General features: G+C 30.9%; 103 protein-coding genes, 1 tRNA gene and 4 pseudogenes (1 of these 108 running past the window's edge). 51 read left to right on the top strand and 57 right to left on the bottom strand.

The features are described 5' to 3' along the window. From Q0L44_RS09365 to Q0L44_RS09350, 4 genes are all read right to left on the bottom strand, one after another. Positions 1-489: the 5' portion of a succinate dehydrogenase/fumarate reductase iron-sulfur subunit gene (locus Q0L44_RS09365; RefSeq protein ID WP_296637817.1), read on the bottom strand. 252 nt of this gene lie to the left of the window's left edge; 489 of the gene's 741 nt are visible here — the first part of the coding sequence; the start codon lies at positions 487-489; the stop codon falls past the left edge of the window. Positions 490-500: 11 nt separating this feature from the next. Then, a complete protein-coding gene (locus Q0L44_RS09360; RefSeq protein ID WP_296637815.1) occupies positions 501-2,498 on the bottom strand; it encodes a fumarate reductase/succinate dehydrogenase flavoprotein subunit in 1,998 nt (665 codons plus the stop codon). Between the two features lie 12 nt (positions 2,499-2,510). Beyond that, positions 2,511-3,185 (bottom strand): succinate dehydrogenase cytochrome b subunit, encoded by a 675-nt coding sequence (locus Q0L44_RS09355; protein WP_296637813.1) that lies wholly within the window; start codon positions 3,183-3,185, stop codon positions 2,511-2,513. A 215-nt stretch (positions 3,186-3,400) separates the two neighbouring features. After that, entirely contained in the window at positions 3,401-6,232 is a 2,832-nt protein-coding gene (locus Q0L44_RS09350; protein ID WP_296637811.1) for a glycosyl hydrolase, read from the bottom strand. A gap of 261 nt (positions 6,233-6,493) precedes the next feature. On the opposite strand from Q0L44_RS09350, the gene Q0L44_RS09345 reads away from it, so the two are divergent. Continuing rightward, on the top strand, positions 6,494-7,810 hold the full coding sequence (locus tag Q0L44_RS09345; RefSeq protein ID WP_296637810.1) for a DEAD/DEAH box helicase: 1,317 nt from the start codon (positions 6,494-6,496) through the stop codon (positions 7,808-7,810). A gap of 55 nt (positions 7,811-7,865) precedes the next feature. Continuing rightward, on the top strand, positions 7,866-9,158 hold the full coding sequence (locus Q0L44_RS09340; RefSeq protein WP_296637808.1) for an aminopeptidase P family protein: 1,293 nt from the start codon (positions 7,866-7,868) through the stop codon (positions 9,156-9,158). Between the two features lie 30 nt (positions 9,159-9,188). On the opposite strand, the gene Q0L44_RS09335 is transcribed toward Q0L44_RS09340, so the two are convergent. Continuing rightward, a complete protein-coding gene (locus Q0L44_RS09335) occupies positions 9,189-9,971 on the bottom strand; it encodes an alpha/beta hydrolase (RefSeq protein WP_296637806.1) in 783 nt (260 codons plus the stop codon). 81 nt (positions 9,972-10,052) lie between these two features. Beyond that, on the bottom strand, positions 10,053-11,321 hold the full coding sequence (gene brnQ, locus Q0L44_RS09330) for a branched-chain amino acid transport system II carrier protein (protein ID WP_296637804.1): 1,269 nt from the start codon (positions 11,319-11,321) through the stop codon (positions 10,053-10,055). A gap of 43 nt (positions 11,322-11,364) precedes the next feature. Between brnQ and Q0L44_RS09325 the strand changes: the two genes are divergently transcribed. Then, complete coding sequence (locus tag Q0L44_RS09325) at positions 11,365-12,144, top strand: alpha/beta hydrolase (protein ID WP_296637802.1); 780 nt, start codon at positions 11,365-11,367, stop codon at positions 12,142-12,144. Positions 12,145-12,174: 30 nt separating this feature from the next. Here the strand turns inward: Q0L44_RS09325 and thiL are convergent, their stop codons facing one another. Next, positions 12,175-13,224, bottom strand: a complete 1,050-nt coding sequence (thiL, locus tag Q0L44_RS09320; protein WP_296637800.1) for a thiamine-phosphate kinase — start codon at positions 13,222-13,224, stop codon at positions 12,175-12,177. A 160-nt stretch (positions 13,225-13,384) separates the two neighbouring features. Here thiL and Q0L44_RS09315 point away from each other — a divergent pair, with 160 nt between their 5' ends. The 8 genes from Q0L44_RS09315 to sufD all read left to right on the top strand — a co-directional run bounded on the left by Q0L44_RS09315 (position 13,385) and on the right by sufD (position 21,897). Then, the gene (locus tag Q0L44_RS09315; protein ID WP_296637799.1) at positions 13,385-14,635 is read left to right on the top strand and encodes a choice-of-anchor B family protein; all 1,251 of its coding nucleotides are present in this window, start codon (positions 13,385-13,387) and stop codon (positions 14,633-14,635) included. Positions 14,636-14,643: 8 nt separating this feature from the next. Continuing rightward, a complete protein-coding gene (locus Q0L44_RS09310) occupies positions 14,644-15,966 on the top strand; it encodes a hypothetical protein (RefSeq protein ID WP_296637798.1) in 1,323 nt (440 codons plus the stop codon). Positions 15,967-15,970: 4 nt separating this feature from the next. After that, on the top strand, positions 15,971-16,735 hold the full coding sequence (locus Q0L44_RS09305; protein WP_296637796.1) for an MbnP family protein: 765 nt from the start codon (positions 15,971-15,973) through the stop codon (positions 16,733-16,735). Positions 16,736-16,790: 55 nt separating this feature from the next. Continuing rightward, complete coding sequence (locus Q0L44_RS09300; RefSeq protein WP_296637795.1) at positions 16,791-17,807, top strand: cytochrome c peroxidase; 1,017 nt, start codon at positions 16,791-16,793, stop codon at positions 17,805-17,807. Positions 17,808-17,913: 106 nt separating this feature from the next. Continuing rightward, positions 17,914-18,243, top strand: a complete 330-nt coding sequence (locus tag Q0L44_RS09295; RefSeq protein WP_053973950.1) for an iron-sulfur cluster assembly accessory protein — start codon at positions 17,914-17,916, stop codon at positions 18,241-18,243. Between the two features lie 12 nt (positions 18,244-18,255). Continuing rightward, positions 18,256-19,704, top strand: a complete 1,449-nt coding sequence (gene sufB, locus Q0L44_RS09290) for a Fe-S cluster assembly protein SufB (RefSeq protein ID WP_296637791.1) — start codon at positions 18,256-18,258, stop codon at positions 19,702-19,704. A gap of 75 nt (positions 19,705-19,779) precedes the next feature. Further along, entirely contained in the window at positions 19,780-20,529 is a 750-nt protein-coding gene (gene sufC, locus Q0L44_RS09285; protein ID WP_296637789.1) for a Fe-S cluster assembly ATPase SufC, read from the top strand. A 54-nt stretch (positions 20,530-20,583) separates the two neighbouring features. Further along, the gene (sufD, locus tag Q0L44_RS09280) at positions 20,584-21,897 is read left to right on the top strand and encodes a Fe-S cluster assembly protein SufD (RefSeq protein ID WP_296637787.1); all 1,314 of its coding nucleotides are present in this window, start codon (positions 20,584-20,586) and stop codon (positions 21,895-21,897) included. Between the two features lie 51 nt (positions 21,898-21,948). Here sufD and Q0L44_RS09275 read toward each other — a convergent pair whose 3' ends face one another. Beyond that, the gene (locus Q0L44_RS09275) at positions 21,949-23,265 is read right to left on the bottom strand and encodes a serine hydrolase (protein WP_296637785.1); all 1,317 of its coding nucleotides are present in this window, start codon (positions 23,263-23,265) and stop codon (positions 21,949-21,951) included. Positions 23,266-23,364: 99 nt separating this feature from the next. Between Q0L44_RS09275 and Q0L44_RS09270 the strand changes: the two genes are divergently transcribed. The 5 genes from Q0L44_RS09270 to Q0L44_RS09250 all read left to right on the top strand — a co-directional run bounded on the left by Q0L44_RS09270 (position 23,365) and on the right by Q0L44_RS09250 (position 28,775). Then, the gene (locus Q0L44_RS09270; RefSeq protein ID WP_296637784.1) at positions 23,365-24,579 is read left to right on the top strand and encodes a cysteine desulfurase; all 1,215 of its coding nucleotides are present in this window, start codon (positions 23,365-23,367) and stop codon (positions 24,577-24,579) included. Between the two features lie 135 nt (positions 24,580-24,714). Continuing rightward, positions 24,715-25,686 carry a type I phosphomannose isomerase catalytic subunit gene (locus Q0L44_RS09265; RefSeq protein ID WP_296637782.1) on the top strand — a complete coding sequence of 324 codons (972 nt, stop codon included), beginning with the start codon at positions 24,715-24,717 and terminating at the stop codon, positions 25,684-25,686. Positions 25,687-26,006: 320 nt separating this feature from the next. Further along, a complete protein-coding gene (locus tag Q0L44_RS09260; protein ID WP_296637781.1) occupies positions 26,007-26,867 on the top strand; it encodes a glycoside hydrolase family 16 protein in 861 nt (286 codons plus the stop codon). A gap of 54 nt (positions 26,868-26,921) precedes the next feature. After that, on the top strand, positions 26,922-28,457 hold the full coding sequence (locus tag Q0L44_RS09255; protein WP_296637779.1) for a sugar porter family MFS transporter: 1,536 nt from the start codon (positions 26,922-26,924) through the stop codon (positions 28,455-28,457). A gap of 159 nt (positions 28,458-28,616) precedes the next feature. Next, positions 28,617-28,775, top strand: a complete 159-nt coding sequence (locus tag Q0L44_RS09250; RefSeq protein ID WP_296637778.1) for a hypothetical protein — start codon at positions 28,617-28,619, stop codon at positions 28,773-28,775. 121 nt (positions 28,776-28,896) lie between these two features. Here the strand turns inward: Q0L44_RS09250 and Q0L44_RS09245 are convergent, their stop codons facing one another. After that, positions 28,897-29,061 (bottom strand): hypothetical protein, encoded by a 165-nt coding sequence (locus Q0L44_RS09245; RefSeq protein WP_296637776.1) that lies wholly within the window; start codon positions 29,059-29,061, stop codon positions 28,897-28,899. A gap of 560 nt (positions 29,062-29,621) precedes the next feature. Next, positions 29,622-33,494 (bottom strand): immunoglobulin-like domain-containing protein, encoded by a 3,873-nt coding sequence (locus Q0L44_RS09240; protein WP_296637773.1) that lies wholly within the window; start codon positions 33,492-33,494, stop codon positions 29,622-29,624. A gap of 568 nt (positions 33,495-34,062) precedes the next feature. On the opposite strand from Q0L44_RS09240, the gene Q0L44_RS09235 reads away from it, so the two are divergent. Then, on the top strand, positions 34,063-34,434 hold the full coding sequence (locus tag Q0L44_RS09235; RefSeq protein ID WP_296637769.1) for a hypothetical protein: 372 nt from the start codon (positions 34,063-34,065) through the stop codon (positions 34,432-34,434). Positions 34,435-34,471: 37 nt separating this feature from the next. Here the strand turns inward: Q0L44_RS09235 and Q0L44_RS09230 are convergent. Then, positions 34,472-34,548, bottom strand: a tRNA-Asn gene (locus tag Q0L44_RS09230). 183 nt (positions 34,549-34,731) lie between these two features. On the opposite strand from Q0L44_RS09230, the gene Q0L44_RS09225 reads away from it, so the two are divergent. The 3 genes from Q0L44_RS09225 (at position 34,732) to Q0L44_RS09215 (ending at position 41,248) form a co-directional block, all read left to right on the top strand. Continuing rightward, positions 34,732-37,461 carry a 2-oxoglutarate dehydrogenase E1 component gene (locus Q0L44_RS09225; protein ID WP_296637767.1) on the top strand — a complete coding sequence of 910 codons (2,730 nt, stop codon included), beginning with the start codon at positions 34,732-34,734 and terminating at the stop codon, positions 37,459-37,461. A 33-nt stretch (positions 37,462-37,494) separates the two neighbouring features. Next, the gene (gene odhB, locus Q0L44_RS09220; RefSeq protein WP_296637766.1) at positions 37,495-38,706 is read left to right on the top strand and encodes a 2-oxoglutarate dehydrogenase complex dihydrolipoyllysine-residue succinyltransferase; all 1,212 of its coding nucleotides are present in this window, start codon (positions 37,495-37,497) and stop codon (positions 38,704-38,706) included. 142 nt (positions 38,707-38,848) lie between these two features. Beyond that, a complete protein-coding gene (locus Q0L44_RS09215) occupies positions 38,849-41,248 on the top strand; it encodes a helix-turn-helix domain-containing protein (RefSeq protein WP_296637765.1) in 2,400 nt (799 codons plus the stop codon). Between the two features lie 6 nt (positions 41,249-41,254). On the opposite strand, the gene recJ is transcribed toward Q0L44_RS09215, so the two are convergent. Together recJ and Q0L44_RS09205 are read right to left on the bottom strand one after the other, a co-directional pair. Beyond that, positions 41,255-42,940, bottom strand: coding sequence for a single-stranded-DNA-specific exonuclease RecJ (recJ, locus tag Q0L44_RS09210; protein ID WP_296637763.1), 1,686 nt, complete (start codon positions 42,938-42,940; stop codon positions 41,255-41,257). A 21-nt stretch (positions 42,941-42,961) separates the two neighbouring features. Continuing rightward, positions 42,962-43,387 carry an OsmC family protein gene (locus tag Q0L44_RS09205; protein WP_296637762.1) on the bottom strand — a complete coding sequence of 142 codons (426 nt, stop codon included), beginning with the start codon at positions 43,385-43,387 and terminating at the stop codon, positions 42,962-42,964. A 303-nt stretch (positions 43,388-43,690) separates the two neighbouring features. Between Q0L44_RS09205 and Q0L44_RS09200 the strand changes: the two genes are divergently transcribed. After that, positions 43,691-44,293 carry a carboxymuconolactone decarboxylase family protein gene (locus Q0L44_RS09200; protein WP_296637760.1) on the top strand — a complete coding sequence of 201 codons (603 nt, stop codon included), beginning with the start codon at positions 43,691-43,693 and terminating at the stop codon, positions 44,291-44,293. A 44-nt stretch (positions 44,294-44,337) separates the two neighbouring features. On the opposite strand, the gene Q0L44_RS09195 is transcribed toward Q0L44_RS09200, so the two are convergent. Further along, complete coding sequence (locus Q0L44_RS09195; protein WP_296637759.1) at positions 44,338-44,538, bottom strand: HopJ type III effector protein; 201 nt, start codon at positions 44,536-44,538, stop codon at positions 44,338-44,340. Positions 44,539-44,619: 81 nt separating this feature from the next. On the opposite strand from Q0L44_RS09195, the gene Q0L44_RS09190 reads away from it, so the two are divergent. Next, the gene (locus Q0L44_RS09190) at positions 44,620-45,075 is read left to right on the top strand and encodes a hypothetical protein (protein ID WP_296637757.1); all 456 of its coding nucleotides are present in this window, start codon (positions 44,620-44,622) and stop codon (positions 45,073-45,075) included. Between the two features lie 2 nt (positions 45,076-45,077). On the opposite strand, the gene rsmI is transcribed toward Q0L44_RS09190, so the two are convergent. Together rsmI and Q0L44_RS09180 are read right to left on the bottom strand one after the other, a co-directional pair. Continuing rightward, positions 45,078-45,755 (bottom strand): 16S rRNA (cytidine(1402)-2'-O)-methyltransferase, encoded by a 678-nt coding sequence (gene rsmI, locus Q0L44_RS09185; protein ID WP_296637756.1) that lies wholly within the window; start codon positions 45,753-45,755, stop codon positions 45,078-45,080. Positions 45,756-45,828: 73 nt separating this feature from the next. Beyond that, positions 45,829-46,188 carry a cupin domain-containing protein gene (locus tag Q0L44_RS09180; protein ID WP_296637754.1) on the bottom strand — a complete coding sequence of 120 codons (360 nt, stop codon included), beginning with the start codon at positions 46,186-46,188 and terminating at the stop codon, positions 45,829-45,831. A 164-nt stretch (positions 46,189-46,352) separates the two neighbouring features. Here Q0L44_RS09180 and aspS point away from each other — a divergent pair, with 164 nt between their 5' ends. From aspS to Q0L44_RS09165, 3 genes are all read left to right on the top strand, one after another. Further along, the gene (gene aspS, locus Q0L44_RS09175; protein ID WP_296637753.1) at positions 46,353-48,107 is read left to right on the top strand and encodes an aspartate--tRNA ligase; all 1,755 of its coding nucleotides are present in this window, start codon (positions 46,353-46,355) and stop codon (positions 48,105-48,107) included. 85 nt (positions 48,108-48,192) lie between these two features. Beyond that, a complete protein-coding gene (locus Q0L44_RS09170; RefSeq protein WP_296637751.1) occupies positions 48,193-48,888 on the top strand; it encodes a DUF6503 family protein in 696 nt (231 codons plus the stop codon). A gap of 10 nt (positions 48,889-48,898) precedes the next feature. After that, the gene (locus Q0L44_RS09165) at positions 48,899-50,674 is read left to right on the top strand and encodes a chloride channel protein (protein ID WP_296637749.1); all 1,776 of its coding nucleotides are present in this window, start codon (positions 48,899-48,901) and stop codon (positions 50,672-50,674) included. Between the two features lie 27 nt (positions 50,675-50,701). On the opposite strand, the gene Q0L44_RS11585 is transcribed toward Q0L44_RS09165, so the two are convergent. Together Q0L44_RS11585 and Q0L44_RS11580 are read right to left on the bottom strand one after the other, a co-directional pair. After that, the gene (locus Q0L44_RS11585) at positions 50,702-51,133 is read right to left on the bottom strand and encodes a glycerophosphodiester phosphodiesterase family protein (protein WP_366085362.1); all 432 of its coding nucleotides are present in this window, start codon (positions 51,131-51,133) and stop codon (positions 50,702-50,704) included. 129 nt (positions 51,134-51,262) lie between these two features. Continuing rightward, positions 51,263-51,676 carry a glycerophosphodiester phosphodiesterase family protein gene (locus tag Q0L44_RS11580; protein WP_366085346.1) on the bottom strand — a complete coding sequence of 138 codons (414 nt, stop codon included), beginning with the start codon at positions 51,674-51,676 and terminating at the stop codon, positions 51,263-51,265. 47 nt (positions 51,677-51,723) lie between these two features. On the opposite strand from Q0L44_RS11580, the gene Q0L44_RS09155 reads away from it, so the two are divergent. Both Q0L44_RS09155 and hflX read left to right on the top strand, forming a co-directional pair. Continuing rightward, complete coding sequence (locus tag Q0L44_RS09155; RefSeq protein ID WP_296637748.1) at positions 51,724-51,963, top strand: hypothetical protein; 240 nt, start codon at positions 51,724-51,726, stop codon at positions 51,961-51,963. 433 nt (positions 51,964-52,396) lie between these two features. Continuing rightward, the gene (hflX, locus tag Q0L44_RS09150; protein ID WP_296637746.1) at positions 52,397-53,605 is read left to right on the top strand and encodes a GTPase HflX; all 1,209 of its coding nucleotides are present in this window, start codon (positions 52,397-52,399) and stop codon (positions 53,603-53,605) included. Between the two features lie 55 nt (positions 53,606-53,660). Here hflX and Q0L44_RS09145 read toward each other — a convergent pair whose 3' ends face one another. The 6 genes from Q0L44_RS09145 to Q0L44_RS09120 all read right to left on the bottom strand — a co-directional run bounded on the left by Q0L44_RS09145 (position 53,661) and on the right by Q0L44_RS09120 (position 58,147). Further along, entirely contained in the window at positions 53,661-54,776 is a 1,116-nt protein-coding gene (locus Q0L44_RS09145) for a CNNM domain-containing protein (protein WP_296637744.1), read from the bottom strand. A gap of 238 nt (positions 54,777-55,014) precedes the next feature. Continuing rightward, entirely contained in the window at positions 55,015-55,779 is a 765-nt protein-coding gene (locus tag Q0L44_RS09140; RefSeq protein ID WP_366085343.1) for a DUF3078 domain-containing protein, read from the bottom strand. Positions 55,780-55,917: 138 nt separating this feature from the next. Further along, the gene (locus Q0L44_RS09135; RefSeq protein ID WP_296637743.1) at positions 55,918-56,760 is read right to left on the bottom strand and encodes a DUF3078 domain-containing protein; all 843 of its coding nucleotides are present in this window, start codon (positions 56,758-56,760) and stop codon (positions 55,918-55,920) included. Positions 56,761-56,835: 75 nt separating this feature from the next. Continuing rightward, positions 56,836-57,345 carry a DUF2480 family protein gene (locus Q0L44_RS09130; protein ID WP_296637741.1) on the bottom strand — a complete coding sequence of 170 codons (510 nt, stop codon included), beginning with the start codon at positions 57,343-57,345 and terminating at the stop codon, positions 56,836-56,838. Between the two features lie 44 nt (positions 57,346-57,389). Continuing rightward, the gene (locus Q0L44_RS09125) at positions 57,390-57,710 is read right to left on the bottom strand and encodes a DUF59 domain-containing protein (protein WP_296637723.1); all 321 of its coding nucleotides are present in this window, start codon (positions 57,708-57,710) and stop codon (positions 57,390-57,392) included. Positions 57,711-57,727: 17 nt separating this feature from the next. Further along, on the bottom strand, positions 57,728-58,147 hold the full coding sequence (locus Q0L44_RS09120; RefSeq protein WP_296637722.1) for a SufE family protein: 420 nt from the start codon (positions 58,145-58,147) through the stop codon (positions 57,728-57,730). Positions 58,148-58,221: 74 nt separating this feature from the next. Between Q0L44_RS09120 and Q0L44_RS09115 the strand changes: the two genes are divergently transcribed. Both Q0L44_RS09115 and Q0L44_RS09110 read left to right on the top strand, forming a co-directional pair. Further along, entirely contained in the window at positions 58,222-59,148 is a 927-nt protein-coding gene (locus tag Q0L44_RS09115) for a PfkB family carbohydrate kinase (protein WP_296637720.1), read from the top strand. Between the two features lie 63 nt (positions 59,149-59,211). After that, complete coding sequence (locus Q0L44_RS09110) at positions 59,212-61,110, top strand: amidophosphoribosyltransferase (RefSeq protein WP_296637719.1); 1,899 nt, start codon at positions 59,212-59,214, stop codon at positions 61,108-61,110. 106 nt (positions 61,111-61,216) lie between these two features. On the opposite strand, the gene Q0L44_RS09105 is transcribed toward Q0L44_RS09110, so the two are convergent. Beyond that, entirely contained in the window at positions 61,217-61,825 is a 609-nt protein-coding gene (locus Q0L44_RS09105) for a superoxide dismutase (protein ID WP_296637717.1), read from the bottom strand. A gap of 110 nt (positions 61,826-61,935) precedes the next feature. Next, positions 61,936-62,946, bottom strand: a complete 1,011-nt coding sequence (gene fbp / locus Q0L44_RS09100) for a class 1 fructose-bisphosphatase (protein ID WP_296637716.1) — start codon at positions 62,944-62,946, stop codon at positions 61,936-61,938. 198 nt (positions 62,947-63,144) lie between these two features. Here fbp and Q0L44_RS09095 point away from each other — a divergent pair, with 198 nt between their 5' ends. Genes Q0L44_RS09095 through Q0L44_RS09085 form a run of 3 tightly spaced genes read left to right on the top strand, consistent with a single transcriptional unit; the run spans position 63,145 to position 66,746 of the window. Continuing rightward, positions 63,145-63,624 carry a GNAT family N-acetyltransferase gene (locus tag Q0L44_RS09095; protein WP_296637714.1) on the top strand — a complete coding sequence of 160 codons (480 nt, stop codon included), beginning with the start codon at positions 63,145-63,147 and terminating at the stop codon, positions 63,622-63,624. A gap of 4 nt (positions 63,625-63,628) precedes the next feature. Next, complete coding sequence (locus Q0L44_RS09090; RefSeq protein WP_296637712.1) at positions 63,629-64,882, top strand: aspartate kinase; 1,254 nt, start codon at positions 63,629-63,631, stop codon at positions 64,880-64,882. 58 nt (positions 64,883-64,940) lie between these two features. Further along, positions 64,941-66,746, top strand: a complete 1,806-nt coding sequence (locus tag Q0L44_RS09085; RefSeq protein ID WP_296637711.1) for a lysophospholipid acyltransferase family protein — start codon at positions 64,941-64,943, stop codon at positions 66,744-66,746. 50 nt (positions 66,747-66,796) lie between these two features. Here Q0L44_RS09085 and mscL read toward each other — a convergent pair. From mscL to Q0L44_RS09070, 3 genes and pseudogenes are all read right to left on the bottom strand, one after another. Continuing rightward, a pseudogene (gene mscL / locus Q0L44_RS09080) lies at positions 66,797-67,204 on the bottom strand (large conductance mechanosensitive channel protein MscL). Positions 67,205-67,246: 42 nt separating this feature from the next. Beyond that, positions 67,247-68,347 (bottom strand): alanine racemase, encoded by a 1,101-nt coding sequence (alr, locus tag Q0L44_RS09075; RefSeq protein ID WP_296637709.1) that lies wholly within the window; start codon positions 68,345-68,347, stop codon positions 67,247-67,249. Further along, positions 68,344-69,000: a thymidine kinase gene (locus tag Q0L44_RS09070; protein WP_296637706.1), complete on the bottom strand. Its 657-nt coding sequence runs from the start codon at positions 68,998-69,000 to the stop codon at positions 68,344-68,346. The genes alr and Q0L44_RS09070 overlap by 4 nt, the downstream gene beginning before the upstream one ends. A 103-nt stretch (positions 69,001-69,103) precedes the next feature. On the opposite strand from Q0L44_RS09070, the gene Q0L44_RS09065 reads away from it, so the two are divergent. The 5 genes and pseudogenes from Q0L44_RS09065 (at position 69,104) to Q0L44_RS09045 (ending at position 71,945) form a co-directional block, all read left to right on the top strand. Then, positions 69,104-69,943: a hypothetical protein gene (locus tag Q0L44_RS09065; RefSeq protein WP_296637704.1), complete on the top strand. Its 840-nt coding sequence runs from the start codon at positions 69,104-69,106 to the stop codon at positions 69,941-69,943. Between the two features lie 89 nt (positions 69,944-70,032). After that, positions 70,033-70,944, top strand: coding sequence for a glycosyltransferase family 4 protein (locus Q0L44_RS09060; protein ID WP_296637703.1), 912 nt, complete (start codon positions 70,033-70,035; stop codon positions 70,942-70,944). Between the two features lie 3 nt (positions 70,945-70,947). Then, positions 70,948-71,082, top strand: a complete 135-nt coding sequence (locus Q0L44_RS09055) for a hypothetical protein (protein ID WP_296637701.1) — start codon at positions 70,948-70,950, stop codon at positions 71,080-71,082. A gap of 11 nt (positions 71,083-71,093) precedes the next feature. Continuing rightward, complete coding sequence (locus tag Q0L44_RS09050) at positions 71,094-71,342, top strand: hypothetical protein (RefSeq protein WP_296637700.1); 249 nt, start codon at positions 71,094-71,096, stop codon at positions 71,340-71,342. Positions 71,343-71,441: 99 nt separating this feature from the next. Continuing rightward, positions 71,442-71,945 (top strand): annotated as a pseudogene (locus Q0L44_RS09045) (DUF3089 domain-containing protein). Between the two features lie 17 nt (positions 71,946-71,962). Here Q0L44_RS09045 and Q0L44_RS09040 read toward each other — a convergent pair. Further along, positions 71,963-72,310: an ArsC/Spx/MgsR family protein gene (locus Q0L44_RS09040; RefSeq protein ID WP_296637698.1), complete on the bottom strand. Its 348-nt coding sequence runs from the start codon at positions 72,308-72,310 to the stop codon at positions 71,963-71,965. A 42-nt stretch (positions 72,311-72,352) separates the two neighbouring features. Here Q0L44_RS09040 and Q0L44_RS09035 point away from each other — a divergent pair, with 42 nt between their 5' ends. Next, the gene (locus Q0L44_RS09035; RefSeq protein ID WP_296637696.1) at positions 72,353-72,808 is read left to right on the top strand and encodes a DinB family protein; all 456 of its coding nucleotides are present in this window, start codon (positions 72,353-72,355) and stop codon (positions 72,806-72,808) included. Positions 72,809-72,957: 149 nt separating this feature from the next. Further along, a pseudogene (locus tag Q0L44_RS09030) lies at positions 72,958-74,106 on the top strand (cystathionine gamma-synthase). Positions 74,107-74,172: 66 nt separating this feature from the next. On the opposite strand, the gene Q0L44_RS09025 reads toward Q0L44_RS09030, so the two are convergent. Genes Q0L44_RS09025 through Q0L44_RS09015 form a run of 3 tightly spaced genes read right to left on the bottom strand, consistent with a single transcriptional unit; the run spans position 74,173 to position 76,748 of the window. Beyond that, positions 74,173-74,358: a PLDc N-terminal domain-containing protein gene (locus tag Q0L44_RS09025; RefSeq protein ID WP_296637857.1), complete on the bottom strand. Its 186-nt coding sequence runs from the start codon at positions 74,356-74,358 to the stop codon at positions 74,173-74,175. Between the two features lie 30 nt (positions 74,359-74,388). Next, positions 74,389-76,005, bottom strand: coding sequence for an Ig-like domain-containing protein (locus Q0L44_RS09020; protein WP_296637694.1), 1,617 nt, complete (start codon positions 76,003-76,005; stop codon positions 74,389-74,391). Positions 76,006-76,064: 59 nt separating this feature from the next. Beyond that, a complete protein-coding gene (locus Q0L44_RS09015; protein ID WP_296637693.1) occupies positions 76,065-76,748 on the bottom strand; it encodes a phosphoribosyltransferase family protein in 684 nt (227 codons plus the stop codon). Positions 76,749-76,853: 105 nt separating this feature from the next. Between Q0L44_RS09015 and Q0L44_RS09010 the strand changes: the two genes are divergently transcribed. Next, positions 76,854-78,401, top strand: coding sequence for a glycine--tRNA ligase (locus Q0L44_RS09010; protein ID WP_296637691.1), 1,548 nt, complete (start codon positions 76,854-76,856; stop codon positions 78,399-78,401). A gap of 71 nt (positions 78,402-78,472) precedes the next feature. Here the strand turns inward: Q0L44_RS09010 and Q0L44_RS09005 are convergent, their stop codons facing one another. From Q0L44_RS09005 to Q0L44_RS08990, 4 genes are read right to left on the bottom strand one after another with little or no spacing between them, the layout of a single operon-like run. Then, entirely contained in the window at positions 78,473-79,051 is a 579-nt protein-coding gene (locus tag Q0L44_RS09005; RefSeq protein WP_296637689.1) for a DUF3575 domain-containing protein, read from the bottom strand. A 56-nt stretch (positions 79,052-79,107) separates the two neighbouring features. Then, positions 79,108-82,485, bottom strand: a complete 3,378-nt coding sequence (locus Q0L44_RS09000) for a hypothetical protein (RefSeq protein ID WP_296637687.1) — start codon at positions 82,483-82,485, stop codon at positions 79,108-79,110. Positions 82,486-82,541: 56 nt separating this feature from the next. Beyond that, on the bottom strand, positions 82,542-83,036 hold the full coding sequence (locus Q0L44_RS08995; protein WP_296637685.1) for a methylated-DNA--[protein]-cysteine S-methyltransferase: 495 nt from the start codon (positions 83,034-83,036) through the stop codon (positions 82,542-82,544). Beyond that, a complete protein-coding gene (locus Q0L44_RS08990) occupies positions 83,036-83,800 on the bottom strand; it encodes a TatD family hydrolase (protein WP_296637683.1) in 765 nt (254 codons plus the stop codon). Before Q0L44_RS08990 ends, Q0L44_RS08995 begins: the two co-directional genes overlap by 1 nt. Before the next feature lie 101 nt (positions 83,801-83,901). On the opposite strand from Q0L44_RS08990, the gene Q0L44_RS08985 reads away from it, so the two are divergent. Together Q0L44_RS08985 and Q0L44_RS08980 are read left to right on the top strand one after the other, a co-directional pair. Beyond that, a complete protein-coding gene (locus tag Q0L44_RS08985) occupies positions 83,902-85,254 on the top strand; it encodes a DEAD/DEAH box helicase (protein WP_296637682.1) in 1,353 nt (450 codons plus the stop codon). Next, positions 85,254-85,616, top strand: coding sequence for a Na(+)-translocating NADH-quinone reductase subunit F (locus Q0L44_RS08980; RefSeq protein ID WP_296637680.1), 363 nt, complete (start codon positions 85,254-85,256; stop codon positions 85,614-85,616). Before Q0L44_RS08985 ends, Q0L44_RS08980 begins: the two co-directional genes overlap by 1 nt. A 12-nt stretch (positions 85,617-85,628) precedes the next feature. On the opposite strand, the gene Q0L44_RS08975 is transcribed toward Q0L44_RS08980, so the two are convergent. Together Q0L44_RS08975 and Q0L44_RS08970 are read right to left on the bottom strand one after the other, a co-directional pair. Next, entirely contained in the window at positions 85,629-86,117 is a 489-nt protein-coding gene (locus Q0L44_RS08975) for an ATP-binding protein (protein ID WP_296637679.1), read from the bottom strand. Between the two features lie 86 nt (positions 86,118-86,203). Further along, positions 86,204-87,052 carry an OmpA family protein gene (locus Q0L44_RS08970; RefSeq protein WP_296637678.1) on the bottom strand — a complete coding sequence of 283 codons (849 nt, stop codon included), beginning with the start codon at positions 87,050-87,052 and terminating at the stop codon, positions 86,204-86,206. A gap of 114 nt (positions 87,053-87,166) precedes the next feature. Here Q0L44_RS08970 and Q0L44_RS08965 point away from each other — a divergent pair, with 114 nt between their 5' ends. Then, positions 87,167-88,147 (top strand): FAD:protein FMN transferase, encoded by a 981-nt coding sequence (locus tag Q0L44_RS08965; RefSeq protein ID WP_296637676.1) that lies wholly within the window; start codon positions 87,167-87,169, stop codon positions 88,145-88,147. A gap of 4 nt (positions 88,148-88,151) precedes the next feature. Here Q0L44_RS08965 and Q0L44_RS08960 read toward each other — a convergent pair whose 3' ends face one another. The 4 genes from Q0L44_RS08960 to gpmI all read right to left on the bottom strand — a co-directional run bounded on the left by Q0L44_RS08960 (position 88,152) and on the right by gpmI (position 91,946). After that, positions 88,152-88,922 carry a class I SAM-dependent methyltransferase gene (locus Q0L44_RS08960; protein ID WP_296637855.1) on the bottom strand — a complete coding sequence of 257 codons (771 nt, stop codon included), beginning with the start codon at positions 88,920-88,922 and terminating at the stop codon, positions 88,152-88,154. Further along, positions 88,919-89,728 (bottom strand): type I methionyl aminopeptidase, encoded by an 810-nt coding sequence (gene map, locus Q0L44_RS08955; RefSeq protein WP_296637675.1) that lies wholly within the window; start codon positions 89,726-89,728, stop codon positions 88,919-88,921. Before map ends, Q0L44_RS08960 begins: the two co-directional genes overlap by 4 nt. Positions 89,729-89,810: 82 nt before the next feature. After that, on the bottom strand, positions 89,811-90,425 hold the full coding sequence (locus tag Q0L44_RS08950; protein ID WP_296637673.1) for a thioredoxin family protein: 615 nt from the start codon (positions 90,423-90,425) through the stop codon (positions 89,811-89,813). Positions 90,426-90,428: 3 nt separating this feature from the next. Beyond that, positions 90,429-91,946 carry a 2,3-bisphosphoglycerate-independent phosphoglycerate mutase gene (gene gpmI / locus Q0L44_RS08945; RefSeq protein ID WP_296637671.1) on the bottom strand — a complete coding sequence of 506 codons (1,518 nt, stop codon included), beginning with the start codon at positions 91,944-91,946 and terminating at the stop codon, positions 90,429-90,431. A 250-nt stretch (positions 91,947-92,196) separates the two neighbouring features. Between gpmI and Q0L44_RS08940 the strand changes: the two genes are divergently transcribed. Further along, the gene (locus tag Q0L44_RS08940) at positions 92,197-93,936 is read left to right on the top strand and encodes an aromatic amino acid hydroxylase (protein WP_296637670.1); all 1,740 of its coding nucleotides are present in this window, start codon (positions 92,197-92,199) and stop codon (positions 93,934-93,936) included. Between the two features lie 48 nt (positions 93,937-93,984). After that, on the top strand, positions 93,985-94,266 hold the full coding sequence (locus Q0L44_RS08935) for a rhodanese-like domain-containing protein (RefSeq protein WP_296637668.1): 282 nt from the start codon (positions 93,985-93,987) through the stop codon (positions 94,264-94,266). Positions 94,267-94,291: 25 nt separating this feature from the next. On the opposite strand, the gene Q0L44_RS08930 is transcribed toward Q0L44_RS08935, so the two are convergent. The 4 genes from Q0L44_RS08930 to alaS form a co-directional block, all read right to left on the bottom strand. Continuing rightward, positions 94,292-95,242 (bottom strand): GSCFA domain-containing protein, encoded by a 951-nt coding sequence (locus tag Q0L44_RS08930; RefSeq protein ID WP_296637667.1) that lies wholly within the window; start codon positions 95,240-95,242, stop codon positions 94,292-94,294. A 36-nt stretch (positions 95,243-95,278) separates the two neighbouring features. Next, positions 95,279-96,856, bottom strand: a complete 1,578-nt coding sequence (locus Q0L44_RS08925) for a DUF1501 domain-containing protein (RefSeq protein WP_296637665.1) — start codon at positions 96,854-96,856, stop codon at positions 95,279-95,281. Positions 96,857-96,858: 2 nt separating this feature from the next. Further along, the gene (locus Q0L44_RS08920) at positions 96,859-98,481 is read right to left on the bottom strand and encodes a DUF1800 family protein (RefSeq protein ID WP_296637663.1); all 1,623 of its coding nucleotides are present in this window, start codon (positions 98,479-98,481) and stop codon (positions 96,859-96,861) included. A 224-nt stretch (positions 98,482-98,705) separates the two neighbouring features. Next, a complete protein-coding gene (gene alaS / locus Q0L44_RS08915; RefSeq protein ID WP_296637662.1) occupies positions 98,706-101,324 on the bottom strand; it encodes an alanine--tRNA ligase in 2,619 nt (872 codons plus the stop codon). Positions 101,325-101,483: 159 nt separating this feature from the next. Here alaS and Q0L44_RS08910 point away from each other — a divergent pair, with 159 nt between their 5' ends. The 5 genes from Q0L44_RS08910 to Q0L44_RS08890 all read left to right on the top strand — a co-directional run bounded on the left by Q0L44_RS08910 (position 101,484) and on the right by Q0L44_RS08890 (position 104,810). Then, the gene (locus tag Q0L44_RS08910; RefSeq protein WP_296637660.1) at positions 101,484-102,446 is read left to right on the top strand and encodes a M23 family metallopeptidase; all 963 of its coding nucleotides are present in this window, start codon (positions 101,484-101,486) and stop codon (positions 102,444-102,446) included. 11 nt (positions 102,447-102,457) lie between these two features. Next, positions 102,458-102,787 (top strand): MerR family transcriptional regulator, encoded by a 330-nt coding sequence (locus tag Q0L44_RS08905; protein WP_296637658.1) that lies wholly within the window; start codon positions 102,458-102,460, stop codon positions 102,785-102,787. A gap of 155 nt (positions 102,788-102,942) precedes the next feature. Then, a complete protein-coding gene (locus Q0L44_RS08900) occupies positions 102,943-103,554 on the top strand; it encodes a LemA family protein (RefSeq protein ID WP_296637656.1) in 612 nt (203 codons plus the stop codon). After that, entirely contained in the window at positions 103,555-103,992 is a 438-nt protein-coding gene (locus Q0L44_RS08895) for a TPM domain-containing protein (protein WP_296637654.1), read from the top strand. It begins immediately after the preceding gene. Next, positions 103,989-104,810, top strand: a complete 822-nt coding sequence (locus Q0L44_RS08890) for a TPM domain-containing protein (protein WP_296637653.1) — start codon at positions 103,989-103,991, stop codon at positions 104,808-104,810. Before Q0L44_RS08895 ends, Q0L44_RS08890 begins: the two co-directional genes overlap by 4 nt. 171 nt (positions 104,811-104,981) lie before the next feature. Here Q0L44_RS08890 and Q0L44_RS08885 read toward each other — a convergent pair whose 3' ends face one another. The 10 genes from Q0L44_RS08885 to era all read right to left on the bottom strand — a co-directional run bounded on the left by Q0L44_RS08885 (position 104,982) and on the right by era (position 115,033). Further along, positions 104,982-105,365, bottom strand: coding sequence for a DUF423 domain-containing protein (locus Q0L44_RS08885; RefSeq protein ID WP_296637651.1), 384 nt, complete (start codon positions 105,363-105,365; stop codon positions 104,982-104,984). Positions 105,366-105,513: 148 nt separating this feature from the next. Beyond that, positions 105,514-106,110, bottom strand: coding sequence for a nucleotidyltransferase family protein (locus Q0L44_RS08880; RefSeq protein WP_296637650.1), 597 nt, complete (start codon positions 106,108-106,110; stop codon positions 105,514-105,516). Between the two features lie 4 nt (positions 106,111-106,114). Then, a complete protein-coding gene (locus Q0L44_RS08875) occupies positions 106,115-107,134 on the bottom strand; it encodes an XdhC/CoxI family protein (protein WP_296637648.1) in 1,020 nt (339 codons plus the stop codon). 2 nt (positions 107,135-107,136) lie between these two features. Further along, positions 107,137-109,284, bottom strand: a complete 2,148-nt coding sequence (locus Q0L44_RS08870) for a molybdopterin cofactor-binding domain-containing protein (RefSeq protein WP_296637647.1) — start codon at positions 109,282-109,284, stop codon at positions 107,137-107,139. A 3-nt stretch (positions 109,285-109,287) separates the two neighbouring features. Then, the gene (locus tag Q0L44_RS08865) at positions 109,288-109,761 is read right to left on the bottom strand and encodes a (2Fe-2S)-binding protein (RefSeq protein ID WP_296637645.1); all 474 of its coding nucleotides are present in this window, start codon (positions 109,759-109,761) and stop codon (positions 109,288-109,290) included. 196 nt (positions 109,762-109,957) lie between these two features. Continuing rightward, entirely contained in the window at positions 109,958-111,514 is a 1,557-nt protein-coding gene (locus tag Q0L44_RS08860) for a protein adenylyltransferase SelO (protein WP_296637644.1), read from the bottom strand. Then, positions 111,511-112,047: a peptide-methionine (S)-S-oxide reductase MsrA gene (gene msrA / locus Q0L44_RS08855; RefSeq protein ID WP_296637642.1), complete on the bottom strand. Its 537-nt coding sequence runs from the start codon at positions 112,045-112,047 to the stop codon at positions 111,511-111,513. The genes Q0L44_RS08860 and msrA overlap by 4 nt, the downstream gene beginning before the upstream one ends. Further along, positions 112,040-112,492: a peptide-methionine (R)-S-oxide reductase MsrB gene (gene msrB / locus Q0L44_RS08850; RefSeq protein ID WP_296637641.1), complete on the bottom strand. Its 453-nt coding sequence runs from the start codon at positions 112,490-112,492 to the stop codon at positions 112,040-112,042. Before msrB ends, msrA begins: the two co-directional genes overlap by 8 nt. A gap of 195 nt (positions 112,493-112,687) precedes the next feature. Further along, positions 112,688-113,998: a ribosome biogenesis GTPase Der gene (der, locus tag Q0L44_RS08845; RefSeq protein WP_296637639.1), complete on the bottom strand. Its 1,311-nt coding sequence runs from the start codon at positions 113,996-113,998 to the stop codon at positions 112,688-112,690. Between the two features lie 153 nt (positions 113,999-114,151). Then, positions 114,152-115,033: a GTPase Era gene (gene era, locus Q0L44_RS08840; protein ID WP_296637638.1), complete on the bottom strand. Its 882-nt coding sequence runs from the start codon at positions 115,031-115,033 to the stop codon at positions 114,152-114,154. Between the two features lie 194 nt (positions 115,034-115,227). Here era and Q0L44_RS08835 point away from each other — a divergent pair. After that, positions 115,228-115,343 (top strand): annotated as a pseudogene (locus Q0L44_RS08835) (type IX secretion system membrane protein PorP/SprF); the annotation flags it as partial.

Raw genomic sequence — 115,343 nt, 5'->3', positions numbered from 1 at the left:
ACAACCAATACAAGTAGCTGCATCCATTGCTGTATCTGCTGCTTCTTTTTTAATTGGTATTGCATTTGCATCTTGAGTGTTACCAGATGTATTTACAGAAATGTAACCTCCTGCATGTTGTATTCTATCAAAAGCAGATCTATCTACTGCTAAATCTTTAATGACAGGAAATGCTGCTGCTCTCCAAGGTTCTATGGTAATAGTATCACCATCCTTAAACATACGCATGTGTAATTGGCAGGTAGTAACACCTCTATCTGGTCCATGTGCTTCACCATTAATATACATAGAGCACATACCACAGATACCTTCTCTACAATCATGATCAAAAGCAACAGGTTCTTCACCAGAGTTTACCAATTGTTCGTTCAAAACATCCATCATTTCTAAAAAAGACATGTGTTCTGAAATTTCAGTAACTTTATAATCAACCATTTTACCTTTGGTTGAAGCATCTTTTTGACGCCAAATTTTAAGTGTTAAATTCATTGCTATCTTTTTTATTTATAACTTCTTTCTTTTACTTCTATATTCTCATACTCTAAAGGCTCTTTGTGTAAAACAGCATCTTTAGGTTCTCCTTTATATTCCCATGCAGAAACAAATTGAAATTCTTTTAATCTTTTTGCTTCTCCTTCTTCAGTTTGATGTTCTTCTCTGAAGTGTCCTCCTGCAGATTCTTCTCTTTCTAAAGCATCTTTTGCAAATAATTCTCCTAACTCTAAGAAGTCTGCAACTCTACCAGCTTTAGCTAATTGCTCATTAAACTCTGTATCTGTACCAGGTACATTTACATTCTGCCAGAAGTCTTTACGTAAGTCAGAAATTTCTTGAATTGCAGTTTTTAAACCTTCTGCATTTCTAGACATTCCACATTTGTCCCACATAATTTTCCCTAATTTCTTGTGGTAGTAATCTACAGAATGCATTCCTTTATTATTTACAAAGAATTCGATTCTTTCTCTTACTTCTTTTTCTGCAGCCTCAAATTCTGGAGTTTCTGTAGATATTTTACCTGTTCTAATATCATCAGCTAAATAATCTCCAATAGTATATGGTAATACAAAATATCCATCTGCTAAACCTTGCATTAAGGCAGATGCTCCTAATCTATTTGCACCATGGTCTGAGAAATTTGCTTCACCAATAGCATAACAACCAGGTATTGTAGTCATCAAATTATAATCAACCCAAACACCACCCATTGTATAATGTACAGCTGGGTAAATCATCATAGGTGTTTCATATGGGTTTTCATCTACAATTTTCTCATACATTTGAAATAGGTTACCATATTTGGCTTTTACAATTTCTTGACCTAATTCTTTTATTTTAGCATCTGTAGGATTTTTAATTCCTTGTACTTTTGCTTGCTCTGTACCATATCTTACAAAAGAAGAAGCAAAATCTAAGTATACAGCTTCACCTGTAGCATTTACTCCATAACCAGCATCACAACGTTCTTTTGCAGCTCTAGAAGCAACATCTCTTGGTACTAAGTTACCAAAAGCAGGATATCTTCTTTCTAAATAGTAGTCTCTTTCGTCTTCTGATAATTCTGTAGGTTTTTTCTTTCCTTCACGAATTAACTTTACATCCTCTAAATTTTTTGGTACCCAAATACGTCCATCATTTCTTAATGATTCAGACATTAAGGTTAATTTAGATTGATAGTCTCCAGAACGTGGAATACATGTTGGGTGTATTTGTGTATAACAAGGGTTTGCAAAATATGCTCCTTTTTTGTGCACTTTCCAACCTGCAGTTACATTAGAACCCATTGCATTTGTAGATAAGAAATATACGTTTCCATAACCACCAGAAGCAATTACAACTGCGTGTGCTGAATGACGCTCAATTTCTCCTGTAACTAAGTTACGTGCAATAATTCCTCTTGCTTTACCATCTACAATAACAACGTCTAACATTTCGTGTCTGTTAAACATTTCTATTTTACCACGTGCAATTTGTCTGTTCATTGCAGAATATGCACCTAGCAATAATTGCTGACCGGTTTGACCTTTGGCATAAAAAGTTCTAGAAACTAAAACTCCACCAAAAGAACGGTTATCTAATAAACCACCATAATCACGTGCAAAAGGTACACCTTGTGCCACACATTGATCTATAATGTTTGCAGAAACCTCTGCTAGTCTATATACGTTTGCTTCACGAGATCTGTAATCTCCACCTTTTACAGTATCATAAAATAATCTGTAGGTAGAATCTCCATCTCCTTGATAATTTTTTGCTGCATTAATACCTCCTTGAGCTGCAATAGAGTGCGCTCTTCTTGGAGAATCTTGGTATGCAAAAGCTTTTACATTGTAGCCTAATTCTGCTAAAGTTGCAGAAGCAGAACCACCTGCTAAACCTGTACCTACTACAATTACATCTATATGACGTTTGTTGGCAGGATTTACCAAATTAATATGATTTTTATATTCAGTCCATTTATCTTTAATTGGACCTTTTGGTACTTTTGAATCTAAAGCCATAGTTATTTAAGATTAATGGTTATGATTTAAATGATGATAAAGCGCAATAATTATAAATCCTAATGGAACAATAATTGCATATGCTTTTCCTATTACACCTAATTTTTTGCGAAGTGAAGCTGCACCAACAGATTGAAATGCTGAAGTAAAACCGTGTGCTAAATGTAAACCTAAGAATACAAAAGCAATACAGTAACCAGCAACTCTAATTGGGTTTACAAACTTTTCTTGCAATTCATGGTAATATCTAAATTCGCCATTATGCAAACCAGACCAATCGCCTTGAATAAATTTAGTATTGATTTCTGGAAACCAAAAATCGATAAAGTGTAAAGTAATAAATGCTAAAATTGCCAAACCAGACCAAATCATGTTTCGACTCATCCAACTTGAGTTGGCAGCACCATTGTTCTGCGCATAAGACACTTTTCTTGCCTTGTTGTTTTTAATTTCTAGAATCAAACCCATTACAAAGTGAAAAACAACCCCAAAAATTAACACAGGCTGCAAGGCAAATTGGACAACTGGATTTGAACCCATGAAATGTGATACTTCATTAAATAATTCTGCACTAAATACAGACATCATATTTATTGATAGATGCTGTAATAGAAAAACCATTAAGAAAAACGCAGAGAGTGCCATAGACACCTTTCTACCTATTGAAGATTTGAAAAATCCGCTCATTGTATAATTTAATTATAAATTTCACACAAAAATAAGGCTTAAACAAATGTATCGCAAAAGATTTATAACGTTTTCGTTAGTATTTAGAATAGTTTTAAATAAATACTTAAATTTCAAAAAAAAATACACAATTGTTTGATTTATAGCTAAAAATTAAACAATTGTGTATATAGATTAAGTAACCTTGTTTTTTTATGAAATTAAAAAAAAGAAGTTTATTTTATACTAAAATTAGTAGATTCTGAACCTATTTTAACGATGTAAATACCTTTTGGTAAATAGTTAGCTCCATTTTGAGCAGCTCTAATTTTGGTTTTCTTGTTTGCTCTTTCAAAAGATTTTAAACCTTTTTTAGAGAAGGTAAGATCAAAGTTAGCTTCATTGTATCCTTTAGCAGCATCAATTTGCATTTCATTAACCTTAATATCATTGTGATAAATAAAAACCATACTTTTTCTGTTTAAATTTGAGTAAAAAGGAATGGTAACTTCTGGTTCGTAAGCAGTTCTCCATTGGCTCCAAGAACGTCCCCAGTTTCTGTTTTTTCTAATATTATTTACTTTAAAAATATGAGTTGATTTTGAAATAACATCAGTATTCATAGTTTGTAATGCAGAAATATCTGCTTTGTATAAACTACGTCCATGTGTGGCTACAATTAAGTGTTTTGCTATTGGTTGAATTACTAAATCGTGTACAGCTACATTTGGTAAATTGTTGCTAAATGCTTCCCAAGATTTTCCTTGATTAAAAGAAATGTATAAGCCATTATCTGTACCTAAATATAAGATATTTTCGTTTTTAGGGTCTTCTTTTATTACGTTTACAGCAGAAGTTGGAATTGACTCACCTATGTTTGTCCAAGTTTTCCCATAATCATTAGACATATATACATAAGGTGTAAAATCATCAAACCTATATCCATTTAAAGTTGCGTAAACACGCTCTTTTTTATGTGCAGAAGCGACTACTCTAGACACCCATAAATTCTGTGGTAAATTGTTGGAAACACGAGTCCAAGTTCCTCCTCCGTTTTTAGTTAAGTTGATGTAACCATCATCTGAACCAACATATAATAACCCAAATTGAAACGGACTTTCTGATATAGAGGTTAAGGTACCATAAGCCACGTTTCCTTTTTTACCACCTGTAGTTAAATCGTCAGAAATAGTTTCCCAATCATCACCCTGATTTAAAGATCTGTGTAATTTATTACCTCCTAAATATAAAATATCCTGATTGTGTTTAGAAAGATGAATAGGTGTTTGCCAATTAAAACGATATGGAGTTTCTCCTAGAGTATGTTTTGGTTGAATGTAAACTTGATTTCCTTTTTCTCTGTCAATTCTGTAGTAGTTTCCAAACTGATAACCTGTATATACAATGTTTTGATTTCTTTCGTCTACTTGCACCTGCATACCATCTCCACCCATAATTGATTCGTATGGATTTTGACCTCTTTGCAGCCATGACTTATCAATTTTCGCATTATGGTTTGCTACCCAAACTCCATTATCTTGCAAACCACCATACACTTTGTAATTTTTTTGAGTGTCTGCATACACAGAGTAAAATTGACCAACTGCAGGATCGTTTAACTTTGTCCAGTTTTCTCCGTCATCATAAGAAAGGTTTAATCCACCATCATTACCATTTAAAATATGACCTGATTTTTTTGGGTTTACCCATAGAGCTTGATGATCTGAGTGTACATTTTCTTTACTGATTGATGTAAATGTTTTTCCACCATCTTTAGATTTTATGATTGGTACACCTAATACATAAATGCCATTTTCATTTTGTAGATCAACACGAATTTCACCAAAGTAATACCCATAAGAACTGTAAACACCATCTAAGAAATTATCGTGTGTTTTTTTCCATGATTTACCTCCATTTGTAGTTTTAAAAACTTCTGCACCTATAACTTGAGTGTCAAAAAGCATTGCATTTGCATCTTCTAAATAGCTAGCTAAATCTGTGGGTTTCACTTTACCAACTCTAACCATTTGTTTTACGTTTTCTGCTCTGTACTTCTCTTGGAAACCGTTATTTTTTAAGAAAGTATTTATTTTTTTATCGTCTAAATTTAGAAAATCTGCATTAGACATTGTTTTAAAATCTTCTTTTGTAAGTGCGTCAGAAGGTTTTCTTGTAGCTCCTTTTGGTCTTCTAAATTGACTGTCGTGCAAAGCATAAACAGTGTTTTCATTAAATACAGCTAAACCAATTCTACCTACACCACTTCCTGTAGGAAAACCAGAGTTGTCAGAAATTTTAGTCCAGGTATTTCCTGCATCTGTGCTCTTGTAAATTGAAGAGTTAGCACCATCACCATCAAAATTCCAAGCTTTACGCTCTCTTTCCCAAGCAGCAGCATACATAATGTTAAAATTTTCTGGAGCAACAGCTACATCAATAATACCAGTATCGTTATTTACAAACAACGATTTTGCCCAAGTTTTACCACCGTCTGTAGTTTTAAAAATGCCTCTTTCAGCATTTGAAGAGTATAAATGACCAATAACACCAATTACAACTTCATTTGCATTATTTGGGTTAATTAAAATACGGCTTACATGATGAGAATCTGTTAACCCCATATTTTGCCAAGTTCTACCTTTATCTGTAGACTTTAAAATACCTATACCAGCGTAACTAGATCTAGATGAATTCTTTTCTCCTGTACCTACCCAAATACTGCCTGATTTCCAGTCTACTGCAATATCACCAATATTCTGTGTTGGTGAGTTATCTAAAACAGGGGTAAATGTAGTACCATTATTATTTGTGTACCATAAACCACCAGAGGCATAGCCTACATAAAACTCTGTGGTATTATTTGGGTTTACAGCTACATCTGCAACTCTACCGCTCATTACTGTTGGCCCAATATTTGTAAATGAGATGTTTTTTACTAATGAGTTTTTAGTAAGATTTTCTTTTTCAATTAGCGAAGCTGCAATCGAAGAAGCGCTTGTTTGATTTTGTTGGCTAAAAGAAAAAAAAGAAGCAAATAAGAAGAAAAAAAATATAGATTTTTTCATGATGATTAAGATGTTTTTCGAATTGTTTTTTTTAATATAAATCCTATAATTATTTTACTAAAATATTGGTTTTTATACATTTTTTCTAAAAAAACACTGTTAATTTTTTTATTTTTCTAAATTAGATTTAAATCTATGAAACGAATCATTTTAGTATTCAATTTTTAAATATGAGTCCAAATATTATCTTTAGACTTTGAATCAGTGTACATTTGCAACAACTTAGAATCAACATAATTCGTTGTTTCTTAAATAAAAATTATGTCGTTTAAATCATTAGGCTTATCTGATGCTTTTGTAAAAGCAGTAGAAGAAAAAGGATATACAAAGCCATCTCCAATACAAGAAAAGGCAATTCCACATATTTTAAATGGAAAAGATGTACTTGCTTCTGCACAAACAGGTACAGGTAAAACTGCAGGATTTACTTTACCAGTCTTGCAATATTTATCAGAAACAAAACATCCAAAATATAGGCCCATTAGAGCTTTGGTGTTAACACCTACAAGAGAGTTAGCTGCGCAAGTGCATGATAATGTTAGAGAATATAGTAAGTACGTTAATATAAATTCTGCAGTAGTTTTTGGTGGAGTTAAAGCTGCATCACAAATTGCAACCTTAAAAAGAGGTGTAGATATTTTAGTAGCAACACCTGGAAGATTGTTGGATTTGCACGATCAAAAAGCAGTGTCTTTTAAACGAATTGATGTGTTTATTTTAGATGAAGCAGATAGAATGTTAGACATGGGTTTTGTTAGAGACATTAATAAGATTATTAGTTATATGCCTGTAAAACGTCAGAATTTATTATTTTCTGCCACGTTCTCTAAAGAAATAAAAAAATTAGCAAGTGGTATTTTAAGAAACCCTGTTGAGGTTGAAACTGCACCACAAAACTCTACAGCAAAAAAAGTTTCTCATAAAGTTTACAAAATTGATAAAAAGAAGAAAACTGAATTTAGCATTAAACTTATTAAAGAGAACAATTGGAATCAGGTTTTAATTTTTACGAGAACAAAACACAGAGCAAATAAATTAACACAAAACTTAATAAAATCTAAAATTTCTGCTGCAGCAATTCATGGTAATAAAAGCCAAGGAGCAAGAACTAAGGCGTTAAAGAATTTTAAAGATAACACTATTAGAGTTTTAGTAGCCACAGATATTGCAGCACGTGGTTTAGATATTCCATTATTGCCTCATGTTATTAATTATGAGTTACCAAATGTACCTGAAGACTACGTGCATAGAATTGGTAGAACTGGAAGAGCTGGTGCAGAAGGTGAAGCAATTTCTTTAGTTTGTAGTGAGGAAACAGAGTATCAAAAAGAGATAGAGAAGTTACTTAAAGAGAACTTGAAGTCAGTAATTGTTGAAGGTTTTGAGCCAACAGATACTGCACCTCCAAAAAGAGCTGCAACTCAAAGCAAGGGTTCTTTTGGTAAAAAGAAAAAAGCATCAGATGGTAAGAAAGATGCTCCAAAAAAATCAAGAAGGCCTAACAATAATAAGCACAGAAGGCCTGCGAATAATTCAGGAAGAGGCAGAAGTGATGCGGCAAAAAGTAAACGAAACTAGCACTCTTTTTTTGAGTTTATAATTGCTACATTTGTGTATTAAAATTTAAGTACGCATGAAATACGACCCAATAAATTCAGAACTTTTTATAAAAAACCGCAAAAATTTTATGGCTCAAATGAAGCCTAAAAGTATTGCTGTTTTTAATTCAAATGACATATACCCTATTAGTGCAGATAGTACTATGCCTTTTGAGCAACATAGAGATATTTTTTATTTAAGTGGTGTAGATCAAGAAGAAAGTATTTTACTATTATTTCCTGATTGTCCAAATAAAGATTTAAGAGAAGTTTTATTTGTAAGAGAAACTAATGAGCATATTGCAGTTTGGGAAGGTGAAAAATTGACCAAAGAAGCTGCTACAGAAACAAGTGGGATTCAATCCATTTTCTGGCTACAAGATTTAGAAAAAACTTTATTTGAAATGTCTACTTATGCAGATAATTTTTACATAAACACAAACGAACATTACAGAGCTTCTGTAGAAACAGAAACACGAGAAGACAGATTTACAAAATGGTTATTGGCTAAATATCCTGCGCATTCTGTAGCAAAAAGCAACCCTATTTTACAGGATTTAAGAGCAGTTAAAGATACAATTGAATTAGATTTAATGCAGCATGCTTGTAATATTACAGAAAAAGGGTTTAGAAGAGTTTTAGGCTTTGTAAAACCAGGTGTTTGGGAGTATGAAATTGAAGCAGAATTATTGCATGAATTTGTTAGAAATAGATCTAAAGGATTTGCATACACACCAATTATAGCTTCAGGAAACAATGCTAATGTGTTGCATTACATAGAAAATAATCAACAATGTAAAAGTGGCGATTTAATTTTGTTTGATATTGCAGCTGAGTATGCGAACTATAAAAGTGATTTATCTAGAACTATACCCGTTTTTGGTAAATTTTCTAAGAGACAAAAAGAGGTTTATAATGCTGTGAACCATGTAAAAAAGGAAGCTACTAAACTGCTAGTTCCAGGAACAATTTGGAAAGATTATCACGTAGAGATTGGTAAAATTATGACATCAGAATTATTAAAATTAGGATTGTTAGATAAAGCAGATGTGCAAAATGAAGATCCAAAATGGCCAGCTTATAAAAAGTATTTTATGCATGGTACAAGTCATCATATTGGTTTAGACACACATGATTATGGTTTGATTCACAAACCAATGATAGCTAATATGGTATTCACAGTAGAGCCAGGAATTTATATTCCAGAAGAAGGTTTCGGTATTCGTTTAGAAGATGATGTTGTTGTTCAAGAAAAAGGAGAACCTTTTAATTTAATGAGAAATATACCTATTGAAGCAGATGAAATTGAAGATTTAATGAATTCATAAAAAGATAAGCGGGTTTTAAAACTCGCTTTTTTATGCTACTGACTTAATAAAACCAATCGTCTCATTATTAAACACTTCCGGTTGTTCTACATTTACAACATGTCCGCACTTTTCTATTACAAAAAGAGAAGAAGTTACGTGTTTTACAACAATATTTTTTATAGAAGGTAAAAACAAATGATCTTCAGAACCCATTACATACAAAGTAGGAATCTTAATATCTTTTGCCCTAAAAAAGCGCAAAAGCGGGTTTATTTCTGACGTTAATTTAAACCACCTAATAAACTCTTTTTGATATAATTTTTTTGCTTCGTTTACAAATAACAACCGCGATTTTTTGTGATTCTTGTTTGGCATAATTATAAAAGCAAACAGTTTGTACAACATCATATAAGGCACAACCGATTTAAAAATGTTACCAACTTTCATTAAAATTTGCGAACGGAAATTCATCTTAATAATAGCACCACCCATAATCATACTTTGAACCAGTTCTGGTCTTTTCTCAGCAAGATTTCTTATCAAAATAGTACCTAAGGAAATGCCTATAAAATGCGATTTTTTTATTTTAAGATGATCTATTACCTCAACTATATCAGCAGTTATAGATTCGAACGTGTATTTTGTATTAAAGGTGTCTTTTAGATTAGGTTTGCTATCTCCATGACCTCTTAGATCTAAAATAAGCACATTAAATTGTTTTTTAAAATCTCTAATTTGTTTATACCAAATAGAACTACTTCCTCCTGCACCATGCACAAAAGTAACCCACTCTTTAGAAGTTGTATGCGGATATTTATAGTAGTTTAACAAACAGTTGTTTTATGATACAAATTTACAGTATTTAGAATTAATTGCTAAAAGTTATAATTCTATTAAATGATGCAACCCTTTTTATCGTATTTTTTTAATAAAATTTAAAAAAATAAAAGTGAGTAAAGCTGGCAAAACCCAACCCAAACTTTCATTAGCTAAAGGGATTATAGTTTTAATGCCTAACAAATGCTCTCTCGGAATTATAAAACCTAAAAAATCTGGAATGCTAAAAATAAAGGTAACTAATACAACACCTCTAAAAACTAATTTAGAAGCATACTTTTCTGGCACAACGTTTAGTAGAATTAGCATGATTGTTATCGGGTATAAAAACATTAAAGCTGGTACCGCAATTGTAATGATAAAATCTACTTGATAACTTCCAACAATAACACCTATTAGAGAGGCAATAACAGCAGTAATTATATATGCTTTTTGAGAGTTGTTACAAATTCCTTTTATATAGTCAGCGGTTCCAGTTACAATACCAACAGCAGTTGTAAAACAGGCTAAAGCCACTAAAACACTTAAAAATGTAGTACCTAAATTCCCTAAAGTTTGTATACTTAAACTTGTTAATATTTCTGTTCTAGAAGCATCTTCAGCAAAAGTTGTTGCAAACAAAGATCCACTTAAAATAAGTCCTCCATAAATTAAAAGTAATCCAATACCAGCAATAAAGCCAGCTTTACGAATTAATTTTTTTTTCGCAATAAATGTGGTATGAGAGCTATATTGTAGTGATATAATAATTACAGCACCTACAACAACACCGGCAATGGCATCAAAAGTCTGGTAGCCTTCTAATACTCCGTCTATAAAAGGATTTTTAAAACTACTAATAGGTGTGTTTTCTGGAGCATTAAAAACTGCAATACCAATGATAATAAGTAAAATACAAACAATTATAGGAGTTAGAAATTTACCTATGAGTCCAATAATTCTACTTCTATTCATAGCAAAAACAAAGACCAAGCCAAAATAAATAATACTTGTTAAGAGTCTAGAGGTTTCAAAAAAAGGTTGCACTGTCATTTCGTGTGTAACAGCAGCTGTTCTTGGTCCAGGAATTGCAATTGCAATTCCGTAAATTAGAAAACAATATAATGTACTAAAGGTTGGAGATATTTTTTTTCCGAAATCATATAAGGTTCCTTGTAGTTTTGCATGTGCAAAAATGGCAAGTATAGGTATAGCTACAGCAGTAGTCACAAAGCCTAAAATTACAGTCCACCAATCTAAACCGGCTTTAATTCCTAAAGATAGAGGTAGAATTAAATTTCCTGCCCCAAAAAAAAGTGAAAAGAGTGCAAAACCAGCAATCCAAACTTTTTTTGTTCTGTTCATTTTTTGATTGATTTAAAAGCGGAAATATACATATTTTTGTTTGATGCAAAAATCGATCTTATTTAAAAATACGAACATTTCATTTTCTGACATAGGAAAGGGGACTGCAGTAGTTTTGTTGCATGGTTTTTTAGAAAACAAAACCATGTGGAAAAATATTACACCAGTTTTAGCTAAAAAAAATAGAGTAATTGCTATAGATCTATTAGGTCATGGAAAAACAGATTGCTTGGGCTATGTGCATAGTTTAACCTTATTTTCAGAAGCTATAGAAGCTGTTTTAAAACATCTAAAATTAAGACGATTTTATATTATTGGACATTCTTTAGGAGGTTATGTCGCTTTAAAATTAGCGGATAGAAACCCTATTAAAATTAAAGGTTTATGTTTATTAAATTCAACTTCAAATGAAGATGATGATGCTCGTAAAGCATTAAGAATTAGAGCAAACAATATGGCGCAACAGAATTTTGAAAATTTAATACGTATGTCTTTTGTGAATTTATTTACGGCAAGTAGTAGAGATAAATTTTCAAAAGAGATAGAGTTTGCTTTACATGAGGCTCTAAAGACTACAAAGCAAGGTTATATTGCTGCGAATGAGGGCATGCGAATTCGATTAAATAGAAATCATGTCTTAGCTGAAAATAAGTTTAAAAAATTGATAATTGCAGGTAAAAACGATCCAGTTCTACAATTTGAAACCGCGAAAAAAGAAGCTAAAAAAACAAACTCAGAACTCATCGGTTTAGATGGTGGACACATGAGTCATATAGAAAACAAAGAAGCTTTGTCGACTATTTTATTGAACTTTTTAAGTTAATACTATTCTAAAAACCTAAGTTAGATTAGATTAATCTTCTTGCATTGAATTCCAACCCTGTGCTTTTAATTCAATTTCTTGATTTGCTCTAGTAATAAGTTGTAAACCTTGGTTTTCTTCTGTGATATGACCAATAATAGAAAAGTTAGGATTGCCTTTTACCTTGTCAAAATCTGAGATTGGTACCGTAAATAAAAGTTCATAGTCTTCACCACCGCTTAAAGCAACCATAGTAGAATCCAATTCAAACTCCTCACAGGCAGAAATTACTTGTGGATCTAAAGGCAATTTATCTTCATAAATTTTACAACCTACTTTACTTTGTGTACAAATATGAAAAAGTTCTGAAGATAAACCATCAGAAATGTCAATCATAGCAGTTGGTTTTACTTCTAATTCTTTTAAAAGCCCAGCTACATCTTTACGTGCTTCAGGTTTTAATTGACGCTCAATTAAATAAGTATAGTTATCTAAATCTGGTTGATTGTTTGGGTCTACTTTAAAAACCTGCTTTTCTCTTTCTAAAACTTGTAATCCTAAATAAGCAGCACCTAAATCTCCAGAGACAACTATTAAATCTGTTTCTTTAGCTGTATTTCTATAAACTATATCTTCCTTGTTGGCTTTACCAATTGCTGTTACCGAAATTAAAATCCCTTTGGTAGATGAAGTGGTATCACCACCAATTAAATCAACTTTATAAGTATCACAAGCCAACTGAATACCAGCATATAGTTCTTCAATTGCTTCTAATAGAAACCTGTTAGAAACAGCAATAGAAACCGTAATTTGTTCTGCAGTTCCGTTCATTGCATATACATCAGATAAATTTACCATTACAGATTTATAACCTAAATGCTTTAAAGGCATATAGCTTAAATCAAAATGAACACCCTCAATTAGTAAATCTGTGGTAACTAAAGTTTGTTGTTCTGAAGCCTCTAGAACTGCTGCATCATCACCAACCGCTTTTACTGTAGTTTCTTGATTTAATTTAAAGTATTTTGTAATATGACTTATTAAACCAAACTCACCAAGTTCGGCTAATGACGTTTTATTTTGATTTTTATCTTCTAACATGCTGCAAAGATAGTTACATTCTTAAAATTGATAGAATTACTTTAACAGAGATTTTAATTTGGTTTCAATTATAAATTCTATTTTTGCTACAATAATTTTATAATAACAACTTATTGCTTGTCGATTTATCTAGCTATTGGTACTAATTTAAAATATTACTATGTTTAAAAAAACACTGTTTTTATTAATTCTTATTTCTTTTAGTTGCTCTGAAGGTTATTTAGGACCATCTAATCCAGATCCAATAGTAGATGTAGTTGATCCCATAAATGATAAGATTACAAAGTGCGAAAATGGAATGGCGGGCGAATTTCCTTGCAATGGCTATGATTTATTAGCAAGAATTTCTTTAGATGATTTAAATTTATCGAACACTGCAAGTGATAATTTAAGTGGAAACGATTCTTGGGGTTGGACAGACCCTACAACACAAAAAGAATATGTTTTAATGGGCTTAAACTCTGGAGTTTCATTTATAGATATAAGCGAGCCAACCACGCCAGTTGTTTTAGGGTTTTTACCAACAGCGACCGTAAATAGTGATTGGAGAGATGTAAAAGTATATAACAATCATGCATTTGTAGTTAGTGAAGCTCTTAATCATGGTATGCAGGTTTTCGATTTAACAAAATTAAGAGATGTTGCAAATGCACCAGTAGTTTTTGATTCAGATGCAACCTATACCAATTTTGGAAGTGCACACAATATTGTAATTAATGAAAGTGAAGGCTACGCTTATCCTGTAGGAACCAGTAGAAGTGGAACCTACCAAGGAGGTCCATTGTTCATAAATATTCAAGATCCATTAAACCCTGTAAACGAAGGCGGTTTTCTTAACTATTCTCATGACGCACAAGTATTAACTTATAATGGTCCTGATACAGAACATTTGGGGAAAGAAATTTTAATTGGTAGTAATGAAACAGAAGTGGTAATTGTAGATGTTTCTGATAAAAGGAATCCAAGAAGATTATCAGCCATAAGTTATACCAATGTAGAGTATACACATCAAGGTTGGTTTTCAGAAGATATGAGTTATTTTCTATTAGGAGATGAGTTAGATGAACTTAGAAAAGGAGGCTTTACAAGAACCGTTGTTTTCGATTTTATAGACTTAGACAGCCCTAAATTACATTTCGAATATCAAGGAACTACAGCAGCTATAGATCATAACGGTTATGTTAAAGGTGATACATTTTACCTGGCAAATTATACAGCAGGTGTTAGAATGATTGATGTTTCTGATATAGCAAATAAAACAATGACTGAAACTGGTTTTTTTGATACCAGACCAAGTAGTAATCTAGCTTCTTTTAATGGAGTTTGGAGCGTATATCCTTATTTTGAAAGTGGTGTAATTGTAGTTAGTGATATTGAAAACGGATTGTTTTTAATTAAAAAATCAGAATAAAATACTGAATGAAAAAACTCTGCTACTTAGCAACTCTTTTTCTTCTTTTTCAATGTTCAGATCCAGAAATTAGAGAAGGTTTCTCTTCAATAACTGTAACCCAAGAAATTACTGCAAAAACTTTTGGTGGCTCTAAAAACGATGTTTATCAATCTGTAGTTTCTACTTTAGATGGGGGCTATGCAGTTTTAGGTTACACACAAAGTAACGATTTTGATATCTCAGATAAAACCAATGAAAGTTTCGATTTTTTGTTGATGAAATTTTCATCAGATCATCTTTTGCTTTGGAGTAAAACCTATGGTGGTTCAGATGATGATAGAGCTGCAGATTTAATTGCAACTAAAGATGGTGGTTTTGCGCTTTTTGGTTTTAGCAAAAGTTCAGATGTTGATGTAGCCAACAATGCAGGAGCTCAAGATTTTTGGATGATTAAAACCACGTTTGATGGCACAATTTCTTGGGAGAAAACTTTTGGTTTTTTAGGTGCAGATAAAGGAAATTCACTTATACAAACTGTAGATAACGGTTTTTTAATTACGGGTGTTTTAGATGTATCAGCCTCAAATGGTCAAGGTAATTCTAAGACCACAGAAAAACATGCAGGTGGAGATGTTTGGGTAATTAAACTGAATAATAATGGAGATTTAGTTTGGAGCAGATTTTTTGGAGGCTCTTTTACAGATACTCCTTTTGGAGTAATAGAAACTGAGAATAACAATTATATAATTGCAGCATCTTCAGATAGTGAAGATTTTAATATTAGCAACAATAAAGGAACGTATGACTTTTGGCTTTTTAAAGTTTCTTCTACTGGAGATTTACTTTGGGAGCAAAGTTTTGGCGGTTCTGAAATAGATGAGCCAAGAGGAATTACAAGTACAGATGATGGCAATTTTGTAGTTGTTGGTGATACTAGAAGCGCAGATAAAGACGTGTCTACAAATAATGGAGGTGCAGATTTATGGATGATAAAAATTACAACTGAAGGTAATTTACTTTGGGAAAAAACTTTAGGAGGTTCTAGTTTTGATGCTGCAAGATCTATTTCAAAAACACAAGATGGTGGTTTTGTAATCTCCGGAAACTCCAGAAGTTTAGACCAAGGTTTTATCAATAAAGGTCAAAATGATGGTTGGGTTTTAAAAGTGGATAATAATGGCTCTTTACTTTGGCAACAATTTATTGGTGGTACAGAAAATGAATTATTGTTCGATGCAGTAGAGCTTGCAAATCAAGATATTGTTGCTGTAGGAGAAAGTAGTAGTTCAGATGCTGACATTTCTGAAAATAAAGGGTTTTCAGATGGGTTAATTATAAATATCAAATAGTTTTATGAAAAAGCCATTTTATTTTTTCTTCTTTTTATTGATTGTTTTGTCATGTAAAGATGAAACAGAATGTTGTGTAAATCCAACAATAGCTATAAAGCTTAAATTTACACATCATTGGGATGGAGTTGAGCTTAGCTCGTCAGATTTTAATGAATTTAAATTTAGAACCGCAAACGACGATTTAATAAGTATTTCTAGATTAAGATATTTAGTTTCTAATGTTTTATTTAATAATACTATACAGTCATCATCTACAATTTATAGTTTAATTGATATAGATGAAAATAAAACTACCCTTTTAGTAACAGGCGTTCCGATATCTAAAGTTAATGCATTTGCATTTACTTTTGGTTTTAGAGATGAAGACAATTTAGATGGAGCTTATGCAGACTTAAACTCAGCCTCTTTTAATGTGCCAGAAATGTTAGGTGGTGGTTATCATTACATGCAGTTTGATGGCAAATATAAAGACAGTAATAATGCTGACGCAAACTTTAATTACCATGCAATTAGAGCTGCAGATATTACAGATCCAGACAATATAATTTTACAAGACACTTCTTTTGAAGTTGATTTAGGTAATATAGAAATCACAGAAAACACAACAATAGAAATTAAAATGAATGTTGCAGAATGGTTTAAAAATCCTAATATTTGGAATTTAAACGAATTAAATACAGTTCTAATGCCAAATTTCGACGCTCAAATTTTGATGAATGAAAATGGTCAATCTGTATTCTCATTAGGTAAAATTACTAGTAATTAATATTTTTGGTAAAATGAAATATTTAGGTTTTTGCATAATTTTTTTATTTTTCTTGATGAGTTGTTCATCTAAAGAAGATGATGTATATATACCTGTTGCCTATAATTTAGAAATACCTCAATTGTTTGCAGATAAATTGATACCCCCAGTTATACCTGCAGACAATCCACTTACAATAGAGGGTGTCGCTTTAGGTAAAAAACTATTTTTTGATCGAATTTTATCTGGGATTCAAACACAATCGTGTGCACATTGCCATAAGCTACAAGAAGCATTTTCTGATAGGTCACAATTTAGCGAAGGTGCAGATGGTAATTTAGGCTCAAGAAATTCGATGCCATTATTTAATTTAGCTTGGAATTTTGAGGAACTTTTTGCTTGGGATGGAAAAGAATTTGGATTAGAGAATCAAGTTATTGAACCTATTGTAAATCCCATAGAAATGCATGGAGATTTAAAAGAAATCACCAAAAGATTAAATGAACATGATCGTTATCCAGATTTGTTTCAGCTAGCATTTGGTACTTCAAAAATTAGTGGAGATTTAGTAGCAAAAGCAGTAGCTCAGTTTATGAGAACTATTATTTCTGCAAATTCTAAATTTGATAGATATTTATTGGGTGAAGCAACTTTAACAGCAGCAGAAGAAAATGGATTTAACGTTTTTATGAGCGAAGAAAAAGGAGATTGCTTTCATTGTCATGGAAGCAATAACAATCCTCTTTGGACAGACAATCAATTTCACAACAATGGCCTAGATGAAACCTTTACAGATTTAGGTTTAGGAGCCATTTCAGGAGACCCTGCAGATAATGGTAAATTCAGATCTCCATCTTTAAGAAACCTTACTTTTACAGCACCTTATATGCATGATGGTCGATTTTCTACTTTAGAAGAAGTCATCAACCATTACTCAGAAGGGTTGCGGTTTTCAGAGACTATAGATCCGTTAATGAAAAAAGTAAATGATGGTGGAGTTGGTTTAAGCGATCAAGACAAAGATGATTTAAAAGCTTTTTTATTAACACTTACAGATGAAGAATTTATCAATAATCCTGCTTTTAAAAACTAATCAATAAAACCAATCATAACATTAGGTTTCATAATGAAAGTTTGTGTTTTTTTTGCGACTTATGTCGTATATTTGCAGACAATTTAGATTTAATCTATTTAAAATTATGATAAAAGTTTCAGACACAGCAAAGAGAAAAGTCATTGAATTGATGACAGATGATGGCTTTGACTCTACAAAAGATTTTGTAAGAGTTGGTGTAAAAAGCGGAGGTTGTTCAGGCTTATCTTATGATTTAACTTTCGACAATAGCCAACAAGAAAACGATAAAGTTTTTGAAGAGAATGATGTAAAAATCGTTGTCGATAAAAAGAGCTTTTTATATTTAGTAGGAACTACTTTAGAATATTCTGGAGGCCTAAATGGTAAAGGTTTTGTGTTTAACAATCCAAACGCAAATAGAACTTGTGGTTGTGGAGAATCATTTTCACTTTAAAATTAGACAATTATGTCAAAGTATACAGAAGAAGATTTAGAACAAGAATTAAAAACCAAAGAGTATGAATATGGTTTTTATACAGATATAGAGAGTGAAACGTTTGCCAAAGGTTTAAATGAAGATGTTGTTCGTGCAATTTCTAAAAAGAAAAACGAACCAGAATGGATGACTGAATGGAGACTTGAAGCCTATAGAGTTTGGGAAAAAATGACAGAGCCAGATTGGGCAAATGTTAAATATCCTAAGCCAGATTTTCAAGAAATTGCTTACTATTCCGCTCCAAAAAAGAAACCTAAATTAAACTCTTTAGATGAGGTAGATCCAGATTTATTAGAGACCTTTAAGAAATTAGGTATTTCTATAGATGAGCAAAAGAAGCTAGCTAATGTTGCAGTAGACATTGTTATGGATTCTGTTTCTGTAGCAACAACTTTTAAGAAAACATTAGGTGAAAAAGGTATTATTTTTATGCCAATTTCAGAAGCTATTCAAGAATATCCAGAATTAGTGAAAAAATATTTAGGTACAGTTGTGCCAACATCAGACAACTTTTATGCAGCACTAAATTCAGCTGTCTTCTCTGATGGATCGTTCTGTTACATTCCAAAGGGCGTTAAATGTCCAATGGAATTATCAACTTACTTTAGAATTAATGAAGGAGGTACAGGTCAGTTTGAAAGAACTTTGGTAGTTGCGGATAAAGGAAGTTACGTTTCGTACTTAGAAGGCTGTACAGCTCCTCAAAGAGATGAAAACCAATTACATGCAGCAGTTGTGGAATTAATAGCCATGGATGACGCAGAAATTAAATACTCTACTGTTCAGAACTGGTTTCCTGGAGATGAAAATGGAAAAGGTGGAGTTTTTAACTTTGTTACTAAAAGGGGTTTATGTGAAACAAACGCAAAAATTTCTTGGACACAAGTAGAAACAGGTTCTGCAGTAACTTGGAAATATCCTTCTTGTATTTTAAAAGGTAACAATTCAGTTGGTGAGTTTTACTCAATAGCGGTCACCAATCATTTTCAGCAAGCAGATACTGGTACAAAAATGATTCACTTAGGTAAGAACACGAAGTCTACCATTATTTCTAAAGGTATTTCTGCTGGTCAATCTCAGAATTCATATAGAGGTTTAGTGCAAATAAATTCTAGAGCAGAAAATGCACGTAATTTTTCACAATGTGATTCCCTTTTAATGGGTAATGTCTGTGGTGCACATACTTTTCCTTATATAGAAACAAAAAACAAATCAGCACAAATAGAACATGAGGCTACCACAAGTAAAATTGGTGAAGATCAATTATTTTATTGTAATCAAAGAGGTATAGATACAGAAAAAGCAATTGCATTAATTGTAAATGGTTTTAGTAAAGAAGTACTTAACAAATTACCTATGGAATTTGCTGTAGAAGCACAAAAACTTTTAGAAATTTCACTAGAAGGCTCTGTAGGTTAATTTCAAAAAATTACAAACTAAAAAGTTAAATAGTAAATAGCATAGAGCTAAAGGCTCAAAATTAAAGTAGAAAATATGTTAAAGATTAATAATTTACACGCATCAATAGACGAAAAATCTATTTTAAAGGGGTTAAACTTACAAGTGAATGCAGGAGAAGTTCATGCAATTATGGGGCCTAATGGTGCAGGTAAAAGTACCTTTGCAAATATTGTAGCTGGTAAAGAAGATTATGAAGTTAGTAATGGTATCATAGAATTAAATGGAGAAGATATCAGTGAATTAGCTCCTGAAGAAAGAGCACATAATGGTGTGTTTTTGTCTTTTCAGTACCCAGTAGAAATTCCTGGTGTATCTGTAACAAATTTTATTAAAACAGCCATAAACGAAACTAGAAAAGCAAAAGGCTTAGAAGATATGCCTGCAAAAGATATGCTAAAAAAGATTCGCGAAAAGTCTGAGTTATTAGAAATTGATCGTAAATTTTTATCTCGTTCTTTAAACGAAGGGTTCTCTGGTGGAGAGAAAAAGCGTAATGAAATTTTTCAAATGGCAATGTTAGAGCCAAAACTAGCCATCTTAGATGAAACTGATTCTGGTTTAGACATAGATGCTTTAAGAATTGTTGCTAATGGTGTTAATAAATTAAAATCTAAAGACAATGCAGTAATTGTAATTACACATTACCAAAGACTTTTAGATTATATAGTTCCAGATTTTGTACACGTTTTACACGATGGTAAAATTGTAAAAACAGGTGATGCTTCTCTTGCTCTAGAGTTAGAAGCAAAAGGGTACGATTGGATTAAAAAGGAACTAGTTTAAATTCAAAGGCTATATCTTTTAGCCCTTGTAATTTTAACTTTCAAACAATATAAAATGGAATTAAAAGATAAATTACTTTCCTCTTATGTAGCTTTTGAGGATAATGTAGACACGAATTCAGAAATTCATGACATACGTTCTAAAGCCCTAGAAAACTTTGATAAGCTAGGTTTCCCATCTAAAAAGTTAGAAACTTGGAAATACACATCTTTAAACTCACTTTTAAAAAATGACTTCAGTATTTTTCCTGATAGAGGAAGAGCTGTAGCTTTGGCAGACGTAAAGCAGTATTTTATTCACGATATAGATACGTATAAAGTTGTATTTATAGACGGTAAATACAGCTCTTTTTTATCTGCAACAACTCACGAAAATTTTGATGTTTGCTTAATGTCTTCTGCATTAAACAAGTCAAAATATAAATCTGTAATAGAAACATATTTTAATAAAGTTGCTAAGCAAGATAATTTAACAAGTTTAAATACCGCTTTTGCATCAGAGGGCGCTTATATTCATATTCCAAAAAATATAGAAGTTCAGAAACCAATTCAGATTATTAATTTTACAACAGGTTCTGAGCCTGCAACAATGACTCAGCCAAGAAATTTAATTGTGGTTGAAGAAAATTCGCATGTGCAAATTATAGAACGTCATCAAAGTTTAACCTCTAATGCGGTTTTATCTAATGTTGTAACAGAGGTTTTTGCTGCTAAAAGTGCAACTGTAGATTATTATAAGATTCAAGATGATCATATAAATGCCTCTTTAGTAGACAACACTTATGTAAATCAAAAATCGAATAGTGTGGTTTCTGTGCATACCTTTTCATTTGGAGGAAACATTACCAGAAATAATTTAAATTTTTATCAGAATGGAGAACATATAGACTCTATTTTAAAAGGAATTACAATTATTGAAGGAAAACAACATGTAGATCATCATACATTAGTGCATCATATAGAACCTAATTGCGAATCACATCAAGATTATAAAGGAATCTACGATGAACGCTCTACAGGAGTATTTAACGGTAAAGTAATTGTAGAAAAAGAGGCACAGAAAACCAATGCTTATCAACAAAATAATAATGTTTTAGTAAGCGATAAATCAACTATAAATGCAAAACCTCAATTAGAAATTTTTGCTGATGACGTAAAATGTTCTCACGGTTGTACTATTGGACAATTGGATGATGATGCTTTGTTTTATATGCAACAAAGAGGTATTCCTAAAAAAGAAGGTAGAGGTTTGTTAATGTTTGCATTTGCAAATACGGTGTTAGAAAGTGTAAAAATACCAGAGGTAAAATCTAGAATTACAAAGTTAATAGCTAATAAATTAAAAGTTAATATCGGGTTCGATTTATAGCACAATAAATCACAAAAAAACCACGTTACAACGTGGTTTTTTTTATGGTCTTTAGTTTATGCTTTCTAATATTCCTTTTAAAAAAGTGTTTTCATCCATCCAAGATAAAGCTATTCTTACTATAACCAAATCTTGTTCGGGTAGTATATAAACACGTTGACCTTGATACCCATCTGCGAAATACATGGTTTTTGGAACATCTTTCATCTGTCCTTTTGTATTTAACCAAAACTGTGCTCCATAAAGCCCGTTAGAACTCGGCGTAGGTGTAGCAACATAATCTGCCCATTTTTCTGAAAAAACCTGAGAGCCATTCCAATTCCCTCTATGTAAGTAAAGTAGGCCAAACTTTCCCCAATCTCTTGGTGTAGCCCAAGCATAAGAAGATGCAACGAAGTTACCAGCTAAGTCAGCCTCTATAACCATAGAATTCATACCTATTTTATCAATAAGCTCTGTGTACCAAAAATCTAGATATTCTTGATGAGTTTTAAATTGACTTCTTACAATCCCAGACAACAAATTAGATGTTCCAGAAGAATAGTTCCAGCTTCCATTTATTTTACCGGTAAGGGGTTTTTGAACTTGCATTTTAGTCATATCTCTCTCTAAGAACAACATTTTTGTTGCGTCAGAAATTTCATCATAATTTTCATCCCAAGCTAGACCAGAATTCATTTGTAGTAAATTATGGACACTAATATTTTTGCGATTATCGTTTTGCCAAGCTTTAATAGGGGCTTTATCTGTTACTTTTATTTTATTTTGATATTGTAGTACTCCAAAAACGGTACTTAAAACACTTTTGGTCATAGACCAGCCTAAAAGCCTAGAATCTTTTGTAAATCCGTTTGCATATTTTTCTGCAATAATCTGATCTTTGTAAATAACAACAACAGCTCTAGTCTGATTTTTTCCAAAAATCGAGCTTACAGTCTTATTTAATTTTGGGTAATTAATGTTATTAAAAAGGGTGTCTTTTTGGTCTGCATTGCCATACGGATAAGGAATTAAATTGTTAGGGTTTGATCTTTTTGGAGTCAGGTAATCTGCTGTTTCATCTGCTTCTGTTAATGTTAAAACACTACCTAAGCCTTTTCTGTAAATTGCTTTTCTTGTTAATAAATTAAATACAGATGCCTCTGCAAATTTTTTCTTGATGTTAATTGCATCAGTTGCTAAATTTACCGGAGAAAAGTTATTATCTGTTGTATCTGTGAATGCTAAAGCACGCTTTCCTAAAAAAACTGAAGAGGCTGTGTTTTTTGCAGAATAGCCTGCTAATATATTCAGTTTAGGGTAGTTTACAAATATGACCAATATAGTTGTAATAGATACTAATAGAAGAATTCGTATAAATAATTTCATAAAAATATGAGTTTAGATTTGTAAAAATAAGAAAATCATATTGGCTTTATTCGATGTTTAAAAAATCAAGTTTTATCTTTGTATTTTAAAATAAGCCTTATGTTTAATGTAAATAAAGTTAGAGAGGATTTTCCGATACTAAAAAGAGAAGTGCATGGTAAGCCTTTGGTGTATTTTGATAATGCAGCAACTTCTCAAACGCCTCAAGTTGTTATAGATACAATTGTAGATTATTATAGTAATTACAATGCAAATATTCACAGAGGTGTGCATACATTAAGTCAAGAAGCTACAGATAAATATGAAGAAGCTCGTATAAAAATTAAGAGGCACTTCAATGCCAAAGAAGCTTACGAAATAATACTTACTTCAGGTACTACACATGCTATAAACATGGTAGCTTCAGGTTTTGAAACTTTGTTAAGTAAAGGAGATGAGTTAATAGTCTCTGCTTTAGAACACCATTCTAATATTGTTCCTTGGCAAATGCTTTGCGAAAAGACAGGTGCAAGTTTAAAGGTGATACCAATGACAGATGAAGGGGTTTTAGATATGGAAACGTATCATAAATTACTAAATGAAAGCACTAAGCTTGTTTTTTGTAACCATGTGTCAAATGCTTTAGGAACTATAAATCCAATAGAAGAAATTATTGAAGCTGCTCATAAATTTAATGCAGCAGTTCTGATTGATGGAGCACAAGCTACGCCTCATATTAAGCCAGATGTTCAAGCATTAGATGTAGATTTTTATGTTGCTTCTGCTCATAAATTGTGTGGGCCAACAGGAGTTGGTTTATTATACGGAAAACAAGAGTGGTTAGAGAAATTACCTCCTTATCAAGGAGGAGGGGAAATGATTGCAACTGTTTCATTTAAAAAAACAACCTATGCTGGTTTGCCTCACAAATTTGAGGCTGGAACTCCAAATATTTGTGGAGGTATTGCTTTTGGTGCAGCACTAGATTATATGAACTCAGTAGGGTTTAATGAAATTGCAGCTTACGAAAATGAATTATTAGTTTATGCAACTCAACAATTAGAAAAAATAGAAGGTCTGAAAATTTATGGAACTTCTGCCAATAAAACTGCTGTAATCTCATTTAATGTTGGTGCTATTCACCCTTATGATATAGGTGCAATTTTAGACAAATTAGGAATTGCAGTTAGAACAGGACATCATTGCGCGCAGCCAATTATGGATTATTATCAGATTCCAGGAACAGTAAGAGCGTCGTTTTCTTTTTACAATACAAAAGAAGAGATCGATGTTTTTGTTATTGCATTACAAAGGGCAGTAGCTATGTTAGCGTAACATTATTAAATTTGTTCATTTACATTTACCATCCGTCTAAAGTATTTGGTTATTAATGTATATTTAAATGTTTTATAAAGTTCTAAATTTATTTTCATTTATTGCTTTAGTATCTTTGAACAGACAAATAGAAATATGAATTTTTATCCTTTAAAGTTTACTCCATTATACAAGTATAGAATTTGGGGTGGAGAAAAACTAAATACAGTATTAAATAAAAATCATAAGGAAAATAATATTGGTGAGTCTTGGGAGATTTCTGACGTTTCAGGAGACGAAACGTTAGTTGCAGAAGGTGCTTTAATGGGTAAATCTTTAAGAGATCTAACCATTCAATTTCAAGGAGAGTTTGTAGGTAACAATGTTTACGAAAAGTTTGGCCAAGAATTTCCTCTATTGATTAAATTTATTGATGCTAAAACTCCATTGTCTATTCAAGTACATCCAAGCAATGAAATTGCAAAAGAAAGACACAATTCTTTTGGAAAAAATGAGATGTGGTATGTTATGCAAGCTGATGAAGATGCTAAATTAATAGTTGGTTTCGATGAAGAAATTTCTAAAGATGAATATCAAGAACATTTAAAAAACAATACTATTTTAGAGGTATTACATTACGAAAATGTGAAAAAAGGCGATACATTTTACATCCCTACAGGAAGAGTTCATGCAATAGGTGCAGGTGTTTTATTGGCAGAAATTCAGCAAACTTCAGACATTACCTATAGAATTTATGATTATGATAGAGTAGATTCTAAAACTGGTCAAAAAAGAGATTTACACAACGAACAAGCATTAGATGTTATAGATTATTCAGTCTATGAAATGTATAAAACATCATATGATTTAGATAAAAACATATCGAATAAATTAGTTCATTCTCCTTATTTTACAACTAATATCTTAGACATTAATACTACTGTAAATAAAGATTATTCATCCATAGATTCCTTTATTATATTTATGTGTGTAGAAGGTAATGCAACTATTCATTATAATAATAAAGCATATACAATAAATTGTGGTGAAACTATTTTATTGCCTGCTGCAATTCAAAATGTTACTATTAAAGCAACACAAGTAAGACTCTTAGAAGTTTATTATTAGTGGAGAAAAAAGACCGATAGTCTTATATTTTTTTAACGTTTTGTTTTTTCTGTATATTTGGTTTAAATGTTTTATCTTCAAACATTACTTCAATTATTTATTAAAAATAATACCGAATGAAAATTAAGATAGCTGCGCTTTTATGTGCTTTTTTTACATCTTCTGTGATTGCTCAATTATTTAATGACCAAGTTGTTCCTTTAATCAAAAACTTTTTTAATCAATTTTATCTATTCAAAGCTAAATTCTATTAACAGTTTAAAGGAATTAACTTCACAAACACTTAAACTCTTAATTTACTTTTTTTAATATTAAATAAAATGATTCAATCAAAAAAAATAATTAAATATCTATCATTAGTATTATTTGTATTTGTATTACTTTCAAGTACTATAAAAATAAAAAATGAATATAATTCAGACGAAGTTTGGCAAATAGACTTCTTTGATGATTTTGCTACTTTTAATAAAAATAATTGGCAAGATCAATTGATTTGGGTAAATAAAGAAACACACTGCTACGTTCCAGACAATCTTTATGGAACAAGAGAGGTAAGTAATGGTACTTTAAAGCTAAAAGTTATTAATATAAATGAAGAAATACCTTGTAACAACTTTGATAAATTTGGAGAAAAACATCCAAATACTAGTTATGTAGCAGGAAGAATTACTACTAAAAACAAAAAGGAATTTCACAAAGGTAAATGGACTGCAAAGTTAAAACTATGGAGTAATGGAGAAAAAAGTATGTTTCCTGCTTGGTGGCTTTTGGGTGCGCAGAACAACGAGCCACCATTACAAGAAGCAGATGAAAATATTTGTTGGCCAAAAACTGGTTCTGGAGAAATAGATATTTTTGAGCATCATGGAGATCATCAAAAAAATCATTTTACAACAGGAGCTATAAAGAGTTTAGGGGTATGTAATGATGGAGATTGGTGGTCTTTAAGAAAAGGGTTTGATGTTACTTTAAATGAGTACCATGAGTACTCCGTTGAATGGGAAAATAGTGATTTAGTTTATAAAGTAGATAATAAAGAAATATATAGGAATGTTGGCCAAGGTGATAAATATCCAGAAAAAATGTTTGCAATATTAAATTTTGCAAAAATTACTGATAAACCGATGGAAGGCGAGTGGGTTATGGAGGTAGATTGGGTAAAACATGAATTTAAAAAATAATAGATTTATGAACACAAAAAACAGTTTCTTAGCAAGAAATTTTTCTAAATAATTATGAATAAAAAAATAATAGTAATTTCTTTTGTAATATCACTTGGAGGGTTTCTTTTTGGCTTTGATGCTGGTATAATTTCTGGTGTTATGTTTTTTGTTGGGCCAGAGTTTAACTTAAGTGAAATACAGTCTGGTTGGGTAGTGAGTTCTCCCTCATTTGCAGCTATGGTTGCCATGTTTTTTTCAGGAAGGTTAAGTGATAAGTATGGAAGAAAAAAAGTATTGCTCATTGTTGCTTTTTTGTATGCAGTGTCTTCTATTTTGTCAGCGCTTGCCACCTCTTATGAATCTCTATATTTAGCAAGAATTGTTGGGGGACTTGCTTTTGGAGCAGCTTTAGTAATTGCACCTATTTATATTGCAGAAATATCTTCAGCAAAAAATAGAGGCAAGTTAGTCTCGTTGCAACAGCTAAATATTGTTTTCGGTTTTTTTACTGCTTTTTTAAGTAACTATTTATTCAACAAGTACAATAGTTTAGAAGTAACTTTTCTTACAGATACTTCTGTTTGGAGGTATATGTTAGGAGTTGAGTTATTCCCTGCTCTTTTGTATTTTTCACTTTTATTTTTTATTCCAGAAAGTCCAAGATGGCTCTTTGCAAAAAAAAACTTTTTAAAAGCAAAAAAAGTATTTATCCAAATTTACGGAGAGGTGCATGGTAATAAAGAAATAGAAGTTTTAGAAAAAAACACAAATTATAAAAAAAATAAAATAAAAGTAAGTTTTAAAGACCTCTTAAAACCATCCCTTAGGTTTGTTTTTTTAGTTGGTATTGTAATAGGTATTCTTCAGCAGATTACAGGTATAAACGCAGTTTATTTTTATGCAACTTCTATTTTTAAGCAAACAGGAATTAGTACAGATGCTGCATTTTCTTCAGGAGTATTATTAAGTACAACCTCTGTAATTTTTACTTTTGCAGCTATTTATTTAATAGATAAAATTGGTAGAAGGCCTTTATTACTTGTTGGTTCTGCTGGTATAACAATTAGTTTATTTTTATGTTCTTATGGTTTTGGACATGCAACATATAATTTAACTTCAGAACAAATTTCTCATTTAGAATTTTCAAATTCAGACAAGCTGTCATCACTTGCAAATAAAACTTTTAAAAACGATTTCGATTTTAAGAAAGAGATTAAAAGTAAAATAGGTTTAAAAAGTTTCATTAAAAATGAAGCAATAATCTTAGAAACAGCAACTACAGTAAATGCCCCTTTAATTTTAGGTGGAATTTTAGGGTTTATTGCTTGTTTTGCATTTTCTTTAGGACCAGTAATGTGGGTATTATTATCAGAGCTTTATCCAATAAAATATAAAGGTTTTATAATTGGTATAATTGCTTTTATGAACTCATTAATAAGTTCAGTAGTGCAATTAATATTTCCATGGGAATTAGCTAATCTTGGTAATGCAATTACATTTTTAATATTTGCTGTTATTTCTTTAATCGGCTTTATTGCGCTATTTAAAATATTACCAGAAACAAAGGGTAAATCTCTAGAGGACATTGAGTTAGAGTTTGTAAAGTAACTTAAAAAAGATGTAATAAAAAATCCTTATCTAAATAGATAAAGCTTTTTTGCCCCCTTATTATTCAAAGTTGCAGCACAATTTCTTCTTTTAAGACCTCATCGTGAGATAAGAGAACTTACTTGGTCTGACTTTTCTGATGACCTTAAATACATTCATTTGTCTGGTAGTAGAAACAAATCTGGAAGGAATAGAATTGTTCCAGTTCCTACTTATGTTAGAGAACTACTTGTAAAAGGAGAACCTCATCATAATATCTTTTCTGGAAGACAACAAGCATTAAATCAAGTACAACAGCAAGTTTCAATCAAACGTTGAAATAGAACTGTATTAGAATAATATATCACAAAATCAAATTATCATCACAATCATTATCAATCCATTTGGTAACATAGTTAGTTACTGCTTTAGGGTTGTTAATTAGATGATAATCAAATGCTTAAATATTTCCTAGAGCTATTCTTGTTTCTTTATAACTCAGATCCCTATTGGTTTCAATAAGCATATGTACATGCTTATTAGTCCAATCTCCCTTATCTCTTTCGACTACATAAAAGACTTTATCCACTTTATTGTTTTCTAGTAATCTATAACTCCAATTCATTGATGTAGATATGTTAATTTTGTAAGGAGTTCTTGCCGTAAGGAATTATTTCCAATTGAATTGTTCGTTTAAAAACTTCGCATACTGTTGTGTTAATATACTCATAATCTATTTATTTAAGACAAATACAAGGGTTAAGGCACATTATTTATAGCCTCTGTTATTTTGTAGTAAAATTATACTAAATAGTAATATATTATTTTGGTGTTTGGAGAGAAGAAAAAGAAAAGAGGGATTTGAAAAGGGATTCAAATAAAAAAAGCAGCTACATAAATCTATGTAACTGCTTTGTTTTAAAGCTCCCCCTATTATTCAAAGTTGCAGCATAACTTCTTCTTTTGACGATCCACTCACCTTAGACGATATCCATTTCTCCTTCCCCCATAATACTTAAGTAACGAGTGTAATCTTCCTTTAATTTTGAAGGAAGTGAATCAATTACCCCATCGTAATTTACCTTGAATCAAAGTCGTATGCAGAGAATATATAACTCATTTGTAGGCAACCCCAACTACATTGTAAGTAATGAATTATTAAAATTACACATGAAAATTAAAAGTCTATTTTTTGATCAACTTAAAAGATTCTGTTTTATTAATAACCAACAAATAAAATCCATTAGGAAGAGATTTAGCATTTATTTGTACGTCTTTATTATTAGGGGTATCAAAATATACTTTTCTACCCAAAATATCGTATAATAAAATAGAGTTTATTATCGTCTTTGTTTTTATATGCCAGCTAGTTGATGTTGGATTAGGAAAGATACTGAGTTTAATTTCATCGTTATCAACTATCGATAAGCTCACCACTACATTCACAGTTCTGGTTACTTCAACAGCAGCATTACTATTTGTATCACTTACGTTATAGGTTACTGTATATTGTCCAACAACATCAGTATCTACTGGATTTACAGTTACAATACTAGAGGTGATGTCTCCATCATAATTATCCGAAGCGGTTGCACCTTGATCTGTGTATGTACTTCCTACTTCAATATCAACTGTTGCATCTCCTGCTAAAGTAATTACTGGAACCGTAGTGTCAACAACGTTCACCGTTCGAGTTACTGAATCAGCAGCATTGCCATTAGCATCACTAACATTATAGGTAACTGTGTAAGTACCTATTGTACTAGTATCAACACTCCCAGTGACAACTATAGAACTGGTAAGATCGTCATCTCCTGCATCTAGTGCAGTAGCGCCTGGGTCGGTAAAAGTACTGCCGACCTCAATAGTCATTGGATTGTCTCCAACCAAGGTTATTACTGGAACCATAGTATCCGAAAAATTAAGAGTAAGCCTTAGAATTTTATCATCACTATTTTCTATTATTTCTAATCTGTAAGGATTTGAATTCCCTTCTATCTTGATATTTTTAAATAAATCTTGATGATCGGATGCAATGTCAATATTCGAAACAATTATATCAAACTCCTTATTTGCATTTACTATGTCATAATTAACAAGAACAATTAAATCTCCATCAATTTTAATTGAATTTGTAGAATATGTAATATCATAATCTTCATTTTCATTCAACTCAAATACAGTAACCCCATCAGAAGGAAATATAAAGTCTTGACGTATTACGGATGATCCGTTTCTAATATAAGGATAATCAATTTCACCTGACTCACCGATATCTTTGTGACTGGTCAAAATTTCATCATACCATTGCGAGTATTTAGGATTAAGAATAAGTTCATAATATCCATTATATTCAGGTAAATGTGGTCTTAGAAGATTATTTGATGATATGTTTTCTCTTTCAACAAACTCCTGATTTGGGATTAAGTAAAAAGATTTTCTGCCACGATCCCCCTCCTTATCTGAAATATCGTAAATTCCTCTGGTAGTAAAAATAGTTTCATTATCATTTATGTCATCATACAATCCGGGGATATTATCCATTAATGTTTGAACGGATTTGATATGATCATAACTCCAATCAAGTTTACTTGTCGGTATATCTGCACTCTCAGCTTTTATGAATAAGGTGTCTAGCTCATCAAGATTGGCCCCAGCATTTGAAGGTACACCGGCGGTAAGTGAAAAATCGCCATTATTCGGATCCATAAATGGAGGGCTTTCAAGATGCTCGGCCACCCCTTCAAGTACTATAGTTGGGTTACCTTTGGGTCTGATATCTCCTCCATAAGCGAAATTGTTTTCAATGGTTACATTGGTCGATCCATATGCATCTTCTAGCTCAATTGCTCTAAGAGGACGCACACCATCATCACTTCTATCTCTTGTATGTGCTATATTGTTTTTAAAAACAAACCCCGGAAAGTCATCTGCATATCGTGCCGGAGTTTTATCTCGATCGGTAAAAGCATCTGCATATTCTTCATCTGTATAAATACTATTATTTGATATAGTTAAATTAACAGTACTTTTAAATACCATTGCATCTATTGTGGTAAAAGCAATAAGATTGTTGTGTATTCTAGCTTTCATTCCAAGTTCATGATCTGGGGTTTCGTTAATCGCTATGGGTTTCCCTTCATCTATTACCATGTTATAGTAACCTTTAGCTTCAACCCAAGAATATATTCTTTGGTAGACATTGAAAATTAAATTATTCCTGATATCCCATCTAAATTTATTAGGATCATCATCATCATCAAAACTACCATACCATTGTTCTCTGGAAATTCCAACTCCACCTGTTAGAGATGTAAGACCTATTTCTGATACAATATTATTACTTACTGTAACATACCTACCGTCTTTTATATTAACTGCTTTCTGCCAAAAGTTTCTAAAAATATTATTATCAATTCTAATATCAACTCCTTCAAAAATATTTATCGCAGTAGCGCAACCTCTAATATTTGATTTGAAGTCATCTGTTTGAAACCAAACATGTTCCGCTAATAATGAATAATGATCTTTTTTATCTGCTCTTCCTTCAAAATGAAGATTCTGTATCGTTATATTCCTTGGAAAATTATCAAGTTGTGGGTTAGAAGTATTTTCATCTCTAAAAATAATCCCTGTTAAGCGATTCCATAACAACACTACTTCTTTATTTGGTTCCCCTTCAATAATTAATTCCCTTATAGACTGTGTAGTTATGGTCTGTGTAGTTTCCACATAATGTATTCCTTCTACAATATAGATTGAATTTCGTTTGGCATTTGCAGCTTCCTCGACAGCTACATCAATATTTCTGTAGGGTAAATCCCTAGTTCCGTCAGCAGTATCATCATCACCATTGGTGGGATCTACGTAAAACGGTGACAAATATTCAATTGCTCCGATATCAGGACTACTATCTCTTACAACCCCATAATAATCGTGCGTGCTAATCGTTTGATCGTTGTTTACTTGATTAACAGATGGAGACTCTAATTTTAGACTAAAATTATGGTTTTCTGAATCTAAGAATAGTGGATCTGTTTCGATAAACCCGGTCACCATTGAATTTGTAGAAGTATTTCTGATTACACCTGTACTCCCTGAGTTATTAAATACAATATTCGAATCTAAAGTTAAATTCGTAACGGGTTCAGCTAAAATACCTAAAGCCCATTTGTTCGGTTTAGAATAAGATATATTACCCAATATTTTTACATTATCAGACGAATTAACTCCAATTCCTCCTGGGTCACCATGATTAGTTGTTCCATTATCGAATACTGTATTATGCTCTATTACTACATCATTTGTATGATGACATACGATTCCACTTGCACCATTTTTGTATGATAAATTATTAGCAATCAACATTTCTCCATGAGTATAACTGTCTTTGTTTCTAGTCAGAAAGATGCCTTTGCCTTCATCAATTTCAAAATGAACAAAAGTTTCGGTCGGATTCCAAGATATAAGTCTATTCTCATTTTGATAAACTTCATTTTGAGTAATAATTATTTTAGTTCCAGAATAGGTATCTCCTAATGGTCTTACCTCTGCTTCAATAACAGTTATCGCTCCTTCGCTTTGTGTAGTCCAAAAGGTGTTGTTATAAACTTTGTTGCTCGTAATAGTTAAGTAATCAGAATTTTTAGCTCTAATCGCCATAGAGGGCACATTTCTTATTGTATTCCCTATTAATTCGATATGATGAGATGTATTAGCAACTAATGCTATCCCATTATACTTAATAGGTTTAATGATTGTTTCATCTGAAGTAGCGGGTTGATTTATTGATGTTCCAATAATAGATGGATCCGTTATATCGATTCCCATTTCTGCTTCTAAATCATGGATTACACCATTGGTATCTTTGTAAAGTCCCCAAGCATCTTCTGCTTCGTTTTGGGTAATATTATCAGCTACGCCATCAAAAATGAAATTCTCAATTTTTATATAAGATGAATTTTGAATTAAAAATCCATAAATACCATCAAACTCAATAATAACTTCTTCGTTTTGATAAGGCTTAAAGGTTATATAGCTTGCCGAACTACCATTCATATTTTGTAACTCAACTACCGACGCTCCTGTCCAGATGTCATTGTCACCAAAGTCAGAATTATGATATGTCCCGGTCCTAACAAAAACGGTGTCTCCCGGGCTGGCAGTACTACCCGCATGTTCAATTGTCCTATAAGGATTCGCTATAGTGCCCTGTCCTGAAACATCGTTACCGGTTGTGCTAACAAATATTTCTTGAGCATATACAGAATTACACAAGTTTAAAACAAATAAAAGAAGTATGCAAGCAAAAATATTTTTCATATTGAAGATTTTAAAATAAAAAGACATTAAACTTTATTTATGAAATATTTAAATATATGAAGGTTTTTTTAACCAAGCACAAAACCTACATTTGATGGTAATTTATGGTATTTCTTTAATACGGTTCATAGTTACTAAAATAGTGGTTATAATATAACTAAAAAAAATCTCATTTTTCGATTTTTTTTTAACTAAATCTTCTGCCAAATAGCACAATTGACATAATGGTAATCATACCAGCAGTCGAGTTGTCAAAATTTTGGAGAAACTACTACAGGTGTAAAACTGATTTTCTTTCAAAAAATTGAAAAAATTACGAAAAAATCCGGAGCGACAAACCAACTTGCAAAACTCATTTCTTGATGGAGATATCACATCTTCCGATTACAATGAAATGAAGAGTAGAATCGAGTCTGAGTTAAGTGATAAACAGGTTAAGTTGGAACGGTTGAAGTCCACGAAGAGTCCATTTAAAGTGTATTTGAATAAAACTCTCCCAATGATTGAAAACCTAAGTCATTATTGGGATAAGGCAGATGGAAAAACCAAAAAGAAGATTCTTGGTTGCATCTTTACTGAAAAATTCGAAAATTTTGATTTTGAGAGTTGCAACAACATTTTCACTCCAGAGATTAAGTCTATTATGTTGGCCAGCAAAGTTTTAAAAAGTAATTAAAATAAAAAAGAGGTCAAAAATGACCTCTTGTCTAATATGGCTCCCCCTCTTGGACTCGAACCAAGGACCCTCTGATTAACAGTCAGATGCTCTAACCAACTGAGCTAAGGAGGAGTTTGCTTCACAAAATTGTGATTAGCGAGTGCAAATATATATTATTTTAGAATATCGCCAAATACTTTTTTTGTTTTTTTTACATATTTTTAGTTACATATATTCATAAATTAATTATGCGTTGTTTCTAAAAATTGTATTTTTGTCTTCATTAGTAGCTTAAAAAAAAGCAGAGACAATTCTATGGACAAATTTTCGTTCTTAAACGCAGCACATACAGGCTTTATAGCAGATTTATACGATCAGTATTTAACACATCCAGATTCGGTTGAACCTAGTTGGAGAAGCTTCTTTCAAGGTTACGACCTCGCAAATGAAAATTACTCGTTAACAGATGAAGAAGTTTCTACAGAAATTCCTCAAGAAGTTAAAAAAGAATTCTTGGTTGTAGACCTAATTAACGGTTATAGAACAAGAGGTCACTTATTCACTAAAACAAACCCAGTAAGAGATAGAAGAAAATACGAGCCAACATTAGCTATTGAAAACTTTGGTTTATCGAGTCAAGATTTAGACAAAGAATTTTCTGCAGGTGAAATTTTAGGGATTGGAAAAGTAAAGTTATCCACAATTATTGGCCATTTAAAAAGTATTTACTGCGATTCTATTGGAGTGGAATACATGTACATGCGTAATCCTGAAAAGTTAAAATGGTGGCAAAATCGCTTAAACGATAATTACAATCAACCAAAATACACTCAGGATGCAAAAAAATATATCTTATCTAAATTAAATCAAGCAGTAACTTTCGAAAGTTTTTTACAAACAAAGTATGTAGGTCAAAAACGTTTTTCATTAGAAGGTGGTGAAACATTAATTCCTGGAATTAGTGTAATGCTTAGAGATGCTGCAGAAAAATACGGAGTTAAAGAATGTGTTTTAGGTATGGCTCACAGAGGGCGTTTAAATACTTTAGTAAACATCTTTAAAAAACCTGTAAGAGATTTATTTAGTGAGTTTGAAGGTAAAGATTTCGAAGACCAAGATATAGATGGTGATGTAAAATATCACTTAGGTTTAACATTAAGTAAAACCTACAGAGATGGTAACGAAATTAAAATGAATTTAGTTCCAAATCCATCTCACTTAGAAACTGTAGCAGCTGTTGCACAAGGTATTACTAGAGCTAAAATCGATAGAAAATATGATGGAGATTCTAGCAAAATTTTACCAATTGTAATTCATGGAGATGCAGCAATTGCTGGGCAAGGTATTGCTTATGAAATTGTTCAAATGGCAAAATTAAATGGTTATAAAACTGGTGGTACCATTCACATTGTTGTAAACAATCAAATTGGTTTTACTACAAACTATTTAGATGCACGTTCAAGCACATACTGTACAGATGTTGCTAAAGTTACTTTATCACCTGTTTTACACGTAAATGCAGATGATACAGAAGCTGTTTGTCATGCAATGGAAATGGCGCTTCAGTTTAGAATGAAGTTTAAAACAGATATTTTTATTGATTTATTAGGGTATCGTAAATACGGACATAACGAAGGTGACGAACCTCGTTTTACACAACCTAAATTGTATAAGGCAATATCTAAACATAAAAATCCAAAAGAAATTTATGCAGAAAAATTATTACAAGAAGGCTCTATAGATTCATCATATGTAAAAGAAATTACAGCTGAATTTAAAGGAATGTTAGAAAGAGAGTTTGATAATTCTAAGCAAGACGAAAATTCGAAAGTAAAAGAATTTATGGAGTCTACTTGGGAAGGTTTTGAGCGTCAAAATCAAGATGCCATGCTAGAAACTCTAGATACTAAATATTCTGTTGACAATTTAAAACACATTGCAAAAGTAGTCTCTACAGTGCCTGAAGGTGCTAATTTTGTAAGAAAAGCAGAGCGTATTTTACAAGGTAGAGCTAAAATGGGTTTTGAAACCAATCAATTAGATTGGGGTATGGCTGAAAATTTAGCCTACGGTTCTTTAATGGAAGAAGGCTTTAATGTTCGTATTTCTGGGCAAGATGTAGAAAGAGGAACATTCTCTCATAGACATGCTGTTTTAAGAAATGAAAAAACAGAAGAACGTGTTAATTTATTAAACACAAATCCAAACAATAAAGGCGAAATGACGATTTATAATTCGTTATTATCCGAGTACGGTGTGTTGGGTTTTGATTATGGTTATGCAATGGCAAATCCAAATACGTTAACTATTTGGGAAGCGCAGTTTGGAGATTTTTCTAATGGTGCACAAATCATGTTCGATCAATATATTTCTGCGGCAGAAGATAAATGGAAAGTTCAAAACGGTATTGTAGTTTTATTACCACATGGTTATGAAGGGCAAGGTTCAGAACATTCATCTGCAAGAATAGAACGTTATTTACAATTGTGTGCAGAAGATAATATGACAGTTGCAAACTGTACAACTCCTGCAAACTTTTTTCACTTATTGAGACGTCAAATGAAACGTGAGTACAGAAAACCTTTAATTGTTTTTACACCTAAAAGCTTGTTAAGACATGTAAAAGCAGTAAATACTATAGAAGATTTAGCTACGGGTGAATTCCAAGAAGTAATAGATGACACTATAAACCCAGACAAAGTGAAGAAATTAGTTTTCTGTATGGGTAAATTCTATTATGATTTGTTAGCGGAAAGAGAAGAAAACAAAAGAGATGATGTTGCCTTGGTTAGAATAGAGCAATTGTTTCCTTTACACAAAGAAAAAATTCAGCAAGTAATAGATAGATATCCAAATATTGAAGATTATATTTGGGCACAAGAGGAACCAAGAAATATGGGTGCATGGAGTTACATGTTACAAAGGTTTGAGTTAAAAAACTTATCTGTTCGTTCTCGTAAGTATTATGCAGTACCTGCTGCAGGGTCTAGTACACGTTTCAAAAAAAGGCATAAAGCTGTAATAGACAGTGTTTTTAATAGTTAATAAAAGATTTAGAATAAATATAAAAAAGAAACCATGAGTGTTTTAGAAATGAAAGTTCCTTCTCCAGGAGAATCAATCACAGAAGTAGAAATTGCAACTTGGTTAGTTGAAGATGGAGATTATGTTGAAAAAGATCAACCCATTGCAGAAGTAGATTCAGACAAAGCAACGTTAGAACTACCTGCAGAAGAAAGCGGAATAATCACTTTAAAAGCAGAAGAAGGTGATGCAGTTGCTGTTGGAGATGTGGTTTGTCTTATAGATACAAGTGCTACAAAACCAGAAGGAGATAGTCCTGTAAAGGAAGAAGCTCCAAAAGAAGCTTCTCAAAAAGTAGAAGAACCAGCTTCAAAAGAGACAACTTATGCAACTGGTACAGCTTCTCCTGCAGCAAAGAAAGTGTTAGCAGAAAAAGGAATTGCTGCATCAGCAATAAAAGGTACTGGTAAAGATGGTAGAATAACTAAAGAAGACGCTGTAAATGCAGTACCTTCTATGGGGTCTCAACCAGCAAATGGAACTCGTGGAACTGAGCGTAAGAAAATGTCTATGTTACGTAGAAAAGTTGCAGAACGTTTGGTAGCTGTAAAAAGCGAAACGGCAATGTTAACGACATTTAACGAAGTAAATATGCAGCCAATTTTCGATTTACGATCTCAATATAAAGAAGATTTTAAAGCAAAACATGGTGTTGGTTTAGGGTTTATGTCTTTCTTTACTTTAGCCGTTGTTAGAGCTCTAAAAATGTATCCAGATGTAAACTCTATGATAGACGGTGACTTCCAAGTAAAACACAATTTTCAAGATATTTCTATCGCAGTTTCTGGGCCTAAAGGATTAATGGTACCTGTTATTAGAAATGCTGAAGATTTATCGTTTAGAGGAGTAGAAAGTGAAGTAAAACGTTTGGCTATTAGAGCTAGAGATGGTCAGATAACTGTAGATGAAATGACAGGTGGTACTTTTACAATTACAAACGGAGGTGTATTTGGTTCTATGTTATCAACGCCAATCATAAACCCTCCTCAAAGTGGAATTTTAGGAATGCATAATATTGTAAATAGACCTATGGCTGTAAACGGATCTGTAGTAATTCAACCAATTATGTATGTAGCTCTTTCTTACGATCATAGAATCATTGATGGTCGTGAATCTGTAGGTTTTTTAGTTGCTGTAAAAGAAGCATTAGAAAACCCAATAGAATTATTGATGGATAACAATCCAACAAAAGCATTAGAAATGTAACTCAGAAACTGAGTAGACAAATTAAAAAATCCTGAGCTTTTGCTCAGGATTTTTTAATGTAATAATGTTTTTTAAAAACTATTCTATATTCAATTATCTTTTTTATAATATTGGTTTGATTATCTTGCATCAAAAAGCTAAAATGCCCACAAACCCTGAATTAGAACTTGCCTTAAGTTTTATCGAAAAAACCGATAGAAACCTATTCATTACAGGTAAAGCAGGTACGGGTAAAACTACTTTTTTACATCAAATTAAAAACGAATCTTTAAAAAGATTGGTAATTGTTGCACCTACAGGAGTTGCAGCTATAAATGCAAAAGGGGTTACCATTCATTCTTTTTTTCAAATGCCTTTTGGGCCAATTCTACCCAATCAAACCCAAAACAATCAACAGCGTAGATTTTCAAAAACAAAAATTGATATTATTAAATCTTTAGATTTAGTAATTATTGATGAAATTTCTATGGTTAGAGCAGATTTGTTAGATGGTATAGACCAAGTGATGCGTAGATACAAAAACAGAAATAAGGTTTTTGGTGGAGCACAAGTTTTAATGATTGGAGATTTACAGCAACTTTCTCCTGTAGTTAAACCTAATGAATGGAGTTTATTGCAACAATATTACAGTACTGTATACTTTTTTAGTTCAAAAGCATTTCAAGAAGCCAATGTAGTTTCTATTGAATTAAAACATATTTATCGTCAGAAAAACGAAGATTTTATTACCATTCTTAACGAAATTAGAAACGATAATTTATCAGACAAATCTGCAAAAATTTTAAATGAAAGATATAACCCTAAGTTTTCACCAAATGCAGATGATAACTACATAACACTAACTACTCATAATAGAAGAGCCAATACAATTAACGAATCCGAGCTGAATAAACTTAAAAATAAAACCCATTATTTTGATGCTGAAGTTTCTGGAAAATTCAATGAAAATTCTTTTCCAAATGATGAAAAATTAGCACTTAAAGTTGGTGCTCAAGTAATGTTTATTAAAAATGATTCATCACCAGAAAAAAGATATTTTAATGGTAAAATAGGTATAGTTACAGATATTTCTAGAGATAGTGTAACTGTGCAATGCCCAAATGAAATTGATGAAATTGTAACTGAAAGAGAAAAATGGGACAATGTAAATTACTCAATAAACGATGAAACTAAAGAGATAAAAGAAGACGTAATTGGGTCTTTTTCACAAATTCCTTTACGTTTGGCTTGGGCAATCACCATTCACAAAAGTCAGGGTTTAACCTTTGATAAAGCTATAATTGATGCAGAAGCCTCATTTGCACATGGGCAAATATATGTGGCTTTAAGTAGATGTACTTCTTTAGAAGGTTTGGTCTTAAAAACACCAATAACTAGCAATGCAATTATTAACGATCAAACTGTAAGTCAGTTTAATGAAAGTGTAGAAGAAAATCATCCTGATGAAGCAGATTTAGTAGCTTCAGAAAAAGATTTTCAGTTAAATTTAATGGCAGAACTGTTTGATTATCATAAGTTCTTGTATCCAATTTCTAGGCTATTAGATATTTTCTACAAAAACCAAACAAGTATAAAAGGTGATGTTATTGATCATCTACAAACTATAAAAGACGATGGAGTTGTTGCTTTAATGAAAGTTGCTAACGGATTTAAAAATCAACTAAATACTTTAGCAGAAAACAGTGTTTTGCCAGAAAATAGCTCTCCAATTCAAGAACGATTTTTAAAAGGTGTGGATTATTTTCTAAATACAACTACCAACAATATTCAAAAACCCATAGATGCCATTCAGTTTTCTTCAGATAATAAGGCTATAAAAAAAGACTTTTCTAAACAGTTTGATGCTTTACAAGAACTTTTAGAAGAAAAGATATTTGCACTACAAAAAATGAAAGTTGGTTTTAAGGTTCAAGAATATCTGCAAGTAAGAGCCAATGCTGTTTTACAAAAAACTGAACCTAAAAAGAAGAAGAAATTAAGCTCTAAAAGAGATCCTATTTTGGCTTTAAAATTACGGGAGTTAAGAGATGATATTTCTAAAGCAGCCAAAATTCCACACTTTCAAATTTTTACACAAGAAACTTTGTATGCCATTTGTGATGCTTTACCAAGATCTGAAAAAGAGTTGCTAAAAATCTTAGGAATGGGCAAAATTAGAGTTCAAAAATATGGTGAAGAAATTTTAGAGGTAATAGAAGAGTATTGTTTAGAAAACGGAATTAATAAGTTTAATGAACAAAAAAAGGAAGATAAAAAATCTACCAAACAAATTACTTTTGAGCTGTTTAAATCTGGACTATCAATTAAAGAAATTGCAAAAGAACGCAGTTTAACAGTTGGTACAATAGAAAGTTATTTAGCAAGTTTTATTCCTTCTGGAGAGGTAGATGTTTTAGAGTTAATTGAATTAAAACGCTACAAGAAAATTATAAATGAAATTGAAGAGGTTGAGTTTAAAAACCTTACAGAATTAAAAGAGAAAGTAGATAAGTCTTTTACGTTTATGGAGTTAAGGATGGTATTGCTTTCTATGGAGTCTTAAAGCTATTTACTTTAAGTCTTTTAAGACCAATTGAATTGATTTGTAGCCATTCCAAACATTCTCATTTAGTGTGTAAACAATGTCAAAATCATTTTGAACATGTTCTAATTTATCACCCAAATTAAACCCAATTGCTCCAAAGGTTTGTTTGTTATCACCTTGAAAAACATTCAGTTTTAAGTGTGTTTTGTCTGCACCAACTTGTTTTCCATAACCATTATCTCTAACACAACTCGATTTAAAAACGGGTTTCATATTTTGAGGTCCAAAAGGAGCCATTTGTTCTAAAATTCTAAATAATTTTGGTGTAATTTCAGATAATTCTAGTTCAGCATCTATAGTAATTTCTGGTGTTAATAGATTTTTATCTATTGTTTTGGAAACAACTTCTTCGAATTTATTTTTAAAATTCGTATAATTTTCAGGTAATAAGGTCAATCCAGCTGCATATTTATGACCTCCAAATTGCTCTATAAACTCAGAGCACGCTTGCAAAGCATTGTACACATCAAAACCTTTTATAGAACGTGCAGAAGCTGCAAGTTTATCCCCACTTTTTGTAAAAACTAAAGTAGGTCTGTAGTATTTTTCTATTAATCTAGAAGCTACAATGCCAATTACACCTTTATGCCAATCTTCTTGATAAACTACTGATGTATAACGTTCTTCCTCATCATTATCTATGATTTGAATTAAGGCTTCATCTGTAATCTTTTTATCTAGATCTTTTCTGTCTGCATTAAAAATTTCAATATCTGCAGCAAATTGTACAGCAGAGTCAAAATCCATTTCTGTTAAAAGTTCAACTGCATAATTACCATGTTTCATTCTACCTGCAGCATTAATTCTTGGTGCAATTATAAAAACAACATCTGTAATGGTTAGTACCTTCTTTTTTACTTGATGTACTAATGCTTTAATTCCATTTCTAGGATTTTGATTAATTACCTGTAACCCATAATATGCCAAAACTCTGTTTTCGCCATTCATAGGTACAATATCTGCAGCAATTGCAGTTGCAACCAAATCTAAATAGGGCACAAATTCTTCTATGGTTTGGTTTCTAGAAACACCTAAAGCTTGTATTAATTTAAAGCCAACTCCACAACCACATAATTCATCGAAAGGATAAGAACAATCCTCTCTTTTTGCATTTAAAACAGCAACTGCATTTGGTATTTCAGCTCCTGGTTTATGATGATCACAAATTATAAAATCAATCCGTTTTTCATTAGCATAAGCTACTTTTTCAATGGCTTTAATTCCACAATCTAAAGCAATAATTAAAGAGAAATCATTGTCTTCTGCAAAATCGATTCCTGCATAAGATACGCCATAACCTTCTGCATACCTATCAGGAATATAAGTTGCAATATTAGGTGTTAATGTTCTTAAATAAGAAGCAACTAAAGATACAGCAGTTGTGCCATCAACATCATAATCGCCAAAAACTAAAATGTTTTCTTGGTTAGCAATTGCTTTGTCAATTCTTTCTACAGCCAAATCCATATCTTTCATTAAGAAAGGATCATGAATATCTTCTAAACTAGGTCTAAAAAATAGTCTAGCATCGTTAAAAGATTCAATATTTCTTTGACAAAGAATTTTGGCAATCGTAGGTGTTACCTGTAATTCTTTTGCAAGCGTTTTAACTTTCTCTGAATTTGGTGCTGGTTTTAAAGTCCATCTCATAGCAAATGTTGAACTTTAAGATTATAAACTATGAAAATGAATTTCTGTTTCTACTTTAGCAAATTTTCGAAACATTTCCATAACTCCACAGTATTTTGTTACTGATAAATTTACAGCTTTCTGAATTTTATCTGGTTGTAATTCTGCATCTGTAAAATGATAATCTACTTTTACTTTATTGTAAAATTTTGGATGTTCATCTGTAAGTTCTGCAGTAACTTCAATATGAAACTGAGCAACTTCAGCTCTCATTTTTTCTAAAAGAGAAACTACATCTAAACCAGAACAACCAGCCAAAGAAGACAACATTAAAGCTTTAGGTGCAAACCCAACAACATCTCCATTATCTTGAGACTTATCAAACATTGTTAAATGATGACCACTAGGATTATCTGAATCAAATTGAGACTTCTGTGTCCATTTTGTAGTAACTATATTTTTTACCATAATTTATTTATTTAAAGAATGAAGTAGTAAATTGTGCTTTGTTACAAAAGTAAGAAATCACAAATTGTTTATCTTTAAAATGAAAAAATCTCTGCAACATAAAATTAGGTTATCTATTGTATTTATTTATGATAGATTTGGAGTTTTATTGTACAAAATGGATAATAACGAAGGTTGGAATGGTATTTCGAATTGAAAACCTGCACCTTCAAATAATTATTGGTTTAAAGTAAATTTAACAGATATCAATAATTTGTCTATAGAAAAAACAGGTAATTTTAGCTTAATAAGAAAATAAAAAATATGGCATTAGTAACACCTTTAGCTGCAAAGCACGATTTAGAAACAAAGAAATTAGCAGAATTTTTTAATGAAACATTAGGGTTTTGCCCTAACTCAGTTTTAACCATGCAAAGAAGACCAGCAATTTCTAAAGCATTTATTAATTTAAACAAAGCTGTAATGGCTAATGAAGGTGGAGTTACATCTGCTTTAAAAAGAATGATAGCTTGGGTTTCTAGTAATGCAACAGGTTGTAGATATTGCCAAGCACATGCAATTAGAGCTGCAGAACGTTATGGAGCAGCACAAGAACAATTAGATAATATTTGGGAATACAAAACTCATAAAGCATTTTCAGATGCAGAAAGAGCTGCTTTAGATTTTTCATTAGCGGCTTCTATGGTTCCAAATGCAGTAGATTCAAAAATCAAAGAGGAGTTATATAAATATTGGGATGAAGGAGAAATTGTAGAAATGTTAGGCGTTATTTCTTTATTTGGGTATTTAAATAGATGGAATGATTCTATGGGTACAACTTTAGAAGAAGATGCTATAGAAAGTGGAAACCATTTTTTAGGAAAACATGGTTTTGAAGTCGGTAAACATGATGGTTCTAAATATTAATCATTACTAGAAATAGAGTTACAAATTTAGTTTTTTTAGAAATTTTATGATTTTAATAAAAGTGGTGTATCACTAAAAGTCAAGCCTTCATAGCCAGAATTTTCACCTGCATTATTTTCTAATTTTCCATTCTTAAATGCAGTTGGTTTAAAGATGTAATTATTTTCAATTACTTGTATAACTTCTGAAAATAAAATATCAGACTTGTTTTTGTTAAGTTTATTTTTTAATAATTCCAGTGTCATTATTTTTAATTTATTTATTTTTAAACAAATAAAATATAAAAAAATGAAAAAAAGTGTACTTACTTTTTTTTACTAATATTTATGTCTTTTATAGCGTTCGGTCAAACAAAAAATGCTGAAAATAAAGATGGTTTCAATGAAAAAAACAGCAAGAAGCCTTTAATTTTTGTTGATGGGAAAAAGTTCGATTTTCCAGTAGAAATTATTAATCCAACTACAATAGCAACAATGCATGTAGTAAAAGGTGAAAATGCAATTAAAAAATACAATGCTCCAAACGGAGCTATTTTAATAGTGACTAAATTGGGTAAAACTTTTAATTATTATCATTTAAAAACTGTTGAAAATGGAAATGTGAAAAATGACAAATTTTTTCCAACCATAATAATAGATGGAAAAGAATCTAATAAAAAAGAGTTACAAAAATTAACTCCTGATAAAATTGAAAAAATCGAAGTTTTAAAAGGAAAAGAAGCATTGGAAAAACACAATGCTTTGAATAGAGTAATTATTATTACCACTAAAAAAGTAAACTAAGTTTATTTTAAAGATTTTCCTTCGACTATAATTACTATCTCACCTTTTGGAGGTTTTTTATTAAAATGAGTTAACACTTCATTAGCTGTTCCTCTTACATTTTCTTCAAACATTTTTGTAAGTTCTCTAGAAACTGAAACTTTTCTTTCTTTACCAAAATATGCTTCAAAATGCACTAAAGTTTTAATTAGTTTGTGAGGAGATTCGTAAAATATCATGGTTCTTGTTTCTTCTGCTAATAATAGTAAACGAGTTTGTCTTCCTTTCTTAACAGGTAAAAATCCCTCAAAAACAAATTTATCATTTGGTAAACCAGAATTTACCAAAGCAGGAACAAAAGCAGTTGCACCAGGCAAACATTCTACATCAATATTGTTTTCTACGCAAGCTCTAGTTAATAAAAAACCAGGGTCTGAAATAGCAGGGGTACCTGCATCAGAAATAACTGCACAAGTTTCTCCGCTTTTAATTCTATTTAAAATTCCTTCAATAGATTTATGTTCATTATGCATATGATGAGAATGCATTTGCGTATTAATTTCGAAATGTTTTAGCAACTTTCCACTTGTTCTAGTGTCTTCAGCTAAAATAAAATCTGCTTCTTTTAGAATACGAATTGCTCTAAAAGTCATGTCCTCTAAATTACCAATTGGTGTTGGCACTAAATAAAGTTTACTCATTTAATTTGGTGTTTGGTTTTAAGTTACTAGTTAGTGGTTAACTCATCACTCAAAACTCATAATTCATAACTTTTTATATTGATTCGTATGTATCTACAGTTATATCTGCAACAACATCTCCTGTATGTTTTGTAGTTAGAGGTTCAAATAAAAGTATATGAACTTCTTCTTTGGCAACAGGTTTATGTTCTACGCCTTTAGGCACAATATAGAATTCGCCTTCATTTATGGTTACAATTTTATCATGTAAATGCATTTCTAAAACACCTTTTTTTACCATAAAAAGTTCATCTTCATTATCATGCTTATGAAAAACAAATTCTCCTTTTATTTTTGCCAATAAAATTTGCTGTCCATTTAATTCTCCTATTTTTTTAGGCGACCATAAATCTGTAAAAAGCTCGAATTTTTCTTGAATATTAACTACGCTCATAAAAACAAATTTACAAAGATTAATCTGTATTAAATCAAATTATAAAAGCAGATGTTTTTCTTATGAAATGATTAAATTTGCATCTAATCTTTGAAGTTAGATTAGAGTTATAAGAACATAATAAAGATTCTGAAAAAATTCAGAATTGTAAATAGAAATTTATAATGTATAGAAGTCATTCTTGTGGTGCCTTAAGAGCATCACACATTAACACAGAAGTTACGCTAGCAGGTTGGGTGCAAAAATCTAGAGACAAAGGTTTTATGGTTTGGGTAGATTTGCGAGACAGGTATGGAATTACGCAGTTAATTTTTGATGAAGAACGTACTTCTAAAGACATTATAGAAAAAGCAAAATCTTTAGGTAGAGAATTTGTGATTCAAGTAAAAGGTACTGTTATTGAGAGAGAATCTAAGAATGATAGATTAGCTACTGGTGAAATTGAAGTATTGGTTTCTGAGTTAGAAATTTTAAACGAAGCCAAGTTACCTCCTTTTACAATTGAAGATAAAACTGATGGTGGAGAAGACATCAGAATGAAATATAGATACTTAGATATTAGAAGAAACCCTGTAAAAGACAGTTTGATTTTTCGTCATAAAGTAGCTATGGAAGTTCGTAAATTCTTGTCTGATCAAGAATTTATAGAAGTAGAAACACCTTACTTAATTAAATCAACTCCAGAAGGTGCAAGAGATTTTGTAGTTCCTTCTAGAATGAACGAAGGGCAATTTTATGCACTTCCTCAAAGTCCTCAAACCTTTAAACAATTGTTGATGGTTGGTGGAATGGATAAATACTTTCAGATTGTAAAGTGTTTTAGAGATGAAGATTTACGTGCAGACAGACAGCCAGAATTTACACAGATTGACTGTGAAATGGCATTTGTTGAACAAGAAGATATCTTAAACATTTTTGAAGGATTTACTAGGTATTTATTAAAAGAAATTAATGGAGTTGAGGTAGAGAAATTCCCAAGAATGTTGTTTGATGATGCAATGCGTTTGTATGGAAATGATAAGCCAGATATTCGTTTTGGGATGGAATTTGGAGAACTAAATGCAGTAACTCAACATAAAGATTTTAAAGTATTTAATGATGCTGAACTCGTAATTGGTATTGCTGTTCCTGGTGGAAATGCATACACAAGAAAAGAGATTGATAATATCATTAAATGGGTAAAAAGGCCACAAGTTGGTGCTCTTGGAATGATTTATTGTAGAGTTAATGAAGATGGTACTTTTAAATCTTCTGTAGATAAATTTTACGATCAAGAAGATTTAGCAAAATGGGTTGAAGTTACAGGTGCAAAACCTGGTGATTTAGTTTGTGTTTTATCTGGAGAAACCAATAAAGTTAGAGCACAAATGTCTGCTTTAAGAATGGAATTAGCAGAACGTTTAGGGTTAAGAGATCCTAAAGTATTTGCTCCACTTTGGGTAATAGATTTCCCACTATTAGAGTTAGATGAAGAAACAGGTCATTATCATGCAATGCACCATCCATTTACATCACCAAAACCTGGTCAATTAGAGTTATTAGATTCCAAACCAGGAGAAGTAAAAGCAAATGCTTACGATTTAGTGTTAAATGGAAATGAAATTGGTGGAGGTTCTATCAGAATTCATGATAAAGAAATTCAGGCAACAATGTTAAAGCATTTAGGTTTTTCTGAAGAAGAAGCGAAAGCTCAATTTGGATTCTTAATGGAAGCTTTTGAGTATGGAGCTCCACCTCATGGAGGTTTAGCTTTTGGTTTAGACAGATTGGTTGCTATTTTAGGAGGTCAGGAAACCATTCGTGATTTTATTGCATTCCCAAAAAATAATTCAGGTAGAGATGTTATGATAGATGCACCTGCATTTATTGATGATGAGCAATTACAAGAGTTAAGTTTAAAATTGGATATTAAAGAATAAGCCAATTATAAAATATTTTTTTAGGCTCCACAGGTTTTAAAATCTGTGGAGTTTTTCGTTTCGCTATTTTTATTACTTTTAAAATATGAAAAAACTAATCATACTTTTAGTCCTATTTATTTCAATAACTACCATTTCTCAAACAATTACTGGGGATGAATTATTGGAAAAAGCAATACAATTTCATGATCCAAATCGAAATTGGGCAACCTTTAAAGGTGAGTTGTTTGTAACTATGGAAACACCTAAGAATGCAGATAGAATTAGTAAAATTAATATTGATTTACCCAATCAATACTTTGCTGTTCTTGCCAAAAGAGATACAGTAATTACCCAATTTACTTTAGATAAAGGTTCTTGCAGTCTTAGTTTAAACGGAAATCATAACTTATCAGCGGAAATAAAGAAAAAGTATAGTTTAAATTGCGATCGTGCCAATTTATACAAAAACTATTATACGTATTTATATGGCTTGCCTATGAAATTAAAAGATGAAGGAACTATTATTCATCAAAAAATAGAAAAGCGTAATTTTAAAGAAAAAGAGTATTTGGTACTAAAAGCAACCTATAGTAAAGATACTTGGTACTTTTATTTTAATCCTGATACTTATGCAATGGAAGTATACCAGTTTTTTAAGGATACAAAAGATAGTGGAGAATACATTTTATTGTCTGGTTTAGAGGTTGTTAATGATATTAAAATGTCAAAGATTAGAGCTTGGTATTATAACAAAGACAATGGTTATTTAGGTACAGACATTATATCTAAAAGCAAGTAGTTCTCTCTTTATGCCAACTAAGAATAAATACCTAAAACAAATATTACTTTGGAGATATCAGTTTATTTCTGAACGTCAGTTTATTTATGTTCTAAGTGTTTTAGTAGGCTTATTGGCTGGTTTAGGAACTGCTGTATTAAAGAATTTAACGTTCTTTTTCGAGAATCTTTTAGAAGGTAAATTCATTAAAGATTTTCATCATTCCTTATATTTTATTTTTCCTATAATCGGTTTAATTATCGTCTTTTACATTAAAAAGAAGGTGATTAAAAAGGAAATAGGCCATGGAATTTCGACTACTTTACATGCTGTTTCTAAAAAAAATGGAATTTTAGAAAAGTACAAAATGTATGCTTCTTTAATTACGGCTCCAATTACAGTTGGCTTTGGTGGTTCTGCAGGTCTGCAAGGTCCAGCAGTTAGTACAGGTGCTGCTTTAGGTTCTTATGTTTCTCAGCTATTTCATATGAGCTCAAAAACTAGAATGTTGCTTATTGGTTGTGCAACAGCTGGAGCAATGTCTTCTATGTTTAAAGCACCAGTTGCAGCAATTGTATTTGCAGTAGAAATTTTTAGTTTAGATTTGGCATTTGCATCTTTAGTGCCACTTTTATTAGCTTCTGTTTCAGCAGTAATTACATCGTATTTTTTCTTTGAGAGAGATGCCCTTTTTGGTTTTCAGTTGATAGATACTTTTCAGGTTAAAGATGTTTTGTACTATATTATTTTAGGGTTAGGGACAGGTGTAGCCTCTGTGTATTTTTCTAAAATTTATTTTAGAATTACAAAGTTCTTTAATTACTTTAAAAAACGAATACATAGGTTAATTATTGGTGGCTTTGCTATTGGCCTAATGTTGTATTTAATTCCTCCTTTATACGGTGAAGGTTACGGATTAATTAATAATTTATTAAATGGAAATACAACAGATGCTTTAGCAACATTACCTTATAATGTAGATTTAACCAATATTTGGATTGTTATTGCATTTCTAATTTTAATTGCTTTGTTTAAAGCTATTTCAATGACAACCACATTTGCAGCTGGTGGAGTTGGAGGTATCTTTATACCAACACTATTTATGGGAGCATCTTTGGGTAATGTTTTTGCAAAAATTATAAATACTTTAGGAGGTAATGTATCTGAGTCTAACTTTACATTAATTGGTATGACTGGCTTAATGGCTGGTGTTTTACATGCCCCTTTAACAGCTATTTTTTTAATTGCAGAAATTACTGGAGGTTATGATTTATTTGTACCACTAATGTTGGTAGCTGCTATAAGTTTTGCTTTTACCAAATACTTTATTGCAAATTCTATTTACACATCAGAATTGGCAAGAAGAGGTGAATTGATAACACACAATAAGGACAAGAATGTGATGATGATGATGAAGATTGATCGATTAATAGAAAACAATTTTAAAACTATTTATCCAGAAATGTTACTAGGAGATATGTTAAAATCGGCGGTTGCAAAATCTACTCGAAATATTTTTCCTGTTACAAATTCAGAAAAAGTTTTCTTAGGCATTGTTTTGTTAGATGATATAAGACCCTTCATGTTCGATACAGAAATGTACAATAATGTTACTGTAGAAACTTTAATGAAAGCAGCTCCAGAAATTATATTTTATGAAGATTCTGTTACAGAAATTATGAAGAAATTCAAGACCAGTGATGCTTGGAATTTACCTGTTGTGCAAGGAGATAAATATGTAGGTTTTATATCTAAATCTAAATTATTAACAGCTTATAGAAATAAGTTGATAGAGGTTACCACATAAAATAAAGTATATCTACTGAAAATAAAGCTAATTTTCAGTAAAAAACTTGTGAACTTTATCTGGAAAATCAGTAAAAACGCCATCTACATTTGCATCAATCACAAGTGTCTCTAGCATTTTTTCAAAAGAAGGAAACTCTCCTAAAGCATCTGCTCTAAATGTGTAAGGGTGTACCTTTAAACCTAATGCATGAGCTTCAGACACCAAAGAAGTAAATGTCCATTTGTTATTTATCTTTTCTTTTAAAATTTTTTTATTCCAAGGGCCAATTCCATCTGCATATGTCGCAAAATGTTTTAGTTTTAAAGTTTCTTCTGGAGATTCTATTAGTTGAACTAAAAATAAATCAGATTTTAGATTTTCTCTAATTCGCTTTAAATCATCCGAGTCAAAACATTGCACTATACAGTTGTCTTTTTTAGAATTATAGCCATATGTTGATAAAACGTTTAAGACAATTTCACTTATTTTTTTCCTTCTTCTTTGTGGAATTTAGGGGCTTTAATTTCTGGATAGATTCCCATGTTTTTTCCAGTAGATAAATTTAAACCCTGAATTAGTTCTATTTCTTCTTATAAACAATGTAATTTAAAGTTGCCTTTCTCTTTTGGAATTTTTTTTATATACCTGTTCCCCTGTTTCAGGCATAAATCGTTCAGAAACTCGTAATGTTTTTAATTCTTTAAATGTAAAGTCGATTTCATAAAAACGATTATCCTCTCTATGTCTTTTTGGAAATTTTTCTGATACATCTGTGACATCATCTAAATAGATGTCATGAATAACAATAGGAATGTTGTCTTTACTAAGTACAATATCTTGTTCTATAAAATCTGCATTCATAGCATAAGCCATTATCTTTGCCTCTGGAGTATGTTCAGGAAGATAACCTGATGCACCTCTATGCGCAATAATAATTTTTTTATCGGAATTTTTTGTATTCATTTTTTTATGACAACCATTTAAAGTGATGCAAATTAAAAATAATAAATTGTATTTCATTTAAACTATTTTAAGTTTTAAAGATAGAACTTTTGTAATTTTACAGTATGAAGTTAATACTAAAAATACTATTTGTAGTATTTATTATTTGGATGTTAGTAGGTGTTTTTTTAGTAAACAATGAGCATGAGAAAGCTCAAGTTGTTATGGGCTTGGGTGTTTTTTACTTGGCATTTATTTTTATGCCATTGTTTATTTACTACAGATATAAAGACGGTAAATACAAAAAGTACATTCTAAATGACGAAAAATTAATGGCTGCCTTTAAAAAAAGAGATCAGCACTAATTTTATTTAAAAATTCCATGTTTTTGTAACTATAGGATAATTGAATTTTTATCTGATTTTTTTAATCTTAAAATGATTAAAATTTTAATGATGCTGACAAACATTCACAAATTTGTACGGAATTTATATTACCAAAAACACCTCCATTTTCTGGAGTGTTTTTTTAAATCTAAAAAACGAAGATTAAATTTAACTTAAATTATAGGTTTTAATAACATTTATAATATGTGAAACATAAACAAACCCGTTAACTTTGTAAGTGTAAATACTTTAATTAAAAAAGAGAAAGTATAAGAGTAAAAGTGTAGTGTTTGAATTAATTGTTTAAAACCTCGGGTTGTGCTGAGGTTTTTTTGTTTTTTAATAATCTCTTTAGGATTGTTTCGTCTAATTTTGGTTTTACAATTGATAATTGTTCGTATTTTTGTCCTCTATGATAGATCAAAAAGAGGCTATTTCTGAAAAAGCTGTTTTAATAGGTATTATTACACAACAGCAAAATGAAGCAAAATCAACAGAGTATTTAGATGAATTAGAGTTTCTAACACAAACTGCTGGTGGTTTTGTTGTTAAAAGATTTGTTCAAAAAATGGAAAGACCAAATCCTAAAACTTTCTTAGGTGCAGGAAAGTTAGAAGATGTAAAAGCATATATACATTCTAACATGATTGGAACTGCTATTTTTGATGATGAATTGTCTCCCGCGCAATTAAGGAATATAGAGAAAATTTTAGACTGTAAAATTTTAGACAGAACTAATTTAATATTAGATATTTTCGCACAACGAGCTCAAACAAGTTCTGCAAAAACACAAGTAGAATTGGCTCAAAGTGAATATTTACTACCAAGATTAACTCGTTTATGGACACACCTGGATAAGCAAAAAGGGGGAATTGGAATGCGTGGTCCTGGAGAAACAGAAATTGAAACCGATAGGCGAATTATTCGCGATAAAATAGCTGTTCTAAAAAAACGTTTAAAAACCATAGACAAGCAAATGGCGGTTCAGCGAAAGAATCGTGGTAAAATGGTAAGGGTTGCTTTAGTAGGATACACCAATGTTGGAAAATCTACTTTAATGAATGTTATTAGTAAAAGTGATGTTTTTGCAGAAAATAAACTTTTTGCTACTTTAGATACAACAGTTCGTAAAGTAGTTATTAAGAACATTCCTTTTTTAATGACAGATACTGTTGGTTTTATCAGAAAATTACCAACGCAATTGGTCGAATCTTTCAAATCTACGCTAGATGAGGTAAGAGAAGCAGATCTCTTATTACACGTTGTAGATATTTCACACCCTAATTTTGAAGATCATATTGCTTCTGTAAATTCTATATTAAATGATATAAACTGTGCAGACAAACCAACTTTAATGGTTTTTAACAAGATTGATGCTTATCAACACGAAACTATTGAAGAAGACGATTTAGCTACAGAAAAAGGAAAAGAGCATTATACTTTACAAGATTGGAAAAAAACTTGGATGAACGATAAAGACGTAGCTTCTATTTTTATTTCTGCTTTAAATAAAGAAAATTTAGTAGATTTTAAAGATAAAACCTACGAAGAGGTAAAGAAAATACATGTACAACGTTTTCCTTACAATGATTTCTTGTATTATGAATACAAAGAAGAGTAGAGATACTAACTTTTTGTTATTATGTAAATATTTTTAGTATTTTATTTAAAGAATGTTAGATGTTTGTATTATCTTTTACTATACCCATTCTTTTTGCTCTATTTTCCCAAGACTTTCTAGCCAGCGCTTGTAAATCGGCAACAGAGTCAGATTCATCCATAATTTCTAAACCTAACAGCGTTTCTATAACATCTTCTTGAGAAACTAGACCACTTACAGAGCCATATTCATCTACAACCAATGCAATATGTTCTCTTTCTTTTATAAGTTGATCAAATAAATCGGGTATAGATAACGCTCTGTCTGTAATTAAAATATCTCTTTTTATGGTCGATAAAGTTTCATTGCCTTTGCCATTAATAATTGCCTCTAGTAAATCATCTTTTAAAAAGTAGCCGGTAATTTCATCTGGATTCTCTTTAAAAACAGGAATTCTAGAAAAACGTAATTTTTTATGAGAATGATAAAAATCTTGAATAGTTTGTTGCTCATCTGCAAGTTCTAATACAGATCTTGGTGTCATTACATCATTTACTTTTATCTCTTTAAAACCTAATAAGTTTCGTATAACTTTACTTTCATTTTTCTTAAAAACTCCATCTTTTTCAGCCATTTCTGTCATTACCAAAAAGCTTTCTCTACTCAAAATACTTCCATGTCCTTTTCCGCCAATCAATTTTGTGGTAAGCTGTAAAACCCATAAAATTCCTGTGTATTTTAAAGGAAAAATCATAATGTTAAGTGCTTTAGAAGTAAAGTTTGCTAAACCTTTCCAATAAGTAGCGCCAATTGTTTTAGGTATAATTTCTGAAGCAACTAAAATTAAAATAGTCATTATAGTAGACACTAAGCCCACCATTACATCTTCTGTAATTAAAAAGCCAAAAATATTTTTTGTGGTTCTTCCATACAGTTCTGCATAAGCCACTTTAGCTTGCACACCCACTAAAATAGCTCCTACAGTGTGAGCGATAGTATTTATAGTTAAAATGGCAATAAGTGGTTTGTCTACATCTTTCTTTAAAACTTCTAACTCTTTTGCATAATCTAATCCCTCACTTTTTTTGAGATTGATAAATGTTGGGGTGATGCTTAAAAGGACAGCTTCTAAAATTGAGCACAAAAAAGAGAAAAAAATAGAAACTGTAGCGAAAATTATTAATAAAGTCATTCATAGTAATTTAAGTTACAAAAGTAACTAAAATAAAAAAACCTCAGTAATCTACTGAGGTTTAAGGTAGGTTATTAAACTTTAGTTAAAAGCCATAGCTTAACCCAAATAACCAGTATGTTTGTAATTTGTTATCTACTGTTAAAAAATATTCTGCAGCATTGTTAATTAACGCATTATTCAGTGCTTCTTGCTTATTGTTTCTAAGTCCAGTTTCAAAACCTAACCCAATTCCTTTCTATAAAGTGTATCCAAAAGAGTTTGTCCATGTCCAATTAGATAAATCTGTATTTTTATAGCTTTGAAATAAAGATAGGTTAGATTTAATACTCAAACCTCCATACTTATTTGTATAATCTGCAACTATTTTTGCCCCTAAAGAAGATTCAAAAACAGTATCTCCAGAACTGAATACAAAATTATAGTTTCCTGGATGCATAACTACAACCAAATGACTTGTTGGTGTCCAAGTTAAACCAGCACCTATATCTAAATATACAGGGTTGTTAAAATTGTCTATTATAGTAGTTCTATATTCACCTAGACCAGAAATTGCCCATTTTTTATTTAATCTTTTACCATACAAAGATGATAAAGTAAATACATCAGACGCTGTTTCAAAACCTTCATCTCCAGAAATAGATTTGTCATCTAATTTTACCCATCCTAAATTAAGACTACCAGAGTTTCTCCAGAAAAAATCTTCTTCAATTAAATTGGCAAAACCGTTTACAATTATTCCAATATTGGCAGCATTCGCATCTGGTGCATCTCTAGCATACCAGTTGTTAAAGCCAGATAAACTTGCACCAATTGTTCCAAAAGCACCTAGCCTCCATCCAGGAAGTGCATTTAATGTTTTTTGAATTTGTTTTGCTTTAGTTTGTAAGCTAGCAACTGAATCTTTTTTAGAGTTAAGTGCTTTTTTTAATTCATTTACACTTTGTGCGTTTATAGAAACACTTAAAAAAGTAAGTACAAAAAAGAATGTTATTTTTTTCATCAAAATTTATTTTATAATAAGTCAAAAATAACAGAATTTAAAAGGCAACATTTACTTTTTAGACTAATGCTTCCTTTTAAAAATAAATAGCAATGATTTTCAAATAGTTATGTTTTTATATGTTAGGTTAATTCACCTTTAGTAACTCACTTTTTCGTGAAAACTATAATTCAATCCAAGTCCAAATAGTTGTCTAAACTGAATTTTACTTGATGAATCATCATCTATGATGGCTTGAAATGTTAAGTGCATTTTAATTTGCTTATTTACTTTAAACCCAATATTTGCTTGATAATCTACATCTATATTCCCCTCATTTGCAAGATAATCTGTATAGAGTGCTAAGATGTTTTCCATCACTATATTTTCCATGATTTGAAATTTATAGTAACCGGATAAGCTATACCCAATACTAAATGCTGTATTTCTGCCTTCTGCAACCCCAAATTTACCAGAGAAAAAGTCGTTTACAAAGGTATATCTGGCTGTAGCTGGTGCAATATTTATACTTAAATTATCAGATTTTTTCCAAAGCATTCCTGGTCCAAAAGTTAAGTAAGCAGGAGCTAAAAAGCCTGAAACAGTTTCTTTAGGTTCCTTTTTATAGTCGAAACCATTACTATATTGTGATCTAAAGTTTCCAATAAAAGATAAAAACCAATAAGTAGATGTTTTAAAGCCAAAAAGTGTGTTGAATTCAAATCTATCGTCTGTTTTTCTCCAGCCTTGTTCTTCTATGTGACTTAACCCATAACTAGTTATTAGCCTGCTGTCCCAGTTAATATTCTTTTTTTTGTAGTTAAAATCATAGTTTACGTTAAGGTTACCGGCAATTGTATTTACACCTCCTGTTCTCCAATTAGAAAAAGAAGATTGATTGAAAATAAAAGCAAACCGACCATGAATTTTCCATTTTGGCGTGGGTAAGGTATCTTTTTTTTTTGTTTGCCCAACTACAGTAAAGAACGAAAAGATAAGCAAGAAGAAGAGGGAGTAATACTTCACACTAGTTATTGAATTAAATACAAAAATAAAAGAATATGTAAAAAGGGAAAATTATTTTTTAGATTTATATAAAGGAACCGTAGAGCATGCTTCCCCAAAAAGAATGCTCTTACAAATAGGTTGTATTTTTTGTATTAAAAATGCAAAAGCAGAGGGTGGTATTGGTTTATCTGCACAGCCTTTTAAGATAACTGGTTTATCTGCAAGATATCTTAAATCTAAGAACCCAATTAGTTCTTGGTAAATAACAGTTTCTAACAATTCTAAATTACCAATGACTACTTTATTGGCATAAGGGTTTATTTCTGCAGCAATTAACATAAAAGCCCATGATGGTATAATTGCATCTGCTGAACAAGTAATTGCAACAAAAGAATCTTTATAAGCAGACCAATTGTGCGCTTTAACTTGAGTTCTAAATTCTTGTTCTTTTAAAATTAATTCTTCATAAAGCCAGTCTTTAATATCAAAAAGGACTCGTTTACCTTTTGGATATATTTCCTCTAAGTCAAAAGTTACTAATTTACTGTTGGCAATTCTATTTACGATTTCATCTTTCATTCTCTTTAAACTTTAGAAGGTCAACTTTTTTATAAAATTAAAAATTAAAGCATACCTAACTCTAATTTTGCTTCTTCGCTCATCATTTCTTGAGTCCATGTAGGATCGAAAGTTATCTCTACTTCACAGTCATTAATTTCTTTTAAAGACTTTACCTTATCTTCTATTTCTACAGGTAAACTTTCTGCAACTGGACAGTTTGGAGATGTAAGTGTCATTAGTATTTTTGCATTATTTTCTTCAGAAACAAATACGTCATATATTAAACCAAGTTCGTATATATCTACTGGGATTTCAGGATCGTAAATCGTTTTTAAAACACCAATTATTTTATCTCCTATTTCTTCTAATTCTTTGTCAGTCATGTTAATTTTTATTTGTTTTACAATTTTGCTTGTTGCGCAATTGCATACATTTTTATTTGTTTAAGCATAGAAACCAATCCGTTTGCTCTTGTGGGAGATAAGTGTTCTTTTAAACCAATTTCATCTATAAAATGTGTTTCTGTAGCTAAAATATCTTCAGGTTTCTGCCCAGAATAAACTCTTAATAAAAGTGCTACTATACCTTTTGTTAAAATAGCGTCACTATCTGCAGTAAATTTTACGTTCTTATCATCTAACTCAGAATACAACCAAACTTTAGATTGGCAACCTTTAATTAGGTTCTCATCTAATTTAAATTCATCGTTAATCATTGGTAAAGATTTACCTAATTCAATGATGTATTCATAACGTTCCATCCAATCATCAAACATCGAAAACTCATCAATAATTTCTTCTTGTATTTCTTTGATAGTCATTTTTAAAACTTATTTTTGCTGCTTAATTACCTTGTATAGACAAGTATTGCAAAATTAATGATTATATTTAAGAAATGAGCAAATTATTAGCAGTTGGTACAGTAGCTTTTGATGCAATAGAAACGCCTTTTGGCAAAACTGATAAAATTCTTGGAGGTTCAGGAACTTTTGTGGGTTTAGCAGCAAGTCAATTTGGTGTTAAAACAGGAGTTGTTTCAGTTGTTGGAGGAGATTTTTCTGAGAGTTATTTAGAAATGATGAATGCCAAAGGTATAAATACAGATGGTATTGAAATAATTAATGAAGGGAAAACGTTTTTTTGGAGTGGTAAATATCATAATGATATGAATTCTAGAGATACGTTAATTACAGAGTTAAATGTTTTAGAAAATTTTCAGCCAGTTGTGCCAGAAAATTTTAAAGACTCAGGTATTGTAATGTTGGGTAATCTACATCCATTAACTCAGGCATCTGTTTTAGATCAAATGAATGAAAGACCAAAATTAGTAGTTTTAGATACTATGAACTTTTGGATGGACATTGCATTGAGTGATTTGCATGATGTACTTAAAAGAGTAGATGTAGTTACTATAAATGATGAAGAAGCTCGTCAACTTTCTGAAGAATATTCATTAGTAAATGCAGCTAAAAAGATTCATACAATGGGTCCTAAATATGTGGTGATTAAAAAAGGAGAACATGGCGCTTTGTTATTCAATGAAGGTAAAATGTTTTTTGCACCAGCTTTACCATTAGCAGAAGTTTTTGACCCAACAGGTGCAGGAGACACTTTTGCAGGAGGTTTTTGCGGATATTTAGCAAAAACAGAAGATATTTCTTTTGAAAATATGAAAAACGCCATTATTTATGGTTCCAATTTAGCATCATTCTGTGTAGAGAAATTTGGGACTGAACGTATGCAAGAGCTAACAAAAGAAGAAGTAAAAAATCGCTTGCAAGCTTTTAAAGAATTAACACAATTTGATATAGAATTATCATAGCATGAAAATCCGCGCCTAAAAACGCGGATTTTTTTGTAGTAAAAACAACAAATACTAAAATAAATGAGTGACGCAATTAAACACGAATGTGGAATTGCCTTGGTTAGATTAAAGAAGCCATTACAATTTTATAAAGACAAATATGGTTCTGCTTTTTACGGAATTAATAAAATGTATTTATTAATGGAAAAGCAACACAATCGTGGTCAAGATGGTGCTGGTTTCGCAAGTGTAAAGTTTAATATAGATCCTGGGACTAGATATATTAGTAGAGTACGTTCTAATAAAACACAGCCTATTCAAGATATTTTTGCTCAGATTAATGATAGAATAAATGGAGTTTTAGAGGAATACTCAGACAAGAAAGACGATGTTGATTGGCAAGAAAAAAACATGCCTTATGTAGGTAATTTATTTTTAGGTCATGTCCGTTATGGAACTTTTGGTAAAAACTCTATAGAAAGTGTTCATCCGTTTTTGCGTCAAAGCAATTGGAAACATAAAAACCTAATTGTTGCAGGTAATTTTAACATGACAAACTCTAACCAAATGTTAGATGAGTTAATTGAGTTAGGCCAGCATCCAAAAGAGTTTACAGATACTGTAACTGTAATGGAAAAAATTGGACATTTCTTAGAAGATGAAGTTGGTAAGCTATATCAAAAAGCCAAAAAGCAAGGTTTTAATAAAAAAGATGCATCACCATTTATAGAAGAAAATTTAAGCTTAAAAAAAGTTTTAAAACGTTCTTCTAAAAATTGGGATGGAGGCTATGCAATGGCTGGTTTGGTTGGTCATGGAGATGCATTTGTGTTAAGGGATCCTAATGGAATTAGACCAACTTTTTTCTATGAAGATGATGAGGTTGTTGTGGTTGCTTCAGAAAGACCAGTAATACAAACTGTATTTAATGTAGAAATAGATAAAGTACAAGAATTAGAGAGAGGCCATGCTTTAATCATTAAAAAAAGTGGTAAAGTTTCTATTAAAAAGGTAAATGAACCAAGAGAAAAGAAATCTTGTTCTTTTGAGCGTATTTATTTTTCTAGAGGAAGTGACGCCAGCATTTATGAAGAGCGTAAAAACTTAGGTAAGTATGTTTTTCCACAAGTTTTAAAGTCTATAAATTCTGATGTTTCTAATTCTGTTTTTTCTTATATACCAAATACAGCAGAAACATCTTTTTACGGAATGACAGAAGCTGCTGAAGATTTATTGAATCAGCAAAAAACAGCTAAAATTTTAGCTGGTGGCACAAAATTATCTGCTCAAAAAGTAACTGAAATTTTATCTGAAAGACCTCGTTTTGAAAAAATTGCTATTAAAGATGCAAAATTAAGAACGTTTATTGCAGATGATAATTCTAGAGGTGATTTAGTAGAACATGTTTACGATATTACTTATGGTGTTGTAAAGCCTACAGATAATTTAGTAATTATAGATGATAGTATTGTTCGTGGAACAACGTTAAAGAAAAGTATCATTAAAATTTTAGACAGATTAAATCCTAAGAAAATTGTAGTGGTTTCTTCTGCTCCACAAATTAGATATCCAGATTGTTATGGTATAGATATGGCTAGAATTGATGCATTTATTGCATTTAAAGCAGCTATTGAGTTGTTAGAACAAACCAATCAATATCATATTGTAGACGAGGTTTATCAAAAAAGTAAAGCGCAGCAAAATAATGAAGATGTAGATATTGTAAATTATGTAAAAGATATCTACAGCCCTTTTACACCAGAACAAATTTCGGCTAAAATTGCAGAGATGCTAAAAACGGAAGAAATTAAAGCTGAGGTTGAGGTAATTTATCAAACAATAGAAGGCTTGCACAAAGCCTGTCCAGATAATTTAGGAGATTGGTATTTTACCGGTGATTATCCAACTCCTGGAGGAATGCGTGTTGTGAATCAAGCATTCATTAATTTTTATGAAGGAAATGACAAAAGAGCTTACTAGTTTATAAAAACTAGAGTATAACAAAAAAGCATCCAAATTAATTTGGATGCTTTTCTTTTTTATATGTTTATTAAATCACTAAGTGACTTAATAATAACTATGTTACTTATTTTGCTGCTGCATATCTTCTCTCAACTTCATTCCAGTTAATTACTTTAAAGAAGGCATCAATATAATCTGGTCTTCTGTTTTGGTAGTTTAAGTAGTAAGCATGCTCCCAAACGTCTAATCCTAAGATTGGAGTTCCACCACAAGTTACACCTGGCATTAATGGGTTATCTTGGTTTGGTGTAGAACAAACTTCTACTTTACCTCCTTTATGTACACATAACCAAGCCCAACCAGAACCAAATTGTGTTGCTGCAGCCTTAGAAAAAGCGTCTATAAAAGCCTCTTTAGAACCAAATTCTGCTTCAATAGCATCTTTTAATTCTCCAGATAAATAACCTCTATCTTTTGGGTTTAATACTGTCCAGAATAAAGAGTGATTGTAAAAGCCACCTCCATTATTTCTAACAGCATTATTACTCATGTCTAAGTTAGTTAAAATATCTTCTATAGATTTGCCTGCTAATTCAGTACCTTCAATTGCATTGTTTAATTTTGTTGTATATCCATTATGATGTTTTCCATGGTGTATTTCCATAGTTTTAGCATCAATATGTGGTTCTAGTGCATCATGTGCGTATCCTAATTCTGGTAATTCAAAAGCCATAATTTTATATTTTAAAGTTTATTATAATTAGTGAGTAACAAATTTAACATTTAATAGTACCAATACCAAGTCTTTAATAATTTGTTAACTTATAGTAACATAGATTGTGGCTATTCACCATATTTTTGCATAAATTCTTCTAATTCAGTAACCATATTTTTGCTTCCACAAACAAATGGAACTCTTTGGTGTAGTTCTGTAGGTTCTACATCCATAATTCTTGTATAGCCATCAGAAGCATAACCATTAGCTTGTTCAGCTAAAAAAGCCATAGGATTACATTCGTAAAGTAAACGTAACTTTCCGTTCGGATTTCTAGAACCTTTTGGGTACATATAAATACCTCCTTTAATCATATTTCTATGAAAGTCAGAAACCAAAGAACCAATATACCTGCTTGTATAAGGCCTATCTCCTTCTTCCTCTTGACAGTATTTTATGTATTTTTTTATACCTAATGGAAAATCCATATAATTTCCTTCATTGACAGAATAAATACTACCATCTTTTGGGAACTGCATATTTGGGTGAGATAAGTAAAAAGAACCAATTGCAGGGTTTAAGGTAAAACCATTAACACCATCTCCAGTCGTATAAACTAACATAGTAGAAGTACCATATACTACATAACCTGCTGCAACTTGCTCACTACCCTTTTGTAAGAAATCTTCTAATTGTACAGGTGATCCTGTTGATGTAACCCTTCTGTAAATAGAAAAAATAGTTCCTACAGAAACGTTTACATCTATGTTAGATGAACCATCTAAAGGGTCTATTAAAACCACATATTTGTTCTGGTGATTTTCATCAATACTATTAATTGATATAAAACTATCTTCTTCTTCACTTGCAATTCCACAAACAATATTTCTTCTAGTTAATGTCTGTATAAATTTATCATTTGCGTAAACATCTAATTTTTGCTGATCTTCACCTTGAATATTAGTATCTCCAAAAGCACCAATGATATCTACTAATCCTGCTTTATTTACTTCATGATTTACCACTTTTGCAGCTAATCTAATTGAATTTAAAAGGCTACTTAACTCACCAGAACTATATTTAAAAGCATGTTGATTTTCAATTATGAATTCTCCAAGTGTTTGTTTTTTAACGGTCATAAAATTGAGTAAAGGTTGATTGTTGAAACAAATATCCAAACTTTTTATAGTTACTACAAAGTTATCGTTCTTTATTTTTTAATCACGAACAAATTAAGAATTAGATGAAAAATTGAACAGATAATTACTAATTGTCAAAATTTATCAAATATTTTTAACGATTACAAAATGATTTATCTTTGTCAAAATTTTGATTATATGAGTTTTATCATTAGAAGAGGTTTGCAAGAAGACATGCAATCTGTGCATAACTTAATTACGGAATTGGCTATTTTTGAAAAAGAGCCTAATGCTGTAGATATTACTGAAGCTGATTTAATAAATGATGGCTTTTCAGATAACCCAAGATTCAAAATTTTTGTAGCCGAAGAAAATGAAACTATTATTGGTATAGCCCTTTTCTATGAAAGATATTCTACTTGGAAAGGTAAAACTATTCATTTAGAAGATTTAATTGTTACCAAAAGCAGACAAAAAATTGGAGCAGGCAAAGCATTATATACAGCTGTTTTAAACTATGCTTATGAAAATGAATTTAATAGAGTTGCTTGGGAAGTTATAGATTGGAACACAAATGCTATTGAGTTTTATAAAAGTACAGGTGCAACTTATTTAAATGATTGGTCTGTAGTACAAATGAATAAAGAAAATTTATCAAAATTTATACAAAACAACTAGTTAGATGAAGGTTTTTAAATTTGGTGGTGCCTCTGTAAAAGATGCAAAAAGCTTAAAAAATGTGGCTTCTATCATAAAGAATGAAGGTGCTAAAGATACTTTAGTAGTAGTTTCTGCTATGGGTAAAATGACAAATGCTTTTGAAGATGTTATACATTCGTATTATTACAAAAAAGAAGATTTACCAAACAAACTAAATTATATAGAAGAATTTCATAAAACTATTATGAATTCATTGTTTGATAAAACAGATGAGGTTTACAAAGAAGTAGATGTTTTGTTTGGAGAGTTAGGTTGGTTTTTGGCAAGAAACACTTCTCAAAGGTTTAACTATGTTTATGATCAAATTATTTGTTTTGGAGAATTACTGTCGACCAGAATAGTGAGTGCATATTTAGCTAAAATAGGTCAAGAGAATCTATGGTTTGATGTTAGAAACTATATAAAAACAGATAGTAATTATAGAGATGCAAAAGTAGATTGGGAGTTAACAGAAGACTTGATCAGTAAAAAGGTAGATACTTCTAAAATAAACATTACTCAAGGTTTCATTGCTGCAAATGATACAGAAAACACAACTACTTTAGGTAGGGAGGGTTCAGATTACACTGCAGGTATTTTTGCATACTGTTTAAATGCAGAAAGTGTTACAATTTGGAAAGATGTACCAGGAGTTTTAAATGCAGATCCAAGGGTTTTTTCTGACACAACTTTATTAGAACAAATTTCTTACGAAGAAGCAATAGAAATGGCTTTTTATGGGGCATCTGTAATTCACCCAAAAACATTACAACCTTTAGAACGAAAAGAAATTCCTTTGTTAGTGCGTTCTTTTGTAAATCCTAAAGAAAAGGGAACAACTGTTTCTAAAGGAACCATGTTAGCGCCTTATATACCTTGTTACATTGTTAAGAAAAATCAAATTTTGGTATCTATTTCTGCATTAGATTTCTCTTTTATGGTAGAGAATAACATTAGTTTTATTTTTCAAAAATTACACGATTATCAATTAAAAGTGAATTTAATTCAGAATTCAGCCATTAGTTTCTCTGTTTGTATTGATAATAAGTTCGACAAATTTGATTCGTTTCATAACGAATTAAACAATCAATTTAAAATTGATGTTCAGAAAAATGTAGACCTATATACCATTCGTCATTTTGACGCTACAGCTATAGAATTGATTGAAAATAATGGAGAATCTTTACTTACTCAGGTTAATAAAGAGACCTCACAAATTGTAATAAAACCTAATTAAATAAAATTCTCATTTCGTTTTTTTTATTTAGTTTGTTACCTAGTAGTAACGTTAAATTATGGGATTAGTAACAGCTAAAGAAATTTCGCAAGTAATTGGTTTACAAAAACTTGGATTTTTTGGGACTTTTATTGGATGGTTACTTATCAAAGTTTTACGTATATCCGCAATCAATAAGATTTACAAAAAGAACAAAGACAAAACCGATTTAGATTTTTTAAATGGTGTTTTAGAAGATTGTAATATTGAATTCCAAATCCCAGAAGAAGATCTAAAAAGAATACCCAAAGATGGTGCTTTTATTACAGTATCTAACCATCCTTTAGGAGGTATAGACGGTGTTTTATTATTAAAACTTTTAATTGAAAAAAGACCAGATTATAAAATTATAGCCAATTTTCTACTACACAGAATAGCTCCTTTAAAACCATATATAATGCCAGTAAATCCTTTTGAGTCAAGAAAGGGGGCAAAATCTAGTGTTGCTGGAATAAAAAGTGCGATTTCACATTTAAAAGAAGGCAAGCCTTTAGGTATTTTTCCTGCAGGTGAAGTATCTACTTATAAAGACGGAAAATTGAAGGTAGATAAGCCTTGGGAAGATGGAGCAGTTCGTCTAATTAAAAAAGCACAGGTTCCTATAATTCCAATTTATTTCCATGCTAAAAATAGTCGGTTATTTTATTTTTTATCTAAAATTTCAGATACACTAAGAACGGCTAAATTACCTTCTGAAGTTATTTCTCAAGAAGGTAAGGTAATTAAAGTAAGAATCGGAAAACCTATTTCTGTAGCTGATCAGAACAAATACGAAGATGTTACTTCTTTTTATCAGTTTGTGAGGAAAAAAACTTATATGTTAGCTAACCCATTTCAAAAAGCAAGTAAATTATTATCCGCAGAAGCTATAAAAATTAAAAAGCCCATAAAAAAAATTGTAACCGCAAAAAGTAAGGAACTATACATCACAGAAATTAATAAGTTACGAAAAGCGAGTGGAAAGTTATTAGAAAGTAAAAATTACGAAGTGTTTTTTGCAAACGCAAAAGATATTCCTAATTTACTTCATGAAATAGGAAGGTTAAGAGAAATTACGTTTAGAGGAGTAGGTGAGGGTACAAATAAAGCCATCGATTTAGATAAGTATGATAAGTATTATTATCATTTAGTACTTTGGGACAATCAAGAAAAACGTTTAGTAGGTGCTTATAGAATGGGACTTGGAAAAGAAATCTATAAGAATTTTGGTATCAATGGTTTTTATATTCAAACTCTATTTAGAATTGAGCCTGAGCTACATCAAATGATGCAAAATACCATAGAAATGGGTAGAGCTTTTATTATAGATGAATATCAGCAAAAACCAATGCCTTTATTTTTATTATGGAAAGGTATTGTGCATGTTACTTTACGTTATCCAGAATATAAATATTTAATGGGTGGCGTTTCTATTAGCAATCAGTTTTCAGATTTTTCAAAATCATTAATGATTGAGTTTATGAAATCGCATTATTACGATCCTTATATTGCACAGTACATTTATCCAAAAAAAGAGTACAAGGTTAAGTTAAAAGATGGTGATAAAGATTTTGTGTTTGATGCTACAAAAGCAGACATGCAAAAGTTTGATAAAATTATTGATGAAATAGAACCAGGAGCGTTAAGAATTCCTGTTTTGATTAAAAAATACGTAAAACAAAATGCAAGATTAGTTGCATTTAATGTAGACCCTAAATTTAATAATGCTGTAGACGGTTTAATGTATATAAAGGTTTCGGATATACCAGAAAGTACCGTAAAACCAGTTATGGAAGAATTTCAAGCAGAGTTAGAAAAGAAAGTTGCAGAAGTTCAGAAAAAATAAAAAACCCAAGCTTAGTTTGGTTTTTTTTGTGGTTTAATAAATAATCTTATTTATTTTTGTTTTATCAGCAAATCTCTAATTTGTGCTAATAATTCTTCTTGACTCGGACCTTTTGGGGCTTCAGGTTTTGGAGTTTCTTTCTTTTTAGTCGCGTTTACGCCTTTTACAATCATAAACATTACGAAAGCGACAATAATAAAATCGATAACGTTGGTTAAAAATTCACCATACAATACTGCAACTTGGTTTACTGTTTCACCAGCGTCGTTTAGTGTACCTTCTTTAACAATCCATTTTAATTGTTTAAAGTCGGCTTTAAAAATTAGACCAATTAAAGGAGAAACAATTCCTCCAGTAAATGAGGTTACTACTTGTTTAAAAGCAGCCCCCATAACAAAACCTACTGCAATATCTATAAGGTTACCCTTCATTGCAAAATCTTTAAATTATTTTAACATTCCCATTTTTTATATATTTAAGGTTGATACGTTGCTAAAGCACTACTTTTTTAACATTTTCTTAACACGTGGAGAAATTGATGTTAAGGTTTCGTAAACGATAGTGTCCGAAACATTTGAGATGTGTTGCAACATTTCTTGATGATTAAAGATAATAACTTCATCACCTTCACTACAATCTATTGCTGAAACATCTACCATTATCATATCCATACAAACATTACCAATAATGTTTGCTTTTTGGTTATGTATAAGTACATACCCTTTCCCATTTCCTAATTTTCTTGATAAACCGTCTGCATGACCTACAGGTATGGTTGCAGATCTACTAGGTGTTTTAGCGACAAATGCTCTGTTGTACCCAACACTTTCCCCTTTTTTTAGGCTATGAATTTGAGAGACAATAGATTTTAAATGGTGTGTATTTTTTAGTTGCTTAGTTTCTTTTAGATCGTTTCCAAAACCATAAAGACCAAGACCTATTCTTACCATATCAAACTGTGCGTTTGCATAATTTACAACTCCAGAGGTGTTTAAAATATGTAACAATGGTTTGTAATCTAAGAGTTTTAAGAATTCTTTGGTAATACTAGAAAAACTTTTTAGTTGGCTGTTGCTAAATTCCTTTTCGTTTAAGTCTTCGCTTGCTGCTAGATGAGAGAATAAAGATTGTATTTTTATAGCGTTCGTTTCTTTTAGTTGAGTATTAATATTGGAAATATCTGACTGTTTAAAACCTAGTCTATTAAGGCCCGTGTTAAATTTTAAATGTATTGGATATTGTTTTAAACCTTTTTTAGAAGCAATGTCTAAAAAGCTGTTTAATATTTTAAAATTATATAAATTAGGTTCTAAATTATAAGCTATAATATCCTTTAAAGAATTTATTTGTGGATGTAGTACTAATATCGGTGTTTTAATGTTAGCTTCTCTTATTGCTATCCCCTCATGTGCATAAGCAACTGCAAAATAGTCTACCTTATTTTTTAAAAACTCAGCAACAAGAACTCCATCACTACCATAACCAAATGCTTTAACAACAGCTAAAATTTTAGTTGCTTCATTTAATTTATTTTTAAAATAATTTAAATTATGCTCTAAAGCTTTGCCATCAATTTCTAAAACACTTACATGATTGTTCATTCTTTAGTCGAATTTACATCAGTACTCTTATTTATATTACTAGAAGAGGTAACTTTTTCTACAGAACTATTTTGTTTTTCTTTAATGGCTTTATAATATGCAGCTCTACTTAAAGGTTCATATTCTTCAGTTTCACCAAGCATAACTAAACTGTCATTTTGTGCTTTTCTAAAACTATAGTTGGCTAAGTTACCTGTATGAGTGCAAACAGCATGTACTTTTGTTACGTATTCTGCAGTTGCCATTAACGATGGCATTGGTCCAAAAGGATTTCCTTTAAAGTCCATATCCAAACCTGCAACAATTACACGAATGCCTCTATTGGCTAAATCGTTACAAACGGATACGATTTCATCATCAAAAAATTGAGCTTCATCAATACCAACTACATCTATATCATTCGCTAATAAACGAATATTTGATGACGCTGGTACAGGTGTAGAACGTATTCTAGAATCGTTGTGAGAAACTACTTCATTATTATCATAACGAGTATCTACTGCAGGTTTAAAAATTTCTACACGCTGTTTTGCAAATTGTGCACGTTTTAAGCGCCTAATCAACTCTTCTGTTTTACCAGAAAACATAGAGCCACAAATTACCTCAATCCAACCAAATTGTTCTGTATGATTTACAGTATTTTCAAGAAACATTTTGTAATTTTAAGCGTTATAATTTTTTATACTTTTGTTCTACAAAGAGAATTTACAAAAATATAAATAATTCATAGTTTAAATTAAATATACATCACAACTTATGCACAAAAAATTAGAGAGCGAATTAATAAGTATAGCTCATAGTATCTTAAAGATGAAAAATAAGGAAGATGTGTTTGCTTTAAAAGAGCAGTCTAAACAAATCTATGAAAAACTTACGATGTTAGCCTTTGTAGAGGAGTACATTAATACAACTCCAAATGCAGAAGAGAGTAGAGAAGAACTTCTACAGGCTGTATCTACAGCTTTTGATGATAAAGAAAAAGTATTAGATGATGTTTTAATTAATGAAGAAGTTTCTGGAAAGCCTACCCTTTCTCACGAAAAAGATCATAAAGACAAAGAAGATATAATAGTTGAAGAAAAAGAAGAAGTAGCTATTCTAAATGAGCCCGAAGCTATTGAAGAGGAATCTTATTCTGATGAAAAAGAAGAAGTGCAAGAAATTATAGAGCAACCTTTTGACGATTTAGAAGCGTTGATGTTTGAGACTTTAAATGAAGAAAATCAGTTAGTTCAAGAAGATAAAGAGCTAAACTTAAACGAACAAAAAACCTTGTCTTTAGAAGATGAATTACAGGATACTATCTCTGTAGATGTAATGGCAGATTTATTTGATAATGTTCAACCAAAATCGCTAAATGATAAATTAAATACTAATATTCAAATTGGTTTAAATGACAGAATTGCGTTTGTAAAACACTTGTTTAATAATCAGCAAGAGGATTATAACAGAGTTATTTCTCAGTTAAATACATTTAAAATAGAAAAAGAGGCTAAAAGCTTTATTCATACAATGGTTAAACCAGATTATAATTGGACAGATCAAGAAGAATTAGAGGCTCGCTTTTTAGAAATTATAACGCGAAGATTTTCTTAATATAAAAAAATAGACCTCTGAAATCTGTTTTAATTCATACTCATTTTCATAAAAGATGCACTGGAGTTACCAGGAGTATAGAAAATGTATTGCCATTTTTCTCTGATAAATTTGAGACTTATGTGTATGGTTCTACTATTTCTGGAAACCATATAACCACCAAAAAACTTAAATCATTTTTATTTTCTAAAAATAAAACAATTGTACATTGTCATAGAAACAATGAAATTTTACGAATGCTTTTTTATAGGTTTTTAGGTGCTAAGTTTACACTTGTGGCTACTAGACATGCAGAATCTAAACCCTCTAGTTTAACTCTGTTTTTACTTAAAAAGGCAGATAAAGTGGTTACTTTAATCAACAGCATGAGCGCTAATCTAGGAATTAAAAACACCTCAGTTGGTCATGGAATTCAGGTTGATAAATTCAAACCAAATACTGTTAAGAAACTGCAGCATATTTCTCAAGATCATATTATTCTTAATGCAGGTAGAGTTCGTAAAGCAAAAGGTCAGTTGGTTTTATTAGAAGCTTTAAAAAACTTAAAGGAATATTCCAATTGGGCTTTGGTGATAGTAGGCAAAGTAGATAAGCCAGCATTTTTAGAGGAATTAAAAGCCATTGCCAAAAAACATCAAATAGAAAATCAAGTTTATTTTGTAGACGAAACTAGAGATATCATTTCTTATTATCAAGCAGCAAAAATTCTAGTTGCACCTAGTTTTTCAGAAGGCTTTTCTCTAGTTACAGCAGAAGCTATGAGCTGTGAAAATACAGTAATAGCAACTAAAGATGTTGGCGTACATTCAGAATTAATAACTAATGGTAAGAATGGATATTTATTTGAAGCTGGAAATAACAATCAGTTAGAAGAAATTTTAATAAAGTTATTGAAGGACGAAGTTCCTATGACTGGTAAAGCAGCAAGAGAAGAAATTATAAAAAATTGGAGTGCTAAAAAAGAAGCAGAAAGCTTATCAGAATTATATATAAAAACATAAAAAATGAAAAATTTAGTTGGATTATTATTCTTTACATTATTTACAGCGTCAATTATTAATGCTCAGAAAATTAAAATAAATAAAGTTTTTGGAGGTTATGAGTTTAACCAGAATGATAAAACACTTCTTTTAAAATAATGAAAGTGATTATGAAAGAGAATACTAAAGCATTAGCATTAATTCAGTCTGCAAAAACAAATCAGACTTGGGCTATGCTTTTAGGAACTGCAGGTGGAGCATTAGTTGGTTTTTCTATAGGTACAGCAATTGGTGGTGGAAATCCTGAATGGGCTGTAGATTTGTATAATGAAGGGATAACATCCACTAGTTACCAATTTCAACCTACATTTAATTTAAATATTAATGACACTAACTTGGGAATTTCAATGAATTTTTAATGAAAACAAAGCTTCCATACTTCTTACTTTTATTGGTTTTATTTTCCGCTTGTAAAACTAGTTATGATGCCTCAGGTTATGAAAAATCTGAAATAACGGATGTTCCAAGATTATAATTTAGAAGAGAATTGGGCTGTATTACCAAATAAATACACTGCAGATTTTACTGAATTTGAATCAAAGGAATCAAATACTTTAAAAGCAGATGTGTTTTATGTTTATCCTACTTTAAATACAGAAAAAGAAGATTTAAGATGGAATGTACCTATAGATGATAAAAAGCAACAAGAAAAAGTATTAAATAGAGCTGTTCTTTATCAAGCTTCAGCTTTTGCAACTTCAGGAAAAGTATATGTGCCTTATTATAGGCAAGCACATTTGCGTTAGTATTCCAATTTAAAAAACGGTGGAGAACAAGCATTGTTATTGGCATATTCAGATGTAAAAAAAGCCTTTGAAATGTATCTTAAAAAGTATAACTTAATTAAAGAGATCATTTTAAAAGCAAATAGTGATGATGACAGCCTAGTTCTTTTAGGTTTAAAAACAAGCATGACCAAAGAAGAGCTTGCGAAGCTACTTTCCAATTCATACAAAATATAAAACCAAGAGAGAAAGTGTTAATTCACTTTCTCTTTTACTTTTTCTACTTCTTTTTTACTGTTGCCAATAAAAATTTCCCCATCAATAATAAAAACAGGTCTTTTCAGAAACGTATATTCCTCTAAAAGATATTTTTTAAAATCAGCTTCAGACAACGATTTATCCTTTAAACCTAAAGATTTATATAATCGTGCACGTTTATTAAACAAGGCCTCATAACTGTTAGAAAGTGCATACATTTTTTGTAGCTGAGTTTCATTTACAGGGTTTGTTTTTATTTCTTGTTGTTCAAAACCATCTAAATTCACTTCCTTTAAGATACGTTTACAAGTATCACAAGTTTTCAAAAAATAAACTTTCTTCATTTTATATCAATTATATTTACAGGACCAAAATTAAGTATAAAAATGAAAATTCAATTTGATATTTTAAGAAAATCTAGAGATCTAATATTAAAAGAAATCGAGGATTTATCTTTAGAAGAACTACACAAAATACCTGATGGTTTTAAGAATAACATTGCATGGAATGTAGGACATATAGTGGTTACACAACAGTTGTTACATTATGGTTTATCTGGTTTAAATCTTTTATGTCCAGATGATTTGGTAGAGGCTCATAAAAAAGGAACTGTACCTACAAAAACATTTACAGAAGAAGAGTTTAATGAGGTAAAAGAACTTTTAATGGGTTTACCAGACACTTTAGAAGAAGATTTTGAAGCTGGTATTTTCGAGAACTACAAAGAGTACCCAACAAGCTCAGGCTTTGTACTTTCTTCAATACATAATGCCATTCCTTTTAATAATTTTCATGAAGGTATACATTATGGAATTATTAGATCTATAAAGAAGTTTCTTTAAGTTTAGAAACTATTTCCAGCTTTCACTACTCGCTTTTTTGAGTTGCTGATAAAAATCAGCAACTCAAAAAGAGCTCAAACAAGCCGTTCAATCTGGGCTAAGCCTATTTAGAATATTCTCGTTTTTTGTAATTTTAAGTCTATTTAAACATGAAATTCAATACCAAAACAATTCACGGAGGTCAGAAGCACGAAGAAACAACAGGTTCAGTAATGCCACCTGTTTTTTTAACATCCACCTTTGCACAATTTAGCCCTGGGCAACACAAAGGTTATGCATATGCAAGAGGTACAAACCCTACAAGAACTGCTTTAGAAGCTAATTTTGCAGCACTAGAAAATGGCACACATGCATTTGCATTTGCATCTGGAATGGCTGCTATAGATGCAATTTTAAGATTGTTAAAACCAGGAGATGAAGTAATTGCAGGAGATGATTTGTATGGAGGAACTTACAGAATGTTTACACAACTATTTCAAAAATATGGTTTAGAGTTTTCTTTTGTAAATATGGATGAGTCTGCTAATGTAATTTATGCAATTACCCCAAAAACAAAATTGGTTTGGATAGAAACCCCTACCAATCCCTTAATGAAAATTGCAGACATTCATAAAATAGCAACGAATGTAAAAGAAGAAAATTCAGAAATTTTAATAGCTGTAGATAATACATTTGCAACACCATATTTGCAAAAACCATTAGATTTAGGTGCAGATATTGTAATGCATTCTGCTACCAAATATTTTGGTGGTCATTCAGATTTAGTAATGGGTGCTTTAATGGTAAAAGATGAAGCTTTGGCTAAGGAAATACATTTTATACAATTTGCAGCAGGTGCAATTGCTGGGCCTATGGATTCTTTTCTGGCTTTAAGAGGTGTAAAAACCTTACATGTTAGAATGCAAAGACATTGTGAAAACGGATTACAAGTAGCTCAGTTTTTAGAAACACATTCTAAAGTTGGTAAAGTATATTATCCAGGTTTACAATCTCATGAAGGCTATGAAGTTGCCAAAAAGCAAATGTCAGCTTTTGGTGGTATGGTTTCTTTTAAGTTAAAAGATGAAAGTAAAAAAGCAACTTTTGCATTTTTAGAAAATACAAAATTATTTACCTTGGCAGAATCTTTAGGTGGTGTAGAAAGTTTGGTAAATCATCCTGCAACCATGTCTCATGGTTCTATTCCAGAATAAGAGCGTTTAAAAATTGGTATTACAAAATCTTTAATACGTTTAAGTGTTGGTATTGAAGCTATAGAAGATTTACTTGCTGACTTAGAACACGCGTTAAATGCCTAAATATTTTAACAAGCTTTTTTAATGGTTTTTAAAATGGGGAGAAAATTTTCTTTTATCAGTAGAAACCTACCCTTTTTTCATTTGAAAATAAATTATAGACCCAATTATAGGTGTAATTAGAACCATAAATAAGAACAAACCCTTATGTTTTGGTTCTTTGAAATTACTTCTATTAATATCTATAATGGCCCAAAACCATAGTATTATAGATAAGAAACCTAAAATAAGTATTGGTATAGACCACGTAAGCATCATATTTTTATATTTATGTAATTTACAAAATTAATTAATAGTGAATATTTCCTCTATAAAATAATTTGCTCTAAGTGCGAAATTGTTAATGGCTTCATTATATAAAATTACTTCTGGTTGCTGTTTTTTTAGGTAGTTTCCTGTGTCCCATTTATTATTTCTATTTTCATCTATAATAGCTCTAATTGTGTATTTAATAGGTTCCAATAAATCAAAAACTAACTGAGCAGAAGAATTAATAAAACGCCTTTCTACAATTTCATCTTGATTTTGGCCAGATAATAATTCTATGATTACGTTTTTAGAATTAGAATTATTCACGTTTAACGTTATTCGTCCATAATCTTCTAGCTCTTTGGTAACAAAATAATAAGTTAAACTATCATTGGCTACTTCATAAATATCAGTAAAAGCTTTGGGTAAGAAGCTAAATTTATATTTGTCTTTTGGTTTTTTGTCAAAAACAAAGGCAATTTTGTTTTCTTTTATAGATGGAATGATATTATATTTTACAGCTAAAGTGTCTTTATCAAATAAATTAATTTTGGTACTATCTATAGTAATAATAGGTGTATTACTTTTTATATAAAAAGTATCTCTTAAATTTAAAATACTTCTTATGGACGATTCGATAACCAAAGAATCTATATTTTTCTTTCGTAATCGAACAGTAATGGTATCTAAAATATCATTGTTTGCAATTATAAAGTTTAAAGAGTCTCTTTCTATTGGAGTATACCAATAATTCAAAGTATCTTTTTCAGTATCAAATTTTGCGATACTTTTAAAATCATCTGGCACATCAGAAAGTAAGTTAATTTGCATGTCTTTTGCATCACCATAAAAACCAAATTCAATTTTACCTTTTGTAGTTTCTTTCCCTCTTGCAAATTCATAAGATTGTTCTTCATTAAATAACACAATAGAATTTGGAATTATACTATCTCTAGGCAGTTGAATAATATCTTTATAAAAACCAATTTTATCCGTTTCTGAGTTAAAAATGTAGTCGTTTAGAGGCTCTTTTAAGGCCAATAATAAGTAGTTTCCTTTTCTTAGATTGGTAAAATTGTAATTAGTAGTATCTAAGGTATTTGTAACATAATCAGGCTTCCTTTTGTAGACAATAGAATCATTAAATGTGCTGTCTATTCTATACATTAAAACGTTTACACTTCTAGGGGTATCAATAAGCTTTGCATCTTTAACAGTTCCAAAAGTGGTTAAAGAGTCTATATAGGTGCCAGTAGAAAAAACATATTTAAAGTTTTCTAGCTGGTTGCCTTCATTGTTATCTTCTACAGCATTTCCAAAATTAAAAATATAAGTGGTGTTTGTTTTTAGAGTATCTATTATTTCAATATTTATAAACTTGCTAGGCGTACCTTGTGGAGTAATTAAAGGTGGGTTTTTCATGGGTGGAGAAACCACTAACTGTTTGTTTAAGTTTTTGAGAACAATAAACTCATCAAAGTTTATTTTAATTTCTTTTTTATTAAAATTTGTGCTTTCGTAAGGTGGGTTTGCAGTTACAAATAAGGGTGCATTTTCATCTTTAGGACCACCATCTGGTCTGCCTGTTTTAGCACAACTAAACATAAAGCTTACTAGTGTTACTAATAAAAATAGTTTGTAATATTTTTTCACAAAAAAAGAATTTTACACAAAATAACAATTAATTTTTGAAATAAAAACCATAAATGTTACTAAGTATATCCCATTGTTAAAATACTAATTTTTGTACCCTTATATTTTTGTAATTCATTTGCACAGGCTTCTAAAGTAGCACCAGTATTTATAACATCGTCAATAAGTAAAATATGTTTGCCTTTAAATTTGTCACCTTCTTTTATTTGAAATTTAGTATCCAAATTTTTAAATCGTTCAAACCGCGCTTTTAGCGTTTGTGTTTTTGTAGATGAAGTTCTTATTAGTTGATTTTCTATGAACGCTTTATTCAAAAAGAAAGAGAATCTTTCTCCAAATTTTGTTACTTGGTTGTAGCCTCTTATTTTTTGTTTCTTTGGATGTAATGGAACAGGGACAATACAATCTACTTCGTCAAATTCTCTGTTTTCTATTAACATAGCTCCTAGCCAATTACCAAAAAAAGTGCCTACTTCTTGATTGTTTTTATATTTTAAGTCTTGTATTAATTTTTTAGCACTACCTTCTTTACGATATAAAACTAAAGCATACCCTTTTTCAATTAAAGTTCTTCCATAGAATGTTTGGGTTATTTTGTTATTTTTAAAATCTACAAAATTAGTTAAAGGCAAATCGTGTCTGCAAACTGTACAAATTGTGATTTCATTATCAATAAGTTGTAATTTACAAATAGCACACAACTTTGGGTAAAAAATGTACAATAGATCTTTTAATATTTTCATAGCGATTGAAAAATCTATTGAAAGATACACAAAAAGTTTTGCATGGTTTTTAAATTCTTCTTTCTTATTGATAAATTTCAGTAAACGTTTATCTTTGCTCTCATTATGGCAAAACAAGAAGATCAGTTTAAAAAAGTTTTATCGCATGCAAAAGAATATGGTTATGTATTTCAGTCTTCTGAAATTTATGACGGTTTAAGTGCGGTTTACGATTATGCTCAAAATGGAATTGAGCTAAAGAAAAATATTAGAGAGTATTGGTGGAAAGCTATGGTGCAAATGCATGAAAATATTGTAGGTATAGATGCCGCAATTTTAATGCACCCAACCACCTGGAAAGCTTCTGGTCATGTAGATGCTTTTAATGATCCTTTAATTGATAATAAAGATTCTAAAAAGCGTTACAGAGCAGATGTTTTAGTAGAAGATTTTAGAGAAAAAATAAATCAGAAAATAGAGAAGGATATTACCAAAGCTAAACAACGTTTTGGAGAAGCTTTTAACGAAGAAGAATTTAGAGCTACAAACGGAAATGTAATTCGTCGTCAAAAACAGATAGATGAAATTTCTGCAGAGTTAGCAAGAGTTCAAGAAGAAAGTGACTTAGTTGGTTTTAAACAATTAATAGTAGATTTAGGTATTGGTTGCCCAGCTTCTGGTTCTAAAAATTGGACAGAGGTAAAGCAGTTTAACTTAATGTTTGGCACTCAAATTGGGGCATCAGCAGAAAACGCTACACAAGTATATTTAAGACCAGAAACAGCCCAAGGAATTTTTGTAAATTTCTTAAACGTTCAAAAAACGGGACGTATGAAAATTCCTTTTGGAATTGCACAAACTGGTAAAGCCTTTAGAAACGAAATTGTTGCAAGACAATTTATATTTAGAATGCGTGAGTTTGAACAAATGGAAATGCAATTTTTTGTAAAACCAGGTACTCAAAAAGAGTGGTACACTACTTGGAAAGAAACCCGTTTAAAATGGCACCTTTCCTTAGGAATGGGTTCTGAGAATTACCGTTTTCATGATCATGACAAATTAGCTCATTATGCAGACGCTGCTGCAGATATTGAGTTTAATTTTCCTTTCGGATTTAAAGAATTAGAAGGGATACATTCAAGAACAGATTTCGATTTAAAAGCACATGAACAGTTTTCTGGTAAAAAGTTACAGTACTTTGATCATGAAGAAAATAAAAGTTACGTGCCTTATGTTGTTGAAACCTCTATTGGTTTAGACAGAATGTTTTTAGCAGTTTTTTCTAAATCATTACAAGAAGAAGAATTAGAAAATGGTACTACAAGAACGGTTTTAAAATTACCAGCAGTTTTAGCACCTTTTAAAGCAGCAGTTTTTCCTTTAGTTAAAAAAGATGGTTTACCAGAAGTTGCTAAGAAAATTGTAGAAGATTTAAAATGGGATTTCAACGTATTTTATGACGAAAAAGATGCTGTTGGTAAACGTTATAGAAGACAAGATGCTGCAGGTACACCTTTCTGTATTACTGTAGATCATGACTCTTTAGAAGATGATTCTGTTACCATAAGACATAGAGATTCAATGGATCAGAAACGTGTTAAAATTTCTGATTTAAAAGATATCATTAAAGCTGAGGTTGATGTAAAAACTTGGCTTAAAAAGATAGAAGCATAAGTATTAACTTGCATAAAAAAACCTCATCAATTCTATTTGATGAGGTTTTTCTTAGTTTATAATTTTAGTTTTTAGAAACGATATCCTATAGATATTCCAAATCGTCCAACAATATCGTTGTTTAAAAAATAATTATCATCTTTTTTACTCTTTATTAAATTTCTTCCTATTCCAAGATAGATTTCTGTTGTAAAACCTGTTTTTGTTACAAATTTACCCCCTACAGAAACTCCAAGTGCAAATGCGATCTGGCTTGTGTTTTCGTAGGCATAATCATCAATATAATAGTTATCTAGATAATAGTCATCTTTAAAGTTGTTTAACATTCCAAAACCTTCCACAAAAAAGCCTCTTGCAAATCTACTTTCAGAAAAAAACCATCTGTAATATGGTGTTAAAGAAAATTTTTTCTCAAAAATGATATCACTATTTTCATCTGAAAAATTATAAAATAATGCAATTCCAAGAGACGAATTCTCATTGACTAGTTTTTCATAGGAAACATCTAATGAAGCAAAAGCAATTAAATTAAATGTATTTAATTTAAGTTCATATTTCTTTTCTTGGTCTTGTGGGTATTTCGTTTCTGCTTTCTGAGCAAAAGCAAAAACTGTGCACATTAAAAATAAACTTGTTATAAATTTCTTCATGGTTTTTTATTAAAAAAATATGTTAGCTAATGTACTAAATATTAAATGCAATAAAGTTAAAAAATGGCTCTTAACTGAACACTTCCTGTGTGTATAGCTTTAGAGTTTTCGCTTTTTCTACCAAAATAACTCAGATTTAAATTTAAGAAAGTATTTAGTTTTTTATTTAAAAGTAAATTCCAAGTATAGTTTTTACCTGCTTGTAAACCTTCTAACATTTGATACGCAACAGGTGAATTAGTGTTGCCAGAAAAATCGTTTAAAAATACATTTACATTTGCAGAAATCTGATTTTGTTTTTTATCAATTAAATAATATTCGACCCCAAATTTTTGTTGTGCCAATGTTTCTAAATTTTGAATCTGATTTTCTTTATTTTTATACTGATAAAAGGCAGAAAATCGATGGTTTTTATTGAAGAGAAAACTTAATTTTGGGGCTATTTCATAACTGTTTATACTGTAGTTTCTATCCATAAAATTTTCAGTATCTAAAGTGTTTTTGCTTACCTTATTTAGCATTTCTATCAACCAAAATGTAGAAAATTTATGCGCATAATCTAGTTGATGAATTCTAATATTATTTTCTTGACTCCCAATAAAAAACTGCTGTTTTAATTTAGAACTACCATAGGTAAATGTAAAACTGTTTTGTTGCAGATCTTTATTAAAATACAAGCTATTTCTAAAATTTAAGTTTAAACCAACCAATGAGTTTTCATCAAAATCAAAAGGACTTAATTGAAAGCTATTGCCTATTTTTTCTTGCTCATTTTCTACAGTTAAAAAACTTTGATTGTAAAATTTAGAAAGCACTTTTTTGAATCCAGATTGTGAGCGCCAACCACTAAAATTAAGGGTTAAATTTTGTTTCCATTTCGCACGTTGGGTAGCTATAAAGCGTAAATTGGGTTTTGGTAATCTTAAATAGTTTGCTTGATCTTGAAATTGAGCAATTTCGAATTCATTAAAATCTCTTATACCATCATTATTGTAATCAATCCAAGTATAGAAGCCTAAGCCAGGCTCTGTTTGTACGTAAATATAATCTTGCCTTGCAATATTTCCAGAAGAAGTTTCGTAAATAGTACTCATATTTACAATGTTTTTAAATAGTTTTTGATTGAATATAATTCTAGAATTCAAGGTTTTTTCATCATCAGTAAAATTATTTTCAGTAAGTCTATAATTTGCGTAGATACTTAAATTTGTGTTTTTGTTTTTGACAAGTTTGCTGTTGATATAAAGTGTTTTTCTATTATTGATTTCTGCAAATACGTTCGATTTAATACTGTCATTATTTCTATAATTAATTCCAATTTTTGCAAAAATTTTGGTTGAATCTCCTATTCCATAATAAGCTTCATATTCTTTAAACCTGTGACTCGTATTTCTAAATTGATTGGTATTTGTTTCTTTTCTAGAGTTTGTTTCTATATTAATAAAAGATCCTAACCAAGATTTTTTTAGTGAATGTTCTGCTTTAGCTCTTGCTCTTAAAAAGAAATTATCTTCAATAGGTGAGGAGTTAGATAAATAACTACCATCTACAAAAAATGTAGTATTATTAGATTTTATTTGAGATTTAAGTCTGTGTTTAGACCCCTTAAAGCCGTTGTCATAGTTTAAATTGTTAAAGCTGTAAGAAATATAATCGGCTTTTAAATTGGTAAGATTAAATTCTGATTTAAAGTAGTTTTTTTTAGCGTCATTGGTTAAAATATTCCAATCTCTGTTAAATTCTACTGGTTCATATCTTTGTATGGTATTAAAGTTTTCTTGTGCATATTCATGACTAATATTGCTAATCATTTTCCATTTTTTATCTATTAAAATCTGTTGCCAGTTTATTTTAGTAGCCAAACCAATATTTTCATTGTCACCTAAGTTGGAGAATAAGTTTTGATCATTATTACTCAGTGCAACTTCTGCATTTAAAGTAGTTTTTTTACTTGTATTCAAAGCAGATTTTACAATAAACATTTGTGATTTTGAAGGTGCTATTAACCTTACAACAGGGTTATAATCACCTTGGTTTATACCAACATACAAGTAAATGTTGCCAATGGCTATTGTATTGTCTAGTATGTAGTTTCCATTATTACGCCCAACATTGGTAAAGGTTACAGAAAATAATTCGTCATTTTCATTGGTAGAATATTCAAAGTAATTTTCATTATTGTTGGTTACCTTTCTGTATAAAACCTTATTTTCATCAAAAGTGTCTAAGAAAGCACTTTCTGCAAACATTGCATCAATATTATTACCGGCATTTGCTAGAATTTCTTTTTGATCATTGGTTAAGCTTTGTTGTAAAGGTTGATTTTTCGAATCATTTTCTGAATAAAAATACCCAGCTAAACTAAATTTTTCGCCTTCATATTCTGCTTTTTCATAGGTAATAAAACGTGTGTAGTTTCTCTCTGCATATTGAAAATCTATCCAAATACGCATATCATTGGTAATAGGAAAAGTGGTTGTAAAAGTAATTTCCCCTAAATTGTAATTAATAGTATAATCTTCGTTTTCTCCTTGTTTTAAAAGTGTTCCATTTGCATAAACTTTTTCAGAACCTTCAATGATTAGAATGGCAGCTTCGTTATTTGCGCCTAAAATTTTATATGGACCTTGATTACCTTCAATTCCCGTAAAATTAAATGTGTTAAATGTACCTCTAACAACTGCACCAGAAGCTGCTACAGTTAAATCATCTGTAACCTTAGCTTCTACTTTTAAGCCAGCTGCTTGTTTTATAAATGGAGAAAAAAATGTTTCTGAATTTTTTAATGATAAGTCACCTGCTTTTACGCGCCATTTTTTAGTAAACATTTCTATAAAAACACGATCAAAGTCGGTTAAGTTTTGTGAATATCCATTTTCTTGAATAGGAATATTGGTGTCAAATATATTTGCTTTAAGTGTTACATTTTTAGATAGTTTACCAGAAATTTCTAAATCTAATGCAGAATTGGTTACGGCATTTTGATTGTTACCAGATGTTAACCCTCTTGTTAAAAACCCTCTTGTTTCTAATCCTTCAAATAAGTTTATGTCTGTTGTTTTTTTATTTGTAGTTAAGCTATAAAGCTTGCCCTCATTTGTGTTTTGTCTTATTATTAATTTTTCATCAAATGGGCTGTATGTTTTTCTAACAAAATCAGGGAGTCTAAAAAACTCCACATAAATATTCCTATATTTTTTACTATTGATTATTAAAGTAGCTTTGTAGAAATCTATGTTATAGTCAGATTTTGGAATCGCTATTTTTTTAGCATTTAGAATTTTAAAACTTTGTGAATTTAGAGGAACCGAATCTAACTGTATAGTGTCTTGTTTTATTTCTAAATATTTTTTCCTAAAATCGGTATCTACTTCTTGTGCTAAACAAGATAGTCCAATACATATAAATAGTAAAGAAAATATTTTTTTAAACATACAAACAATAAGTACCTAACGTAAAAATATGTTTTTTATGTTTTATGTTGATTAATTTAAAAAAGAGATTGTTGTTTGTTTGGATTTTCATGATTTAGTAACCATTTTTTACGCCAAATACCACCTGAATAACCGGTTAAAGAACCATCAGAACCTATAATTCTATGGCAAGGAATAATAATCCATAGTGGGTTTTTACCATTTGCTGTTGCAACAGCTCTTATAGCTTTAACATCACCTAAACTTTTACTTTGTTCTAAATAACTTCTAGTTTTACCATAAGGAATGTTTAACAATGATTTCCAAACTTTCTTTTGAAAATAGGTTCCTTTAGGGTTTACAGTTAAATCAAAACTGGCTCTTTCTCCTTTAAAATATTCTTCTAATTGTGTAACACAATATTGTAATATTTCTGGAGTGTCTGCATTTAAATCACTTTGAGTAACTTCAGTTTCATCTAAAACTGTTACAGATTGAATTCCATTTTCATCACCAGTAATTTTTGCAATTCCTATTGGTGTTTTGTAGTATGTGGTTTGAGTTTCATTCATTAAATACCAAAAACCTCTTTAGAATTTTCTGTAGTAACTTTAGCAATTTCTTCATAAGAAATGTTATAAATGTCAACTAGCTTATCTATAACATTTGTGATGTATGCACTTTCATTTCTTTTACCTCTAAATGGTTTTGGTGCTAAATAAGGTGCATCTGTTTCTAAAACAATATGGTTTAAATCAATTTCATGCAAGAATTTATCAATTTTACCATTCTTAAAAGTAGCAACTCCACCAATACCTAATTTCATATTGTAAGAAATGGCTTGTTTTGCTTGTTCTAGAGTTCCTGTAAAACAATGAAAAACTCCTCTTAAATCATTTCCTTTTTCAGATTCTAAAACTTTAAAAATTTCATCAAAAGCATCTCTACAATGAATTACAATAGGTAGGTTTTTTTCTTTAGCCCATTTTATTTGAGTTCTAAAGGCTTCTTGCTGCTGTTGTAAAAAGCTTTTATCCCAATACAAATCAATCCCAATTTCACCAATAGCATAAAAGTCTCTTTGATCAATCCATTCTTTTACATGAGCTAATTCTTCTAAGTAGTTTTCTTTTACAGAAGTTGGGTGTAAACCCATCATTAGAAACACATCATTAGGATTTTCTTCTTCTAAAGAGAACATGCTCTCTGTATAAGAAGAATCTATTGCAGGAATAAAAAAACGAGAAACTCCTGCATCTTTAGCGCGTTGAATCATAGCTTTTCTATCTTCATTAAATTGCTCTGAATATAAATGCGTGTGTGTATCTGTAATCATGAAATGCGTTTAATTTTCATCAACAAAATTAAGAATATTCAAGCGTATAAAATGAAAAGAATTGCTATTTATAAACTGTATCTTTGTATAAATTTCATAATATGACTTTTAAAGAATTAGACTTATCTAACCAGCTCCAATATGCTATTGAAGATTTAGGTTTCGTAAACCCAACACCTATTCAAGAGCAAGCATTTTCTGTGGTTAGATCTGGTAAAGATGTTGTAGGAATTGCACAAACAGGTACAGGTAAAACATTTGGGTATATGATGCCTATTTTGCGCGATTTGAGGTTTTCTAAGCAAAAGCACCCAAGAGTTTTGGTTTTAGTGCCAACTCGTGAATTGGTTTTGCAGGTTGTAGATGAAATTGAAAAACTATCAAAATACATAAATACACGTGTTTTAGGTGTTTATGGAGGTGCAAATATCAACTCTCAAAAACAAGCAATTTTACAGGGGCAAGATATTATTGTTGCAACACCTGGACGTTTGTATGATTTAGGTTTAAGCAATGCTTTAAAATTAAAATCTATTCAGAAATTGGTGATTGATGAGGTAGATGTAATGTTAGATTTGGGTTTTCGTTTTCAATTAATGAACATTTTTGACATTCTACCAGAAAGAAGACAAAACGTGCTTTTTTCTGCAACAATGACAGAGGATGTAGATGAATTAATTTACGATTTCTTTAAAAATCCGCAGAAAATATCTATTGCAGTTAGTGGAACACCTTTAGATAATATTGAACAGATTTCTTATAATGTGCCTAACTTTTTTACCAAAGTTAATTTATTGAATCATCTTTTAAGTGATAAAGAAACTTATCATAAAGTATTAATATTTGTTGGCTTTAAAAGAACAGCAGATTATTTGTTTAAGCATTTAGAAGATGTTTTTGGTAGCGAAACTTGTGTAATACATTCCAATAAAACTCAGAATTATAGAGTACGTTCAATTCGTCAGTTTGATGAAGGTAACAACCGAATTTTAGTAGCTACAGATGTTATGGCTCGTGGTTTAGATTTTGATAACGTAAGTCATGTTATAAATTTTGATACGCCAGACTTTCCTGAAAACTACATGCACAGAATTGGTAGAACAGGTAGAGCTGAAAAAGCAGGTAAAACTATTTTATTATCAACAGCAAAAGAGCAAGAGGCAAAAGGAGAAATAGAAACTTTAATGGATTATAAAATTCCTGTTTTGGAGTTGCCTGAGGAAGTTGAAATTTCGAATCAATTAACAGAAGATGAACGCCCAAGAGAAGATAGAGAACAATCTAAAAATAGAACAGGTTTAGAATATATTCCTGGTCCTGCTTTTCATGAAAAAAGTGAAAAGAATAGTAAAGTTAATTTAGGAGGTTCGTACAGAAGAGAAATTGCGAAAAAGTATAAAAAGCCTAAAACTAGAGGTGATAAAAATTACAACAGACGAAATAAAAAGAAGTAATGCAGATTTTAACAGCACAAGAATTGCATAATTTAGCCATGAATATTGTAGGTGAGAAGCTTACAGAAATGGGCTATGAGTTTCAAGCTATCAATAGTCAATTAAAAAGACATCCACAGTTTGTACTTTTTAAGAAGGGAGAACCAACGATTTTTGTTTTGGTAAAAGCTACCAAAAACTTACAAAATCCAAATGAGTATGATACAATTTGGATGGAAACTTTTCTTAATCATGCAAAAAAGCAAAATGCAAAAGTGTGGTTTGCAGGAGTTGGAATTGCAAATGCAGAAAGTGTAGAAAGTCCTGTGTTTAAAGATCAACCCTACTATGTAGCTTTTGAAGATTTTTTAACGATGCTTTAGTTTTTTTAGATGTTACTCGTTGATGGTAATTCCATCAATCATTTCTTTTGAATTGGGTTTTTCAAACCAAGTTTCCATAAAATTAAAGTTTTCTTGAGTTACTTCAAATTGATAAGTTTCCCCTTTTTCTTCATTTCTTTGTAGTATTCTTTTAAGTCTTGTTTCCTTAGTTATGTTTAAGAAGTGTAACTTTAATTCATAATCATTTTTTGCAGTAAATTTTCTAAACTTTTCTCGATGCTCAAATTTAGAAAGACCTAAGTCTAAAATTGCATCTGTATTTGCTTCTTCTAGTTGATGAACCAAACTTAGAATCATTTCTTCAGCTCTATCAATTCGTTCAAGAAACCAATGTAATCCTTCATCAGGTTTTTTATCAGCTAGAAATAATGTTTTGTTCCAATGATCTATAGAGAATATAATTCCGTTAGTTTTTGCTTTTAGTTTGTTAGAGTAGGTAGTTTTACCTGAGCCAGTATTTCCTACAATTAGATGTATCATTAGATGGTAATTTGGGTTGTGAATTCTTCAAAACTAAAAAAACCAACTCAATTGAGTTGGTTTCTTATAATTTTTAAAGAAAAGAATTATTCAGAATCTTGCTCTAATAAATCAAAGAATTGATTTAATTTAGGCATAATAATAATTTTAGTTCTTCTGTTTTTTGCTTTATTTTCTGCAGTGTCATTTGGTGCTAAAGGAACATATTGGCTTCTTCCAGCAGCAATTAAACGTTCTGGTTTTACACCAAATTTGTATTGTAAAATTCTTGTAATAGAAGTTGCTCTTAAAGCAGATAAATCCCAGTTGTCTTGTATAATATCTCTTTTAATAGGTGTTGCATCAGTATGCCCTTCTATCATTACCTCCATTTTAGGTTGATCTTTAATTACTTTTGCAATTTTTTCTAAAACAGTATATGCGTTTTCTGTTACGTTGTAGCTACCACTTTTAAATAAGAGCTTATCTGAAATAGAAATAAAAACAACAGTTTTTTCAACATTAACTTCTATATCTTCATCTTGGATACCATCAGCTAAATTTTTTGTTAAATGGTATTTAATTGCAAGGTTTAATGAATCTTTTTGAGTCATTGCTTGTCTAACTCCATTGATGTATTTGTCTTTTTCACTTAATTGTGAAATTACGTTTTTAATATTATCAGAAGAAGACTGTGTTAAAACAGTTAGGTTTTCTACTTGCTTTAATGCTGTTTTTTTATCTTCTTTTAAGTTTTTAACTTGTTCCGTTAATGCAAAAACTTTCGTTTCTTTCTTTTCGCTCTCTATTAAACATTTTTGTAAACTAGTTTCTACCTTTAATAATTCGTCTTTAGCTTGCTCGTGTTTAGTCTGTAAGGCAACAAACTCTTTTTTTGACACACAAGAAGTGATGATTAAACTAAATAGAATTGCAAACGCTGTTAATTTTTTCATTATATATAAATTATAAATTCTTATACAAATTTAACAAAATCGTCAAACAAAAAGTAAGATTGACGTTATTTTATGAAAATTTTAAACGCTATTTTTGTAATTAAATCATTTGTTATGACTTTCAAAAGATTAAGTTATTCCTTTTTAGTGCTATTTGTCTTTATTTCTTGTGCTTTAGATGAGAAAAGGGAAGATTATACCTTAAAAGGAGGAGTTTTCGGGACAACGTTTAAAATCACGTATTTAAATGCTAAAAAAAATTATCAAAATGAAATAGATAGTTTGTTTGCAGTAATCAACAATTCAGTTTCTACATATATTCCAAATTCAGCTATTTCTAAAATTAATAGTGGAGATACTTCCGTAAAGATTGATCCTATTTTTAAGGAGGTTTTAGAAAAATCGAAAAGAATTTATAAAGAAACTAACGGTTTTTTTGATCCGACTGTTGGTAATCTAGTTAATGCTTACGGTTTTGGACCGGGAAAGGAGTTTACATCTCTCACGAAAGAGGTTATTAAAAAAGAACTTAGGTACGTAGGTTTAGACAAAGTCTCAGAAAAAGACAATATCATTATTAAAGAAGACCCAAAAGTATATCTCGATTTTAATTCAATAGCTAAAGGTTTTGGAATTGATATTGTTGCTAGATTTTTAGATTCTAGACAAATAGAAAGTTACATGGTAGAAATTGGTGGAGAAATTAGAGCTAAAGGAGTCAAGAAAAATAAAAAACCATGGCTTATTCAATTGGTTAACCCTGTTGATGTAACTACAGGTTACAAAACCATTAATCTTTCTGGAAAATCAATGGCAACTTCTGGAAATTACAGGAAATTTAAAATTACAGATGATGGAAAAAAATATGTACATACAATAAACCCCAAAACAGGTTTGGCAAAAGAAAGTAATTTATTGAGTGTATCTGTTATAGCACCATTGGATTGCGCTGATGTAGATGGCTATGCTACAGCATTTATGGCTATGGGTTTAGAAAAAACAAAAGCGTTATTAAAGGAATTAAAAAAGTTGCAAGTTATTTTATTATATACAAATGATAACGGAGAATTAGAGGAATTTACAAATTATAACTAAAGGTTTACTTATAGCAAACAGGAAGTATTTCTCCTTCCATCAAACAAAATCGTTCTAGTTTTTCTGGAGCGATTTTTTTTGTATAATCTACTTCATCAACTCTAAAACCAACAGTTCTTAACTTATCAAAATAGTCTCTACCATAAACGCGCACATGATCATATTGACCAAAAATTTCTGCACGTTGTTTTTTGTCTGTAATAGAATCATCTTCAAAAGTAGTTGCTCTATTTAAATCTTGCGGAATTTGAAAAACACCAAACCCACCTTTTTTTAAAACACGGTATAACTCTTGCACTGCTTTGTAATCATCATGAATATGCTCTAACACATGATTGCAGAAAACGACATCAAACTCATTGTCTTTAAAAGGTAAATCGCAAATATCTGCTTTTACATCTGCTATTGGGCTTTCTAAATCAGAAGTAATATATGCTAGATTTTTCTGATTTCTAAAAATATCTAAGAAACATTGTTCAGGTGCAATATGTAAAACTTTTAGCTTTTTGGTTGAGGTGAAAAAGTTAGTTTCATCATTTAAAAACAACCACATTAACCTGTGTCTTTCTAAAGATAATGTAGATGGAGAAAGTGCGTTTTCTCTTTGTTTTCCATATCCATAAGGTAAAAACTTTCTAAAGGATTTACCATCTATTGGGTCTGTAAATTTATTACCTTTTAAATACAAAGCAATTAGAGGTCTAACCACATAACTTGCTTTTATCAATAAAGGTCTTGGTATGGTATTTAATATGGTTTTAAAGATAGACACTATAGGCTTTGTCTGAATTCATCTTCTTCATTAGTTTCTATACCTAATGCATCATGGACATATTTAAAGGTAGATAAAAGTTCTGGCTTACCATTAACAATGGCAACATCATGCTCAAAATGAGCTGAAGGTTTATTGTCTAAAGTAGTAATTGTCCACCCATCTGCATGTTGTCTAATTTTCTGAGTTCCCATATTTATCATAGGCTCAATAGCTACTACCATACCTTCTGTAAACTTTTTTCCTCTTCCTCTTTTACCATAGTTTGGCATTTCTGGATCTTCGTGCATTTTACGTCCTAAGCCATGGCCTACGAGCTCCCTAACCACTCCATAACCATGTTTTTCAGTAAAATTTTGAATTGCAAAACCTACATCTCCAACTCTATTACCAGCTTTAAATTCTCTTATACCAACGTATAAACTTTCTCTAGTTATGTCTAAAAGTTTTTTGGTGTCTGCATCAATTTCTCCAACGGCAAAAGTATAGGCATGGTCTCCATAAAAATCATTTTTTAAAGCGCCACAATCTATAGAAATAATATCTCCCTCTTTTAGTGGTTCTTTTGTAGGGAATCCGTGAACAACTTGCGAGTTTGGACTCATACAAAGTGTATTAGGAAAATCATATAAACCTAAAAATCCAGGAATAGCACCTTGTTCTCTAATAAAATCTTCTGCAAGCTTGTCTAAAAATAAAGTGGTTACACTAGGTTTAACTTCTTTGGCAAGCATACCTAATGTTCTAGAAACTACTAAAGCACTTTCGCGCATAATTTCTATTTCTTCTCTAGTTTTAATCTTAATCATGGTAAAAAAATTGAAACACAAAGTTACTACAATTATTAGGATTTATGAATGAATAGCACTTTAGAGAAATAACGTTTTTATATTATTTACTTCTGTCATAAGAGTGCTTGTAAGGTGCTCCTGTCAAAATATTTAAAATATCTTTTTCTAAAGTTTCTCTAGGATATTCTACAAAACGACCTACTTCTTCACCATCTTTATAAAAGATAAACGTAGGTACTCTTATGATATTAAAACCTTCTTGTAAATTATCTGGAGTTTTTTTGTTTCTACCCACTGTTATTAGCTCAAAATAATCTTGATCAAAACCTGTTTCATCTAAAATTTTGTAAAAACGAGGTGTTTCTCTTTTGCTATCTCCACACCAAGTTCCCATAAAACCTTTAATGGTAAAATCGTTAATAATAGGTTTTAACTTAGCAATAAGTTCTTGGTCAGTTTTATACGAACTGTACCTATCATTAAACCAATATTGGTAAGAGTTGTCATTAAAGGCTTCTCTGCTGGCAAAACCAATTAAATATCCTCTATCGTTTTTTGTTGCATTAGCAGTTGTTGCTTTTTTTCTAATAAACTCTTCAATTTGTTCTTTAACCTCAATTTCTTTCACTACATCTTTTTTGTTTTCTACAAGATGTTTATTTGCATTACATGAATAAAGTAAGATGCCTACGAATAAAATAGCTAAGTTTCTCATATATTATAGTAGCGATTTTTGAGTCATTTCTTTTGGTTGCTTAACCCCAACTAATTCTAAAATAGTTGGTGCAATATCTCCTAAAATACCACTTTTTATAGATTTGATTTTATCATCAATTAAAATAAAAGGCACTGGGTTTGTAGTATGTGCTGTATGAGGAGATCCATCAGGATTCATCATTGTTTCACAATTGCCATGATCTGCAATTAATAAGGTGCAATAGCCGTTTTTTAAACCAGTTTCAATAACCGCTTTTGCACAATCATCTACAGTTTCACAGGCTTTTATTGCTGCCTCCATAATTCCTGTATGTCCAACCATATCTCCATTTGCAAAATTTAAACAAACAAAATCTGCTTCACCTTTTTCTAAATCTTCACAAAGTGCATCTTTTAATTCGTAGGCAGACATTTCTGGTTTTAAGTCATAGGTAGCTACTTTTGGTGAGTTTCTTAATATTCTAGATTCGCCATCAAATGGTGCTTCTTGACCTCCAGAAAAGAAAAAGGTAACATGAGGATACTTCTCTGTTTCAGCAATTCTTATTTGTTTTTTACCTGCATTTGCTAAAACTTCACCTAAGGTATTTTTAATATTATCGTTATTATAAATTACGTTGATATTTGAAAACGATTCATCATACAATGTCATTGTTGTATAATATAAATCTAGTTTTTTCATATCAAATTCAGGGAAATCTGTTTGTGAAAGCACATTTGTTAATTCTCTTCCTCTATCTGTTCTGTAGTTAAAGAAAATTACTGCATCTCCTTCTTTTATTGTCGTTTTTGGAGAACCATCTTCGTTAGTTACAATAATTGGTTTATGAAATTCGTCTGTTAAACCTTCTTCATAATTGTTTTTAATGGTTGTAATAGCATTAGTAGTTTTGGTACCTGTGCCGTTTACTACTCCATGATAAGCTTCACTTACTCTTTCCCATCTGTTATCTCTGTCCATAGCATAATAACGCCCAGTAACAGTGGCTAATTCACCTGTGGTTTCAGCCATATATTCTTCAATATCATTGATAAAATAAGCGCCAGATTTTGGATCACAATCTCTACCATCTGTAAAAGCATGAAGAAAAACATTATCAACATTATTTTCTTTAGCTACACCTAAAATTCCTTTTAAATGGTTGATGTGAGCATGAATACCCCCATTTGAAACTAAACCTAACAAATGAACATTTTTGTTGTTCTCTTTGGCATAAGCAAAAGTATCTAGCAATACTTTCTCTTGGCCTAGTGTTTTTTCTTTTACAGCTTTATTAATTCTAGCTAAGTTTTGATATACAATTCTACCTGCACCTAAATTCATGTGGCCCACTTCTGAATTACCCATTTGCCCTTCAGGCAAACCAACATGTTCTCCATCAGTTCTTAATTCTGCATGAGGATATTTTTCATAAAGTGCATTAATATATGGTGTATTGGCATTGTAAATGGCAGAAACTTTTGGGTCTTGTGTTATACCCCAACCATCTAGTATCATTAAGATTACTTTCTTATTCATGTTGTTGATTTATAACGTAAAAATAAGAAAGATTTTAGACAGTATTTTAAAATTTTACGAAACCGATAGCGTAGATGTGTAAGTTTTAAGAATATAAAGGGACCATCAATTTTTCTAATTTTACATAGCAATTATCAATATCGTAATTAAACAGAATAATCTTTTTCATATTATTTTTTAACATCAAAAAAATTCATGATTCATTATAGAAATCGTAATTTTACAAGGTAAATTATATGAGATTTTTGTAATGGATTCACACTTTGAAATGAACGATGTAACTAGGAAGTTACCCAAACATTTACACAAATTTGTTGTACAGCAACCTTATGAAGAGTATACACCTCAAAACCATGCAGTCTGGAGATATGTGATGCGTATGAATGTAGATTATTTAAGTAAAGTTGCACATAAATCTTACATTCCTGGTTTAGAAAAAACAGGTATTTTTAAAGAAAACATTCCAAGAATGGAAGGTATGAATAGAATCTTAAAAGAGATTGGTTGGGCAGCTGTTTCTGTAGATGGTTTTATACCTCCAAATGCATTTATGGAGTTCCAGGCGTATAATGTTTTGGTGATTGCCTCAGATATGAGAACCATAAATCATATCGAATATACACCTGCACCAGATATAATTCATGAAGCTGCAGGTCATGCACCTATTATTGCAAATCCTGAATATTCAGAGTATTTAAGACGTTTTGGAGAAATTGGGAGCAAAGCTATTTCATCTGCCAAAGACTATGAAATGTATGAAGCAATCAGACTTTTATCTATCTTAAAAGAAAACCCAAATTCTAGCGAAAAACAAATTGAAGAAGCTGAAGAAAAGGTAGCTTGGCTACAAAATAATATGGGTGAATTGTCTGAAATGGCTATGATTCGTAATTTGCATTGGTGGACAGTAGAGTATGGGTTAATTGGCACTTTAGATAATCCTAAGATATATGGAGCAGGTCTTTTATCGTCTATAGGAGAAAGTGCTTGGTGCATGCAAGATAAAGTAGAAAAAGTAAAATATTCTATAGAAGCAGCTACAAAGAATTTTGATATTACAAAACCACAACCTCAATTATTCGTTACTCCAGATTTTGCCCATTTAAGTATGGTTTTAAACGAATTTGCAAATACAATGGCACTAAGAAAAGGTGGTTTAAATGGCGTTCAAAAACTTATAGATTCTCAAAACTTAGGAACAATTGAATTAACCACGGGTATTCAAGTTTCTGGTGTTTTTGATAAAGTAATTCAGTTTAATAATAATAAAGTCGCTTACTTTCAAACAAAAGGAGCAACAGCTTTGTCTAATAGAGATAAAGAATTAATAGGGCACGGAATAGCTGTGCATCAAAACGGATTTGGTAGCCCAATTGGTAAGTTAAAAGGGGTCAATTTGGCTATAGAAGATATGAGCCCAAGAGATTTAAAAGCTTACGGTATTTATGAAGGCGAATTTATGACTTTAGAGTTCGAAAGTGGAATTGTTTTAAAAGGGAGAGCTATAACTGGCACTAGAGATTTAAGAGGTAAAATACTTATCATCACTTTTGATGAGTGCACAGTTACTTATAAAGAAGAAATATTATTTCAGCCTGATTGGGGTTTATATGATATGGCTGTTGGTTCTTCAATTATATCAGCTTATGCAGGGCCTGCAGATGTAGATTCTTTTGTTGGTTTGGGTAAAGTTTCTGAAACTAAAACACATAAAATCATGTATTCTGATGCTGAAAAGCAATTGTATTCTTTGTATGCAGAAGTTAGAAAAATGCGAGAAGATAATACAGTTACAGAAGCTAAAATTGCAACTATTTATAATCAATTAAAAAGTGATTTTCGCAAAGACTGGCTGTTACAATTAGAACTTTATGAATTGGCTTTACATAAGAATTATGAAATTAAAAATGCTATTTTAGAAACGTTACAAAACTTAAAAAGTAACAAAAGTTACACTAGTCTTATTGAAAATGGTTTAAATTTGCATTAGCTTTAAAAAAATAACGTGGGTTTATTTGACATTTTTAAAAGGAAAGATATGAGTAATGAAATTAAAGATTATTTAGAGAAACAAGCAGTAATTCTAGACGTAAGAACACAAGAGGAATGGGATGAGGGGCATGTTGCTACTGCAAAACATATTGTTTTAAACTTAATTCCTTTAGAACTAGAGCAGATTAAATCTTGGAAGAAACCAGTTATTGCTGTTTGTAGAAGTGGAGCAAGAAGTGGACAAGCTACACAATTTTTACAGCAACATGGTTTGGATGTTATTAACGGAGGCCCTTGGCAAAATGTGGCTCAGTTTATAGAAGATTAAATTTAAATACGTTAAGTGCCTTATTTTAGAACTTGATATGTGGGTACTTAGTAATAATTAGTTTTTTTTTCAAAGATAAATTTTGTAAAAACTCTTTATGTTCTTTGCTTGTTGCATTAAATGGTTTATGAGCAATTCCTTTTTGAATAATATCAACTTCTTTTAAGGTTGATGTCATGTTTTCTGCTAACCAAACCTCTGTAAAACGTTTCCAAATGTATTGAATGGCTGTCTTGTTAGGATGAATCATGTCTTCTGCATAAAAACGATAATCTCTAAGTTCATCCATCATAATTTCATAAGAAGGAAAATAATGAACGTTTTTTCTAATGTTTACAACTTCGTGAATTGCTGATATTAAATGACTTTTACTCTGTGTATTCTGGGTAAAACCATCTTTTAAATGCCTTACAGGAGAAACTGTAAAAAGAATTGTAATGTTTGGATTTGTACTTTTTATTAATGACACTATTGACTCTAAACTATTAGTAATTTCAGCAATATTTAAAAGCTCTTTTAAGAATTTTTTCTGAGGTATTTTGTGGCAATTGGCTACAATTTTATTAGTCTTTTTAAAACGATATACCCAAGCTGTACCAAGAGTTATGATAAGATGTGAAGTGTTTTCTAAATATTTTTGAGTAGCTAAAATTTCTGAGTTTAAATTATTTAAAATAGTGCTTTCATCAACTTCACTTAAAGATGAATGTGCATCAAAACTATGATATCTTTCATTTTGATACACTAAATCTTCTTTCGTAAATGTTTTTTTATTAATAACATCTGTAACAAATTGTTCAATAGCTTTTGGATGAAATAAAATACCAAACGGGTTTTGTAGCTGCTTAAATTTAAAGTAGTTGAGTTTGTTTCCTATATTTTCTGAAAAACAAGAGCCTAATAACAGAATGCTAGCATTGTAATCAATTCGATTTGTTGTTTGTTTTTTTAAAGGAATGGAAGTTAGAAATTTCATAAACTACTTTTTTTGAAAAGTAAATTTAATCGAAATTTAATACTTCATCAATTTTTTAGTTTTAGAATTACCTTTAGTTTGATAATGAATAAAGTAATTGCCTTTTGGTAAAGATTGTACATCAATTTTAATAGAATGTTGAATAGAGCTATAATTCTTGTGGGAAATTTCTTTTACTACAGCACCAATACTATTGTATAAAGTAATTCTAGTGCGTTCATTTGTTCCAAAGAACTTTATATTGATAAAATCTGAAGTAGGATTTGGAAAGACCTTAATTTCTGATTTTTCTAATAAAATATCATCAGTAGAAAGTGCCACAGAACAACCTGATTTAAAAAGTGGCAATGCATCAAATTCATCAAATAAAATACTAGTAGATTCTTGTTTTGTAGCACCTAACCAATCTGTTAAAATAGTACTATAAATATTTCTAAAATCAAATTGCATTTGAACCCCTTCTTTCTCGTCAACCTGAGTGTCAATTTCTGGTGCGTCTCCTAAAACTTGGTTTTTTGCGCAATTTCCAAAAACAAATAAAGGAGCTGCTGTTCCATGGTCAGTACCTAAACCAGCATTAGAACGAATTCTTCTTCCAAACTCAGAATACGTCATTCCAAGTACTTTATCTTCAATATTTAATAATTTTAAATCATCTTGAAATGCAGCCATAGCATCCGATAATTCTTCTAATAAATCTGCATGTTTACCTGTTTTTGTAACTCCTTCTACTACTTGGGTATCATGATTATCAAAACCACCAAGTTGTACCACATATACTTTGGTTTTTAATCCGCCAGAAATTAGTTTAGCAACCTGTTTTAATTTTTCAGATAAACTAGAATTATTATATTTAGTAGATAAATTGTTTCCAGAACTAGATGCATTTTTAATTACTTCTGCATATGCATTTGTTTGTTTTATGGTTTCATTTACAAAGGCTAAAGCATCTCCATAACAATTATCAGGAATATTACCAGTATTAGAAACCAAAGCAGTTCCAGGATTTTCTGGATCTTCTAATGCCATAGAAAAATTAGAATTTATTCCTTGGCAAGTTTCAGATACAACTCTACCAATAGTAATGGCAAATGGATCTGGATTGTTTTCATTAGGATAATTTTCTGGAAATGTAGCATGATTAACATCAAAAAAACGTCCAATCCAACCAGAAGAGATATAATCATTTACACTTGAAGCTGAGTTCCAAATATCTGTAGATCTAAAATGCGAACGGTTCTGATCTGGATACCCTACATTTTGAATAACTCCTAGTTTTTCTTGATCCCAAATAGCCTTTAGTCCAGACATAGAAGGATGAAAACGAGTTGTTCCGTTAACAGTTAATAAATCGTTTTCTGGAATAATAATATTTGATCTAACATTTTGTAGATTATCATATTGATTTAAATCGAAAACGGTGTTTAAACCATCATTTCCTCCTTGCAATTGTATTAATACTAATATATTATCATTTTCTGTGGAAAATTGATATGCGGCTGGTTTTTCTTTTGCAAAAATTGGGAAACCACTCAAAGCAATAGGAAGTGAGGCAGTAGCTATTGAACTTAACTTTATAAAATCTCGTCTATTTAATTTCTGATTCTTTTTCATAACTACATTATTTGGAATTCAGACATTTGAACCATTACTGAAATTAAGTTTCTTAATTTATTATCAACTGCTTGTTCTATTGCAGTATTGTTTGGGGCACTTAGATAATCAGAATATTCAACAGTCCATTCAAAATCTGGTAAACCAGGGATTAAAATATCTTTTAAACTGGTAATTTGATTTTCAGTAATCTCATAATTAAACAACTGATTAGCCAACTCCCTAACTAAAACATTTGGGTCTTGTGCGTTTGTTATTCCTGCAGCAATATTTAAAACAGGAACTAAAGCAGGCACTTTATGTTTTTTATTATTTATAAGGAGGTCTCCTCCTGTTACCAAAATTCTACAATAGTCTAATCTTTTTGGAAGTAGATAACTATTCACCCAATTTTTATAATATAGAGGTGATTGATAATAGGCTTTCCAACCAGCTACATCTGGATGATGAAAAATAGATTGATTTAAATCTGAAGCAGCTAAATATAGTGTAAAAGCAAATTCATATTCTTCTTTAAAGGAAGTTTTTGGCGCAGAAACCAATAAAGATTTTGTGGTAGAAAACAGCAAATCAATAGGACTTTTTATCATACAAAATGTATTTTCAAAAAAGTGTTCTGAAGCCAATAATACTTTTAAAGCTGGCGCAATTTCATAATCATTATCTCTAATTATTTTTGCTAAAGGTTCTATAATATTAGTTTCAATTTCTAATGATATTTCAGCATTTACAAACCAAATATACATTTGCCTAATTATAAAACGAGAACACTCCTCTTGTTCAAATAGTTTATCAATTAAGTCTTTATATTCATTTTCTGCATTTTCAGAAATCTCAGCATTATCAAACCTATGAGATAGTGTTTTACTTCCTTTAGTATGTCTATTATTTGTAAAATAAGCATTATTAGGATCTTCATGTTTTATCCACCTAGACCTCCAACCCGTTAAAACTTTTGCTATTTGAATAACATCATCTTCTGTATAATTTGTATAATCTCCATTACCAACAGCATCACCTTTACCTATGGTAAATAGCTCTAATAATTCTCTAGAATAGTTTTCATTAGGAGCTTTATCACTATTTTGATTTCCACTCAAATATATGAGCATATTTTGATCTATAGTAATCTGTTTTGTAAGCTCCTTAAAATTGCCTGTTGCGTTTTTTCTAAGCGTATTAATATAAAAAAATTCTCTATGAGGATTTGTGTTTTCTGATACAAAATGATTGTGCCAAAACAAAGTTAGTTTCTCTCTAATAGAAATTCCAGCTTCTTGCATTTGCAAAAAAGACCATGCATACATAGATCTATTTCTAGCTCTAAAAACTCGATTTCTTTCTTGACTTGTAGGTAAATCTGGATATGGAGGAGCAGTAACCCAAGTTTCCCCATAATTTACATCAGGGTCATTTACCTGACCTCGTTCAGTACCATCTAACTCATATTTTAAAGGAGTTTCTGGTAATGGTTTTTCCTCAAAAAGTTTTATAATAGTTGCTGATAATCCTAAACTAACAGATTCTTCTGTTAAAGCTTGTGATACTCCAAAAGAAGTTCTTTTTAATAAGTGTCTTGCTTCTTTTGCAGACCAATTTCCTGAATATGGATCTAAATATGGCATATTTTAAAGATAAACATTTTATTAGAATAAATAATCTAACTAATTAGACTAATCATAAAACAAAAAGTTTAATATCCATAACGAATATTCTTTTAACTTACTTAAAATAGATATCTTTAAGTTAGTATTGTTAGCTCTTTAATGAGAAAAATGGTTTATTTATCAAACAAAAAAGAGTTTACATGCCAAATTCCAAAACCTGATAACATCAAAATCACTACTATTTATACTAAATATTCTTTTGCTTTTTCTAAAGCTTTAGGTATTCCTCCAGGATTTCTACCTCCAGCAGTTGCAAAAAATTGTTGACCACCTCCACCTCCGTGAATTAATTTACCCAATTCTCTAACAACAGTACCTGCATTATATCCTCTTTCATTTGCTAATTCTTTAGAAATGTAACAAGTTAATAGAGCTTTCTCATTGCTTGGAGCAGAAGCAAATAGTAAAAATAAATTTTGATATTCTTTACCTAGAGCAAACGCCAAGTTTTTAATTCCATTTGCGTCTAAATCTACTTTAGTGGCTAAGAATTGAACACCATTTATTTCCTCTAGTTGAGTTTTTATTTCAATAGAAAGGTTTTGTGCTTTATCTTTTAATAATTGTTCTACCTGCTTTTGTAAGTTAGCATTTTCATCTTGTAATTTTTGAACTGCTTTAACAGGGTTTTTAGTATTGTTTAGTAAATTTTTTATTTCAAATAAAGTGCTATTATTTTCAAAATAGAAATCTTTTACAGCATCATTAGTAATGGCCTCAATTCTACGTATACCAGCAGCTACAGCTCCTTCAGATTTAATTTTAAAATGCCAGATATCTCCTGTGTTTTTTACGTGAGTACCCCCGCAAAGTTCTATGGATTTACCGAATTTAATGGCTCTAACAGTATCTCCATATTTCTCGCCAAACAAAGCCATTGCACCATCTGCAATTGCTTTTTCCATAGTTATATTTCTACTTTCTTTTAAAGGTAATTTTCCAGAAATACGAGCATTTACATAGTTTTCTACATCTTGTAATTCTTCTGTAGTTAATTTAGAAAAATGAGAAAAATCAAAACGTAAATATTTAGAATGTACTGCAGAACCTTTTTGGGCTACATGGGTGCCTAAAACTTCTCTTAAGGCTTGGTGTAATAAGTGAGTAGCTGTATGATTGCATTCTGTTCTGTAACGTTGTTTCTCATCTACAACTGCTTTAAAACTTGCTTCTAAATTTTGAGGTAGATTTTTAGCAAAATGAATAATTACGTTGTTTTCTTTCTTGGTATCTAAAATGTAAATTACATCTCCATTTATATCTTCTAAATATCCTTTGTCTCCCACTTGACCACCACCTTCTGGGTAAAATGGAGTTAAATTAAAAACCAACTGATACATTTCACCATCTTTTTTAGAGGTTACTTTTCTATATCTTGTTAGTTTAACATTAGCTTCTAAAAAGTCATATCCAATAAATTCTTCTTCTTTATCTTCTACTAAAATAGTCCAATCATCCGTAGACATTTCACTAGCAGCTCTAGATCTATCTTTTTGTTTTTTTAACTCTTCTTTAAACCCTTTTTCATCTAAAGTAAACCCTTTTTCAGATAAGATTAATGCGGTTAAATCTATAGGGAACCCAAAGGTGTCGTACAATTCGAAAACTTTATCTCCAGAAATCTCTTTACTTTTTGCATTAGCTATAATAGCATCTAACAATACTAACCCTTGGTCTAAAGTTCTTAAAAAAGAAGTTTCTTCTTCCTTTATAACATTTTCTATGAGTTGTTTCTGATTTTTTAATTCAGGAAACGCTTTACTCATTTTGTCAGTCAAAATACCTACTAACCTATAAATAAAAGGTTCTTTCTTTTCTAAAAAGGTAAAACCATATCTAACAGCTCTTCTTAAAATTCTACGAATAACGTAACCTGCTCCAGTATTACTTGGTAGCTGTCCGTCTGCAATAGAAAATGCTACAGCTCTAACATGGTCAGAAATTACTCGAGTAGCAATATCTTGTTGCTCATTTTTACCATAAGAAGTGTTTGTTATGGCACCTATTTCTCTAATAATAGGAGAAAATACATCTGTATCATAATTAGATTTAACGTTTTGTAACACCATACAAAGACGTTCAAACCCCATTCCAGTGTCTATATGTTTGTTTGGTAAATCTTCTAAACTCCCATTGGCTTTTCTATTGTATTGCATAAAAACCAAGTTCCAGATTTCTACTACCTGAGGATGGTCTTCGTTTATTAATGTTTTTCCATCAACTCTTGCCTTTTCATCTTTACTTCGAATATCAACATGAATTTCAGAACAGGGCCCACATGGTCCTTGTTCTCCCATTTCCCAAAAGTTATCTTTTTTGTTTCCTTTTAAAATACGATCCTCAGCAATAAACTGTTTCCAAATATCATATGCTTCAGTATCCACAGATAGATTGTCTGAATCTTCAGAACCTTCAAAAACAGTAACATATAAGATGTCTTTGTCTATTTTATATACTTCAGTCAAAAGTTCCCAAGCCCAAGCAATTGCTTCTTTTTTAAAGTAATCTCCAAAAGACCAGTTTCCTAACATTTCAAATAAGGTATGGTGGTAGGTGTCATAACCTACTTCTTCTAAATCATTATGTTTACCAGAAACACGTAAACATTTTTGAGAATCAGTTAGCCTATTTTTTTTAGGAGTTCCATTACCTAGGAAATATTCCTTAAAAGGTGCCATTCCAGAATTCACAAACAGCAATGTAGGATCATCTTTACTTACCATTGGAGCAGAGGGTACTACTAAATGCGATTTTTTTTGAAAAAAGTCTAGAAAAGTAGCGCGAATATCTTGAGATTTCATAAAAAAAGAAGTTTCCAACAGGTTGGATTATGTTAATATATTTTTAAAATAACGACTTAAAAAAAGCAGTTGTAAAACATTTTGTAAATTTGTCTGTTTATAAATAAACTAGTTTTTCAAATTTACTAAAGCTATTACAAAAATAGCATATTTCACAACATGGCAAAAGTAAAATATTATTATGATGAGGATACGCTTTCTTACAGAAAAATTGCTGTAAAAAAGAGCGATTATTATCGTAAAATACTATTTAGTTTTTTTGGAATATTACTGATTGCTTTTATAGGTTTTATTGGTTTTAGTCAAATTATTACATCGCCTTCTGAACGAGCACAGCAGAGAGAACTAGAAAATTTGAAGTTTCATTTTGAGCTTATTAATAAAAGATTAGAAGAAAGCTCTTCAGTTTTATCGCAATTGCAGGAACGTGATAATAATATTTATAGAAGTTATTTTGAAGCTAATCCAATTCCATTAGAGCAACGAAAAGCTGGTTTTGGAGGGGTAAATAGATACAAAGATTTAGAAGGTTTTGAAAACTCTACATTAATTAAAAATATAACCAAACAAGTAGATATTTTATCTAAGCAAATGGTGGTCCAATCTAAATCTTTAGATGAAATAGTTGCTTTGGCAAAAGAAAAAGAAGACATGTTGGCCTCTATACCTGCTACTTTACCAATTAAGAAAGGAGATTTTTATGTAGCATCTGGATACAAAATGAGGATGCATCCAATTCTGAAAATCAATAAATTTCATAAGGGAATGGATTTTACGGCTCCTAAAGGAACACCTATTTATGCCTCTGGAGATGGACAAATATATAGAGCACAAAGAAGCTCTACTTTTGGTAAAGTAGTTTATATAGATCATAGTTATGGGTATAAAACCATTTATGCACACTTAAGTAAAATGGTTGTTAGAAGAGGTGAAAAAGTAAAAAGAGGAGATTTAATAGGTTATGTTGGTAGTACAGGGCTTTCTGTTGCACCTCATTTACATTACGAGGTTCATAAAAATGGCATTGCAGTAAACCCTATTAATTTTTACTATGGAAATTTAAGTGTGTCTGAGTTTGCAGACCTACAACAAACCTCAGAAGAAAGTCAATCTTACGACTAAACAATGTTATTATGTTTATAGACTTGCCTGAAAAACGTTATTATAAAATTGGAGAAGTAGCTACTGCTTTTAATGTAAATGCCTCTCTTATCCGTTTTTGGGAAAAAGAGTTTGATATTATTACTCCAAAGAAAAATAAAAAAGGAAACCGACTTTTTACTCAAGAAGATATTCATAATTTTAAATTAATTTTTAATTTAGTTAAAGAAAGAGGGTATACTCTAGATGGTGCTAAAATGCAACTTAAAAAAAACCCAGAAAGCACCTTTAATAAACACGAAATTATAAGCAGATTAGAGTCTGTAAAAGCAGAATTACTTCAAATAAAAAACTCATTGTAGTTTCTTGTAGTTATTTTCTTAAAGAAGTACATCTCCTCTGCTGTTTTTTTAAAATCTACAATTGTTGTTATGCTATTTAAAATAGGGTCTAAAGAGCACAGCTTTTTTTAGTAAATTTGTAAATAATATAAAAATCAATCCAAAAAAATAAAATTATGAAAAAATGGTTTATCCCTTTAGCAGTCATTGCAGTTTTGCTTTTTGCAGTTTATAGTTGGGCAAAAGGCTTTAATAATAACGCTGTTGAATTACAAGAAGATGCAAAAACAACTTGGTCTAATGTAGAAAGCGCTTACCAAAGAAGAAATGATTTAATTGGAAATTTAGTAAAAACTGTGCAAGGTGCTGCAGATTTTGAAAAAAGTACTTTAACAGAGGTTATTAATGCTAGAGCAAAAGCAACATCTACTTCTATAAATGTTGGTGACTTGTCTGCAGCAAATATGGCTAAGTTTCAACAAGCACAAGCTGGCCTAAGTGGAGCTTTGTCTAAACTATTGGTTTCTGTAGAGCGTTATCCTGATTTAAAATCTAATGCAAACTTTTTAGAGCTTCAAAGCCAACTAGAAGGAACAGAAAATAGAATTAATGTGGCTAGAGACCGTTTTAACGAAGGGGTAAACAATTATAATAAGCATATTAAAATTTTCCCAAATTCTGTATTAGCAGGGATCTTTAATTTCGATGAAATGGATAGATATAAAGCAAATCCTGGTTCAGAAAATGCTCCGGATATTAATTTTGATTTTAATAAAAAAGCAGCCTAAATGTCAAGTAATAACTCGTTTTTAACTAATGAAGATGAGCAAGAAATTGTAGCTGCCATTCGCATTGCTGAAAAAAGCACCTCTGGTGAAATTAGAGTGCATATAGAGGCAAAGACAGATAAATCTCATTATGATAGAGCTTTAGAGGTGTTCCATGAATTAGAAATGCACGCAACTAAAGATAAAAATGGAGTGTTAATTTATGTGGCTGTTAACGATAGAAAGTTTGTTATTTGTGGTGATGAAGGAATTAATAATGTAGTGCCTGATGATTTTTGGAACACTACTAAAGACATTATTCAACTTTACTTTAAAAACCAGGAATTTAAACAAGGTTTGGTTGCAGGGATTTTAAAGGCTGGTGAGGAGTTGAAACACCATTTTCCCTGGCAAAAAGATGATGAAAATGAGCTTTCTAACGAAATATCTAAAGGATGAGTTTTAAACTAAATAAAGCTTTTTTAAATTATTTTCACAGTAAACAAATTTTTTTATTTGGTGCGTTATTTTTATCGTTTACTTTGTTTTCTCAAGGATTTCAAATACCTAAAAAACCTGATTTTCAAACTAGTGTTTACGATTACATCAATTTACTTTCCAATTCAGAAAAAACAAATTTAGAAGCAAAGCTAGTTCGTTATTCTGATACAACTTCTACACAGATAGTTATAGCAATTATTAACTCTACAGAGGGCGAAAATATCAATTATCTAGCGGCAAACTGGGGAGAAAAGTGGGGGATTGGAGATGCTAAAAAAGATAATGGTGTATTTGTTTTACTCGCTAAAAATGATAAAAAAGTAGCCATTCAGAACGGAAGAGGTGTCGAATATTTAATGACAGACTTTCAGACCAAAAGGATAATTGAACGTGTTTTGGTTCCTCAATTTAAGAAAAACAATTATTATCAAGGTTTAGATTATGGAGCAGATATTATTTTTAAAACACTTCAAGGCGAATTTAAAGGCACAAGAAAACAATCTAAAAAGAAAGGTGGTAGTATATTTTTAGTAATTGTTGTTATTGTAATTTTCCTTGTAATTTTTAGAGGCAACAAAAACAATAGAGGTGGAGGTAAAAGATTTAGAAGAGGCTCTTTGGCAGATACTATTTTTGATACAATTATTTTAACTAATGCTGGTAGAAGAAGTGGTGGCTTTGGAGGTGGCTTTGGAGGCGGATCGTCAGGAGGCGGTTTTGGAGGCGGTTTTGGTGGTGGTTCTTTTGGAGGTGGAGGTGCTTCTGGAGGTTGGTAAATTATTTTATATACCTGACATTTCTCTCAAACTTTATGAAGTATTTAAACTCAAAATTCTATAATAAGAATATTCTTAAAAATCGAAGGGATTTGCTTTAAAGGAAAGAATACAATTTTAATTACTGATAAAAGAGCAGGTAGAAAAGAAGGAAATATCTTTGAATATCGCTTAAAGTAATAAGATAAATTTATAAAGTAAAAGTAACCAACCTGCAGCTAAAAACAAACCACCTAAAGGAGTTATTGGTCCCAAAAACTTTAGTTTTCTCTCTTTATAACTAGATAACACTAAACCATAAATTGAGAAAGAGAAAAGTGCTATTCCAACAATAAAAGCATTCACAATATAATTGTCAATAGACAGTGTATCATTTAAATTAAAACCTAAAAGAAGCAAAACAATTGCATGATACATTTGGTATTTAACCCCTGTTTCGAAACTTTGTAATTGGTCTTGAGATAGTTTTTTCTTTAATAAATGAGCTCCAAATGCACCTAAAATTATGGCTAAAAAGCCAAAGAAACTTCCAAAAAGTAATGCGTTTACACTCATCTTATTTAAAAATTAAAAACTTGAGTTAAATATTATCGTTATTTTATTGTTTCCTTTGTTAGTGGCTATATTTTTTTCAATGCTATTGGTAACATATAAAAAACACTTCCTCCAAAATATTTTACTAATTTTATATTGGTAAAATTAACTATTTTAAAATTGACTTTCTATAAAGTTTCAATTCTTCTTGCGTGTCAATATCTATATTGTTGGCTTCTAATTTTGATGATAAAACTTCAGTTTTGTGTTTGTTAATAAAACTTTTAGCACCTTTATCACCATTAATAGTTAAAAGCGATTTAAAATAGGTTTTAGGTATAATCACAGGTACACCAAAGTGCGCTTTGTATTGGGTTGCAATTATTTTAGATGGGTTATTCAAATGTAGATTTTTCATTGATGATAGGTATTCTTCATCAATAGCTGGTTGATCTGCCAAAAGAATAAAAACAGCATCAAAATTTAAGTCATGTTCTTTAAAATAATTAAGACCAGCAATAATGCTTGTACTTAATCCATTAATATAATTATCATTAAAAATAGTTGTTATATTAGGTAATACTATCGATTTTTTAATAAGACTTGCATTTGCACCCAAAACACAATAAATATCGATTTCTTGCAGTTGAACTGCTTTTTCTAAAGTGATATTTAAAAGCGTCTTGTTGCCAACTTTTTCAAGTTGTTTAATGCTTTGCATACGAGAGGATTTCCCAGCAGCCAATACTAAAATAGCAATACTCATAAATTTAATTACTGTGAATTTTACCTGTAATATTTCTTAGAGAAAAGGGTTCTTTATTTCTTGTAACTGCTAAAATTTCAGCAATAATTGAAATAGCAATTTCCTGAGGTGTTTTTGCGCCAATATGCAGACCTGCAGGTGTGTAAATGGTTTCTAAAAATGCTTCTGTAGTTTCAGGGGAAAACTCAAAAAGCTCATTAAACAAACGCTCTCTTCTTTTTGGAGCACCTAAAATACCTATATAATTAGCACACTTCTTTTTAGATAATTTTACCAAATATTTTAAGTCTTGTACATAACTATGGTTCATTAAAACAATAGCACAGTTTTCTGTAATACCCTTAAATTCGATAGTTTCTTGGCTCTCACCTAAAACTCTACTAGCTCCAGGAAAATCAGACAATTGTTTACTGTCTTTTGCAGATGTTATCACTTCTATTTCCCAACCAAGATTCGCAGCAATTTTGCATAATTGAACAGCATCATGCTCTCCACCAATAATTACTAGTTTAAAAGCGGGTTGTAAAATTTGTGAAAAAAGCTGGGTGTTTTTTTCAGGAGCAAAAGATGCAAAAAATGAAAATTGTTTTTGATTTTCGAAAGTTATCATCGATCCGAAATTACCAAAATATTCGTCCTCTAATATAAAATTACTTTCAATTTTTAGAGTCTCTCTTCTGGAGTAAGCTGTTGTAAAGATTGTTAAAAACTCTTCTGTGATAGTTATTGGTTCAATTAAAATATATAAAATGCCTTCACAACCTAATCTGTATCTTCCATCGTAAGTTATAATCTTAGGCTTGTTATCTCTAAATACAGTTTTCGCTCTTTGTATGATTTCTTTTTCTACACATCCTCCAGAAACTGCGCCTACAGAAGTTAAATCTTCAGAAATTAACATTCTTACACCAGGTTTTCTGTAAGAAGAACCTTCTAAATGCACAACAGAGGCCAACACATTTTTCAATCCTTTTTTTTGATTGATGGTTGCTTGATGTATTATTTCTTTCAGTTCGTGAATCAATGTTAAGAGAGTTTTAATGGCATTTCTGTTAACCGTTCTCCTGTTAACCTTCTAACTGCATTCCCAATTGCTGCTGCAATAGGCCCTAAAGGCGGCTCACCTACAGGTCCTGGTTTATCTATACCTTGTATTAAGTGCACGTTAATTTCTTTAGGAGCGTGTTTAATCATTGCCATCTGATAAGGACCAAAGATGGTTGGTTGCAATTGCCCATCTTCAATGTACATTTTTTCGTGCATTGCTGCACTCATTGCCATAATAATTGCACCCTCACATTGTGCTTTTACTTGATCTGGATTTATAGCAATTCCACAATCCATTACACAAGTTACTTTGTGCACTTTAATTTCATCTTCTATTATTGATACTTCAACCACTTGCGCACAAGGTGTTCCTGCGTCTGTAGAGCATGCAAATCCCATGGCAATTCCATCTTTAACTTTATCTGAATAGTTAGTGTGTTGTTGTGTCTTTTGTATCACATTTTTTAACCTAATACCTTCCTCATCTTCTTTTATCTCCGCTAGTCTTAACTCAATAGGATTTTTATTTCCTTGTATTGCTAATTCATCTACAAAACTTTCTATAGCAAATGTATTGGCCAATAACCCTAAACTTCGCCACCAACTTGTAGCAAAAGGAAGTGGTTTGTGCCACTGTATTGCCCTTCTATTTTTTATTCCATTATAATGTATACTTCCTCCTCGAATTGCACCAAGGTCTGCACCTAGTATTTTATTAGTAATATTTGGTAATAATACAGATTCTGTAGCTACGTTTCCGCTTGCAAAATGGTGTTCTAGATTTTCTATTTGTCCTGCATTATTGAGTTTACCTCTCATAATATGATGAGTTGGAGGTCTAAACATATCATTTTGAAATTCCTCTTGTCTCGTAAAAAAATATTTTACAGGTTGCCCAACCGCTTTAGACATTTGAACGGCATGTATAGCATGGTAGGTGTTTAATCGCCTTCCAAATCCACCTCCTAAAAAAGTTGGAATTATATTTACATCTTCTGTACTTACTTTTAGTGCTTTTGCAACTTGTTTTTGAGTTATGCCTACTACTTGAGTAGATATAATTACTGTAATTTTTCCATCTTTATAAGAAGCTACTGCACCATTTGGTTCTATTTGAGCGTGAGCACCAAGTGGGCTTTTGAATTCTATTTCTAAAAAAGATTCATCTTTTTTTAAAGAGTTTCCTTCTTTTTGAACCAACATTTCACTCCCACTACCTACTGTTATTAAAGACCTTATTTCTTCTTCAGACCATTTCTTTGGAATGTGCCATTCTATATCAATAACTTCTTTTGCTGCGAGTGCTTCAGAATAACTTTTAGCAATAACGCCCACCCAATCATCAATTTGAATAATTTTTACAACCCCTGGCATTTTATTTGCTTCGGTAAAGTTGGCCTTTTTGAAAGTTGCACCAATATGTTCTGGTTTTAAAACAACTGCATGCAGCATATTGTCCATCTCTGCATCCATACCAAAAATAGGTGCACCAAAAACTTTAGCATTTAAATCGATTCTAGGTATTGGTTTGCCAATGAGAGTATACTCTTTAAAAGGTTTTAATGTTGGCGTAGAAGGAATTTCCCATTCAGTAACATTCTCGGCTATTTGCGCATAAGAAAGTTGTTGGTCTTTAAAAGTCACTATTCCATTTTTTGTAGTGATTTCCTGAACTGCTATGCCCCATTTTTTAGCAGCTTCTAGTTTTATCATTTCTCTTGTTGTAGCAGCCAATTCGCGCAAAATTGTCCACATAGAAGCAATAGATAAACTACCACCAGTTCCTAAATTATCTACAATGCCACTTTCAGTTGCAGCGGCAATTACTTCTATTTGGTTAATATTTATATCCAATTCGTCAGCTGCAATCTGAGCAAACCCTGTAAATGTACCTTGCCCCATCTCTACTTTTGGTGAATGTAAAAGTATGGTGTTGTGTTTGGTAATTTCGAACCACAAGTTGGCTTCTGTTCCGGTTCCTAAATATGGTGCAACAAAAGAATCTGTAAAATCGATTATTTCTCTTCTTATAGGATTTCTAAATATAGCTGTACCTACTGCTAATACACCAAGTGTTCCTAGCCCTCCTTTAACTAAAAATTTTCTTCTCGATATTTTTTTGCTCATCTTTTAACTTTTTTGATCTCTTGAAAGTTCAGCAGCTCTGTGAATTGCTTTTCGCATTCTATAATAAGTGCCACACCTACAAATATTTAAGATTGCGTCATCTATTTCATCGTCTGAAGGGTTGTTGTTTTCTTTTAATAATGCAGCAGTTGCCATCATAAAACCTGATTGACAGTATCCACATTGTGGAACTACTTCTTCTATCCAAGCTTGTTGTACTGGATGAGGATTCTCTTCATTTCCTAATCCTTCAATGGTAGTTATGTGCTTACCAGCAGCAAATTTTACGGCATAAGAACATGAACGTATTTCTGCACCATCTATATGTAAAGTGCACGCTCCACAGGCTGCTTTTCCACAGCCAAATTTTGTTCCTTTTAAGTTTAAATGATCTCTAATCACCCATAAAAGAGGGGTGTATTCGTCTTTAACATCAACTGTAACCTCTTTGTTGTTTATTATAAAGGATATGTTCATTTCTTTCTTTTTTATTCGTGCACTCTATAAATTTATAGTATTTTACATAAAGTTACTGTAAATTATCTAAATCACATAATAGGAGGTGTAAAGCTTTGAATGTATTCAAAGGTATCTTCTATTTACTATTGTAAATGTCCATTTTAGTTCCATTTTTTCAACTAAAATGTTTCTCTATGCGTTTATTTTACCAATATTAAGAACTACAAGATAACATAGAGCAACCTACTTTATCTCTAGCCCATTCAGGTCTTTTTGCAAACCATTTGTCATTTTCTGGTTGATCTTTATATGGATTTTTTAATAATTGAAACAATTCATCTATTAATTTATAATCGCCATTATTTGCTGCATCAATAGCCAATTGAGCCATATAGTTTCTTAAAACATATTTAGGATTTGTAGCATCCATTTTTTCTTTACGTTCATCAACAGAAACTCTTTCTATGGTTAACCTATTTTCGAATTTTTTGAACCAAATATTCCATTTGTTGTATACATCATCAGAAATATTTTCTAAATCATAAAAAGCATTTTCAATAAGTTTAAATCCTTTTTTATAATTAGAAAAATTACTTAAATTTCTAAAGAAAATGGTCATATCTGTTTCTACTAATTGCAAATTATCTTCTAGTTCTTGAATTAATTTAACATCCTCTTCATCAGCAACAAATAAGCCTAATTTGCTTTTCATCATTCGTAAAGATTTCTTTTCAAAATCAACTTTATATTGATTTAGAATGACTTCTAAAGGCTCTGCATCTTCAATTAAAGGATATAAGGCGTTTGCAAGTTGGTATAAATTCCATAACCCAATATTGGGTTGATTTCCATATCTGTACCTTTTGTTTTGTCTATCTGTGGTGTTGGGTGTCCAACCAAAATCGAAACCTTCTAGCCATCCATAAGGTCCATAATCTATGGTTAACCCTAAAATAGACATGTTATCTGTATTCATAACTCCATGCACAAAACCAACCCTTTGCCAATCAATAATCATGTCTAAAGTTTTGTTTGCAACTTCACTAAAGAACTGAACGTATGTTTCTTTTGATGGATTTCCTAAATGAGTAAAATGATGTTTTATAGTATAATCTGTAAGTACTTTTAAATTTGTAATATCATTTCTAGAGGCGAATATTTCGAAATTTCCAAAACGTAAAAAAGAGGGTGAAATTCTTGAAACGATTGCTCCTTTCTCATATGCAGGATTTCCGTCATACAAAACATCTCTTAAAACTTGATCTCCAGATAAACTTAAGCTCAAAGCACGAGTTGTTGCAATACCTAAATGGTGCATGGCTTCACTGCATAAATACTCTCTTATTGATGAACGTAAAACTGCCAAACCATCTGCAGTTCTAGAATAAGGAGTTTTACCTGCACCTTTTAATTGTGCTTTCCAATTTTTGTTTTGATGTTCAACTTCAAATAAATTGATAGCTCTTCCATCACCTAATTGACCTGCCCAATTGCCAAACTGATGACCTCCATAACACATTGCAAAAGGCTTTGTGTTGGCATAAACTTGATTTCCTGTAAATACATTTTTAAATAACTCTGACTTGGTTTCTTTTGTTGTAATACCTAAATCATTTGTCATTTCTTGAGATACATGAATTATTTCTGGCTGATTTGTTTTTTTGGGATTTACAAAAGAATATACAGCATCTGTTACTTGTCTTCTAGAATTTTCTAGAACTTTATCTGCTGGTAAATTATTTAAAAAGGTGTTTTTCAGGTTTAATTTCATGCTAACTTATCTGCGTGTAATTTTCTTAATTTAGATAACTTTGGTTCTATAACATATGTGCAGTAACCATAACCTTGATTGTTTTTGTAGAAGTCTTGATGTTCTTGTTCAGCTTCGTAAAAAGTAGGTAATAGACTTACTTCAGTCACTATTTTATCATCAAAATAAACTTGTAACTGTTTTAAAACTTCAGCTGCAATTTTTTGTTGGTGTTCATCATGATAAAAAATAACAGACCTATATTGAGTGCCTCTATCTGCTCCTTGCCTGTTTAACGTTGTAGGATCATGAGAAGTCATGAAAATGACCAAAATATCTTCGTAAGAAATAATAGTTGCATCGTAGGTAATTTGAATTACTTCTGCATGACCTGTTAACCCAGAGCAAATTTCTCTATAGGTAGGTTTGCCTGGTGCATTACCACCTGCATAACCAGATACTACTTTTTCCACACCTTTAACTTCTAGAAAAACGGCTTCTGTGCACCAAAAGCAGCCTCCACCAACTGTAGCTAATCTAATATCTTTACTCATTTTCTTTCTCTAATTTCATAGCTTCTGAATTAATACAATAGCGCAAACCACTTGGTTTTGGTCCATCAGGAAAAATATGACCCAAATGCGCATCGCAAGTATTGCATAATACTTCTACTCTAACCATACCAAATGTAGTGTCTTTTACATATTTGATTGCGTTTTCTTTAATTGGCTGTGTAAAACTAGGCCAACCAGATCTTGACTCATATTTTATAGTAGAATCAAAAAGAGGAGCATTGCAACATATACAATTGTACTGCCCAACATCATATATAGAACATAATTCACCTGTGTGTGGTCTTTCTGTACCTTTTAGTCTTGTAATCCTAAATTGTTCTGCAGTTAAGATTTCTTTCCATTCACCCTCAGATTTTTCCATTCTTTTATCTGGGGTTGAGTTGCCTTTTGTGGCAAAATGTATGATGTCTTTCCAGGTTAACATGTAATTATTTTCTTTTAAAATTGTTTTTAAAAATAGTCGTTTAAACACTCAAAAAATTACAATTATAAAGTGTTTTATATTGATAAAAATATCCCTATAAATTTACAGCTAAATTTTTAAAATTAAAAGTTGGTAAGAATTGTTTGTAAGAAAAAAAAGTTGTCACTTCTAAAGAAAAGAAGGTGAGAACCAGACTTATTTTTGTCTAAAATAGATGGTTATTGGAACTCCAGAAAAATCATAAATTTCACGTAATTTATTTTCAACAAAACGTCTGTATGGATCTCTTACATATTGAGGTAAGTTACAGAAAAATGCAAATTGTGGAGTTTGTGTAGGCAACTGCATGCAGTATTTAATCTTTACAAACTTACCTTTAATTGCTGGTGGTGGATAGTTTTTAACCACCTCTAACATTACATCATTAAACTTACTTGTAGGTATTCTGTTTTTTCTGTTTTCAAAAACTTCTACAGCAGTTTCTATAGCTTTGAATAAACGTTGTTTTGTTAATGCAGAAATAAATACAATGGGTACATCTGTAAAAGGTGCTATTTGTTCTTTTACTTTAGCTTCATAATCACGCATAGTATTGGTTTCTTTTTCAACCAAATCCCATTTATTGATTAAAATAACAACTCCTTTTCTGTTTTTTTCTGCCAACCAAAATATATTTTGATCTTGCCCTTCAAAACCACGAGTAGCGTCTATAACTAAAATAATTACATCAGAATATTCAATAGATCTTACAGCACGCATTACAGAATAGAATTCTAAATCTTCTTTTACTCTAGATTTTTTTCGAATTCCTGCAGTATCAACTAAATTAAAATCGAAACCAAATCTGTTGTATTTTGTATCAATAGAATCTCTAGTTGTACCAGCAATATTGGTTACAATATTTCTGTCTTCGCCAATTAAAGCATTTATGAATGATGATTTACCGGCATTTGGTCTACCAACAACTGCAAACCTGGGTAATTCTTTTTTTTCTAAATCTACTTCTTCAGGAGCAGGAATTTTTTCTGCAATTGCATCTAACAATTCACCAGTTCCACTCCCGTTTATAGAAGATATAGTGTGGTAATCGCCTAAACCTAGGTTATAAAATTCAACAGCATCTGCATCGCGCATTGCATTATCAACTTTATTAACGGCAATAAAAATTGGTTTTTTAACTTTTCTTAAAAGTTTGGCAACTTCAGCATCCATTGGTGTTATACCATCTTCTACATCTACCACAAAAACAATTAAATCTGCCTCATCTATGGCTAAAGCTACTTGTTTTCTAATTTCTTCTTCAAAAATATCGTCAGAACCTATAGCATACCCACCAGTATCAATTACAGAGAATTCTTTTCCATTCCAGTCCGATTTTCCATAATGCCTATCTCTTGTAACTCCGCTAACAGAATCTACAATAGCTTCTCTTCCTTGAACCAATCTGTTAAATAGTGTCGATTTTCCAACATTTGGTCTTCCTACAATGGCTATAATACTGTTCATTTGAATTCTAAAATTTTTGCAAAGATACAATTAAACAAAAGACTTTTACAGGTCTTTTTATTTCAGAGAAATAGAGATAAAATGAGGTGTTGTTGTTTTCTTATGATACTTAAAAAATAGAGAGTAGATTTCAATTAAAAGGCAATAGTTTTTTTATTGTTGGTAGCCAAATCTCTTTAATTGGTTTTTATCACTTCTCCAATTTTTATTCACTTTTACATAAAGTTCAATAAAAACTTTTTTCTGAAAAAAACGTTCTAAGTCTTTTCGAGCTTCTGCACCAACTCTCTTAATCGCTGTTCCTTTATGGCCAATGATTATTCCTTTTTGTGTATCGCGCTCTACCATAATTATAGATCTAATTCTAACAATTGCATCTTCTTCTATAAAACTTTCTGTTTCTACTTCTACAGAATAGGGTATTTCTTTTTTGTAGTGTGTTAAAATTTTTTCTCTAATTTTTTCATTCACAAAGAAACGTTCGTTTTTGTCTGTAAGTTGATCTTTGGGATAAAAAGGAGGGCTTTCTGGAAGTAATTCTATTATTTTATAAAATACGGCATCTACATTAAATTTTTCTAGGGCCGAAATTACATAAATAAAAGAATTGGGGACTTTGTTTCTCCAAAATGCAATTTTCTCATCTACTTCTTCCTTGTTTGATTTGTCAATTTTATTTAAAAGAAGAATAACAGGGATTTTGCTGTGTATTATTTTATTAAAAAAAGCTTCGTTTTTTAATGCAGTTTCGCCCACTTCTACCATGTAAATTAGTACATCAGCATCTTCAAAAGCAGATTTTACAAAATCCATCATAGAGGCTTGTAGTTCATAGGCTGGATTTATAATTCCTGGAGTATCAGAAAAAACAATTTGGTATTCTTCGTGATTTACAATTCCTAAAATACGATGTCTCGTTGTTTGCGCTTTGGGAGTAATGATAGATAGTTTTTCGCCTACTAATGCATTCATTAAGGTAGATTTACCCACATTAGGATTTCCGATAATGTTAACAAAGCCGGCTTTATGTATCATAAGAGCAAAGGTAATTAGTTTTGTGGTTCTATGATGTTTTTAAGTATTAAAAAATAATTAAAATCAAGTTTGGTGTTTATTTACTTTCTGTTGTATATTTGAAGTTAAAATATTGAGATAGAGCTTATTGTAGTTAATCAGACTCGTAAAAGTGGTGCAATCGCTGTAAAGATTGAGACAGAAATAGCTAGATTGTTTCAGGCGCTCCATTACAATTAGATGTTTCTTCTAACTTTCAGTTTTATGACAAGTTTACCTTAGGGACTTCTTATAGAGTAGGAGCAGCAGTGAGTTTTTTAGCTGGATTTCA

Source organism: Polaribacter sp. (assembly GCF_024639685.1).
GTDB lineage: Bacteria > Bacteroidota > Bacteroidia > Flavobacteriales > Flavobacteriaceae > Polaribacter.
This window is presented reverse-complemented; position numbering and strand designations above follow the sequence as displayed.

What these genes read in the sequence shown, in the direction of transcription:
- Q0L44_RS11580 (WP_366085346.1), bottom strand. Translation starts at nt 51,676, where the DNA reads ATGAAATACAATTTATTATTTTTAATTTGCATCACTTTAAATGGTTGT.
- Q0L44_RS09050 (WP_296637700.1), top strand. Translation starts at nt 71,094, where the DNA reads ATGAAAGAGAATACTAAAGCATTAGCATTAATTCAGTCTGCAAAAACA.
- sufC (WP_296637789.1), top strand. Translation starts at nt 19,780, where the DNA reads ATGTTAAAGATTAATAATTTACACGCATCAATAGACGAAAAATCTATT.
- recJ (WP_296637763.1), bottom strand. Translation starts at nt 42,940, where the DNA reads ATGAGATGGACTTTAAAACCAGCACCAAATTCAGAGAAAGTTAAAACG.
- Q0L44_RS08950 (WP_296637673.1), bottom strand. Translation starts at nt 90,425, where the DNA reads ATGAGAAACTTAGCTATTTTATTCGTAGGCATCTTACTTTATTCATGT.
- alr (WP_296637709.1), bottom strand. Translation starts at nt 68,347, where the DNA reads ATGAACAATCATGTAAGTGTTTTAGAAATTGATGGCAAAGCTTTAGAG.
- Q0L44_RS09350 (WP_296637811.1), bottom strand. Translation starts at nt 6,232, where the DNA reads ATGAAAAAATCTATATTTTTTTTCTTCTTATTTGCTTCTTTTTTTTCT.
- Q0L44_RS09170 (WP_296637751.1), top strand. Translation starts at nt 48,193, where the DNA reads ATGAAAAAACTAATCATACTTTTAGTCCTATTTATTTCAATAACTACC.
- Q0L44_RS09340 (WP_296637808.1), top strand. Translation starts at nt 7,866, where the DNA reads ATGAAATACGACCCAATAAATTCAGAACTTTTTATAAAAAACCGCAAA.
- Q0L44_RS08890 (WP_296637653.1), top strand. Translation starts at nt 103,989, where the DNA reads ATGAGTTTTAAACTAAATAAAGCTTTTTTAAATTATTTTCACAGTAAA.
- Q0L44_RS09200 (WP_296637760.1), top strand. Translation starts at nt 43,691, where the DNA reads ATGGCATTAGTAACACCTTTAGCTGCAAAGCACGATTTAGAAACAAAG.
- Q0L44_RS09215 (WP_296637765.1), top strand. Translation starts at nt 38,849, where the DNA reads ATGCCCACAAACCCTGAATTAGAACTTGCCTTAAGTTTTATCGAAAAA.
- Q0L44_RS08880 (WP_296637650.1), bottom strand. Translation starts at nt 106,110, where the DNA reads ATGAGTATTGCTATTTTAGTATTGGCTGCTGGGAAATCCTCTCGTATG.
- Q0L44_RS08900 (WP_296637656.1), top strand. Translation starts at nt 102,943, where the DNA reads ATGAAAAAATGGTTTATCCCTTTAGCAGTCATTGCAGTTTTGCTTTTT.
- Q0L44_RS09265 (WP_296637782.1), top strand. Translation starts at nt 24,715, where the DNA reads ATGAATTTTTATCCTTTAAAGTTTACTCCATTATACAAGTATAGAATT.
- Q0L44_RS09140 (WP_366085343.1), bottom strand. Translation starts at nt 55,779, where the DNA reads ATGAAAAAAATAACATTCTTTTTTGTACTTACTTTTTTAAGTGTTTCT.
- Q0L44_RS08990 (WP_296637683.1), bottom strand. Translation starts at nt 83,800, where the DNA reads ATGATTACAGATACACACACGCATTTATATTCAGAGCAATTTAATGAA.
- map (WP_296637675.1), bottom strand. Translation starts at nt 89,728, where the DNA reads ATGATTAAGATTAAAACTAGAGAAGAAATAGAAATTATGCGCGAAAGT.
- Q0L44_RS09345 (WP_296637810.1), top strand. Translation starts at nt 6,494, where the DNA reads ATGTCGTTTAAATCATTAGGCTTATCTGATGCTTTTGTAAAAGCAGTA.
- hflX (WP_296637746.1), top strand. Translation starts at nt 52,397, where the DNA reads ATGATAGATCAAAAAGAGGCTATTTCTGAAAAAGCTGTTTTAATAGGT.
- Q0L44_RS09300 (WP_296637795.1), top strand. Translation starts at nt 16,791, where the DNA reads ATGAGTTGTTCATCTAAAGAAGATGATGTATATATACCTGTTGCCTAT.
- era (WP_296637638.1), bottom strand. Translation starts at nt 115,033, where the DNA reads ATGATACATAAAGCCGGCTTTGTTAACATTATCGGAAATCCTAATGTG.
- Q0L44_RS09190 (WP_296637757.1), top strand. Translation starts at nt 44,620, where the DNA reads ATGTCTTTTATAGCGTTCGGTCAAACAAAAAATGCTGAAAATAAAGAT.
- Q0L44_RS08970 (WP_296637678.1), bottom strand. Translation starts at nt 87,052, where the DNA reads ATGAAAAAATTAACAGCGTTTGCAATTCTATTTAGTTTAATCATCACT.
- Q0L44_RS09015 (WP_296637693.1), bottom strand. Translation starts at nt 76,748, where the DNA reads ATGAAAATATTAAAAGATCTATTGTACATTTTTTACCCAAAGTTGTGT.
- thiL (WP_296637800.1), bottom strand. Translation starts at nt 13,224, where the DNA reads ATGTTAGAAGATAAAAATCAAAATAAAACGTCATTAGCCGAACTTGGT.
- Q0L44_RS08975 (WP_296637679.1), bottom strand. Translation starts at nt 86,117, where the DNA reads ATGATACATCTAATTGTAGGAAATACTGGCTCAGGTAAAACTACCTAC.
- Q0L44_RS09120 (WP_296637722.1), bottom strand. Translation starts at nt 58,147, where the DNA reads ATGACTATCAAAGAAATACAAGAAGAAATTATTGATGAGTTTTCGATG.
- Q0L44_RS09065 (WP_296637704.1), top strand. Translation starts at nt 69,104, where the DNA reads ATGCACAAAAAATTAGAGAGCGAATTAATAAGTATAGCTCATAGTATC.
- Q0L44_RS08995 (WP_296637685.1), bottom strand. Translation starts at nt 83,036, where the DNA reads ATGAATGAAACTCAAACCACATACTACAAAACACCAATAGGAATTGCA.
- Q0L44_RS09315 (WP_296637799.1), top strand. Translation starts at nt 13,385, where the DNA reads ATGTTTAAAAAAACACTGTTTTTATTAATTCTTATTTCTTTTAGTTGC.
- Q0L44_RS09225 (WP_296637767.1), top strand. Translation starts at nt 34,732, where the DNA reads ATGGACAAATTTTCGTTCTTAAACGCAGCACATACAGGCTTTATAGCA.
- Q0L44_RS09070 (WP_296637706.1), bottom strand. Translation starts at nt 69,000, where the DNA reads ATGTTTCTTGAAAATACTGTAAATCATACAGAACAATTTGGTTGGATT.
- Q0L44_RS09085 (WP_296637711.1), top strand. Translation starts at nt 64,941, where the DNA reads ATGGGATTAGTAACAGCTAAAGAAATTTCGCAAGTAATTGGTTTACAA.
- brnQ (WP_296637804.1), bottom strand. Translation starts at nt 11,321, where the DNA reads ATGAACAGAACAAAAAAAGTTTGGATTGCTGGTTTTGCACTCTTTTCA.
- Q0L44_RS09125 (WP_296637723.1), bottom strand. Translation starts at nt 57,710, where the DNA reads ATGACTGACAAAGAATTAGAAGAAATAGGAGATAAAATAATTGGTGTT.
- Q0L44_RS08920 (WP_296637663.1), bottom strand. Translation starts at nt 98,481, where the DNA reads ATGCCATATTTAGATCCATATTCAGGAAATTGGTCTGCAAAAGAAGCA.
- Q0L44_RS08980 (WP_296637680.1), top strand. Translation starts at nt 85,254, where the DNA reads ATGCAGATTTTAACAGCACAAGAATTGCATAATTTAGCCATGAATATT.
- Q0L44_RS09305 (WP_296637796.1), top strand. Translation starts at nt 15,971, where the DNA reads ATGAAAAAGCCATTTTATTTTTTCTTCTTTTTATTGATTGTTTTGTCA.
- Q0L44_RS08940 (WP_296637670.1), top strand. Translation starts at nt 92,197, where the DNA reads ATGGATTCACACTTTGAAATGAACGATGTAACTAGGAAGTTACCCAAA.
- Q0L44_RS09000 (WP_296637687.1), bottom strand. Translation starts at nt 82,485, where the DNA reads ATGTTTAAAAAAATATTTTCTTTACTATTTATATGTATTGGACTATCT.
- Q0L44_RS08870 (WP_296637647.1), bottom strand. Translation starts at nt 109,284, where the DNA reads ATGAGCAAAAAAATATCGAGAAGAAAATTTTTAGTTAAAGGAGGGCTA.
- Q0L44_RS09240 (WP_296637773.1), bottom strand. Translation starts at nt 33,494, where the DNA reads ATGAATGGTAGTTCGGCAAGCTATATAACCTTTAAGCCTTATCAAAAC.
- alaS (WP_296637662.1), bottom strand. Translation starts at nt 101,324, where the DNA reads ATGAAATCTCAAGATATTCGCGCTACTTTTCTAGACTTTTTTCAAAAA.
- Q0L44_RS09110 (WP_296637719.1), top strand. Translation starts at nt 59,212, where the DNA reads ATGAGTGACGCAATTAAACACGAATGTGGAATTGCCTTGGTTAGATTA.
- msrB (WP_296637641.1), bottom strand. Translation starts at nt 112,492, where the DNA reads ATGTTAACCTGGAAAGACATCATACATTTTGCCACAAAAGGCAACTCA.
- Q0L44_RS08965 (WP_296637676.1), top strand. Translation starts at nt 87,167, where the DNA reads ATGACTTTCAAAAGATTAAGTTATTCCTTTTTAGTGCTATTTGTCTTT.
- Q0L44_RS09010 (WP_296637691.1), top strand. Translation starts at nt 76,854, where the DNA reads ATGGCAAAACAAGAAGATCAGTTTAAAAAAGTTTTATCGCATGCAAAA.
- Q0L44_RS08865 (WP_296637645.1), bottom strand. Translation starts at nt 109,761, where the DNA reads ATGAACATATCCTTTATAATAAACAACAAAGAGGTTACAGTTGATGTT.
- Q0L44_RS09255 (WP_296637779.1), top strand. Translation starts at nt 26,922, where the DNA reads ATGAATAAAAAAATAATAGTAATTTCTTTTGTAATATCACTTGGAGGG.
- Q0L44_RS08860 (WP_296637644.1), bottom strand. Translation starts at nt 111,514, where the DNA reads ATGAAATTAAACCTGAAAAACACCTTTTTAAATAATTTACCAGCAGAT.
- Q0L44_RS09090 (WP_296637712.1), top strand. Translation starts at nt 63,629, where the DNA reads ATGAAGGTTTTTAAATTTGGTGGTGCCTCTGTAAAAGATGCAAAAAGC.
- Q0L44_RS09145 (WP_296637744.1), bottom strand. Translation starts at nt 54,776, where the DNA reads ATGACTTTATTAATAATTTTCGCTACAGTTTCTATTTTTTTCTCTTTT.
- rsmI (WP_296637756.1), bottom strand. Translation starts at nt 45,755, where the DNA reads ATGAGTAAACTTTATTTAGTGCCAACACCAATTGGTAATTTAGAGGAC.
- Q0L44_RS09295 (WP_053973950.1), top strand. Translation starts at nt 17,914, where the DNA reads ATGATAAAAGTTTCAGACACAGCAAAGAGAAAAGTCATTGAATTGATG.
- Q0L44_RS08935 (WP_296637668.1), top strand. Translation starts at nt 93,985, where the DNA reads ATGAGTAATGAAATTAAAGATTATTTAGAGAAACAAGCAGTAATTCTA.
- Q0L44_RS09040 (WP_296637698.1), bottom strand. Translation starts at nt 72,310, where the DNA reads ATGAAGAAAGTTTATTTTTTGAAAACTTGTGATACTTGTAAACGTATC.
- Q0L44_RS09205 (WP_296637762.1), bottom strand. Translation starts at nt 43,387, where the DNA reads ATGGTAAAAAATATAGTTACTACAAAATGGACACAGAAGTCTCAATTT.
- Q0L44_RS09025 (WP_296637857.1), bottom strand. Translation starts at nt 74,358, where the DNA reads ATGCTTACGTGGTCTATACCAATACTTATTTTAGGTTTCTTATCTATA.
- aspS (WP_296637753.1), top strand. Translation starts at nt 46,353, where the DNA reads ATGTATAGAAGTCATTCTTGTGGTGCCTTAAGAGCATCACACATTAAC.
- der (WP_296637639.1), bottom strand. Translation starts at nt 113,998, where the DNA reads ATGAACAGTATTATAGCCATTGTAGGAAGACCAAATGTTGGAAAATCG.
- odhB (WP_296637766.1), top strand. Translation starts at nt 37,495, where the DNA reads ATGAGTGTTTTAGAAATGAAAGTTCCTTCTCCAGGAGAATCAATCACA.
- Q0L44_RS09360 (WP_296637815.1), bottom strand. Translation starts at nt 2,498, where the DNA reads ATGGCTTTAGATTCAAAAGTACCAAAAGGTCCAATTAAAGATAAATGG.
- Q0L44_RS09270 (WP_296637784.1), top strand. Translation starts at nt 23,365, where the DNA reads ATGTTTAATGTAAATAAAGTTAGAGAGGATTTTCCGATACTAAAAAGA.
- Q0L44_RS09260 (WP_296637781.1), top strand. Translation starts at nt 26,007, where the DNA reads ATGATTCAATCAAAAAAAATAATTAAATATCTATCATTAGTATTATTT.
- sufB (WP_296637791.1), top strand. Translation starts at nt 18,256, where the DNA reads ATGTCAAAGTATACAGAAGAAGATTTAGAACAAGAATTAAAAACCAAA.
- Q0L44_RS08905 (WP_296637658.1), top strand. Translation starts at nt 102,458, where the DNA reads ATGTTTATAGACTTGCCTGAAAAACGTTATTATAAAATTGGAGAAGTA.
- Q0L44_RS09165 (WP_296637749.1), top strand. Translation starts at nt 48,899, where the DNA reads ATGCCAACTAAGAATAAATACCTAAAACAAATATTACTTTGGAGATAT.
- Q0L44_RS09155 (WP_296637748.1), top strand. Translation starts at nt 51,724, where the DNA reads ATGAAGTTAATACTAAAAATACTATTTGTAGTATTTATTATTTGGATG.
- Q0L44_RS09245 (WP_296637776.1), bottom strand. Translation starts at nt 29,061, where the DNA reads ATGAATTGGAGTTATAGATTACTAGAAAACAATAAAGTGGATAAAGTC.
- Q0L44_RS08930 (WP_296637667.1), bottom strand. Translation starts at nt 95,242, where the DNA reads ATGAAATTTCTAACTTCCATTCCTTTAAAAAAACAAACAACAAATCGA.
- Q0L44_RS08985 (WP_296637682.1), top strand. Translation starts at nt 83,902, where the DNA reads ATGACTTTTAAAGAATTAGACTTATCTAACCAGCTCCAATATGCTATT.
- Q0L44_RS09105 (WP_296637717.1), bottom strand. Translation starts at nt 61,825, where the DNA reads ATGGCTTTTGAATTACCAGAATTAGGATACGCACATGATGCACTAGAA.
- fbp (WP_296637716.1), bottom strand. Translation starts at nt 62,946, where the DNA reads ATGACCGTTAAAAAACAAACACTTGGAGAATTCATAATTGAAAATCAA.
- Q0L44_RS09005 (WP_296637689.1), bottom strand. Translation starts at nt 79,051, where the DNA reads ATGAAGAAATTTATAACAAGTTTATTTTTAATGTGCACAGTTTTTGCT.
- Q0L44_RS09035 (WP_296637696.1), top strand. Translation starts at nt 72,353, where the DNA reads ATGAAAATTCAATTTGATATTTTAAGAAAATCTAGAGATCTAATATTA.
- Q0L44_RS09325 (WP_296637802.1), top strand. Translation starts at nt 11,365, where the DNA reads ATGCAAAAATCGATCTTATTTAAAAATACGAACATTTCATTTTCTGAC.
- Q0L44_RS09055 (WP_296637701.1), top strand. Translation starts at nt 70,948, where the DNA reads ATGAAAAATTTAGTTGGATTATTATTCTTTACATTATTTACAGCGTCA.
- sufD (WP_296637787.1), top strand. Translation starts at nt 20,584, where the DNA reads ATGGAATTAAAAGATAAATTACTTTCCTCTTATGTAGCTTTTGAGGAT.
- Q0L44_RS08925 (WP_296637665.1), bottom strand. Translation starts at nt 96,856, where the DNA reads ATGAAAAAGAATCAGAAATTAAATAGACGAGATTTTATAAAGTTAAGT.
- Q0L44_RS08895 (WP_296637654.1), top strand. Translation starts at nt 103,555, where the DNA reads ATGTCAAGTAATAACTCGTTTTTAACTAATGAAGATGAGCAAGAAATT.
- Q0L44_RS09355 (WP_296637813.1), bottom strand. Translation starts at nt 3,185, where the DNA reads ATGAGCGGATTTTTCAAATCTTCAATAGGTAGAAAGGTGTCTATGGCA.
- Q0L44_RS09115 (WP_296637720.1), top strand. Translation starts at nt 58,222, where the DNA reads ATGAGCAAATTATTAGCAGTTGGTACAGTAGCTTTTGATGCAATAGAA.
- Q0L44_RS09310 (WP_296637798.1), top strand. Translation starts at nt 14,644, where the DNA reads ATGAAAAAACTCTGCTACTTAGCAACTCTTTTTCTTCTTTTTCAATGT.
- Q0L44_RS08885 (WP_296637651.1), bottom strand. Translation starts at nt 105,365, where the DNA reads ATGAGTGTAAACGCATTACTTTTTGGAAGTTTCTTTGGCTTTTTAGCC.
- gpmI (WP_296637671.1), bottom strand. Translation starts at nt 91,946, where the DNA reads ATGAATAAGAAAGTAATCTTAATGATACTAGATGGTTGGGGTATAACA.
- Q0L44_RS08910 (WP_296637660.1), top strand. Translation starts at nt 101,484, where the DNA reads ATGGCAAAAGTAAAATATTATTATGATGAGGATACGCTTTCTTACAGA.
- Q0L44_RS09180 (WP_296637754.1), bottom strand. Translation starts at nt 46,188, where the DNA reads ATGAGCGTAGTTAATATTCAAGAAAAATTCGAGCTTTTTACAGATTTA.
- Q0L44_RS09095 (WP_296637714.1), top strand. Translation starts at nt 63,145, where the DNA reads ATGAGTTTTATCATTAGAAGAGGTTTGCAAGAAGACATGCAATCTGTG.
- Q0L44_RS09195 (WP_296637759.1), bottom strand. Translation starts at nt 44,538, where the DNA reads ATGACACTGGAATTATTAAAAAATAAACTTAACAAAAACAAGTCTGAT.
- msrA (WP_296637642.1), bottom strand. Translation starts at nt 112,047, where the DNA reads ATGAGTAAAGATATTAGATTAGCTACAGTTGGTGGAGGCTGCTTTTGG.
- Q0L44_RS09130 (WP_296637741.1), bottom strand. Translation starts at nt 57,345, where the DNA reads ATGAAAGATGAAATCGTAAATAGAATTGCCAACAGTAAATTAGTAACT.
- Q0L44_RS09275 (WP_296637785.1), bottom strand. Translation starts at nt 23,265, where the DNA reads ATGAAATTATTTATACGAATTCTTCTATTAGTATCTATTACAACTATA.